The 113053-nt window shown below is 63.9% G+C and carries 108 protein-coding genes (1 of these 108 cut by a window edge); 48 read left to right on the plus strand and 60 right to left on the minus strand.

The annotated features are described in order from the left end of the window. The first annotated feature begins 187 nt into the window (after positions 1-187). The 4 genes from ACKLLE_RS18475 (at position 188) to ACKLLE_RS18490 (ending at position 3871) form a co-directional block, all read left to right on the plus strand. A complete protein-coding gene (locus ACKLLE_RS18475) occupies positions 188-1564 on the plus strand; it encodes an L-serine ammonia-lyase (RefSeq protein WP_420058711.1) in 1377 nt (458 codons plus the stop codon). Positions 1565-1591: 27 nt separating this feature from the next. Further along, positions 1592-2716: a glycine cleavage system aminomethyltransferase GcvT gene (gcvT, locus tag ACKLLE_RS18480; protein WP_420058712.1), complete on the plus strand. Its 1125-nt coding sequence runs from the start codon at positions 1592-1594 to the stop codon at positions 2714-2716. Positions 2717-3073: 357 nt separating this feature from the next. After that, complete coding sequence (locus ACKLLE_RS18485; protein ID WP_064301650.1) at positions 3074-3286, plus strand: cold-shock protein; 213 nt, start codon at positions 3074-3076, stop codon at positions 3284-3286. 96 nt (positions 3287-3382) lie between these two features. Beyond that, positions 3383-3871 carry an RDD family protein gene (locus ACKLLE_RS18490; RefSeq protein ID WP_064301649.1) on the plus strand — a complete coding sequence of 163 codons (489 nt, stop codon included), beginning with the start codon at positions 3383-3385 and terminating at the stop codon, positions 3869-3871. A 55-nt stretch (positions 3872-3926) separates the two neighbouring features. Here ACKLLE_RS18490 and lptG read toward each other — a convergent pair whose 3' ends face one another. Both lptG and lptF read right to left on the minus strand, forming a co-directional pair. Next, the gene (lptG, locus tag ACKLLE_RS18495; protein ID WP_064301648.1) at positions 3927-4988 is read right to left on the minus strand and encodes an LPS export ABC transporter permease LptG; all 1062 of its coding nucleotides are present in this window, start codon (positions 4986-4988) and stop codon (positions 3927-3929) included. Further along, positions 4975-6096, minus strand: a complete 1122-nt coding sequence (gene lptF, locus ACKLLE_RS18500; protein ID WP_064301647.1) for an LPS export ABC transporter permease LptF — start codon at positions 6094-6096, stop codon at positions 4975-4977. Before lptF ends, lptG begins: the two co-directional genes overlap by 14 nt. Positions 6097-6394: 298 nt before the next feature. Between lptF and ACKLLE_RS18505 the strand changes: the two genes are divergently transcribed. The 5 genes from ACKLLE_RS18505 to rlmF all read left to right on the plus strand — a co-directional run bounded on the left by ACKLLE_RS18505 (position 6395) and on the right by rlmF (position 12870). After that, positions 6395-7888, plus strand: coding sequence for a leucyl aminopeptidase (locus ACKLLE_RS18505; RefSeq protein ID WP_064301646.1), 1494 nt, complete (start codon positions 6395-6397; stop codon positions 7886-7888). 42 nt (positions 7889-7930) lie between these two features. Next, entirely contained in the window at positions 7931-8359 is a 429-nt protein-coding gene (locus ACKLLE_RS18510; RefSeq protein ID WP_064301645.1) for a DNA polymerase III subunit chi, read from the plus strand. Positions 8360-8364: 5 nt separating this feature from the next. Further along, a complete protein-coding gene (locus ACKLLE_RS18515) occupies positions 8365-8730 on the plus strand; it encodes a DNA polymerase III subunit chi (protein WP_420058713.1) in 366 nt (121 codons plus the stop codon). Positions 8731-8922: 192 nt separating this feature from the next. After that, positions 8923-11769, plus strand: coding sequence for a valine--tRNA ligase (locus ACKLLE_RS18520; protein WP_064301643.1), 2847 nt, complete (start codon positions 8923-8925; stop codon positions 11767-11769). A 153-nt stretch (positions 11770-11922) separates the two neighbouring features. Then, positions 11923-12870: a 23S rRNA (adenine(1618)-N(6))-methyltransferase RlmF gene (gene rlmF, locus ACKLLE_RS18525; protein ID WP_420058714.1), complete on the plus strand. Its 948-nt coding sequence runs from the start codon at positions 11923-11925 to the stop codon at positions 12868-12870. 71 nt (positions 12871-12941) lie between these two features. Here rlmF and ACKLLE_RS18530 read toward each other — a convergent pair whose 3' ends face one another. After that, on the minus strand, positions 12942-13223 hold the full coding sequence (locus ACKLLE_RS18530; protein WP_009398256.1) for an HU family DNA-binding protein: 282 nt from the start codon (positions 13221-13223) through the stop codon (positions 12942-12944). 408 nt (positions 13224-13631) lie between these two features. Here ACKLLE_RS18530 and yejK point away from each other — a divergent pair, with 408 nt between their 5' ends. After that, positions 13632-14639, plus strand: coding sequence for a nucleoid-associated protein YejK (yejK, locus tag ACKLLE_RS18535; protein WP_420058715.1), 1008 nt, complete (start codon positions 13632-13634; stop codon positions 14637-14639). Between the two features lie 145 nt (positions 14640-14784). Then, positions 14785-16056: a hypothetical protein gene (locus tag ACKLLE_RS18540; RefSeq protein ID WP_420058716.1), complete on the plus strand. Its 1272-nt coding sequence runs from the start codon at positions 14785-14787 to the stop codon at positions 16054-16056. On the opposite strand, the gene ACKLLE_RS18545 is transcribed toward ACKLLE_RS18540, so the two are convergent. The 14 genes from ACKLLE_RS18545 to ACKLLE_RS18610 all read right to left on the minus strand — a co-directional run bounded on the left by ACKLLE_RS18545 (position 16053) and on the right by ACKLLE_RS18610 (position 26987). After that, positions 16053-16346: a GIY-YIG nuclease family protein gene (locus ACKLLE_RS18545; protein WP_420058717.1), complete on the minus strand. Its 294-nt coding sequence runs from the start codon at positions 16344-16346 to the stop codon at positions 16053-16055. The two genes, ACKLLE_RS18540 and ACKLLE_RS18545, sit on opposite strands and share 4 nt — an antisense overlap. A 44-nt stretch (positions 16347-16390) precedes the next feature. After that, positions 16391-16861 carry a nuclear transport factor 2 family protein gene (locus ACKLLE_RS18550; RefSeq protein WP_064301638.1) on the minus strand — a complete coding sequence of 157 codons (471 nt, stop codon included), beginning with the start codon at positions 16859-16861 and terminating at the stop codon, positions 16391-16393. Positions 16862-16953: 92 nt separating this feature from the next. Further along, positions 16954-18231 carry a CynX/NimT family MFS transporter gene (locus ACKLLE_RS18555; RefSeq protein WP_420058718.1) on the minus strand — a complete coding sequence of 426 codons (1278 nt, stop codon included), beginning with the start codon at positions 18229-18231 and terminating at the stop codon, positions 16954-16956. Between the two features lie 15 nt (positions 18232-18246). Beyond that, positions 18247-18891, minus strand: a complete 645-nt coding sequence (locus ACKLLE_RS18560; protein WP_420058719.1) for a FadR/GntR family transcriptional regulator — start codon at positions 18889-18891, stop codon at positions 18247-18249. A gap of 168 nt (positions 18892-19059) precedes the next feature. After that, the gene (gene hisC, locus ACKLLE_RS18565; RefSeq protein WP_420058720.1) at positions 19060-20106 is read right to left on the minus strand and encodes a histidinol-phosphate transaminase; all 1047 of its coding nucleotides are present in this window, start codon (positions 20104-20106) and stop codon (positions 19060-19062) included. A gap of 2 nt (positions 20107-20108) precedes the next feature. Then, positions 20109-21434 carry a histidinol dehydrogenase gene (hisD, locus tag ACKLLE_RS18570; protein ID WP_420058721.1) on the minus strand — a complete coding sequence of 442 codons (1326 nt, stop codon included), beginning with the start codon at positions 21432-21434 and terminating at the stop codon, positions 20109-20111. Positions 21435-21559: 125 nt separating this feature from the next. Beyond that, the gene (hisG, locus tag ACKLLE_RS18575) at positions 21560-22195 is read right to left on the minus strand and encodes an ATP phosphoribosyltransferase (protein ID WP_009398242.1); all 636 of its coding nucleotides are present in this window, start codon (positions 22193-22195) and stop codon (positions 21560-21562) included. A 105-nt stretch (positions 22196-22300) separates the two neighbouring features. Then, complete coding sequence (gene murA, locus ACKLLE_RS18580; RefSeq protein WP_064301634.1) at positions 22301-23566, minus strand: UDP-N-acetylglucosamine 1-carboxyvinyltransferase; 1266 nt, start codon at positions 23564-23566, stop codon at positions 22301-22303. A gap of 25 nt (positions 23567-23591) precedes the next feature. Continuing rightward, a complete protein-coding gene (locus tag ACKLLE_RS18585; protein WP_009398240.1) occupies positions 23592-23831 on the minus strand; it encodes a BolA family protein in 240 nt (79 codons plus the stop codon). Positions 23832-23947: 116 nt separating this feature from the next. Next, positions 23948-24253 (minus strand): STAS domain-containing protein, encoded by a 306-nt coding sequence (locus tag ACKLLE_RS18590; RefSeq protein WP_420058722.1) that lies wholly within the window; start codon positions 24251-24253, stop codon positions 23948-23950. Next, on the minus strand, positions 24250-24903 hold the full coding sequence (locus ACKLLE_RS18595; protein ID WP_009398237.1) for an MlaC/ttg2D family ABC transporter substrate-binding protein: 654 nt from the start codon (positions 24901-24903) through the stop codon (positions 24250-24252). The genes ACKLLE_RS18590 and ACKLLE_RS18595 overlap by 4 nt, the downstream gene beginning before the upstream one ends. Before the next feature lie 9 nt (positions 24904-24912). Continuing rightward, a complete protein-coding gene (gene mlaD / locus ACKLLE_RS18600) occupies positions 24913-25380 on the minus strand; it encodes an outer membrane lipid asymmetry maintenance protein MlaD (protein ID WP_009398235.1) in 468 nt (155 codons plus the stop codon). Beyond that, a complete protein-coding gene (mlaE, locus tag ACKLLE_RS18605) occupies positions 25380-26177 on the minus strand; it encodes a lipid asymmetry maintenance ABC transporter permease subunit MlaE (RefSeq protein WP_009398233.1) in 798 nt (265 codons plus the stop codon). Before mlaE ends, mlaD begins: the two co-directional genes overlap by 1 nt. Beyond that, positions 26178-26987, minus strand: a complete 810-nt coding sequence (locus ACKLLE_RS18610) for an ATP-binding cassette domain-containing protein (protein WP_009398231.1) — start codon at positions 26985-26987, stop codon at positions 26178-26180. It lies immediately after the preceding gene. A 290-nt stretch (positions 26988-27277) separates the two neighbouring features. Between ACKLLE_RS18610 and ACKLLE_RS18615 the strand changes: the two genes are divergently transcribed. From ACKLLE_RS18615 to ACKLLE_RS18660, 10 genes are all read left to right on the plus strand, one after another. Further along, positions 27278-28252: a KpsF/GutQ family sugar-phosphate isomerase gene (locus ACKLLE_RS18615; protein ID WP_064301632.1), complete on the plus strand. Its 975-nt coding sequence runs from the start codon at positions 27278-27280 to the stop codon at positions 28250-28252. Then, the gene (locus ACKLLE_RS18620) at positions 28252-28773 is read left to right on the plus strand and encodes a KdsC family phosphatase (RefSeq protein WP_009398228.1); all 522 of its coding nucleotides are present in this window, start codon (positions 28252-28254) and stop codon (positions 28771-28773) included. The genes ACKLLE_RS18615 and ACKLLE_RS18620 overlap by 1 nt, the downstream gene beginning before the upstream one ends. A gap of 8 nt (positions 28774-28781) precedes the next feature. Then, complete coding sequence (gene lptC, locus ACKLLE_RS18625) at positions 28782-29354, plus strand: LPS export ABC transporter periplasmic protein LptC (protein ID WP_009398226.1); 573 nt, start codon at positions 28782-28784, stop codon at positions 29352-29354. Continuing rightward, positions 29341-29868, plus strand: coding sequence for a lipopolysaccharide transport periplasmic protein LptA (lptA, locus tag ACKLLE_RS18630; protein WP_064301631.1), 528 nt, complete (start codon positions 29341-29343; stop codon positions 29866-29868). The genes lptC and lptA overlap by 14 nt, the downstream gene beginning before the upstream one ends. Next, positions 29868-30593, plus strand: a complete 726-nt coding sequence (gene lptB, locus ACKLLE_RS18635) for an LPS export ABC transporter ATP-binding protein (protein ID WP_009398222.1) — start codon at positions 29868-29870, stop codon at positions 30591-30593. The genes lptA and lptB overlap by 1 nt, the downstream gene beginning before the upstream one ends. A 177-nt stretch (positions 30594-30770) precedes the next feature. Further along, complete coding sequence (locus tag ACKLLE_RS18640; RefSeq protein ID WP_064301630.1) at positions 30771-32264, plus strand: RNA polymerase factor sigma-54; 1494 nt, start codon at positions 30771-30773, stop codon at positions 32262-32264. Positions 32265-32345: 81 nt separating this feature from the next. After that, positions 32346-32654, plus strand: a complete 309-nt coding sequence (hpf, locus tag ACKLLE_RS18645; protein ID WP_009398218.1) for a ribosome hibernation-promoting factor, HPF/YfiA family — start codon at positions 32346-32348, stop codon at positions 32652-32654. 12 nt (positions 32655-32666) lie between these two features. After that, the gene (gene ptsN / locus ACKLLE_RS18650) at positions 32667-33131 is read left to right on the plus strand and encodes a PTS IIA-like nitrogen regulatory protein PtsN (protein WP_009398216.1); all 465 of its coding nucleotides are present in this window, start codon (positions 32667-32669) and stop codon (positions 33129-33131) included. A gap of 2 nt (positions 33132-33133) precedes the next feature. Continuing rightward, complete coding sequence (gene rapZ / locus ACKLLE_RS18655) at positions 33134-33988, plus strand: RNase adapter RapZ (RefSeq protein ID WP_064301629.1); 855 nt, start codon at positions 33134-33136, stop codon at positions 33986-33988. Between the two features lie 20 nt (positions 33989-34008). Further along, a complete protein-coding gene (locus tag ACKLLE_RS18660) occupies positions 34009-34281 on the plus strand; it encodes an HPr family phosphocarrier protein (protein WP_009398212.1) in 273 nt (90 codons plus the stop codon). A 209-nt stretch (positions 34282-34490) separates the two neighbouring features. On the opposite strand, the gene ACKLLE_RS18665 is transcribed toward ACKLLE_RS18660, so the two are convergent. The 6 genes from ACKLLE_RS18665 to pmbA form a co-directional block, all read right to left on the minus strand. Further along, positions 34491-35384, minus strand: coding sequence for a ZIP family metal transporter (locus ACKLLE_RS18665; protein ID WP_279897201.1), 894 nt, complete (start codon positions 35382-35384; stop codon positions 34491-34493). Positions 35385-35395: 11 nt separating this feature from the next. After that, complete coding sequence (locus ACKLLE_RS18670) at positions 35396-36007, minus strand: superoxide dismutase (protein WP_009398207.1); 612 nt, start codon at positions 36005-36007, stop codon at positions 35396-35398. Further along, entirely contained in the window at positions 36007-36468 is a 462-nt protein-coding gene (locus ACKLLE_RS18675; RefSeq protein WP_420058723.1) for a hypothetical protein, read from the minus strand. The genes ACKLLE_RS18670 and ACKLLE_RS18675 overlap by 1 nt, the downstream gene beginning before the upstream one ends. 30 nt (positions 36469-36498) lie before the next feature. Continuing rightward, positions 36499-37875 carry a class II fumarate hydratase gene (locus ACKLLE_RS18680; protein WP_420058724.1) on the minus strand — a complete coding sequence of 459 codons (1377 nt, stop codon included), beginning with the start codon at positions 37873-37875 and terminating at the stop codon, positions 36499-36501. Continuing rightward, on the minus strand, positions 37868-38260 hold the full coding sequence (locus tag ACKLLE_RS18685; protein WP_064301624.1) for a hypothetical protein: 393 nt from the start codon (positions 38258-38260) through the stop codon (positions 37868-37870). The genes ACKLLE_RS18680 and ACKLLE_RS18685 overlap by 8 nt, the downstream gene beginning before the upstream one ends. Positions 38261-38394: 134 nt before the next feature. Next, positions 38395-39741: a metalloprotease PmbA gene (gene pmbA, locus ACKLLE_RS18690; protein ID WP_420058725.1), complete on the minus strand. Its 1347-nt coding sequence runs from the start codon at positions 39739-39741 to the stop codon at positions 38395-38397. Positions 39742-39849: 108 nt separating this feature from the next. Here pmbA and yjgA point away from each other — a divergent pair, with 108 nt between their 5' ends. Further along, positions 39850-40371: a ribosome biogenesis factor YjgA gene (gene yjgA, locus ACKLLE_RS18695; protein WP_009398198.1), complete on the plus strand. Its 522-nt coding sequence runs from the start codon at positions 39850-39852 to the stop codon at positions 40369-40371. Between the two features lie 42 nt (positions 40372-40413). Here the strand turns inward: yjgA and tldD are convergent, their stop codons facing one another. The 8 genes from tldD to mreB all read right to left on the minus strand — a co-directional run bounded on the left by tldD (position 40414) and on the right by mreB (position 51511). Then, complete coding sequence (tldD, locus tag ACKLLE_RS18700) at positions 40414-41853, minus strand: metalloprotease TldD (RefSeq protein WP_420058726.1); 1440 nt, start codon at positions 41851-41853, stop codon at positions 40414-40416. 2 nt (positions 41854-41855) lie between these two features. Next, positions 41856-42707, minus strand: coding sequence for a carbon-nitrogen hydrolase family protein (locus tag ACKLLE_RS18705; RefSeq protein WP_009398194.1), 852 nt, complete (start codon positions 42705-42707; stop codon positions 41856-41858). A 9-nt stretch (positions 42708-42716) separates the two neighbouring features. Then, complete coding sequence (locus ACKLLE_RS18710; RefSeq protein ID WP_420058727.1) at positions 42717-46529, minus strand: YhdP family protein; 3813 nt, start codon at positions 46527-46529, stop codon at positions 42717-42719. Positions 46530-46608: 79 nt separating this feature from the next. Further along, the gene (gene rng / locus ACKLLE_RS18715) at positions 46609-48066 is read right to left on the minus strand and encodes a ribonuclease G (RefSeq protein ID WP_064301620.1); all 1458 of its coding nucleotides are present in this window, start codon (positions 48064-48066) and stop codon (positions 46609-46611) included. A gap of 83 nt (positions 48067-48149) precedes the next feature. Continuing rightward, positions 48150-48758 carry a Maf family protein gene (locus tag ACKLLE_RS18720; protein WP_420058728.1) on the minus strand — a complete coding sequence of 203 codons (609 nt, stop codon included), beginning with the start codon at positions 48756-48758 and terminating at the stop codon, positions 48150-48152. 37 nt (positions 48759-48795) lie between these two features. Beyond that, positions 48796-49284 (minus strand): rod shape-determining protein MreD, encoded by a 489-nt coding sequence (gene mreD / locus ACKLLE_RS18725; RefSeq protein ID WP_009398188.1) that lies wholly within the window; start codon positions 49282-49284, stop codon positions 48796-48798. Beyond that, positions 49284-50309 carry a rod shape-determining protein MreC gene (gene mreC, locus ACKLLE_RS18730; protein ID WP_080604745.1) on the minus strand — a complete coding sequence of 342 codons (1026 nt, stop codon included), beginning with the start codon at positions 50307-50309 and terminating at the stop codon, positions 49284-49286. Before mreC ends, mreD begins: the two co-directional genes overlap by 1 nt. A gap of 164 nt (positions 50310-50473) precedes the next feature. Beyond that, entirely contained in the window at positions 50474-51511 is a 1038-nt protein-coding gene (gene mreB, locus ACKLLE_RS18735; protein ID WP_008371426.1) for a rod shape-determining protein MreB, read from the minus strand. A gap of 195 nt (positions 51512-51706) precedes the next feature. On the opposite strand from mreB, the gene gatC reads away from it, so the two are divergent. From gatC to ACKLLE_RS18765, 6 genes are all read left to right on the plus strand, one after another. Continuing rightward, positions 51707-51994 carry an Asp-tRNA(Asn)/Glu-tRNA(Gln) amidotransferase subunit GatC gene (gene gatC / locus ACKLLE_RS18740; protein WP_009398181.1) on the plus strand — a complete coding sequence of 96 codons (288 nt, stop codon included), beginning with the start codon at positions 51707-51709 and terminating at the stop codon, positions 51992-51994. Positions 51995-52009: 15 nt separating this feature from the next. Beyond that, complete coding sequence (gatA, locus tag ACKLLE_RS18745) at positions 52010-53461, plus strand: Asp-tRNA(Asn)/Glu-tRNA(Gln) amidotransferase subunit GatA (RefSeq protein WP_420058729.1); 1452 nt, start codon at positions 52010-52012, stop codon at positions 53459-53461. An 11-nt stretch (positions 53462-53472) separates the two neighbouring features. Next, complete coding sequence (gene gatB / locus ACKLLE_RS18750; RefSeq protein ID WP_009398177.1) at positions 53473-54918, plus strand: Asp-tRNA(Asn)/Glu-tRNA(Gln) amidotransferase subunit GatB; 1446 nt, start codon at positions 53473-53475, stop codon at positions 54916-54918. Between the two features lie 110 nt (positions 54919-55028). Beyond that, the gene (locus tag ACKLLE_RS18755) at positions 55029-55400 is read left to right on the plus strand and encodes a septal ring lytic transglycosylase RlpA family protein (protein ID WP_009398175.1); all 372 of its coding nucleotides are present in this window, start codon (positions 55029-55031) and stop codon (positions 55398-55400) included. Between the two features lie 63 nt (positions 55401-55463). Beyond that, the gene (locus tag ACKLLE_RS18760) at positions 55464-56507 is read left to right on the plus strand and encodes a calcium/sodium antiporter (RefSeq protein WP_420058730.1); all 1044 of its coding nucleotides are present in this window, start codon (positions 55464-55466) and stop codon (positions 56505-56507) included. 10 nt (positions 56508-56517) lie between these two features. Further along, positions 56518-56895: a carboxymuconolactone decarboxylase family protein gene (locus tag ACKLLE_RS18765; protein ID WP_064301615.1), complete on the plus strand. Its 378-nt coding sequence runs from the start codon at positions 56518-56520 to the stop codon at positions 56893-56895. A gap of 25 nt (positions 56896-56920) precedes the next feature. Here the strand turns inward: ACKLLE_RS18765 and ACKLLE_RS18770 are convergent, their stop codons facing one another. The 4 genes from ACKLLE_RS18770 to ACKLLE_RS18785 form a co-directional block, all read right to left on the minus strand. Beyond that, on the minus strand, positions 56921-58282 hold the full coding sequence (locus ACKLLE_RS18770; protein WP_009398170.1) for an amino acid permease: 1362 nt from the start codon (positions 58280-58282) through the stop codon (positions 56921-56923). Between the two features lie 54 nt (positions 58283-58336). Then, a complete protein-coding gene (locus tag ACKLLE_RS18775) occupies positions 58337-59278 on the minus strand; it encodes an AEC family transporter (RefSeq protein WP_009398169.1) in 942 nt (313 codons plus the stop codon). A 193-nt stretch (positions 59279-59471) separates the two neighbouring features. After that, a complete protein-coding gene (locus ACKLLE_RS18780; protein WP_009398167.1) occupies positions 59472-60032 on the minus strand; it encodes a response regulator transcription factor in 561 nt (186 codons plus the stop codon). Continuing rightward, positions 60032-61294 (minus strand): ATP-binding protein, encoded by a 1263-nt coding sequence (locus tag ACKLLE_RS18785; RefSeq protein WP_009398165.1) that lies wholly within the window; start codon positions 61292-61294, stop codon positions 60032-60034. The genes ACKLLE_RS18780 and ACKLLE_RS18785 overlap by 1 nt, the downstream gene beginning before the upstream one ends. A gap of 204 nt (positions 61295-61498) precedes the next feature. Here ACKLLE_RS18785 and ACKLLE_RS18790 point away from each other — a divergent pair, with 204 nt between their 5' ends. The 9 genes from ACKLLE_RS18790 (at position 61499) to ACKLLE_RS18830 (ending at position 73070) form a co-directional block, all read left to right on the plus strand. Further along, positions 61499-62206 carry an SIMPL domain-containing protein gene (locus ACKLLE_RS18790; RefSeq protein ID WP_420058731.1) on the plus strand — a complete coding sequence of 236 codons (708 nt, stop codon included), beginning with the start codon at positions 61499-61501 and terminating at the stop codon, positions 62204-62206. 329 nt (positions 62207-62535) lie between these two features. After that, positions 62536-64161 (plus strand): ABC transporter substrate-binding protein, encoded by a 1626-nt coding sequence (locus ACKLLE_RS18795; RefSeq protein ID WP_420058732.1) that lies wholly within the window; start codon positions 62536-62538, stop codon positions 64159-64161. Between the two features lie 208 nt (positions 64162-64369). Next, positions 64370-65965: an ABC transporter substrate-binding protein gene (locus ACKLLE_RS18800; protein ID WP_420058733.1), complete on the plus strand. Its 1596-nt coding sequence runs from the start codon at positions 64370-64372 to the stop codon at positions 65963-65965. Between the two features lie 106 nt (positions 65966-66071). Then, positions 66072-67448, plus strand: a complete 1377-nt coding sequence (locus tag ACKLLE_RS18805; protein WP_420058734.1) for an OprD family outer membrane porin — start codon at positions 66072-66074, stop codon at positions 67446-67448. A 66-nt stretch (positions 67449-67514) separates the two neighbouring features. Beyond that, a complete protein-coding gene (locus ACKLLE_RS18810; protein ID WP_420058735.1) occupies positions 67515-69110 on the plus strand; it encodes an ABC transporter substrate-binding protein in 1596 nt (531 codons plus the stop codon). A gap of 74 nt (positions 69111-69184) precedes the next feature. Further along, a complete protein-coding gene (locus tag ACKLLE_RS18815) occupies positions 69185-70195 on the plus strand; it encodes an ABC transporter permease subunit (RefSeq protein WP_064302776.1) in 1011 nt (336 codons plus the stop codon). 10 nt (positions 70196-70205) lie between these two features. Next, a complete protein-coding gene (locus ACKLLE_RS18820; protein WP_420058736.1) occupies positions 70206-71123 on the plus strand; it encodes an ABC transporter permease subunit in 918 nt (305 codons plus the stop codon). 10 nt (positions 71124-71133) lie between these two features. Continuing rightward, positions 71134-72102: an ABC transporter ATP-binding protein gene (locus ACKLLE_RS18825; RefSeq protein ID WP_064302774.1), complete on the plus strand. Its 969-nt coding sequence runs from the start codon at positions 71134-71136 to the stop codon at positions 72100-72102. Further along, on the plus strand, positions 72102-73070 hold the full coding sequence (locus ACKLLE_RS18830) for a peptide ABC transporter ATP-binding protein (RefSeq protein ID WP_064302773.1): 969 nt from the start codon (positions 72102-72104) through the stop codon (positions 73068-73070). Before ACKLLE_RS18825 ends, ACKLLE_RS18830 begins: the two co-directional genes overlap by 1 nt. A gap of 180 nt (positions 73071-73250) precedes the next feature. Here the strand turns inward: ACKLLE_RS18830 and ACKLLE_RS18835 are convergent, their stop codons facing one another. Then, positions 73251-74150 carry a hypothetical protein gene (locus ACKLLE_RS18835; RefSeq protein WP_420058737.1) on the minus strand — a complete coding sequence of 300 codons (900 nt, stop codon included), beginning with the start codon at positions 74148-74150 and terminating at the stop codon, positions 73251-73253. A gap of 294 nt (positions 74151-74444) precedes the next feature. Here ACKLLE_RS18835 and ACKLLE_RS18840 point away from each other — a divergent pair, with 294 nt between their 5' ends. From ACKLLE_RS18840 to ACKLLE_RS18855, 4 genes are all read left to right on the plus strand, one after another. Continuing rightward, positions 74445-75248: a helix-turn-helix domain-containing protein gene (locus ACKLLE_RS18840; RefSeq protein ID WP_064302771.1), complete on the plus strand. Its 804-nt coding sequence runs from the start codon at positions 74445-74447 to the stop codon at positions 75246-75248. Between the two features lie 62 nt (positions 75249-75310). Then, positions 75311-76717 (plus strand): NAD(P)/FAD-dependent oxidoreductase, encoded by a 1407-nt coding sequence (locus tag ACKLLE_RS18845; protein ID WP_420058738.1) that lies wholly within the window; start codon positions 75311-75313, stop codon positions 76715-76717. Between the two features lie 40 nt (positions 76718-76757). Continuing rightward, positions 76758-77099: a cupin domain-containing protein gene (locus ACKLLE_RS18850; RefSeq protein WP_064302769.1), complete on the plus strand. Its 342-nt coding sequence runs from the start codon at positions 76758-76760 to the stop codon at positions 77097-77099. Positions 77100-77155: 56 nt separating this feature from the next. Beyond that, positions 77156-78235, plus strand: a complete 1080-nt coding sequence (locus ACKLLE_RS18855; RefSeq protein WP_420058739.1) for a polyamine ABC transporter substrate-binding protein — start codon at positions 77156-77158, stop codon at positions 78233-78235. 112 nt (positions 78236-78347) lie between these two features. Here the strand turns inward: ACKLLE_RS18855 and ACKLLE_RS18860 are convergent, their stop codons facing one another. After that, positions 78348-79931 carry a peptide chain release factor 3 gene (locus ACKLLE_RS18860; protein ID WP_009398140.1) on the minus strand — a complete coding sequence of 528 codons (1584 nt, stop codon included), beginning with the start codon at positions 79929-79931 and terminating at the stop codon, positions 78348-78350. A 433-nt stretch (positions 79932-80364) separates the two neighbouring features. Here ACKLLE_RS18860 and ACKLLE_RS18865 point away from each other — a divergent pair, with 433 nt between their 5' ends. Genes ACKLLE_RS18865 through ACKLLE_RS18880 form a run of 4 tightly spaced genes read left to right on the plus strand, consistent with a single transcriptional unit; the run spans position 80365 to position 83801 of the window. Beyond that, positions 80365-81078 (plus strand): ABC transporter permease, encoded by a 714-nt coding sequence (locus ACKLLE_RS18865; protein WP_009398138.1) that lies wholly within the window; start codon positions 80365-80367, stop codon positions 81076-81078. Between the two features lie 13 nt (positions 81079-81091). Beyond that, positions 81092-82000 carry a glycine betaine ABC transporter substrate-binding protein gene (locus ACKLLE_RS18870; RefSeq protein ID WP_420058740.1) on the plus strand — a complete coding sequence of 303 codons (909 nt, stop codon included), beginning with the start codon at positions 81092-81094 and terminating at the stop codon, positions 81998-82000. After that, complete coding sequence (locus ACKLLE_RS18875) at positions 81997-82650, plus strand: ABC transporter permease (protein ID WP_009398134.1); 654 nt, start codon at positions 81997-81999, stop codon at positions 82648-82650. The genes ACKLLE_RS18870 and ACKLLE_RS18875 overlap by 4 nt, the downstream gene beginning before the upstream one ends. Continuing rightward, positions 82647-83801 (plus strand): osmoprotectant ABC transporter ATP-binding protein OsmV, encoded by a 1155-nt coding sequence (locus ACKLLE_RS18880; protein ID WP_420058741.1) that lies wholly within the window; start codon positions 82647-82649, stop codon positions 83799-83801. The genes ACKLLE_RS18875 and ACKLLE_RS18880 overlap by 4 nt, the downstream gene beginning before the upstream one ends. Before the next feature lie 100 nt (positions 83802-83901). Here the strand turns inward: ACKLLE_RS18880 and ACKLLE_RS18885 are convergent, their stop codons facing one another. From ACKLLE_RS18885 to ACKLLE_RS18895, 3 genes are all read right to left on the minus strand, one after another. After that, entirely contained in the window at positions 83902-86337 is a 2436-nt protein-coding gene (locus tag ACKLLE_RS18885) for a TonB-dependent siderophore receptor (protein ID WP_064302766.1), read from the minus strand. Positions 86338-86419: 82 nt separating this feature from the next. Further along, complete coding sequence (locus ACKLLE_RS18890) at positions 86420-87391, minus strand: FecR family protein (RefSeq protein ID WP_420058742.1); 972 nt, start codon at positions 87389-87391, stop codon at positions 86420-86422. Between the two features lie 17 nt (positions 87392-87408). Beyond that, positions 87409-87897, minus strand: a complete 489-nt coding sequence (locus ACKLLE_RS18895; RefSeq protein ID WP_064302785.1) for an RNA polymerase sigma factor — start codon at positions 87895-87897, stop codon at positions 87409-87411. Between the two features lie 654 nt (positions 87898-88551). Between ACKLLE_RS18895 and ACKLLE_RS18900 the strand changes: the two genes are divergently transcribed. Beyond that, positions 88552-89715: a type III PLP-dependent enzyme gene (locus ACKLLE_RS18900; RefSeq protein ID WP_009398126.1), complete on the plus strand. Its 1164-nt coding sequence runs from the start codon at positions 88552-88554 to the stop codon at positions 89713-89715. A 135-nt stretch (positions 89716-89850) separates the two neighbouring features. Here the strand turns inward: ACKLLE_RS18900 and ACKLLE_RS18905 are convergent, their stop codons facing one another. Together ACKLLE_RS18905 and ACKLLE_RS18910 are read right to left on the minus strand one after the other, a co-directional pair. Then, positions 89851-90600, minus strand: coding sequence for a tetratricopeptide repeat protein (locus ACKLLE_RS18905; protein ID WP_420058743.1), 750 nt, complete (start codon positions 90598-90600; stop codon positions 89851-89853). 3 nt (positions 90601-90603) lie between these two features. Then, positions 90604-91284 (minus strand): Fe2+-dependent dioxygenase, encoded by a 681-nt coding sequence (locus ACKLLE_RS18910; RefSeq protein ID WP_420058744.1) that lies wholly within the window; start codon positions 91282-91284, stop codon positions 90604-90606. Between the two features lie 209 nt (positions 91285-91493). On the opposite strand from ACKLLE_RS18910, the gene ACKLLE_RS18915 reads away from it, so the two are divergent. Together ACKLLE_RS18915 and ACKLLE_RS18920 are read left to right on the plus strand one after the other, a co-directional pair. After that, the gene (locus tag ACKLLE_RS18915) at positions 91494-93833 is read left to right on the plus strand and encodes a TonB-dependent receptor (protein WP_420058745.1); all 2340 of its coding nucleotides are present in this window, start codon (positions 91494-91496) and stop codon (positions 93831-93833) included. A 127-nt stretch (positions 93834-93960) separates the two neighbouring features. After that, on the plus strand, positions 93961-96519 hold the full coding sequence (locus tag ACKLLE_RS18920; protein ID WP_420058746.1) for a PepSY domain-containing protein: 2559 nt from the start codon (positions 93961-93963) through the stop codon (positions 96517-96519). Between the two features lie 261 nt (positions 96520-96780). Here the strand turns inward: ACKLLE_RS18920 and ACKLLE_RS18925 are convergent, their stop codons facing one another. From ACKLLE_RS18925 to ACKLLE_RS19010, 18 genes are all read right to left on the minus strand, one after another. After that, positions 96781-97572, minus strand: a complete 792-nt coding sequence (locus ACKLLE_RS18925) for an amidohydrolase (RefSeq protein WP_420058747.1) — start codon at positions 97570-97572, stop codon at positions 96781-96783. Continuing rightward, the gene (locus ACKLLE_RS18930; RefSeq protein ID WP_420058748.1) at positions 97560-98708 is read right to left on the minus strand and encodes a pyridoxal phosphate-dependent aminotransferase; all 1149 of its coding nucleotides are present in this window, start codon (positions 98706-98708) and stop codon (positions 97560-97562) included. The genes ACKLLE_RS18925 and ACKLLE_RS18930 overlap by 13 nt, the downstream gene beginning before the upstream one ends. 126 nt (positions 98709-98834) lie before the next feature. Continuing rightward, on the minus strand, positions 98835-100301 hold the full coding sequence (der, locus tag ACKLLE_RS18935) for a ribosome biogenesis GTPase Der (RefSeq protein ID WP_009398529.1): 1467 nt from the start codon (positions 100299-100301) through the stop codon (positions 98835-98837). Positions 100302-100418: 117 nt separating this feature from the next. Continuing rightward, on the minus strand, positions 100419-101570 hold the full coding sequence (gene bamB / locus ACKLLE_RS18940) for an outer membrane protein assembly factor BamB (RefSeq protein WP_051032693.1): 1152 nt from the start codon (positions 101568-101570) through the stop codon (positions 100419-100421). Continuing rightward, positions 101563-102204 (minus strand): YfgM family protein, encoded by a 642-nt coding sequence (locus ACKLLE_RS18945; protein ID WP_009398526.1) that lies wholly within the window; start codon positions 102202-102204, stop codon positions 101563-101565. Before ACKLLE_RS18945 ends, bamB begins: the two co-directional genes overlap by 8 nt. A 36-nt stretch (positions 102205-102240) precedes the next feature. Then, positions 102241-103530 carry a histidine--tRNA ligase gene (hisS, locus tag ACKLLE_RS18950; protein ID WP_420058749.1) on the minus strand — a complete coding sequence of 430 codons (1290 nt, stop codon included), beginning with the start codon at positions 103528-103530 and terminating at the stop codon, positions 102241-102243. 28 nt (positions 103531-103558) lie between these two features. Beyond that, positions 103559-104668, minus strand: coding sequence for a flavodoxin-dependent (E)-4-hydroxy-3-methylbut-2-enyl-diphosphate synthase (ispG, locus tag ACKLLE_RS18955; protein WP_420058750.1), 1110 nt, complete (start codon positions 104666-104668; stop codon positions 103559-103561). A gap of 3 nt (positions 104669-104671) precedes the next feature. Next, complete coding sequence (locus tag ACKLLE_RS18960) at positions 104672-105715, minus strand: RodZ domain-containing protein (RefSeq protein WP_420058751.1); 1044 nt, start codon at positions 105713-105715, stop codon at positions 104672-104674. After that, the gene (gene pilW / locus ACKLLE_RS18965; protein WP_420058752.1) at positions 105715-106467 is read right to left on the minus strand and encodes a type IV pilus biogenesis/stability protein PilW; all 753 of its coding nucleotides are present in this window, start codon (positions 106465-106467) and stop codon (positions 105715-105717) included. The genes ACKLLE_RS18960 and pilW overlap by 1 nt, the downstream gene beginning before the upstream one ends. 13 nt (positions 106468-106480) lie before the next feature. Next, a complete protein-coding gene (gene rlmN / locus ACKLLE_RS18970; protein WP_009398518.1) occupies positions 106481-107623 on the minus strand; it encodes a dual-specificity RNA methyltransferase RlmN in 1143 nt (380 codons plus the stop codon). A 28-nt stretch (positions 107624-107651) separates the two neighbouring features. Then, positions 107652-108077, minus strand: a complete 426-nt coding sequence (ndk, locus tag ACKLLE_RS18975; RefSeq protein WP_009398515.1) for a nucleoside-diphosphate kinase — start codon at positions 108075-108077, stop codon at positions 107652-107654. 91 nt (positions 108078-108168) lie between these two features. Next, on the minus strand, positions 108169-108369 hold the full coding sequence (iscX, locus tag ACKLLE_RS18980; protein ID WP_009398514.1) for a Fe-S cluster assembly protein IscX: 201 nt from the start codon (positions 108367-108369) through the stop codon (positions 108169-108171). Positions 108370-108383: 14 nt separating this feature from the next. Next, the gene (gene fdx / locus ACKLLE_RS18985) at positions 108384-108725 is read right to left on the minus strand and encodes an ISC system 2Fe-2S type ferredoxin (protein WP_009398512.1); all 342 of its coding nucleotides are present in this window, start codon (positions 108723-108725) and stop codon (positions 108384-108386) included. After that, complete coding sequence (gene hscA, locus ACKLLE_RS18990; RefSeq protein WP_420058753.1) at positions 108725-110590, minus strand: Fe-S protein assembly chaperone HscA; 1866 nt, start codon at positions 110588-110590, stop codon at positions 108725-108727. Before hscA ends, fdx begins: the two co-directional genes overlap by 1 nt. 42 nt (positions 110591-110632) lie before the next feature. Next, complete coding sequence (hscB, locus tag ACKLLE_RS18995) at positions 110633-111154, minus strand: co-chaperone HscB (RefSeq protein ID WP_009398509.1); 522 nt, start codon at positions 111152-111154, stop codon at positions 110633-110635. Between the two features lie 8 nt (positions 111155-111162). After that, the gene (iscA, locus tag ACKLLE_RS19000; RefSeq protein WP_009398508.1) at positions 111163-111486 is read right to left on the minus strand and encodes an iron-sulfur cluster assembly protein IscA; all 324 of its coding nucleotides are present in this window, start codon (positions 111484-111486) and stop codon (positions 111163-111165) included. A gap of 28 nt (positions 111487-111514) precedes the next feature. After that, positions 111515-111901, minus strand: coding sequence for a Fe-S cluster assembly scaffold IscU (gene iscU, locus ACKLLE_RS19005; protein ID WP_003248539.1), 387 nt, complete (start codon positions 111899-111901; stop codon positions 111515-111517). A 46-nt stretch (positions 111902-111947) separates the two neighbouring features. Next, a protein-coding gene (locus tag ACKLLE_RS19010; protein ID WP_009398505.1) for an IscS subfamily cysteine desulfurase crosses the window boundary here: on the minus strand, positions 111948-113053 show its 3' portion. Its footprint extends 109 nt past the window's final position; only the last 1106 of its 1215 coding nucleotides appear in the window; its start codon lies off the right edge, out of view — the gene reads right to left on this strand; it ends in the stop codon at positions 111948-111950.

Consider the following 113053-nt stretch of genomic DNA (forward strand, 5'->3'; position numbering starts at 1 on the left):
CCCCCCCCCCCCCCCCCCCCCCCCCCCCCCCCCCCCCCCCCCCCCCCCCCCCCCCCCCCCCCCCCCCCCCCCCCCCCCCCCCCCCCCCCCCCCCCCCCCCCCCCCCCCCCCCCCCCCCCCCCCCCCCCCCCCCCCCCCCCCCCCTGGGCCGCAACGCGGCCCCGAATTTCACGCGGAGGAACCTGCCATGTCACTTAGCGTCTTCGACCTGTTCAAGATCGGCATCGGCCCCTCCAGTTCCCATACCGTCGGCCCGATGCGCGCTGCCGCACGCTTCGCCGAAGGGCTGCGGCGTGATGGCCTGGTGGCCGCCACCCACAGCGTCAAGGTCGAGCTGTATGGTTCGCTCGGCGCCACCGGCAAGGGCCACGGCAGCGACAAGGCCGTGCTCCTCGGACTGGAAGGCGAGCACCCCGACAGCGTCGATACCGACAGCATTCCCGCCCGCCTGCAGGCGATCCGCGACAGCGGCCGTCTCGACCTGCTCGGCGAGCACAGCATCGATTTCCAGGAAAAACAGCACCTGGCGATGATCCGCAAGCCGCTGGACTACCATCCCAACGGTATGATCTTCCGCGCCTTCGACAGCGCCGGCCTGCAGATCCGCAGCCGCGAGTATTACTCGGTGGGCGGTGGTTTCGTGGTCGACGAGGACGCCGCCGGGGCCAACCGCATCGTCGAGGACAAGACCCCGCTGGCCTACCCGTTCAAGACCGCCAAGGAACTGTTGGCTCATTGCACCGCGCAGCACCTGTCGATCAGCCAGGTGATGCTTGCCAACGAAGCCGCCTGGCGCCCGGAAAGCGAAACCCGCGCCGGCCTGCTGAAGATCTGGCAGGTGATGCAGGACTGCGTCAGTGCCGGCTGCCGCAACGAAGGCATCCTGCCCGGCGGCCTGAAAGTCCGCCGCCGTGCCGCAGCGTTGTACCGCCAGCTCTGCGCCAGCCCGGAAGCCAGCCTGCGCGATGCCCTGTCGGTGCTCGACTGGGTCAACCTGTACGCCCTGGCGGTGAACGAAGAAAACGCCTTCGGCGGACGGGTGGTCACCGCCCCGACCAATGGCGCCGCCGGCATCGTTCCGGCGGTCCTGCATTACTACATGCGCTTTATCCCCGGCGCCAATGAAGACGGCGTTGTGCGCTTCCTGCTCACCGCCGCCGCCATCGGCATCCTCTATAAGGAGAACGCCTCGATCTCCGGTGCCGAAGTCGGCTGCCAGGGCGAAGTCGGCGTGGCCTGTTCGATGGTCGCAGGTGCCCTGTGCGAGGTCATGGGCGGCAGCGTGCAGCAGGTGGAGAACGCCGCGGAAATCGGCATGGAACACAACCTGGGCCTGACCTGCGACCCCATCGGCGGCCTGGTCCAGGTGCCCTGCATCGAGCGCAATGCCATGGGCTCGGTGAAGGCCATCAATGCGGTGCGCATGGCCTTGCGCGGCGACGGGCAGCATTTCGTCTCCCTCGACAAGGTCATCCGCACCATGCGCCAGACCGGCGCGGATATGAAAAGCAAATACAAGGAGACCGCCCGCGGCGGTCTGGCCGTCAACATCATCGAATGCTGACATCCCTTTGCAACCCAGGAGTTCCAAATGTCCACCGAAACACTGCTGAAAACCCCGCTGCATGCCCTGCACCTGGAACTGGGCGCGCGCATGGTGCCGTTCGCCGGCTACGACATGCCGGTGCAGTACCCGCTGGGGGTGATGAAGGAACACCTGCATACCCGTGAGCAGGCCGGCCTGTTCGATGTTTCGCACATGGGCCAGATCCGCCTGCGCGGCGCCAATGCGGCCAAGGCCCTGGAAAGCCTGGTGCCGGTGGACATCATCGACCTACCCCTAGGCATGCAGCGCTACGCCATGTTCACCAACGAGCAGGGTGGCATCCTCGACGACCTGATGGTCGCCAACCTCGGTGATGGCGAACTGTTCCTGGTGGTCAACGCCGCCTGCAAGGACCAGGACCTGGCCCATCTGCGCCAGCACATCGGCGACCAGTGCGAGATCGAGCCGCTGTTCGAGGAGCGCGCCCTGCTCGCCCTGCAAGGCCCGGCGGCGGTCAAGGTGCTGGAGCGCCTGGCGCCGCAGGTGGCGAAGATGACCTTCATGCAGTTCGCACCGGTGCAACTGCTGGGCGAGGACTGCTATGTCAGTCGCTCGGGCTACACCGGTGAGGATGGTTACGAGATCTCCGTCCCGGCAGGGCAGGCCGAGACGCTGGCCCGCCGCCTGCTGGACGAACCGGAAGTCGCCGCCATCGGCCTCGGTGCCCGCGACTCCCTGCGCCTGGAGGCCGGCCTGTGCCTGTATGGCCATGACATGAACAGCACGACCACCCCGGTCGAGGCCAGCCTGCTCTGGGCCGTTTCCAAGGCCCGTCGCGCTGACGGTACAAGGGCCGGCGGCTTCCCGGGAGCGGCGCGGGTCTTCGCCCAGCAGCAGGAAGGCGTGGCACGCAAGCGTGTCGGCCTGCTGCCGCAGGAGCGCACGCCGGTGCGCGAAGGCGCCGAGATCGTCGACGAAGCGGGCGAAGTGATCGGCCAGGTGTGCAGCGGCGGCTTCGGCCCGACCCTGGGCGCACCGGTCGCGATGGGCTATCTGGACAGCGCCCGCTCGGCCCTGGACAACCAGGTCTGGGCCATCGTGCGTGGCAAGCGGGTGCCGATGAAAGTGAGCAGGATGCCGTTCGTGGCACAGCGTTATTACCGAGGCTGAGCCCAGGACAAAAAGTGTCATGGTGCGTTCGTATTATTCGATTTCGAACGCACCGGCAAACTTTCGAACATGAGCCTCGGCAAGGCCCTGAAAGGGTGCAAAAAAAGCCGCCGATAACGGCTTAAAAAAGCCTGGAACCGCGACTCTCCAGGGCTTGTTTTTCCCGGGGAAGTTAGCGTAGAGTCGATGCACTGTGTTTGCGTGGGTCGCTCGGTTAGTGACCTGGAACAGTAGGCTGAGATTCGCTACAAACCGTTCGACGTCTCTTACTTTCCTGCAACCCAGCCCAGTGTTCTTTCATTACAAACCGATGAAAGAAACTGTAATCACAATTCAAAGTTTCAAAGGGAATAAGACATGTCTACACGTCAGAGCGGTACCGTCAAGTGGTTTAACGACGAGAAGGGTTTCGGTTTCATCACTCCTGAAAGCGGTCCGGATCTGTTCGTACACTTCCGCGCCATTCAGGGCAGCGGCTTCAAGAGCCTGAAAGAAGGCCAGAAAGTGACCTTCGTCGCTGTGCAAGGCCAGAAAGGCATGCAGGCTGATGAAGTGATCGCTGAAAACTGAGTTTTCGCACGCCCCGAAAGCCCCTGTCTTCGACAGGGGCTTTTTTTTGCGCGCAATTCCGTAGAATGCAGGCTTTTGCGCCAGGAGCCTCATTGCATGTCCAAACCCTTGCTCCAGCCGCAGGGCGACTTTCCGGCTGCCGGACTTGGCCGTCGTTTCGCGGCGATGTTCTACGACTTCCTGCTCTGCACCGCCCTGCTGATGGTGACCACGCTGGTCTACAAGATGATCCAGATGTCGATCATCGGCGAAACCCGCATGCGCGCCATGACCGAAGCCGGCGCCCTGGATGGTGATCCGCTGCTGTCCACGGTGTTGCTGTTCGTCCTGTTCGGCTTCTTCGCCAAGTTCTGGACCCATGGCGGCCAGACCCTCGGCATGCAGGTATGGGGTGTGCGCGTACAGAACGCCGACGGCAGCGCCATCAGCCTGTGGCAGGCACTGCTGCGCTTCATCGTGTCGATCGCTTCCTGGCTATGCGTTGGCCTGGGTTTCTTCTGGGCGCTGTTCGACAAGCAGAAACGCAGCTGGCATGACATCTACTCGGAAACGCAGTTGGTGCGGATTCCCAAGCGCAAGAAGTGACAGACAGCAAAAAGCCGACCCAAGGGTCGGCTTTTTCATGCCTGCAAGAAGCGGATCAACCCGCCCTACGCAACAACCACACCCCCGCCAGCGCGCAGATCACCGCCGGCAGCAGCACCGCCAGCAACGGCGGGAAACCGAACACCTGGCTGGACGGCCCGAGCAGGTCCTGGGCGATGCGGAACACGAAGCCCACCAGCACACCGGTGAACACGCGCTGGCCAAGGGTCACCGAACGCAACGGGCCGAAGATGAAGGAGATCGCCATCAGCACCAGCGCGGCGGTCACCAGCGGCTGCAGGACCTTGGTCCAGAAGGCCAGCCAGTAGCGGTCGTTGTTCAGGCCCTGGTCGGACAGGTAGTGGATGTAATCCCACAAGCCGGTGATCGACAGCGACTCCGGGGCCATCACCACGGTATTCAGCAGTTGCGGGGTCAGGGCCACGTCCCAGCGCTCTTCCGGAGCTTTCACGATCTCGGTGTGATCACCGCGGAACAGCGTGGTGGTGACATCGGTGAGCAGCCAGTGATCCTGCTGGTACTGGGCACGCCGGGCAAAGCTCGACGACTGCATGTGCCGCTCGGCATCGAAGCGGTAGCGAGTCACACCAAGCATCAGGCCGTTGGGCTGCACCGTGTTGATATGCACGAACTCCTCGCCCTGGCGGTGCCACAGGCCACGCTTGGAGGTTTGCGCCTCGCCGCCACCCTGGGCCAGGGAACGGTCGGCCTGGGCCTTGTTCTCGGTGACCGGAGCGACATACTCGCCGATCAGGACACCGGCCAGCATCAAGACCAGCATCGGCTTCATTACCGCCCAGACGATGCGACCGACGGACACACCGGCAGCACGCATGACAGTCAGCTCGCTGTTGCTGGCCAGGCTGCCGAGGCCGATCAGGCACCCGATCAGGCCGGCCATCGGCAGCATGTCGTAGAGACGCCGCGGCGCGGTCAGCAGGACGAACTGGCCCGCGTTCCAGAGGGTATAGGTGTCGCTGATATCGCCCATCTCGTCGATGAAGGCGAACAGCGAGGCGAGGGCCAGGATGATCCCGAGCACGGCGAGAATCGCCAGGAACACGCTGCTGCCGATGTAGCCGTCAAGCTTGCGCATGAGGCACCTCCGCAGCACGGGCACGCATCTTCAGGCGCAGCGGCTCCCAGTACATCAGGCCGAGACCGATCAGCAGGAACAGCAGGTGGACCGGCCACAGGCCCACGGAAAGCGGGATCTTGCCCTTCTCCAGGGCGCCGCGGGCGGCAATCAGGACGGTCAGGTAGGCCATATACAGGAGAATCGCCGGCAGCAGCTTGAGGAAACGGCCCTGACGCGGATTGACCCGCGACAGCGGCACCGCCATAAGGGTCACGATGAACACCAGCAGGGGCAGCGACAGGCGCCACTCCAGCTCTGCGCGCTCGCGCGGGGCATCGCTCTTGAACAGCTCGGAGGTGGGGATCGCCTCGCGTTCGGTGATGTCCTGGCTGACTTCCGGCTTGGGCAGCAGTACGCCATAGGTGTCGTACTTGATCGCCCGGTAGTCGGCCTGGCCCGGATTGCCGTCGTAGCGATAGCCGTTTTCCAGGATCAGGTAGCGATTGCCGTCGGCCTGGACTTCCTGGCGCCCTTTTTCGGCGACCAGCACGCTGATGCCGCGGTCCTTGCTCTTGTCGCTGGAGAAACGCTTCTCGGAAATGAACACGCCGGCCAGGTTGGCGCGGTCATCCGACAGCTGCTCGGTGTAGGTCACCCGGGTGCCATCACGCAGGGTCTGGAAACGGCCCGGCACCAGGGTGTCGAACTCGGTCAGGGCATCCTGCTGGTTGATGATCTGCGCAACGCGCGCGACGCCCTGCGGCGCCAGGCTCAGGCTCAGCCAGGCGACGATCAGCGCTACCAGCGCGGCCGGTGCCAGGGTCATGCACAGCAGGCGTTGCTGGCTCATGCCGGTGGCGGAAAGCACGGTCATTTCGCTTTCCAGGTACAGGCGCCCATAGGCCAGCAGGATGCCAAGGAACAGGCCCAGCGGCAGGATCAACTGCAGGAAGCCCGGCAGGCGATAGCCCATGATGAGGAACAGCACGCCCGGATCGAGCATGCCCTGTGCGGCCTGGGCCAGGTACTTGATGAAGCGCCCGCTCATGATGATGACCAGCAGCACGGCGCTGACGGCACTCAAGGTCACCAGGACCTCGCGGGACAGATAACGGAAGACGATCAAACCAGCCACTCCTGGGTTGTCAGGCTCGGACAGCCAAACAAGGAAAACGTTGCAACCAACAAGATAGTTGCCGGTGCGTCAATGCACCCGGACTTCGAAGTGGGCGCATTATCCTGTGATTGCCCCTGCCTGTCACTTCGCTCCGTGCAATGCTTGAAAACGGGGTTGTCATGGGCGCTGCACCGGGCTCAAACTGGCGGCTTTGCGTCTGGCCCCTCACGCCGGCCAGGTCACTTCGAGCGCTCGCTGTGGTTTATACGACAGGCAGCGCGCTGACAGTTCATTCGGGGACCCTGACATGGAATTGGTTGTAAAAAGTGTAGCCGCAGCATCCTTGAAAACCGCCACCCTGGTCCTGCCCGTCGGCGAAGGCCGCAAACTGGGCGCCAGCGCCAAGGCCGTCGATGATGCCGCCAAGGGCGCCCTGAGCGCCGTGCTCAAGCGTGGCGATATCGCCGGCAAGGTCGGCCAGACCCTGCTGCTGCAAGGCATCGCCGGGCTGAAGGCCGAACGCGTGCTGCTGGTCGGCACCGGCAAGGACGAAAGCCTGGGCGACCGCAGCTGGCGCAAGATCGCCAACGCCATCCTCGGTGCCCTCAAGGGCCTGAACGGCGCCGACGCGGTACTGGCCCTGGACGACGTCGCCGTGGCCGGCCGCGATGCTCACTACGGCAAGATCCGCCTGCTGGCCGAAACCCTGCTCGACGGCGAATACGTCTTCGACCGTTTCAAAAGCCAGAAAGCCGAACCCCGCGCCCTGAAGAAAGTCACCCTGCTGGCCGACAAGGCCGGGCTTGCCGACACCGAGCGCGCAGTCAAGCACGCCGTGGCCATCACCAGCGGCATGCGCTTTACCCGCGACCTCGGCAACCTGCCGCCGAACCTGTGCCATCCAACCTTCCTCGCCGAAGAAGCGAAGAACCTCGGCAAGGCGTTCAAGGGCCTCAAGGTCGAAGTCCTCGACGAGAAGAAGATCAAGGACCTCGGCATGGGCGCCTTCTACGCCGTCGGCCAGGGCAGCGACCAGCCGCCCCGCCTGATCGTGATGAACTACCAGGGCGCGAAGAAGAGCGACAAGCCGTTCGTGCTGGTGGGCAAGGGCATCACCTTCGACACCGGCGGCATCAGCCTGAAGCCGGGCGCCGGGATGGACGAGATGAAATTCGACATGTGCGGTGCTGCCAGTGTCTTCGGCACCCTGCGCGCCGTGCTCGAACTGCAGTTGCCGATCAACCTGGTATGCCTGCTGGCGTGCGCGGAAAACATGCCGAGTGGCGGCGCGACCCGTCCGGGCGACATCGTCACCACCATGAGCGGGCAGACCGTGGAGATCCTCAACACCGACGCCGAAGGCCGCCTGGTGCTGTGCGACACCCTGACCTACGCCGAGCGCTTCAAGCCGCAGGCGGTGATCGACATCGCCACCCTGACCGGCGCCTGCATCGTCGCCCTCGGCAGCCATACTTCGGGCCTGATGGGCAACAGCGAAGCGCTGGTCGAACAATTGCTCGACGCCGGCAAGCGCGCCGACGACCGCGCCTGGCAATTGCCGCTGTTCGATGAATACCAGGAACAACTGGACAGCCCGTTCGCCGACATCGCCAACATCGGCGGGCCGAAGGCCGGCACCATCACCGCCGGCTGCTTCCTTTCGCGCTTCGCCAAGGCTTACGACTGGGCGCACCTGGACATCGCCGGCACCGCCTGGATCAGCGGCGGCAAGGACAAGGGCGCCACTGGCCGCCCGGTCCCGCTGCTGACCCAGTACCTGCTCGACCGCGCCAATGCCTGATCCGGAGGCCGGCCGGTCCCGCGACAGGCCGGCGACTGCCCGATGAGCAAAGTCGACTTCTACATCCTGCCCAGCCCCTCCGCCGCCGTGCGCCTGGACTTCGCCTGCAAGCTGTGCGAAAAGGCCTGGCGCCTCGGCCATCGGGTCTATCTGCACTGCGCCGATGCGGCACAGCGCGATGAGCTGGATGCCCGCCTCTGGGCCTTCAAGGGCGAGGCGTTCGTGCCCCACAGCCACGCCGAGGAAGATGCCGCGGCAGCGGTGGCACTGGGTATTGGCGAGAATGCCGGCGAACACCAGGACCTGCTGGTCAATCTCGACCTGAAGGTGCCACCGTTCGCCGGCCGCTTCGCCCGTATCGCCGAGATCGTGGTGGAGGACCCGGCGATCCGCCAGGCCACCCGAGAGAGTTTCCGCTTCTACCGTGAACAGGGCTATGCTCTGCAAGATCACCGCTTACAGCGATTCTGACGACGATGGACAAACGCCCGCCCCTGCCTCAATCCGCACACTTGCTCGACGACCTGGAATCGATCCGCCAGCTGCTGGGCGATGAAACCCTGCAGCCGCCGCTGCTGACCGAGACCGTGGAAGAACAGATCCCTTTGCTGCTGGAACCTGCCGACGAACCGGCCAGACCGGCACCCGCCGCGTCCCCGGCGGAAGCAGTCGATCCGCAGACCCGCCGCCAGGACACCCTGCTGCACCTGGACGCCGAACTTCGCGCCGCCGCGCAGTTGATCATGCAGGACGTGATCGACGATTTCGCCCCGCACATCGAGACCGAGATCAAGCGCCGCCTGGATGCACGCCTGGAACGCCTGCTCAACCAGTCTTCCTAAACTGCACAAAACCCTGTGGGAGCGGGTTCACCCGCGATTGCGATGGTGGGGCCACTACCGTAATCGCGGGTAAACCCGCTCCCACAGGGTCCGCGTCGCGCTTTTGCCCTTGCCCTGCTTATCGCCTCAACCCCCCGCCTCCGTTATACTTCCCGGCTTTCCCGAATAAATGCCATAGGGTCCCCCCGCGCAATGGATAAGACCTACCAGCCGCACGCCATCGAAACCTCCTGGTACAACACCTGGGAGTCCGAGAACTACTTCGCCCCGCAAGGCGCAGGCGAGTCGTACACCATCATGATCCCGCCGCCGAACGTCACCGGCAGCCTGCATATGGGCCACGGCTTCAACAATGCGATCATGGACGCCCTGATCCGCTTCCGCCGCATGCAAGGCCGCAACACCCTGTGGCAGCCAGGCACCGACCACGCCGGCATCGCCACGCAGATGCTGGTGGAGCGTCAACTGGAAGCCAAGGGCCAGAACCGCCACGACCTGGGCCGCGAGAAGTTCCTGGAAAAGGTCTGGGAATGGAAGGATCAGTCCGGTGGCAACATCAGCCGCCAGATCCGCCGCCTGGGCTCCTCGGTGGACTGGAGCCGCGAGCGCTTCACCATGGATGACGGCCTGTCCGAAGCGGTCAAGGAAGCCTTCGTGCGCCTGCATGAGGACGGCCTGATCTACCGCGGCAAGCGCCTGGTCAACTGGGACACCAAGCTGCACACGGCGATCTCCGACCTCGAAGTGGAAAACCACGACGAGAAAGGCCACCTGTGGAACCTGCGCTACCCGCTGGCCGACGGCGCGAAAACCGCCGAGGGCCAGGACTACCTGGTGGTTGCCACCACCCGTCCGGAAACCATGCTCGGCGACGCGGCCGTGGCCGTGAACCCGAACGACGAGCGCTACCAGGCACTGATCGGCAAGTTCGTCGAGCTGCCGCTGGTCGGCCGACGCATCCCGATCATCGCCGACGATTACTGCGACCCCGAGTTCGGCACCGGCTGCGTGAAGATCACCCCGGCCCACGATTTCAACGACTACGAAGTCGGCAAGCGCCACAACCTGCCGCTACTGAACATCTTCGACAAGAACGCGGCGGTCCTGGCCAACGCCCAGGTGTTCAACCTCGACGGCAGCCTCAACGAGTCCATCGACGCGCGCCTGCCAGCCAAGTACGCCGGCCTCGACCGCTTCGCCGCGCGCAAGCAGATCGTTGCCGACTTCGAAGCGCTGGGCCTGCTGGTCAGCGTCGACGACCACGCCCTGAAAGTGCCGAAGGGCGACCGCTCGGGCACCGTCATCGAGCCGTGGCTGACCGACCAGTGGTACGTCTCCACCAAGCCGCTGGCAGAGCCTGCCATCGCCGCCGTGGAAGACGGCCGTATCCAGTTCGTGCCCAAGCAGTACGAGAACATGTACTTCTCCTGGATGCGCGATATCCAGGACTGGTGCATCAGCCGCCAGCTGTGGTGGGGCCATCGCATCCCGGCCTGGTACGACGCGTCCGGCAAGGTCTACGTCGGTCGCAGCGAGGAAGAAGTCCGCGCGAAGAACAACCTCGGTGCCGACGTGGTCCTGAACCAGGACAACGACGTCCTCGACACCTGGTTCAGCTCCGGCCTGTGGACCTTCTCCACCCTCGGCTGGCCGCAGCAGACCGAATTCCTCAAGACTTTCCACTCCACCGACGTGCTGGTCACCGGCTTCGACATCATCTTCTTCTGGGTCGCCCGGATGATCATGCTGACCATGCACCTGGTGAAGAACGAGGACGGTACCCCGCAGGTACCGTTCAAGACCGTCTACGTCCACGGCCTGGTCCGCGACGGCCAGGGCCAGAAGATGTCCAAGTCCAAGGGCAACGTCCTTGACCCGCTGGATATCGTCGATGGCATCACCCTCGATGCACTGCTGGAAAAACGCACCAGCGGCCTGATGCAGCCGAAGCTGGCAGAGAAAATCGCCAAGCAGACCAAGGCCGAGTTCCCTGAAGGCATCGCCAGCTACGGTACCGATGCCCTGCGCTTTACCTTCTGCTCGCTGGCGTCCACCGGCCGTGACATCAAGTTCGACATGGGCCGCGTCGAGGGCTACCGCAACTTCTGCAACAAGATCTGGAACGCCGCTCGCTACGTGCTGGACAAGGGCGAAGACTGCGGTCAGAACGGCGAGGCCTACGAGCTGTCCCTGGCCGATCGCTGGATCATCTCGCAGTTGCAGCGCACCGAAGCCGAAGTGACCCGCCAACTGGAACAGTTCCGCTTCGACCTGGCCGCCCAGGCCCTCTACGAGTTCATCTGGAACCAGTACTGCGACTGGTACCTGGAGCTGTCCAAGCCGGTGCTGTGGGACGAGAACGCCCCGGTCGAGCGCGCCCGCGGCACCCGTCGCACGCTGGTGCGCGTGCTGGAAGTAGCGCTGCGCCTGGCCCATCCGTTCATGCCGTTCATCACCGAGGAAATCTGGCAGCGCCTGGCGCCGCTGGCCGGCATCGACGGCAAGACCATCATGCTGCAGCCATGGCCCGTTGCGAACGAAAGCCGCATCGACGCAGCCGCCGAAGCCGATATCGAGTGGGTCAAGGAACTGATGCTCGGCGTCCGCAATATCCGCGGCGAAATGAACATCGGCCCGGGCAAGCCGCTGCAACTGTTCCTGAAAAACGCCAGTGCCGATGACCAGCGCCGCCTGGTCGAGAACGAAGCCCTGCTGAAGAAACTGGCGAAGATCGAGTCGTTCACCGTGCTCGGCGAACAGGACGAAGCGCCGCTGAGCGCCACTGCGCTGGTGGGTGACCTGCAAGTGCTGGTGCCGATGGCCGGCCTGATCGACAAGGACGCCGAGCTGGCGCGCCTGAACAAGGAAATCCAGCGTCTGCAAGGCGAGGTCCAGCGAGTCGGCGGCAAGTTGTCCAACGCCGCCTTCGTCGACAAGGCCCCGCCTGCGGTGATCGACAAGGAGCGCGCCAAGCTGGCCGAAGCCGAACAGGCCCTGGCCAACTTCACCGAGCAGCACGCGCGGATCGCAGCCCTGTAAAGCGACGCGGACAGTGTGGGAGCGGGTTCACCCGCGATTGCGTCATTGAATTCACCACCGCAATCGCGGGTGAACCCGCTCCCACATTGTCCGCGGCCGATCAACACATCACGCGGTAATCCTTGAGAGCGGGCCTGGCCCGCTCTTGTATTAATGACCATGAACAAACCCAGCCTGCACCCACGCAATCGCCACCAAGGCCGCTACGACTTCCCCCAGTTGATCAAGAGCAGCCCGGAACTGGCGCGCTTCACCATCACCAACCCCCATGGCAAGCCGAGCATCGACTTCGCCGATCCGGAAGCGGTGCGGGTGTTCAACCGGGCGCTGCTCAAGGCCCAGTACGGCATCCAGTTCTGGGATATTCCCGCCGACTACCTGTGTCCGCCGATTCCCGGGCGTGCCGATTACCTGCACGCGCTGGCCGATCTGCTGGCCGGGGAAAATGCCGGGGAGATCCCTCGGGGAGCACAGGTCCAGGTGCTGGACGTCGGCGTCGGCGCCAACTGCATCTACCCGCTGCTGGGCAATGCCGATTACCGCTGGCGCTTCGCCGGCTCGGATATCGACCCGGTCGCCCTGGCCTCGGCCAAGGCCATCGTCCAGGCCAATGGCCTGGGCAAGTTCATCAGCCTGCGCCAACAGGGCAACCGCAAGCACATCCTCAGCGGCCTGCTGGCTGCCGAGGAGCGCTTCGACCTGACCCTGTGCAATCCGCCCTTCCACGCCTCCCGCGAGGAAGCTACTCGGGGCAGCCAGCGCAAATGGCGCGCCCTGGGCAAGGCCGATCCGAAGCGCAAGCTGCCGGTGCTGAACTTCGGCGGGCAGAACAACGAGCTGTGGTGCGAGGGCGGCGAGATTCGTTTCGTCACCCAATTGGTGCAGGAGAGCAAGGCCTTGGGCCAGCAGGTGCTGTGGTTCAGCAGCCTGGTGTCGAAGGCATCCAACCTGCCGGGCATCGAAGCCGCGCTGAAGAAGGCTGGCGCCGTGGAGCAGCGGGTGATGGAGATGGGCCAGGGGCAGAAACAGAGCCGCCTGGTGGCCTGGACTTTCCAGGATGCGGACACTCGCCAGCTTTGGCGCGAGCAACGCTGGAAATAACCAACTTTCGGCAGGTATAAAAAAACCGCATCAGGCTCGCGCCGGATGCGGTTTTTTCGTGCTGCTTACAATTACTTGTTAACAGCGTCGGTCAGCACTTTGGCTGGCACGAACTTGACGACTTTCTTGGCGGCGATTTCGATGGCAGCGCCAGTCGAAGGGTTGCGACCGGTACGGGCAGGACGCTCGGTGATTTTCAGCTTGCCAATGCCTGGCAGGGTGATTTCGCTGCCGTTTTCCAGTTGATCAGCAACGATCTGGCCCAGTTGCTCCAGAGCGTTACGCGCGGTGGTTTTCGGCGCGTCGATAGCTTCAGCGATATCGGCGATCAGTTGGTCTTTGGTCAATGCCATGGTGGTGTTCCTTCCCTAATCAAATTCAGTGAGTTTGCAGAGTGCCGTGTCAGCCGTCGATTCCGGCTCCGTAGTGCGGAAAGCCGGGGTACTTCCATTTTGCCAATCGCGTATGTAGATACATAAAAATGCGATTGGTTCGACGTGACGCCAGCGGTCTGCCAGCAATGCGCCTTAAGGGGGGCGCAAGACCGGGCAAAACTACCACAGGAATGGATAAATATCCGCTTCGCCCAGGGCAAAAGTGCAGGTTTTTCGGGGGTTTACACAAAATATCGCAAAAAAGGGAAGGAAAAACGAACCTTGGTCCCTCTCAGCAACTACAGAACAGCGTCGCAAGCCCCAGCTAGGTTACACTTGGCCACTTTGCCCGGCCCCGCGCCATACCTTCACCGAGCCGAGAATTCCATGCCGATCCGCCACTGCATCGTCCACCTGATCGACAAGAAACCCGATGGCAGCCCTGCAGTCCTGCACGCGCGCGATTCCGAACTGGCAGAATCGACCGCCATCGAAAACCTCCTGGCCGACCTGAACGACAGCTACAACGCCAAGCAAGGCAAGGCATGGGGCTTCTTCCATGCCGAGTCAGGCGCCCACCCCTTCAGCGGCTGGCTGAAGGAATACCTCGATAGCGAGAAGACCTTCACCGAATTCAGCCGCATCGCGGTGGAACACCTGCAGAAGCTGATGGAAGAGTCGAACCTGTCGGTCGGCGGGCATGTGCTGTTCGCCCATTACCAGCAAGGCATGACCGACTACCTGGCCATCGCCCTGCTGCACCACAGCGAAGGCGTGGCGGTGAACGCCGAGCTGGATGTCACTCCGTCCCGCCACCTGGACCTCAGCCAGTTGCACCTGGCGGCACGGATCAATATCTCCGAGTGGCGCAACAACCAGAATTCGAAGCAGTACATTTCCTTTATCAAGGGCAAGAACGGCAAGAAGGTCTCGGACTACTTCCGCGACTTCATCGGCTGCCAGGAAGGGGTCGATGGCCCGGGCGAAACACGCACCCTGCTCAAGGCCTTCAGCGATTTCGTCGAGAGCGAGGACCTGCCCGAGGAAGCCGCCCGCGAGAAGACCCAGACCCTGGTCGACTACGCCACCAGCCAGACCCGCGCCGGCGAGCCAGTGACCCTCGAAGAACTGTCCGGCCTGATCGACGAAGACCGGCCGAAAGCCTTCTACGACCATATCCGCAACAAGGACTACGGCCTGTCACCGGAGATTCCGGCGGACAAGCGCACCCTGAATCAATTCCGCCGCTTCACCGGCCGCGCCGAAGGCCTGTCGATCAGCTTCGAGGCTCATCTGCTGGGTTCGAAGATCGAGTACGACGAGGAGGCCGGAACCCTGATCATCAAGGGCCTGCCGACCCAATTGACCGACCAGTTGAAACGCCGCAGGGACTGAACCGCCGGTCCGAACTGGCATTTTTGTCAGTAGCTGCGCCTACGTCCGCCTCCTTAGCCTGAGATTGTCACCACCGGCAATCTCGGACTTCTGCCCCGCTCGTGGTGACTGCCTGCCAGTCAACCTTCGCTTGCCGGGGTGAACGATGAAGATACTCGCGACATTTCTTGCACTGACGACCGTACTCGCCTCGGGTACCACCCTCGCCGGCCCCGGCGAGGATACGGTCAACGCCATGAACGCTCGCCTCGCTGACCAGAGAGTGAATTGCGGCGCGCTGTCGATGCCCGCCGTTCTCTGCACCGGAGTCATAGCCAGGGCCACCGACGACCCCAGGTTCTGGGTACCCCAGGAAAAGAACATCACGTCCGGCGCGATCTCCGCCTCGTACCTGCGCAACGATGCCAAGTTCAAGACACTGGTCTTTGGCCGCAACAGAGGCTTCACCCTGTTACCGGTCTTGCTCAACCGGCCAAACAACCAAACTTACGAAGTGCTCTGCGCCTTCCCCAACGATGGCGGCACGGATAACCGCAACGATCGCGGCTGCGGGGATCATGTGCTGAACCCCGAGGTGCAGGACTACTGCGACGTGCTGGGCATCATGACCGGGGATGACTGGAACAAGAGATTCCGTTCCGACAAGGTGCTGTACAGCGAGATCTGTGCCTTCGACATTCGCGACCGTCGCGACGCCCATGCCGGCCCGGCCTTCATGGCCAGTATCGACGCCCGCAACCTGGGCGGCGAGACCCTGTTCGCCGTGCAGAACGAACTGCGCATCGCCACCTGGGGCAACCACCCGCCCTTCCACCCTCCGGTGGAAAGTGTCTTCTACACCACGCCTCCGGTGTCCGACACCTCGGGCCTGGAGGGTGCCCGGGCCGAGCAGATCGAATGGTGGCTGGCAGCCAGGCAGTACCTGCCGTTGGTCAAACTGAACCTGCCGCAGACCATGGCGGCCAATCCGAGCTTTGGCTTCGACACCGCGGATCAAGTGATCCAGCCTGTCAGCGAACCCGACCAGTGCCCGGGCTTCATCAAAAGCTCTGCCTGGAAAACCGAACGCAAAGGCGCCTACTTTGCCACTCAATTGGACAGCCTGCAGGTCGAGCTCAACGATTGCGCGAAAACTATCCCGCCCAGCCAATTGAACAACCTGTTCAATGAGATCGCTGCCCGCCATTACCGGGACGAGAAATGGGGAGACCACCCGGTGCTTACCACCGACGCTACGCAGAACGCGGCGCTGGTGCAGGCAAAGAGCTATCCACGCCCCACCCATATCGTCAGCGGCATGCGCGCTCAATTGGCCTGCCAACTGGCACTGCCGGCAAGACCGGCGATCATCACCCTGGAGCCCAAGCGGCCCGAGGGTACGACCGAAACGTTGAAGAACATGAACTGCAACCTTTAAAAGGAAGCTCCGGCGAAGGAGGCCACCAGGGCCTCCTTCGCGCTTTTGCGCAGGCGCTTGATCAGGCGTTCATGACGCAGGGCCTGGGACTTGTCCGGCCACTGCTCGACGTAGACCAGCGCCACCGCCGGGCTGGTGCTGAAATAGCGGGCACCCTGGCCTTTCTGGTGGGCGGCGAAACGCTTTTCCGGGTTATCGCTGATGCCGCAGTACAGCGAACCATTGGCCGCGCGCACCAGATAGACATACCAGGGCTTATCGGAAATGGCAGGAGCGGCGATATCGTTCACGGTACAAGGCGGGGTCTGATGGCAGAAGCCGACAGCTTACCGCCTCAGCGCCCGCTCTGGAACGCGCGCAGGCCCTTGAGCGCCTGCTGCCCGACCTTGTTGCGCAGGAAGGGCGTCCAGCCCAGCAGCAGCCCCGGAGTGCCCAGCGCCTGGCGGGACCAGCGCCAGAAATCGAAGACATCATGGTGTTCGACGATCAGGCCGTCGCGAATGACGAAGGTGGCGCGAATATCGTTGACCACCACGCGTCCCGTCTGGCTGAACAGGTAGGTCGCTACCCAATGCGCCGAACCGCCGCGCTCGTCGGCGCAGACGTTATCGAAGGTCAGGGAGAAGTCCTTGGCGCGGCTGGTCAGCATGCGCCACATATCGCCAGCATCCTTGCCACGCAAGGTGCCGAAGGCCGGGTCGCTGAAGACAATATCGGGGCTATAGCAAGCGACCATCGCCTCGGCATCCAGGCGCTGGAAGGCCTGGTAGAAACGGTTGATCAGGGCACTGTTGGCATCGCTCATGGCGGGTTCCATCACCGGAAGGATCGAGCGATGCACGATAGTCCGGCTGGCAGCACAAGGCCAGCGCCATCAACCGGACGAATGGCGCGACTTCAGATCCGCTCGCTGCTCACCCGGACATACCGTGCGCGGCCGGCCAGCAACCCGAAGCCGATGGCACCGGTGCCGATTACCGCGAAAATCCAGCCCAGCGCATTCCAGCCACCGGACAGGTCATGCACCAGGCCCACCGCGAACGGTCCGGCCGAGGCCAGGGTGTAACCTACGCCCTGGGCCATGCTCGAAAGATGGGCAGCGACATGGGCGTCCCGGGAACGCAGGACGATCAGGGTCAGGGCCAGGGCGAAGGTGCCACCCTGGCCAATGCCGAGCACCACGGCCCAGCCCCACAACCCGCCGAGCGGCGCGTACAGGCAGCCGAACAGACCGACCAGGGTCAGCAGCATGACGATAACGATCGCCAGGCGCTGGTCCTTGCCGCGGGAGGCAAGCATCGGCGCGGTCAGTGCACTGAGCAATTGCACGATCACCGAGCCGGACAGCACCAGGCCCGCTTCGACAGGGCTCAGGCCCCGGCCGATAAGGATCGACGGCAGCCAGCCGAAGACGATATAGGCCAGCGACGATTGCAACCCCATGTACAGCGTGACCTGCCAGGCCAGGCGGTCGCGCCACAGGCCGCGTACCTGGAACGCGGCATGATGCGCGCCGTGGCCTTGACGGGCCTGTGGCAACCAGATCAAGGCTGCCAGCAGCGCTGGAACCAGCCAGACGCCAAGCCCGAGGCGCCAGTCATCGCCGAAGTGATGCCCCAGCGGCACAGTCGCCCCCGCCGCCAGCGCCGCGCCCAGGCACAGGGCCATGGTGTAGACGCCCATCAGGCTGCCGGCATGGTTCGGAAAATCGCGCTTGACGATGCCGGGCAGGAGAACGCCAATCACCCCGATGCTGGCACCCGCGACGAGGCTGCCGGCGAAGATGCCGAAGCTGCCAAGGGTGCTGCGCAAGGCAATGCCGCCAGCCAGGCACAGCAGCACGCCGAGGATCACCCGCTCGCTGCCGAAACGCCGTGCCAGCAGCGGTGCCAGGGGCGCGAACAGGCCCAGGCACAGCACCGGCAAGGTCGTCAGCAAGCCGGCCTGGGAACCGCTCAGGCCCAGGCTGCGGGACACATCACCGAGAACCGGGGCCATGCTCGACAGCGCCGGACGCAGGTTCAGCGCCACCAGCACCAGGCCGAGCAGGAGCAGCCAGGCGCTGGGTTGCCGGGCAGGCGGCTGCAATTCGGCATCGTCGACTTCGGCGTCGATCAGCAATTCGTCAAGCACCGGCCCGTGGGGCGTCGGCTTGGTGGGAAGGTCTTGGCCCATGGCAGTCTCGAAAGTTCAAGGTTCATTGATCAACGTCCGGCTGAGGGTCTTGGCCCGTTCCGGATCTTGTCGCTCGACGGCGTCGAGGATTTCTACGTGCAGGTCGAATACCGCCTGCTTGCGCGGGGTGTGGCTCATGCTGTGTTCCAGCTTCATCGCCACCACACTGGAGAAATAGCGGTACAGCTCGCTGAGCGCCGGGTTGTGCGCGGCGTCCACCAGGCGCTGGTGGAAGACCAAGTCGCAGCGGATGTAGTCGTCGAGCTCGCCATGGAAATGGTTGCCGCTGTGCTTGAGCGCCTCGTGCAATCCGGCCAGGTCCGCCTCGGTACGACGCAGCGCGGCCAGGCCGATGGCTTCGGCTTCCAGCAGGTGCCGCGCCTCCCTGGCATGTTCCAGGCTGCAGGCCGACAGCGCCTGCACCGCCGACAACGGATCGGAGGCGGTGCGCAGGTAGCTGCCATCGCCCTGGCGGATCTCCACCTGGCCGCTGAAGGCCAGTACGCGCATGGCTTCACGCACGGTGTTGCGGCTGATGCCGAGTTCGGCAGCCAGTTCGGGCTCGGTGGGCAGGCGCTGGCCAACGGCCCAGAAGCCCTGGGTGATGCGCTGGCGCAGTTGTTCGACGGCTTGTTCGACCAGGGAGCGTTTGATAAGCATTGGGCTATTACATCCAATCATCGGATGAATTCAGGGAGGGCAAGGGTAACGGGTTGTTTCAGGTAAATGCAAACATCCGGGGGATTTGTGGTGAACTTCAGGGCCTCATCGCCGGCAACGCCGGCTCCCACAGGTGGGAGCCGGCGTTGCCGGCGATGGGATTTCAGGTCATTCCAGGGCGTCGAGCAACGCCTGGTTCTGCTCTTCGGTACCGATGCTGATACGCAGGAACTGGTCGATCCGCGGCAGCTTGAAGTGCCGCACGATCACGCCCTGCTCACGCAGCGCCGCAGCGATACCGGCAGCATCTTTCTGCGGGTGACGGGCGAAGATGAAGTTGGCCGCCGACGGCAGCACCTCAAAGCCACGCGCGGTCAACTCGGCCACCAGCTTCTCGCGACTGGCGATGACCTTGTTGCATGTCTCTTCGAAATACCCGCGGTCCTCGAACGCCGCAGTGGCGCCGACGATGGCGATACGGTCGAGCGGATAGGAGTTGAAGCTGTTCTTGATCCGCTCCAGCGCCTCGATCAGGTCCGGGTGCCCGACTGCCAGGCCAACCCTGAGCCCTGCCAGCGAGCGCGACTTGGACAGGGTCTGGGTCACCAGCAGGTTCGGGTAGCGGTCCACCAGGCTGATCGCGGTCTGCCCGCCGAAATCGATATAGGCCTCATCCACCACCACCACCGACTCGGTGTTGAGCTTGAGCAGTTGCTCGATGGCGTCCAGGGCCAGCAGGCAACCGGTCGGCGCGTTCGGGTTGGGGAAGATGATCCCGGCGTTCGGCTGGCTGTAGTCTTCGACGCGAATCTGGAACTGCGCGTCCAGCGCCACCGGTGCCGACTTTATGCCATACAGGCCGCAGTACACCGGATAGAAGCTGTAGCTGATGTCCGGGAACAGCAACGGCGCGTCGTGCTGGAACAGGCCGTGGAAGATGTGCGCCAACACTTCGTCCGAGCCGTTGCCGAGAAACACCTGGTTGGGCTGCACGCCGTAATAGCGAGCGACGGCCTGCTTGAGCAGGTCGCTGTTCGGGTCCGGGTACAGGCGCAGGTTCTCGCCCAGTTCGCCGCGCATGGCTTCCAGCGCTTTCGGCGAAGGGCCATACGGGTTTTCGTTGGTGTTGAGCTTGACCAGCTTGGTCAACTTCGGCTGTTCGCCCGGTACGTAGGGCACCAGGTTCTTGACGAAGGGGCTCCAGAATTTGCTCATGTTCAGTTGCCCTCTTTATCGGCAAGGATGCGGTATTCGGCACTGCGCGCGTGGGCGCTGAGGGACTCGCCGCGGGCCAGGACCGATGCGGTCCTGCCCAGTTCGGAAGCCCCCTGTTCGGAGCAGAAGATGATCGACGAACGCTTCTGGAAGTCGTAGACCCCCAGCGGCGAGGAGAACCGTGCGGTACCGGAGGTCGGCAGCACGTGGTTCGGGCCGGCGCAGTAGTCGCCCAGGGCTTCGCTGGTGTGGCGGCCCATGAAGATCGCACCGGCATGACGGATCTTCGGCAGCCAGGCCTGTGGATCGGCGACCGACAGCTCCAGGTGCTCCGGCGCGATGCGGTTGGCCACTTCGATGGCCTGCTCCATGTCGCGAACCTGGATCAGTGCGCCACGCCCCTCCATGGAGGTGCGGATGATCCCGGCACGGTCCATGGTTGGCAGCAGCTTGTCGATGCTGGCGGCGACACGCTCGAGGAAATCGGCGTCGGGGCTGACCAGGATCGACTGGGCGTCCTCATCGTGTTCGGCCTGGGAGAACAGGTCCATGGCGATCCAGTCCGGGTCGGTCTGGCCATCACAGACCACGAGGATTTCCGACGGGCCGGCGATCATGTCGATACCGACCTGGCCGAACACATGGCGCTTGGCAGTGGCGACATAGATGTTGCCCGGACCGACCACCTTGTCCACCTGCGGGACGCTCTCGGTGCCATACGCCAGGGCCGCGACGGCCTGGGCACCGCCAATGGTGAAGACGCGATCGACACCGGCGATGCAGGCCGCGGCAAGGACCAGTTCATTGACCTCGCCGCGCGGGGTCGGCACCACCATCACCACCTCGCTGACCCCGGCGACCTTGGCCGGAATGGCGTTCATCAGCACGGAGGACGGATACGACGCCTTGCCGCCCGGCACGTAAAGGCCGGCACGATCCAGCGGGGTGACCTTCTGGCCGAGGACGGTGCCGTCGGCCTCGGTGTAGCTCCAGGAATCCTGCTTCTGCCGCTCGTGGTACAGGCGCACACGCTCGGCAGCCTTTTCCAGGGCCTGGCGCTGCTCCGCGGTGATGCGGGTCAGGGCCAGTTCCAGGCGTTCGCGGCCGAGGATCAGGTCATCGATGGATTTGGCGTCGACGCCATCGAAACGCTGGGTGAACTCCACCAGCGCTGCGTCGCCGCGCTCGCGCACGGCCTGGATGATGTCGAGGACCCGCTGGTTCACCGCGTCATCGGACACGCTTTCCCAGCTCAGCAGATGATCCAGATGTCGGGCGAAATCCGGGTCAGCGGCATTGAGTCGGCGAATTGCGGTGGACGTGGTCATAGCTAAGGCCTCGGTTATTTGGCGAATGCTCAGGCGCCCTGAAGCTACCAGACCATCCGCGCGGGCACCCGAGAAAATTGGCTATGACGCGGATAGACGGGCGCGGCTAAAAGCCGCGCGCATGGTCAGCCGCGGTGTCGCGACTCCACGGCCTGGCGCAGGGTGTCGATCAGGCTCTGGATACGGGCGTGCTGCATCTTCATCGATGCCTTGTTGACCACCAGGCGGGAGCTGATGGTCGCGATGAGTTCCTGGGGCTCAAGACCGTTGGCCCGCAGGGTGTTGCCGGTATCGACGACGTCGATGATCTTGTCGGCGAGGTTGACCAGCGGCGCCAGCTCCATCGAGCCGTAGAGCTTGATGATATCGACCTGGCGGCCCTGCTCGGCGTAGTAGCGCTTGGCAACATTGACGAACTTGGTGGCGACGCGCAGGCGGCCCTTGGGCTCCGGGGCGCCGATGGCACCGGCGGTCATCAGCTTGCAGCGGGCGATGTTCAGGTCCAGCGGCTCGTACATGCCCTGGCCGCCGTATTCCATCAGCACGTCCTTGCCAGCCACACCCAGATCGGCGGCACCATGCTCGACATAGGTCGGCACGTCGGTGGCCCGCACGATCAGCAGGCGCACGTCGTCCTGGGTCGTGGGGATGATCAGTTTGCGGCTCTTGTCCGGATTCTCGGTGGGCACGATGCCCGCTTCCGCCAGCAGCGGCAGGGTATCGTCGAGAATGCGGCCCTTGGACAGCGCGATGGTCAACATGAAACGTCGGTCCTTATGCGGCTTGAAGCCGCCGGCCCTGTACGAGCAACCGGCGGCGATCAGTTCGGTACGGCAGTGTCGGCGCGTCCCTGCGCCTGGTGCAGGCTAGCCCGGTACGCGACGGATCTTCGCGCCAAGCATCTGCAGTTTTTCCTCGATGCATTCGTAGCCGCGATCTATGTGGTAGATGCGGTCGATCAGGGTGTCGCCCTCGGCAACCAGTGCCGACAATACCAGGCTGGCAGAGGCCCGCAGGTCGGTGGCCATGACCGGGGCGCCTTTCAGGGCCTTGGTCCCGGTGACGATGGCAGTGTTGCCCTCGACCTGGATCTGCGCGCCCATGCGGTGCATTTCGTAGACGTGCATGAAGCGGTTTTCGAAGATCGTCTCGATCACCGCGCCAGTGCCTTCGGCAATCGCGTTGAGGGAAATGAACTGCGCCTGCATGTCGGTCGGGAACGCCGGGTACGGTGCGGTACGCAGGTTGACGGCCTTGGGCCGCTTGCCGTGCATGTCCAGTTCGATCCAGTCTTCGCCGGTGGTGATTTCCGCGCCGGCTTCCTTGAGCTTCTCGAGGACGGCTTCGAGGATGGTCGGATCGGTGTCCTTGACCTTGACGCGACCACCGGTGACGGCAGCGGCGACCAGGTAGGTGCCGGTCTCGATACGGTCGGGCATGACGCGGTAGGTCGCCGAACCCAGGCGCTCGACGCCATCGATGGTGATGGTGTCGGTACCGGCACCCTGGATCTTCGCGCCCATGGCGATCAGGAAGTTGGCCAGGTCGACCACCTCCGGCTCGCGCGCGGCGTTCTGCAGGACACTGCGGCCCCTGGCCAGGGCAGCGGCCATCATGATGTTCTCGGTACCGGTCACGCTGACGGTATCGAAGAAGAAGTGAGCACCGCGCAGGCCGCCTTCAGGCGCCTTGGCCTTGATATAGCCACCTTCCACTTCGATCTTCGCGCCCATGGCCTCGAGGCCGCGGATGTGCAGGTCGACCGGACGCGAACCGATGGCGCAACCACCCGGCAGGGCCACTTCGGCCTCGCCGAAACGGGCGACCATCGGGCCCAGCACCAGGATCGAGGCGCGCATGGTCTTGACCAGCTCGTACGGCGCGACCAGGGTCTTGATGGTGCGTGGATCGATCTCCACCGAGAGTTTCTCGTCGATCACCGGCTCGATGCCCATGCGCCCGAACAGCTCGATCATGGTGGTGATGTCGTGCAGGTGCGGCAGGTTGCCAACGGTGACCGGGCCATCGCACAGCAAAGTGGCCGACAGAATCGGCAGGGCCGCGTTCTTCGCGCCGGAGATGCGGATCTCGCCGTCGAGACGAGCGCCGCCAGTAATAATCAGTTTGTCCATTTGAACTCTCGCCGCCACAGGTGGCTCAGGTGCGCTCAGCCCAGGCTGCGCTGCTGAAAAATTTCATGGTGACCGCGTGGATGCGGCCATCGGTGATCCACGGATTAAGGTGAGCGTAGATCTGCTGCTGACGCTTGACCGGGCTCAGGGCCGCGATTTCGTCGCTGATCACGTTCAACTGGAAGTTGCAGCCTTCGCCTTCAACTTCGACCCGGGTTCCCGGCAACTTTTCTTCAAGGAAGTTCTTAACTTCTACGGCCTGCATGCTCAACCTCAATCGGCGCCCTGTGCGCGCGGGTCGGCCATCATACAAAAAAGCCCCTCGCCTGCGAACCCCGTTGACGAGGACTCTGACAGAGGGGCTTCGTTTCGCTTACTCGATCACTGCAATGCCAGGATGTCGTCCAGGCCATAGACCTCGGCGATTTCCCGCATGCCGTGGGGCATGCCACGGACTGCGCAGTGTTTTCCGGCGGCCTGGGCGTCACGGATAAAGCCCAGCAGCAAGGACAGGCCGACGCTGCTGGACTGCTGCACCGCAGTGCAATCGAGCACCAGCGCCTCGGCCTTGCTCGACGCAATCAGCGCGGCGCCCTGCTTGCGCAGATCCGGACCGGAGCGATAGTCGAGAATGCCGGCCAGGCTCAACACATCCGGCTCGGCCAACTGCACGCTGCCAAGGCTCATTGCGCCTGCTTCTCCGCCGCATCCTCGGTGACCGCCTTGGCCTTGGCGACTTCGCCGGCCCAGTTGTCGATGGTCTTGTCGAGGTCGTTGCCGTTGCGCTGCATGGCGTCGGCGAACTGGTCACGGAACAGCTTGCCGATGTTGATGCCGTTGACGATCACGTTGCGCACCTTCCACTCGCCGTTGAGCTTCTGCAAGGTGTACTGCACCGGATAGACAGCACCATTGGTGCCGGTGACCTTCATGCCGACGCTGGCGCGATCGCCGTCCTCGGCCTTGGCCGGATCCACCACGATACCCTGGTTGTTGTACTCCAGCAGGGCGTTGCCATAGAACTGCATCAGGCTGCGCTTGAAGTTTTCCTGGAAGCGCTGCATCTGCGCCGGGCTGGCCTGGCGCGAGTACTTCACGGTCATGATGCTCTTCGAGATGCCGTCGGCATCCACGACCGGGCCGAGGATGTTGTTCAGCGCATCGTAGAACTGGCCAGGATTGGCCTTGTACTGCTCCTTGTTGGCCTTGAGGTCGTTGAGCAGCTGGGTGGTGGTGCCCTGAATCACGTCATGGGCCGATTGACCCGGTGCCGCCAGTGCCAGCATGGGCAGGGCCGCCAGCAACACCAGCAGGCCGCGTCGCAGGATGGAAATCATGGAAACTCCTTATTTAGCTTCTTTGCCTACGGTATTGAGCAGGAACTTGCCAATCAGATCTTCCAGGACCAGCGCCGACTGCGTGTCATGGATCACGCCGCCATCCTTGAGCACGGAATCTTCCCCGCCGACGCTGATGCCGATGTACTTCTCGCCGAGCAACCCGGCGGTCAGGATCGATGCAGTGGAGTCGACCGGGAGGTTGTCCACGCTCTTGTCCAGTTGCAGGGTCACCCGACCGGTATAGGTATCGCGGTCCAGATCGATGGCCGTGACCTTGCCGATGGTCACACCGGCCATGGTCACTTTTGCTCTGACCGTCAAACCGGCGATATTGTCGAAATTCGCATAAAGTTTATAGGTATCGCTGCCAGGGCTGGCGGACAGGCCACTGACACGCAGGGCCAGCAGGATCAGCGCCAGGATCCCGGCCAGAAGGAACAGGCCGACACCGATTTCCAGGGTGCGGTTTTGCATCAGAAATCTCCAAACATCAGGGCGGTCAGAATAAAGTCCAGGCCAAGGACTGCCAGCGAGGCATAGACCACGGTTCTGGTGGTGGCCCGACTGATCCCCTCTGAGGTGGGCTCGCAGTCATAGCCTTGAAAAACGGCAATCCAGGTGACGACGAAGGCAAACACAACGCTCTTGATCACGCCGTTGAGCACGTCATCGGTAAACGACACGCTGTTCTGCATGTTCGCCCAGAATGAGCCTTCATAGACCCCCAGCCAGTCCACCGCGACCCACGAGCCGCCCCAGATGCCCACCACGCTGAAGATCATCGCCAGCAGCGGCAGGGAAATGAAGCCAGCCCACAGGCGCGGGGCGACGATGTACTTGAGCGGGTCGACACCGATCATTTCCAGGCTGGAAAGCTGCTCGGTGGACTTCATGTTGCCGATCTCGGCGGTCAGCGCGGAACCGGCACGCCCCGCGAACAGCAGCGCGGTGACTACCGGCCCCAGTTCGCGCAGCAGGGTCAGGGCGACCATCTGCCCCACCGCCTGCTCCGAACCGTACTTGGTCAGGATGCTGAACCCCTGCAGGGCCAGGACCATGCCGATGAACATGCCGGATACGACGATGATCGCCAGCGACAGCACGCCTACCGAATAGAGCTGGCGCACCAGCAGCTGGAAGCCGCCACCGATACCGCCGCGCCCGACCAGCGCGTGCAACAGGAACAGGCAGGAGCGCCCCATGACCGCGACCACGTCGATGGCCGAACGGCCGAAACGGCGGATACGTTCAAGCAAGGATTTTCTGCGCATCTAACGCTTCCCCAACAGATCGGCGCGGTAGTCTGGCGCAGGAAAATGGAAAGGCACCGGTCCGTCCGGGTCGCCCTTCATGAATTGTCGGATGCGCGGGTTGTCCGAGTCCATCAGCTCTGCCGGGGTACCCTGGCCAAGCACCTGGCCGTCGCCCACCACATAAATGTAGTCGGCGATGCTGGCGGTTTCCGCCAGGTCATGGGAAACCACGATGCTGGTGATGCCAAGCGCATCGTTGAGCAGGCGGATCAGGCGTACCAGGACGCCCATGGCGATCGGGTCCTGACCGACGAAAGGCTCGTCGTACATGAGGATCTGCGGATCCAGGGCGATCGCCCGGGCCAGCGCCACGCGGCGCTTCATGCCACCGGAGAGCTCGTCGGGCATCAGTTCGATGGCGCCGCGCAGGCCGACGGCCTGCAGCTTCATCAGAACGATGTCGCGAATCATCTCTTCGGAAAGGCGGGTGTGGACGCGCAACGGAAACGCGACGTTCTCGAACACGTCGAGGTCGGTGAACAGCGCGCCGCTCTGGAAGAGCACGCCCATCTGCTTGCGCGCGTCGAACAGATCGCTGCGCGACAGGGTCGGCAGGTTCTGCCCGGCCACCCACACTTCACCGCTGGCCGGTCGCAGCTGGGCGCCCATCAGGCGCAGCAGCGTGGTCTTGCCACAGCCGGAAGGCCCCATGATGCCGGTGACCTTGCCCTTGGGAATGCGTATGTCGACATTATTGAAGATGCTGCGCGAGCCGCGCTTGAAGGTCACGCCCTTCAACTCGACCGCGTAGGCGTTATCAACGCTCATCTAGACTCCTTGCGATGCAGCCTTGAGCTCAGACGCACGGCCCCTTCGTGGAGACACGCAATAATCGAGCAGGCCGAACTGGTGGCGAACTATAGCACCGCTGGCAAGGCCTTCCCAAGGCCATCGCGCTGCCTGTTCAGGCCCGGTACAGGCATTTTCGTGCCATCGCCAAAGGGAACCGCGATGGCACAAATCGCTCCAACGGACAGCCTGCGACCAATCCGCAGGTGAGGCTTTCGCGCATTACCGCTATAATCGCGCCCCTTTCATCAGGCAACCCGATTTCCGACATGAGCCAATCCACCGACCTGATCCAATCCGCGCAGCGCACCATCCGCCTCGAGATCGAGGCGGTGCAGGGTTTGCTCGCCCATATCGACGCCGATTTCGTCAAGGCGTGCGAACTGATCCTGGGCAGCAAGGGCCGCGTTGTCGTGGTGGGCATGGGCAAATCCGGGCATATCGGCAACAAGATTGCCGCAACGCTCGCCAGCACCGGGACCCCGGCGTTCTTCGTCCATCCTGCCGAGGCCAGCCACGGTGACATGGGCATGATCACCCGGGACGACATCATCCTGGCACTGTCCAACTCCGGCTCCACCGCCGAAATCGTCACCCTGCTGCCGTTGATCAAGCGCCTCGGCATCAAGCTCGTCAGCCTGACCGGCAACCCCGACTCGCCTCTGGCCAAGGCCGCCGAGGTCAACCTCGATGCCAGGGTCGCCCAGGAAGCCTGCCCGCTGAACCTGGCACCGACCTCCTCGACCACCGCTGCCCTGGTGCTGGGCGACGCCCTGGCCATCGCCCTGCTCGAGGCACGCGGCTTCACCGCCGAAGACTTCGCCTTCTCCCACCCCGGTGGCGCTTTGGGTCGCCGATTGCTGCTCAAGGTCGAGAACGTGATGCATGCTGGCGACGAGCTGCCACAGGTCAACCGCGGTACCCTGCTCAAGGACGCCCTGCTGGAAATGTCGCGCAAGGGCCTGGGCATGACCGTGGTGGTCGAGGCCGACGGCAGCCTGGCCGGGATCTTCACCGACGGCGACCTGCGCCGCAGCCTTGACCGCAACATCGATGTGCACAAGACCCTGATCGAAGAGGTCATGACCGTCCACGGCAAGACCGCCCGCGCCGAAATGCTCGCCGCCGAGGCCCTGAAGATCATGGAAGACCACAAGATCAGCGCGCTGGTCGTCGTCGACAAGACCGACCGTCCGGTCGGGGCATTGAACATGCACGACCTGCTGCGCGCCGGAGTGATGTGATGAATACCCTGTTGCAACGCGGCAAAGCCATCAAGCTGGCGGTTTTCGATGTGGATGGCGTGCTCACCGACGGCCGCCTGTACTTCCTCGAGGACGGCAGCGAGTTCAAGACTTTCAACACCCTCGACGGGCAAGGCATCAAGATGCTGATGAACTCGGGCGTGACCACCGCGATCATCAGCGGTCGCAAGACGCCCGTGGTCGAGCGCCGGGCGAAGAACCTCGGCATCCCGCACCTGTACCAGGGCCGCGAGGACAAGCTGGTGGTGCTGGACGAGCTTCTCGCCCAGCTCGGCCTAAGCTATGAAGAGGTCGCCTACCTGGGCGACGACCTGCCAGACCTGCCGGTGATTCGCCGGGTCGGCCTCGGCATGGCGGTGGCCAACGCGGCAGCGTTCGTCCGCCAGCACGCCCACGGCGTGACCCAGGCCCGCGGCGGTGAAGGTGCAGCCCGCGAATTCTGCGAGCTGATCCTGCAAGCCCAGGGCAACCTTGAAGCGGCAAACGCCCACTACCTGTAGAGCACGCCATGTTCAGCAAGAAGATTCGCAACATCGCGCTGTTCGGCGTGATTGCCCTGGTGTTCGGGGCGATCGGCTACTGGAACATCGTGCCCGAGCGCTTCCTTGACCAGCCAGCGGCCCAGGTCGACGAAAGCGCCATCGACTACTATGCGATCAATGCCCACAGTGTGCAGTTCCTGCCTGATGGCAAGCTGCAATACGAAATGACCGCGGACAAGGTCGAGCACCTCAAGGCCAGCGAAGTCACCCTGCTGACCAAGCCCGATCTGCAGATGTACCGCGGAACCACCTTCCCCTGGCACGTGCAGAGCGAGCGCGGCGAGGTCAACCCCGACGGAACCGAGGTGGAACTGATCGATTCGGTACGGGTAGCCCGCACCGACGAGAAGGATCGCACCACCATCATCACTTCCAGCCGCATGACGGTATTCCCGCAGAAGCAATATGCGCAAACCGAGCAAGACGTTAGAATCGACGGCGCCGGTGGCGTGACTACGGGCAAGGGAATGAAAGCGTATTTGAAAGACGGCAGGATGGACCTGCTGTCCAACGTAAGAGGACAGTATGAGGCTCGTTAAAACCCTCCCCTATTTGCTCAGCCTGAGCGCGGCACTGGGAAGCGCGAGCGCCTGGGCCCTGCCGAATGATCGCGAACAGCCCGTCCGCATCCAGGCCGACAGCGCCCAGATGGATGACAAGAACAAGGTCGCGACCTACACCGGCGACGTCATCATCACCCAGGGCTCGATGATGATCAAAGGCCATACGGTCACCGTCACCCTGAACCAGGCCGGCGATATCGACACCGCGACCTCGGTGGGCAACCTGGCCTACTTCGAGCAGCAGCAGGACGCCTCCAAGCCGGACAAGATGCAGGGTTACGCCAAGCAGATCCAGTACCAGGCGGGCAAGGACCTGATCGTCCTTACCGACCAGGCCAAGGTGATCAACGCCGGCAACACCACCGAGGGCGAGAAGATCGTCTACAACTCCAAGACCCAGGTCGCCACGGCCGGTCGCGGCGGCAAGGACATCAAGACCCCGCGCAATCGCATCGACATGGTGATCCAGCCGAAGAAGAAGGGCGAGTAATGGCGACCCTCAAAGCCCAGCACCTGGCCAAGAGCTACAAGAGCCGGCAAGTCGTGCGCGATGTCAGCCTGTCGATCGACAGCGGGCAGATCGTCGGCCTGCTCGGCCCGAACGGCGCCGGCAAGACCACCTGCTTCTACATGATCGTCGGCCTGGTCCAGGCCGACCAGGGCCGCGTGCTGATCGACGACCTGGACGTCAGCCACCAGCCCATGCACGGTCGCGCCCGCGCCGGCATCGGCTACCTGCCCCAGGAAGCCTCGATCTTCCGCAAGCTGTCGGTGGCCAACAACATCATGGCGATCCTGGAAACCCGCAAGGACCTCGATAGCGACGGCCGGCGCAAGGAGCTGGAAAGCCTGCTGCAGGAATTCCACATCAGCCATATTCGCGACAACCTCGGCATGAGCCTGTCCGGCGGTGAACGCCGCCGGGTGGAAATCGCCCGCGCCCTGGCCACCGCACCGAAGTTCATCCTGCTCGACGAACCCTTCGCCGGGGTGGACCCGATTTCGGTCGGCGACATCAAGCAGATCATCCATCACCTCAAGGCCAAGGGTATCGGTGTACTGATCACCGACCACAACGTCCGCGAGACCCTGGACATCTGCGAAACCGCGTACATCGTCAACGACGGCCAGCTGATCGCCGAGGGCGACGCGCAGACCATCCTCGCCAACCAGTTGGTGAAAGAGGTGTACCTCGGCCACGAGTTCCGGCTGTAGGTCGACATATCGGAGTGACCCGAGCGCTGGCATTGAGCCATTATTCCAGGCTTAATTGTTACAGCGCTCTAGGCAAACGCTACAATTTCAGGCATATAACTTGCTTAAAATTGGCGCCCAGCGCCCGTGTCGTAGATGGCGCATGCGCGCCGGCGAATAAGGTGTAAAGCCCCAGCCATGAAACCATCGCTCGTCCTAAGAATGGGCCAGCAACTGACGATGACCCCGCAGTTGCAACAGGCCATCCGTCTGCTCCAGCTCTCAACGCTGGACCTGCAGCAGGAAATCCAGGAAGCCCTGGAGTCCAATCCGATGCTCGAACGCCAGGAAGACGGCGACGACTTCGACAACAGCGACCCCATGGCCGACAACGCCGAGAGCAAGCCCGTCGCGGAGTCTCAGGAGAGCAGCTTCGAACAGTCCGCATCCACTGCGGAGAACCTCGAAGAAGGCGAATGGAACGAGCGCATCCCCAACGAACTGCCTGTCGATACCGCCTGGGAAGACATCTACCAGACCAGTGCCAGCAGCCTGCCCAGCAACGATGACGACGAGTGGGACTTCACTACCCGCACCTCGGCCGGCGAAAGCCTGCAAAGCCACCTGCTCTGGCAGCTCAACCTGGCACCGATGTCGGACACCGACCGCCTGATCGCCGTCACCCTGATCGACTGCATCAACAACCAGGGCTACCTCGACGAGACCCTGGAGGAAATCTGCGACTCCTTCGACCCTGAGCTGGATATCGAGCTGGACGAAGTCGAAGCCGTCCTGCACCGCATCCAGCAGTTCGAGCCTGCGGGCATCGGTGCGCGCAACCTGGGCGAGTGCCTGTTGCTGCAACTGCGCCAGCTGCCCGCCAGCACGCCGTGGATGAACGAAGCCCAGCGCCTGGTCAGCGACTACATTGACCTGCTCGGCAGCCGCGACTACAGCCAGCTCATGCGCCGCATGAAGCTCAAGGAAGACGAGCTGCGCCAGGTCATCGAGCTGGTGCAGAGCCTGAATCCGCGCCCCGGCTCGCAGATCGAGTCCAGCGAGCCGGAATACGTGGTGCCCGATGTCATCGTGCGCAAGGACAACGAACGCTGGCTGGTCGAACTGAACCAGGAAGCGGTGCCGCGCCTGCGGGTCAACCCGCAATATGCCGGCTTCGTCCGCCGCGCAGACACCAGCGCCGACAACACCTTCATGCGCAACCAGTTGCAGGAGGCGCGCTGGTTCATCAAGAGCCTGCAGAGCCGCAACGAGACCCTGATGAAGGTAGCGACCCAGATCGTCGAGCATCAGCGCGGCTTCCTCGACCATGGCGACGAGGCCATGAAGCCGCTGGTGCTGCATGACATCGCCGAGGCGGTGGGCATGCACGAGTCGACCATTTCCCGCGTCACCACGCAGAAATACATGCACACCCCTCGCGGCATCTACGAGCTGAAGTACTTCTTCTCCAGCCACGTCAGTACCTCCGAAGGGGGTGAATGCTCCTCCACCGCCATCCGCGCGATCATCAAGAAACTGGTTGCTGCGGAAAATCAGAAAAAGCCATTGAGTGACAGCAAGATCGCTGGTTTACTGGAGGCACAAGGCATCCAGGTAGCCCGTCGCACCGTCGCCAAGTACCGCGAATCCCTTGGCATTGCGCCATCGAGCGAACGCAAGCGATTGATGTGACATTTCCTGAGATGTGCCATCGCAATTCAGTGGCAGGCGCAACACCTGCCTCTTTATGCACGGCAATAAAGGAGAAGCAGTATGCAAGTCAACATCAGTGGACAACATGTAGAAGTTACTCCACCGCTTCGTGACTATGTCGAGCAGAAGCTCAAGCGCCTGGAGGGTCATTACGACCGCATCACCAACGTTCAGGTCATCATGAAGGTCGAGAAAATCCAGCAGAAAGTGGAAGCGACCTTGCAGATCCCTGGTGGCGAGGTGGTAGCGAACGCAGAGCACGAAGACATGTATGCCGCAATCGACCTCCTGACCGACAAGCTCGACCGCCAACTGAAAAAACACAAGGAAAAACAGCAAAGCCTGCTGCAAGGCGCAGCGGCCCGCTGATCCCACTCATCCATGATCCGACTTGAATCCATCCTGACCCCCGGCCGTTCCCTGGTGAACGTGCCGGGAGGCAGTAAAAAGCGCGTACTTGAACAGATCGCCAACCTGATCGGGACGGACGTTCCCGGACTGGACCGACAGGAAGTGTTCGAAAGCCTGATTGCCCGCGAGAAACTGGGCTCCACGGGCTTCGGCAACGGGATCGCGATTCCTCACTGCCGGCTCAAGGGCTGCGCCAGTCCGGTCAGTGCCTTGCTGCACCTGGATGCCCCCATCGATTTCGACGCCATCGACGGCGCCCCGGTAGACCTGCTGTTCGTCCTGCTGGTCCCGGAAGCCGCCACCGATGCGCACCTGGAGCTGCTGCGCCAGATTGCCAGCATGCTTGATCGCAAGGAAATTCGTGACAGGCTGCGCGCCGCCGACAGCAGCACCGCCCTGTACCAGGTTGTCCTGGACGGGCAGAACGAGTCCTGAGCATGCGCCTGGTCATCGTCAGCGGCCGTTCCGGATCGGGCAAGAGCACCGCCCTCGATGTCCTGGAAGACAACGGCTTCTACTGCATCGACAACCTCCCCGCCGGCCTGCTGCCGCAGTTGGCGGAAAGCGCGCTGATCAACACCGAATTGCTGCAGCCGCGGGTTGCGGTATCGATCGATGCTCGCAACCTGCCCAGCCACCTTACACGCTTCCCCGAATTGCTGGAGGAAGCGAGATCCAGGCATATCCAATGCGATGTGCTTTACTTGGACGCCGATGAAGACACCCTGCTCAAGCGCTTCTCCGAAACCCGGCGGCGTCATCCGCTGACCAACCAGGACCGTTCGCTCGCCGAAGCGATACGGGTCGAAAGCGAACTGCTGGGCCCCATCGCCGACCTGGCGGACCTGAAGATCGATACCACCAACCTGAACCTCTATCAGTTGCGTGACTCGATCAAATTGCGCCTGTTGAACCAGCCCGAGCCCGGTACCGCCTTCCTGATCGAGTCCTTCGGATTCAAACGCGGCATGCCGGTGGATGCCGATGTGGTGTTCGACGTGCGCTGCCTGCCGAACCCGTACTGGAAACCGGAACTGCGCGAGCACTCCGGCCAGGACCAGCCCGTCATCGATTACCTCGCGGCACAACCGGATGTGGAAGAGATGTTCCAGGACATATCGTCCTACCTGCTGAAATGGTTGCCACGCTTCGCCGCCAGCAACCGCGCCTACGTCACCGTTGCCATCGGCTGCACCGGCGGTCACCATCGCTCGGTCTACCTGACCGAACGCCTGGGCCAGTTGCTGCAACCCATATTGAAGAACGTCCAGGTCCGCCACCGCGACCTCTAGTCCACAGGATCCCACCCGCGATGCCCGCCATTGAAATCGAGATCATCAACAAGCTGGGGCTGCATGCCCGTGCTGCCGCCAAATTCGTCGGCGTGGCCGGCAAGTTTCCCTGCACGGTCAAGGTTGGGCGCGCGCCGGACAAGCTGGTGGACGGCAAGAGCATCATGGCGGTGATGATGCTGGCGGCGGGCAAGGGCACCACGGTGCACCTGTCTGCGGAAGGGGAACAGGACAATGAAGCGATCCAGGCGCTGGTGGAATTGATCAACAATCGTTTTGATGAGGGTGAGTGAAGTCGCCACCCAGCCACGAAAAGCCCGCCATTTGGCGGGCTTTTTCATTCGGGGCTGATGGTTTCGGGACTGCTCGCAGTCCATCGCAGGCAAGCCAGCTCCTGCAGGGCATTCAAAAGCACGACGCGGACACCTGTGGGAGCTGGCTTGCCAGCGATTGGCCAGATCTGACAACAGTGCTGTAATTGCCGGCCTTATCGCAGCCTTTATCAAGACAGCGCGGTATCCATCACCATCATCAGGCAGAACCCGACGCACAGCCCCAGGCTGGCCAACCGATGGTGCCCGTTGGCCCGCGATTCGGGAATGATTTCCTGGGTGACCACCAGCAACATCGCCCCGGCCGCAAAGGCCAGCCCCAGCGGCAACAGCAGCTCGGCCACATTGACCAACCAGGCACACACCAATGCCGCCGCAGGCTCCACCAATCCGGACGCCGCGCCGATCAGGAACGCCTTGAAGCGCGCCATCCCGGCGCCGGCCAGCACCAGCGCGATCACCAACCCTTCCGGTACGTCCTGCAAGGCGATGCCCATCGCCAGGCTGTCCGCGTCCGGCATGCCACCGCCGGCAGACACACCGATGGCCATGCCTTCCGGAATGTTGTGGGCAATGATGGCGATGACGAAGATCCAGATCCGCGCCGGTATCACCGGCTGGGTTCCGCAAGCCACCAGCGCCTCGGGCGAAGCGCTGGAGACCTGGCGATCCACCAGGTACAGGCACAACGCGCCGGACAACAGGCCGAAGCTGACCAGACCACCCGCGCCCCACTTGCCGAAGCCCACCGCCTGGGCGGCATCCAGCCCCGGGATGATCAGCGAGAACGCCGTCGCCGCCAGCATGACGCCAGCACCAAAGCCCAACAGGGTGTCCGCCAGCGCCACCGGCATGCTGCGGATCACCAGCACCGGTACCGCACCGAGCGCGGTACCAAGCGCACAAAGCGCCCCGCCCTCCAGTGCCCGCATCATCCGTGGCTCCAGGTCGAGCCAGGCGATCCCCTGGGCCACCAGCAAGGCCGTGCCCACCAGCAGCAACAGGGTGCCCAGCGCCAGGCGGAACAAACGCACGCTGCTTACGGACAAGACATCCGAGCGCATTCGCTTGTCACTCACGCCACGGCGGCAAGGTAGCGCCGCTCGACTTCGGCCCAGTCGACCACGTTGTAGAACGCGTTGATATATTCCGGGCGGCGGTTCTGGTACAGCAGGTAGTAGGCGTGCTCCCAGACGTCCAGGCCAAGGATCGGCGTGTTGCCGTGCATCAGCGGGCTGTCCTGGTTGCCGCTGCTTTCCACCACTACGCGCTTCTCCGGAGTAACGCTCAGCCAGGCCCAGCCGCTGCCGAAGCGGGTCAGGGCGGCCTTGGTGAAGGCGTCCTTGAAGGCTTCGAAACCGCCCAGTTGCTCGTCGATGGCCTTGGCTACCGCGCCGTGAGGCACGCCACCGCCGTTCGGCGACATGACGGTCCAGAACAGGGTGTGGTTGGCGTGGCCGCCGCCCTGGTTGATGACCGCGGCCTGGAGGCCCTGCGGCAGCTGCTTGACCGCCGCCACCAGCTTCTCCACCGGCCATTCGGCCCATTCGGTGCCATCGAGGGCGGCATTGAGGTTGTTGATGTAGGTCTGGTGATGCTTGGTGTGGTGGATCTGCATGGTCTGGGTATCGATATGCGGCTCCAGCGCGTCGTAGGCGTAGGGCAATGCAGGCAAGGCGTGTGGCATCAGTGGATTCCTTGTCGGATGGCTTGGGAAATCACGCGGTCGCGACCGGCCAGCACACCGGGCTGTGGCTCCTGCCGGTACAGCAGGCGCTCGGTACGCGGGTATTGGCCGTACTCGCTGATGAAGCTCAGCAGTTCGGTGTAGGTCTTGCCGCTGTGGCGCAAGGCCGCCTGGCGCAATGGCTCGGGCAAGCGCGGATCCTGGCTGGCCGCGAGCAGGCGTTGATGAATCGCGCAGAGATACTCGGCGCTTTCCTGGGGCTGCTTCAGGCGCAGATGAAGGTCCGCCAGGTTGTGATGGGATATCACGCAGGCGGCGACCGCTTCGTCGGCGTCCTGCCAGCGCTCGAACAGCACCTGGGCCAAGGCCAGGGCCTGCAGGTACAGCTCACGGGCATCGACCAGATCCCCTTGGTTGAACAGGCGGTTGGCAATCTCGGTGGTACGTTTCCAGTGCTGCATGGCGAACCTCCAAAGCGGTTGTCGGCGGCTTCAGATTCCGCCGGCGGTGAGCTTTTCCGGATCCAGCAGGACTTCCAGCCGGGTACGCGACAGCTCGGTATGTTCCAGCGCCACATCGATGATCGGGCGGCCCTGCTTGTAAGCAGTCTTGGCGATCTCGGCAGCCTTCTGGTAACCGATGATCGGGTTCAACGCTGTCACCAGGATCGGGTTGCGCGCCAGCGCTTCCTTGAGCTTCGGCTCGTTGACCTTGAAGCTGGCGATGGCCTTGTCGGCCAGCAGGCGGCTGGCATTGGCCATCAGCTCGATGCTTTCCAGCAGGTTGCGGGCAATGACCGGCAGCATCACGTTCAGCTCGAAGTTGCCCGACTGGCCGGCGACGGTAATGGTCGCGTCGTTGCCGATGACCTGGGCAGCGACCATCGCCGTGGCTTCCGGAATCACCGGATTGACCTTGCCCGGCATGATCGAGGAGCCCGGCTGCAGCCCTTCCAGCTCGATTTCCCCAAGGCCGGCCAGCGGCCCGGAGTTCATCCAGCGCAGGTCGTTGGCAATTTTTATCAACGCCACGGCGGTGGCCTTGAGCTGGCCGGAGACGGCAACCGCAGTGTCCTGGGAGCCGATCAGGGCAAACAGGTTCTCGCCCGGCACAAAGTCGACGCGGGTCAGTTCACTCAACTGCCTGGAGAACAGCACGGAAAACTGTGGATGGGCGTTGATCCCCGTGCCCACCGCCGTGCCACCCTGGGCCAGGGCCTGGAGGGCCGGCAGGGTGTTCTGCAGGTGGCCGATACAGGCCTTGATCTGCTGCGCCCAGCCACCCAGCACCTGGCTCATGCGCACGGGCATGGCATCCATCAGATGGGTACGGCCGGTCTTGACGAACGCGTGGACCTGCACCGCCTTGGTCTCGATGACCCCGACCAGATGCTGCAGCGCCGGCAACAGTTGCTCATGCAGGGCCAGCGCGGCACTGACGTGAATGGTGGTGGGGATGATGTCGTTGCTGCTCTGCCCGCAATTGACGTGGTCGTTCGGGTTGACCTGGTCGCCGGCGATGCGGCTGGCGAGGGTGGCGATCACCTCGTTGGCGTTCATGTTGGAGCTGGTGCCGGAGCCGGTCTGGAACACGTCCACCGGGAAGTGCTGCATGAAGTCGCCAGCCAGCAGTTGCTCCACGGCAGCGACTATGGCCTCACCCTGGGCCTGGGTGATCTGTTCCAGCTGGACGTTGGCCCGGGCTGCCGCGGCCTTGGCCAGCAACAGTGCACGGATGAACTGGGCCGGCATGCGTTGCCGGCTGATCGGGAAGTTGTCGACCGCACGCTGGGTCTGGGCGCCATACAGGGCCTCGGCCGGCACCTGCAACTCGCCCATGCTGTCACGCTCGATACGGGTATTACTCATCATCAAGTCCTTGCATCAGTTCAAAGGATGAAATCGAAGGCAACAGCGCGCAGTTCGCCAGTTGCAAGGCCAGCGGCTGCCAGCGCTGGCCGTGCTCGCCGCCGTCGAGCTTGCGCAGTTGCAGCAGCGGTCGCCAGGCCTGGTCCAGGCACAGGCAGCGCCAGTGCCACGGCAACATGCGATCGCAGGCGGTATCGAGCAGAACACGGAACGAAGTCAGGGCAACGGCCCACGCCGAGGTGTCCGTACAGCAGACCAGGTAGCGCCCTTCGGCCAGGTAATGCTCGATCAGGCGCGGCTCGTCGGGCTCCAGCGCGCAGCGGATGCGCAGGCTCAGCCAGCGCCAGTTATCGAGGTAGGGCAGTTCGCGAAGGACGGATTTCATGGCAGGAATATCATCGCCGAGATAATGATATTCATTATTAATTGATAAATAGAATCAGTACAACCCCGTTGTGACACCAACGAAAAAGCCCGGCGCAAGGGCCGGGCTTTCAGGTGAAACAGACGAAGCGCCGTTTAGCTACCGGCTACGGTCATCCGCTCGATCAGGATCGAGCCGGTGTGGATGTTGCTGCGGGTTTCAAGATCACTGCCGATGGCCACGATCTGCTGGAACATGTCTTTCATATTCCCGGCGATCGTGACTTCCTGGACAGCGAACTGGATCTCGCCGTTTTCCACCCAGTAGCCTGCCGCACCGCGGGAATAATCACCGGTCACCATGTTCAGGCCGTGCCCCATCAGTTCGGTGACCAGCAAGCCACGCCCCATCCGGCGGATCAGTGCAGCCTGGTCCTCGACACCGTGGGACACGAACAGGTTGTGCACGCCACCCGCATTCGCCGTGCTTGGCAGGCCGAGCTTGCGACCCGAGTAGGTGCCCAGGACATAGGAAACCAACTGGCCGTTCTCGACGAACGGCTTGGCATAGGTCGCCAGGCCATCGCCATCGAATGCAGCACTGCCCAGTGCCCGTGGCAGATGAGGACGCTCATCGAGGGTCAGCCAACTCGGGAACAGGCGCTGGCCGATGGTGCCTTCGAGGAACGACGATTTGCGGTACAGGTTGCCGCCGGAAATCGCCGACAGGAAGCTGCCGAACAATCCGCCGGCCAGCTCCGCCGAGAACAGCACGGGCACCTCGCAGGTCGGCACCGGCCTTGCGCCGAGGCGACTGGCGGCACGCTGCGCGGCGCGAATGCCAATGGCCTTGGGATCGGCCAGCAACTCGCCCTGGCGATTCACGTCGTACCAGTAATCACGCTGCATCTGTCCGTCGCCTTCGGCGATCATCACGCAGCTCAGGCTGTGCCGGGTCGACGCGTAGCCACCGATGAAACCGTTGCTGTTGCCGTAGACCCGGCAACCTTGGTGGGTGTTCAAGGTAGTACCGTCGGCATTCTTGATCCGCGGATCGGCATCGAAAGCCGCCGCTTCGCAGACCAGCGCTTTCTCGATGGCCTGTTCCGGGGTGATATCCCAGGCGTGGTACAGGTCGAAATCCGGCAGGTCGCGGGCCATCAGCGCAGGGTCGGCCAGCCCGGCGCAATCATCCTCGGACGTATGCCGGGCAATCGCCAGTGCCGCCGCGACGGTTTCGCGGATCGCCTCGCTGCCGCTGGCCGAGGTGCTGGCCGAGCCCTTGCGCTGGCCAACGTAGAGGGTGATGCCAAAGCCCTGGTCACGGTTGAATTCCACCGTTTCCACTTCGCGCTGGCGCACCGAGGTCGACAAGCCCTGCTCCAGCGACACCGCTACCTCGCAGGCGCTGGCGCCCTGGCGTTTCGCCTCGGCGATGATCTGCTCGACCTGCTCCTGCAAGGCCGGCAGGGCTTGCGGACCTACGCTCTGGACTGCACTCATGGTTTTCTCCACTCAAATACGGCGTTCGGCGAGGGTCATCGAGCGACCGGGCCGGACAAGCGGCCCCCGACTGGTTATCATGGCGGCGTTTCTCAGCGGACTGCCCCCATGGTTGATTCTTACGATGCCTTCGACGAAGGCGAAAAAAGCAAATCCCAGATCAAGCGCGAACTCCAGGCGCTGGTCGATATGGGCGAGCGCCTTACCACGCTCAAGCCCGATACCCTGGCCAAACTGCCTCTGACCGACGAGCTGCGCAAAGCACTCGAAGAACACAAGAAGCACACGGCCAACGAGGCCAAGCGCCGTCACCGTTCGTTCATCGGCAAGCTGATGCGCGACCAGGACCTCGACGCCATCAACGCCCTGCTCGACCAGCTGGACGCGTCTTCGCGCCAGTACAACGAGCGCTTCCACAACCTCGAACGCTGGCGTGACCGGCTGATCGGCGGCACCGACGACGTCCTGGAAAAATTCGTCCAGGAGTACCCGGAAGCCGATCGCCAGCAACTGCGCTCGTTGATCCGCCAGGCCCAGCACGAGGCCAAGACCAACAAGCCGCCAACCGCCGCGCGCAAGATCTTCAAGTACATCCGCGACCTCGACGAGAGCCAGCGCGGCCTGCGCTGATTCACGCTACCGGGCAGGCACCCTGCCCGCCCGGTGTCCCGCTCATGCGCCCGTGCCACCCACGGTGATCGCATCGATCTTCAGGGTCGGCTGGCCCACGCCAACCGGCACCGACTGCCCATCCTTGCCACAGGTCCCCACGCCGCTGTCCAGGCTCAGGTCGTTGCCGACCATGGAAACCCGGCTCATGGCTTCCGGACCATTGCCGATCAGGGTGGCGCCCTTGACCGGGGCGGTGATCCTGCCGTCTTCGATCAGGTACGCCTCGCTGGTGGAGAAGACGAACTTGCCACTGGTGATATCCACCTGGCCGCCACCAAGGTTGGCGCAGTACAGGCCGCGCTTGACCGAAGCGATGATTTCCGCCGGATCGCTCTCGCCCGCCCGCATGTAGGTGTTGGTCATGCGCGGCATCGGCAGATGCGCGTAGGACTCGCGGCGCCCGTTGCCGGTGACGGCCATGCCCATCAGGCGCGCGTTGAGCTTGTCCTGCATGTAGCCGACCAGCTTGCCGTTCTCGATCAGGGTGGTGCATTCGGTCGGCGTACCCTCGTCATCGACGCTCAGGGAGCCGCGACGATCCTTCAGGGTACCGTCATCGACGATGGTGCACAGGCTCGACGCAACCTTCTCGCCGATGCGCCCGCTATACGCCGAACTGCCCTTGCGATTGAAGTCGCCCTCCAGGCCATGGCCGACCGCTTCGTGCAGCAGCACGCCGGACCAACCCGGCCCCAGCACCACCGGCAAGGTGCCTGCCGGAGCCGGCAGCGCTTCCAGGTTGACCAGCGCCTGGCGCAGCGCCTCGCGGGCAAAGCCCATGACCCGGTCTTCGGTGAAATAGCGATAGTCGGTGCGTCCGCCGCCGCCATGGCCGCCGCGTTCGCGGCGACCATTCTGCTCGACGATCACGCTGACGTTGAAGCGCACCAACGGTCGGATGTCGGCCGCCAGGCTGCCGTCGGCAGCGGCGATCAGGATGCGTTCCCAGACCCCGGCCATGCTCACGCTGACCTGCTGGATCCGCGGATCGAGCGCGCGGGTGGCGGCATCGACACGCTTGAGCAGGGCGACCTTTTCCGCCCGGCTGATGACTTCCAGCGGGTTGTCCGCCGCGTACAGGGGCGTGATTGCCTGGCTGCGGAAGGCCTGCACCGTGCCGTTCTGCCCAGCCCGGGAAATCGAGCGGGCCGCCTGGGCAGCGGCGCTCAGGGCTTCGAGGCTGATGGCATTGCTGTAGGCGAAGCCGGTCTTCTCGCCGGACTGGGCACGCACGCCCACGCCCTGGTCAAGGTTGAAGCTGCCTTCCTTGACGATGCCGTCTTCCAGCGCCCAGGACTCCGAGATCTGGCCCTGGAAATACAGGTCGGCCGCGTCGATGCCCGGCCCGGCCAGCTCGCCCAGCACGCTCTGCAGGCTGTCGAGGGTCAGGTCGCCGGGGGCCAGCAGTTGCTCGCTGACGCTTGTTAACAACTCGCTCATAGTCACTCCGAGGTGTGCGCAGGCCGCAAGGCGTCCTGCGAGAAAAAGCGCCGGTGCGAGACCACCGGCATCCGCGCCCGTATGGACGCCTGTTCTGCGCTGTCGCGCGTGGCCAGCAGCACCGCTTCGCCGCGGGCCTGCTGCGCGAGTATGCGCCCCCAGGGGTCGACGATCGCCGCCTGGCCGTGGGTTTCCCGCGGTCCCGGGTGCATGCCGCCCTGGGCCGCGGCCAGCACATAGCACTGGGTTTCGATGGCGCGGGCACGGATCAGCACTTCCCAATGTGCAGCCCCGGTCACTGCGGTAAAGGCCGCCGGCGCCGTGATCAGTTCCGCCCCGGCCTCGCGCAGTGCGCTGTACAGCTCGGGGAAGCGCAGGTCGTAGCAGACCGTGAGGCCCAGCTTGCCCACCGGGGTATCGGCCACCACCACATTGGCGCCATGGGCATAATCGTCCGACTCGCGATAGCGGCCGCGGTTGTCGGCCACGTCCACGTCGAACAGGTGCAATTTGTCGTAGCGGGCGACCAGCTCGCCGTGCTCATCCACCAGCAGGGAGCAGGCATGGGCTTTGGCCTCGGGCCGGTCGACGGGCGGCAGCGGCAAGGTGCCCGCTACTATCCACAATCTGAGGTCGCGGGCCGTGCGTTTCAACCAGGGCAGGATCGGCCCTTCGCCACGGGCTTCGGCCAGGCCGATGGCGGCACTGTCGCGGCGGCCCATGGCAGCGAAGTTTTCCGGAAGTACCGCAAGCCGTGCGCCTTGCCCTGCTGCCTGTTCGAGCAGTGCCCGGGCGCGGGCCAGGTTGGCGGCAATATCGTCCTGGCTGATCATCTGGATGACGGCAAAGGTCATGGCCACGCTCTACCTTGATTTATCAAAGGGTTTCACGAAGGTAATCTTAGGCTCTTTCACCGGGCCTTCGACCCGATAGTTGACACTGGCATAGCGAGCCACCCGGTCGCCCAGCAGCTTGTCCACCAGGAACAGGGCGCCGCCGACGGCTGGCGCACCAACGATCAGCGCCGCCAGTGGCAGGTTGTTGGTCACCGGCAGGGTCACCATCAGGTTGGCGGCGATCCGGTCGCGAACCATGTCCAGCGTGCCTTCCAGTTCGAAGTTGCTCGACGGGCCGGTGAGCGTGATCGGCTCGCGGGTTACATAGACCCCTTCGCTGGCCACCAGCAGGCCCTTGACCCGATCGTAGCTCAGCCCCTTGCCCAGCAGGTCGGAGAAGTCCAGGCGCAGGCGGCGACCGATCGAGTTGAAATTGAGCAGCCCGAACACCCTCAGCGCCTGGGCACTGCCGTCCACTTCGACGATCTGCCCGTCGCGCAGCGAAGCGTCCATGCTTCCGGAGAAGCGCTTGAGGCTGATCCAGGCCGGCGAACCTTGCCAGCGGCCATCGACGTCCATATGGAAATCGCGGCTGGTCACGGTCGGCGCAAAGTTCCAGGCCTTGAGCACATCGGCGAGGTTACCGCCCTCGACGCGCCCCTTGTACCAACTGCTGCTGGCGCCGGGGGTACCTTCCCAGGCGGCGGAACCGTTGATCGCCAGGCCCTTGAGATTCAGGTCCAGGTCATTGAATGCCACACCCTGCGCCGTGGGTCGCGATTTGAGGGACACACTGCCCATCAGGTCGTCGCCACGGAACAGTTTGTCGATGCTCAGGTTCACCGCAGGAACCTTGCGAGGATCGCTCGACGCCAGTGGATCCGGGGCATCCGGCTCGGCTTCGACCGCAGGGTCGGCGGCAGGCAGGCGCAAGGTCGGCAGTTGGACCACGATGGGCGCCGCCTTGGCGTCGGGAATCCGCGCATTGCCGATCACTTCCCGGCTATCCAGGCGCAATCCCCAGCTGTCGCTGCTGCGATCAAGGCGTACCACCGCCTGGTTCAGTTCGAAGTCGTAGGCCTTGATCTTGCCCACGCTCAATTCAACGCTCCGCAGGATCTGCCGGGCACTGCCCCCCGGATCGTCGCCGGTGTAGCTACCGGCCTTGCTCTGCCAATCGTCGAGGTTCACCTCGGCAACCCGGCCACGCACGCGCAAGCCCGGGCTGGTCGGCAACTGCGCGGCCCCTGCGCCGAGCAGCAATTCGCCGCGCACCTGTTCGGCCTTGCCTGCCGGAGCGGCCATGGCCAGGCTGGCCAGATCGACATAGCTCGCGTCGATACGCCGCTCGGTGCCTCCCAGGTTCATGCGGAACTGGCTGCTGCGGGTCTCGCTGGCTACCTTGCCGAAGGGCGCGGGCAGGTCGATGGCCAGGCCCTTGAGGCTGGAATCGACCACCAGCTGGTTATCCCGCCCCAGAGACACCTGCAATTGGTACGGCAACTCCCCGGAAACCGGCAACGGCTGGGTGAACTGCAGCCAGTCGGTCAAGGACTTCAGGGCAATCTGGCCCTTGGCAACGATCCGGGTCTGCAACTGCCCGGGCTTGCCTTCGGCGAAAATCTCGGCGGTCACCGGCTTGCCGAACGCCACGGTACTGATGTTCTTGCCACTCAGGCCCTGGCCCAGGTCAAAACGGAAGTCCCCATTCAGTTGACTCAGCTCCAGGACCGGCTCACTGATTTTCAGGCGCGACTGTTCGGCATGGAAGTCCACCACGACCTTGGGCTCGATACCGTGGGCCAGCGGGATATCCAGCTTCAGCGAGCCGGTCAGGTCGCCCTCGCCTTCCCAGCCGGCGAAGGTGGGGCCGGTGCCGATCGGCGCTTGCTGAAGGATCTTCACGCCGTCGGCCAGGGTGCCGTCGAAGTTGCCATCGACCAGCAGATGACTGTGCTCGCCGGCAGGAACATGGGGGATGTCCACCAGCACGTCGCTCACCCGGGTATCGAGCATCTGTCCGGTACTGGCCTTGATCCGCACGCCGTGGTCGTCGATGAACACATCGCCGTCCACCTTGCTCAGTTGCGGCCAGCCCGGCTGGAAGTCCAGGGCCGCATCGCGCACCTTGAAGAACAGGCTGATGCTGCGGGCATGATCCGGCGCACCATGGTTCAGCGACCCTTGGTACTGGAAATACCCCTCGTCCACCGTTCCCTTGAGAATCGCCGTGCGCAACCAGTGATCGACCTCGGGGCTGAGCACCTCGGGCAGGTACTTGCCGGTGTAGCGGCCGTCCCCCTCGACCAGGCCGACCCGCAGGTCCATGTAGTCTTCGTGCCCCGGTTGCAGATGCAGGCGGATCAGGAAGTCGCCGGCGATCTTGCCTTCCTCCCCCAGCACCTTGAGATAGGGCGCGACCAGGGTGAAGGTTTCCTTGTCCAGCTTCCAGGTCAGCAAGGCGTTGGCCTTCAGGTAATGCCAGGGATCGGCGAAGATCGGCGCCAGGTGCAACATGAACCTGTCGGTATCCAGGCGCAGCTCGCCATGCCCCAGGTCACCGCTGATGCTGCCGCTGACGTTGCCCGCCGCCGGTGCGCCGTGATAGGCATCGAAGCCGACACGGTCGAGGTTGGCGGCGAAGCTGAATCTGCGGTCGCCCTCCACCTGCGGCCGCACTTCGAGCTGGACGTTGCGCAGCCCTCCGGTGACCTTGAGGCCATCGACCACCGCCATGGCCTGTTTCGGCAGCGGACCGAGGGCCTGGATCACCGGTGTCAAAGGCGTCAGGTCGACACGGTCAGCCTGGATCTTCCACAACTCGCCCTCGTCACCGGCCATCGACTGACTGATGCCGACGCGGGATTCCCAGCGTGTCTCACCCAGATTCATGGCCAACGAGTCGATGCTCAGTTGAATGCCGTCGTCATCCCGCCGCAGCCATGCATTGAGCGCCAGGTTGTCGAGCTTCACCGGCTCGCGTTCGGCATAGGCGGCCTGTACTTGCGGGGCATTCAGGCGCACCGTGGCGCTTTGCACCGTGCCCTTGCCCCAGTCGAGCCAGACTTCGCCGCCTGCACGCAGCTGTGGCAGTTGCCATTGGCCCAGCAGGCGGGCCGGCAGCCATTTGGCCCAGTCGCTCTGCGGCAGGCTGGCGTAGGCCTCGACCTCGGCCTCGCGCCACTGCGCCGGGCGAATCCGGCTTTTCAGACTCAGCGCCACGGGCTGGCCGTCGGGCAGGGTCAGCCGCGCGTCCAGGCGCTGGCGCACGCTGCCGGTCTGCAAGCTGAGGCCGACATAGGTCAGGGTCATGGGATCGTGATCGAAGGGTTCCAGGGTGATCTGGCTGTCCAGCAGCGAAACCCGGGAGACCATCTGCATGCGCCGCAGCGCCTGCTCGACGTCCAGTGGCTGGTCGTCGTCCTGCACCGGCAGGCCCTTGAGGGTCCACTTGCCGCTTTCGTCTTCGTGCAGGTTCAGTTGTAGCCCACCCAGCTCCACCCGGGCCAGGCGCACATCCCGCGCCATCAGGCTGGCCCACAGGTCGGGGACGACCTTGACTGCGTCCAGGCGCAAGGCCGAAGCGCCCTCGCCGACCTGCACATCGCGAACCACCAGGATCGGCGCCAGCCCGCTCCAACGCCCTTCCAGCTCACCGACATGCACGGGCAGGCCGAGGCTTGCCGCGGCCTTGTCCTCGACGTCGGTACGGTACTCGGCGACCAGTGGAACCAGCTCGCGCCCGAGGCTGACATACAGGGCCACCAGCACCGCGACCAATGCGCAGGCGCCCAGCCCCCAGCGAACCAGGGCAGCCAGAACGCGGATCAGACGCTCCATAGCTGTGGCCCCCGACTCGTGCAAGCCCTAACTATGGCCTGACATGCAGGGTTTGCCACCATCCGGGATTCAGGGCCAGTCAGAGCAGCACCACATCGTATTGTTCCTGGGAATACATGGACTCCACCTGGAAGCGAATGGTTCGCCCGATAAAGGCTTCGAGTTCGGCGACATTCCCCGATTCTTCGTCCAGCAGGCGGTCCACCACCTTCTGGTTGGCGAGCACCCTGTACCCTTCGGCCTGGTAGGCCCGCGCTTCGCGAAGGATTTCCCTGAAGATTTCGTAGCAGACGGTTTCCGGGGTTTTCAGCTTGCCGCGGCCCTGGCAGCAGATGCACGGCTCGCAGAGCACCTGCTCCAGGCTTTCGCGGGTGCGCTTGCGGGTCATCTGTACCAGGCCCAGTTCGGTCAGGCCGATGATGTTGGTCTTGGCATGGTCGCGTTCGAGCTGCTTTTCCAGCGTGCGCAGGACCTGGCGCTGGTGCTCTTCGTCTTCCATGTCGATGAAGTCGATGATGATGATCCCGCCGATGTTGCGCAGGCGCAGTTGCCGGGCAATGGCGGTGGCCGCTTCGAGGTTGGTTTTGAAGATGGTTTCTTCAAGATTGCGATGGCCGACGAAGGCACCGGTGTTCACATCGATGGTGGTCATGGCCTCGGCCGGATCGACCACCAGGTAGCCGCCGGACTTGAGCGGCACCTTGCGCTCCAGGGCACGCTGGATCTCGTCCTCGACGCCGTAGAGATCGAAGATCGGCCGCTCGCCGGGATAGTGCTCCAGCCGATCGGCGATTTCCGGCATCAGTTCGGCGACGAACTGCGTGGTTTTCTGGAACGTTTCCCGGGAATCGATACGGATCTTCTCGATCTTCGGGTTGACCAGGTCGCGCAGGGTGCGCAGGGCCAGGCCGAGGTCCTCGTAGATTTCCGTGGGAGCGCCCACGGTCTTGATCTGGGCACCGATCTGGTCCCAGAGCCGGCGCAGGTAGCGAATGTCCATCAGGATCTCGTCGGCACCCGCCCCTTCGGCGGCGGTGCGCAGGATGAAACCACCGGAATCCTGGATGTTCTCCTGGGCCACGCAGTCGCTGACCACCTTCTTCAGGCGCTCGCGCTCGGCTTCGTCTTCGATCTTCAGGGAAATGCCGACATGCTTGGTGCGTGGCATGTACACCAGGTAGCGCGAGGGGATCGACAACTGGGTGGTGAGGCGTGCGCCCTTGGAGCCGATCGGATCCTTGGTCACCTGGACCACCAGGCTCTGCCCTTCGTGGACCAGGGCGCTGATGCTTTCCACCGTGGTGCCTTCGCGCAGGGAGATTTCCGACGCATGGATGAAAGCGGCGCGGTCCAGGCCGATATCGACGAAGGCCGCCTGCATGCCCGGCAGGACCCGCACCACCTTGCCCTTGTAGATGTTGCCGACGATGCCGCGACGCTGGGTGCGCTCGACATGGACTTCCTGAAGGACACCGTTTTCCACCACCGCCACGCGGGATTCCATCGGGGTGATGTTGATCAGGATCTCTTCACTCATGGCAATCTCTCGTCAAAGGGGCTTCGGGTAATCATGGATCGCCCGACACCGACTGGCGAGCGATAAACGGCGTCGGTGCATCCTCACTCGGTACCTGGTACGCCCTGCCAGCATGGAATGCCGAAGCGGGCCAGCAATTCGGCGGTTTCCGCCACAGGCAAGCCCACCACCGCAGAGTAGCTGCCCTGCAGGCCCTGCACGAATACCGCGCCAAGCCCCTGGATGGCATAGGCGCCGGCCTTGTCCCCGGGCTCGCCGCTGGCCCAGTAGGTACGGGCACGCTCCTCGCTGATGGTGTTGAACGCAACACGGCTGCTGATGCACAGGCTTTCCGTGCGCTGTCCATCGGTGACGGCGACGGCGGTCAACACTTCGTGCTCGCGCCCGGACAGCGCCGCCAGCATGGCCAGGGCATCCTCGCGATCGACCGGCTTGCCGAGGATCCGTCCATCGAGCACGACGGCGGTATCGGCGCCCAGCACCGCGAGCGGCGCGCTGGCGCCGCTGGCGGTGAGCAGGGCCAGGCCGGCCGCAGCCTTGCCACGGGCCAGGCGCTCGACATAGGCACCGGGCTGTTCGCCGTGAAGCGGGGTTTCGTCGATGGAGGCACTGACGACGGTAAAGGGAATGCCGATCTGGGTCAGCAGTTCACGGCGACGCGGCGAACCGGAGGCCAGGTACAGCGGGGTCATCTTGACTACTCCCTGTCAGCGTCGAAAAGCGAATGGTTCAGTAGATGCTCAAACGGCTGCGCAGGCCGCGCAGGCCAAAGCTGATCCACGGCCAGAGCAAGGCACTGGTGACCGCGGGCCAGACCAGCGCCAGGGTCGGCTGGCGGTTACCGGTGAGGGCACTGAGCCACAATTGCACCAGTTGCGCCACACCGAACACCACGAGGATGGTCAGGCTCTGCTGCCACATCGGGAACATCCGCAGGCGTTGCTGCAGGCTCAGCACAAGGAAGGTGATGAGGGTCAGCACCAGCGCATTCTGCCCAAGCAACGTGCCGTAGAGCACATCCTCGCACAGGCCGAGGACGAAGGCGGTGGTCATGCCGATCCGGTGCGGCAGGTTCAGGGTCCAGAAGGCCAGCAGCAAGGCCAGCCACAAGGGGCGGAAGATATCCATGAACGGCGGCATCGGCCAGACGCTCAGGAGCAGGCCGATGAGGAAGGTCAACCAGACCACCCAGCCATTCTTGCCGTGGGTACTGACCATCAGTGTGTCTCCCGCGAAGGTGAGGTTGGCGCGGCGGGCGTCGCGGACGGTGCGGGTGCGGGTGCGGGTGCGGCGGCTGGCGCATGCGGCGCGGCGACGGGGGCCACGGTAGCAGGGTGCGCAGGATCGGTACCCGGCGCCGGCGGCCCCATCTGCTCCGCTTCCTGGGCCTTGACCGCATCGCTGGCACGCTCTTCAGGGCTGCGGCTGTCGGAGAACACCAGCAGCAGGTAGCGGCTGCGATTGAGCGCTGCAGTCGGTACCGCACGGACAATGGCGAACGGCTGCCCGGAGTCGTGGATCACTTCCTTCACCGTCGCCACGGGGTAGCCGGCCGGGAAACGCTGGCCCAGGCCGGAACTGACCAGCAGGTCGCCTTCCTTGATGTCGGCAGTATCGGCGACATGGCGCAGCTCCAGGCGTTCCGGATTGCCGGTACCGCTGGCAATGGCGCGCAGGCCATTGCGGTTGACCTGCACCGGAATGCTGTGGGTGGTATCGGTGAGCAGCAGCACCCGCGAGGTATAGGGCATCAGCTCGACCACCTGGCCCATCAGGCCACGAGCGTCGAGCACCGGCTGGCCGAGGACAACCCCGTCGCGCTCGCCCTTGTTGATGAGGATGCGATGGGTGAAGGGATTCGGGTCCATGCCGATCAGTTCGGCCACCTCGACCTTCTCGTTGACCAGCGCCGAGGAGTTGAGCAACTCGCGCAGGCGCACGTTCTGCTCGGTCAATGCCGCCAGCTTCTGCAGGCGGCCTTGCAGGAGCAGGGCTTCGGTCTTGAGTTTCTCGTTCTCGGCGATGAGTTCGGTACGGCTGCCGAACTGGCTGGCCACCCCCTGCCACAGGCGCACGGGCAGGTCGGTGATGGCATAGGACTGCATCAGCACCAGCGACATCTGGCTGCGCACGGGCTTGAGTACGGTGAAACGGGCATCGACCACCATCAGGGCGATCGACAGCACCACCAGCACGAGCAGGCGCACGCCCAGCGACGGGCCTTTGGCAAAAAGCGGTTTAATGGGCCGCTCCTCGTGGACGACGGTTCAGGAGGTCATTCATACGGCAACGCACCGGCCTGGCTTCGGATGGGTGGAATCGGCGCCGCTGACGGACGCCGACCCGGTTTCGGGCAGCACTGCGCAGGCTAGCCGAAATCCGGGCGACAGGAAGGCAATCCGGCGAATCACTCGCTGGAAAGCAGGTCCATGGTGTGCTTGTCCATCATTTCCAGGGCGCGACCGCCGCCACGGGCGACACAGGTCAGCGGGTCCTCGGCGACGATCACCGGCAGGCCGGTTTCCTGGGCCAGCAGTTTGTCCAGGTCGCGCAGCAGGGCGCCACCGCCGGTCAGCACCAGGCCACGCTCGGCGATGTCCGAGGCCAGTTCCGGAGGCGACTGCTCCAGCGCGCTCTTGACCGCCTGGACGATGGTCGCCAGGGACTCCTGCAGGGCCTCCAGCACTTCGTTGGAGTTCAGGGTGAAGGCACGTGGCACGCCTTCGGCCAGGTTGCGACCGCGAACATCGACTTCGCGCACTTCGCCGCCCGGGTAGGCGGTGCCGATTTCCTGCTTGATGCGCTCGGCGGTGGATTCGCCGATCAGGCTGCCGTAGTTGCGGCGCACATAGGTAACGATGGCTTCGTCGAAGCGGTCGCCGCCAACGCGCACGGACTCGGCGTAGACCACGCCGTTCAGGGAAATCAGCGCGATCTCGGTGGTACCACCACCGATATCGACGACCATCGAACCGCGGGCTTCCTCGACCGGCAGGCCGGCACCGATCGCGGCGGCCATCGGCTCCTCGATCAGGAACACTTCGCGGGCACCGGCGCCCAGGGCCGATTCACGGATGGCACGGCGCTCGACCTGGGTCGACTTGCACGGCACGCAGATCAGCACGCGCGGGCTCGGCTGCAGGAAGCTGTTCTCGTGCACCTTGTTGATGAAGTACTGCAGCATCTTCTCGCAGACGCTGAAGTCGGCGATCACGCCGTCCTTCATCGGACGAATGGCAGCGATGTTGCCCGGGGTACGGCCGAGCATGCGCTTGGCTTCGGTACCGACCGCGACGACACTTTTCTGGTTGCCGTGGGTACGAATGGCCACGACGGAGGGCTCATTCAGGACGATACCGCGCTCACGCACGTAAATAAGGGTGTTGGCAGTGCCCAGGTCGATGGAGAGATCGCTGGAAAACATGCCACGCAGTTTCTTGAACATGGGAAAGGGACCCTGGCAACGCGTGGGTAAAAAAGTGCGGCAAACTCTAACAATGGCAGGGATTTTGGGCAAGGCGCCAATATGGTAAATTGGCGGTTTTTCCGAGCAGGCCAGCACACGATCGGGCCTTATGACCACGTGTCCCCCGGCATGTTCCTCATCCGGACAATTCCGTTTCTTACCCAGGAGATCCCCATGGCGCTTGAACGCAGCGATGTGGAAAAGATCGCCCATCTGGCCCGGCTGGGCCTGAACGAGGCCGATCTGCCACGTACTACCGATGCCCTGAACAGCATTCTGGGACTGGTCGACCAGATGCAGGCAGTCGACACCGACGGCATCGAGCCACTGGCCCACCCGCTGGAAGCCCGTCAGCGCTTGCGCGCCGACGTTGTAACAGAAAGCAACCAACGCGACCGCTACCAGGCCATCGCCCCGGCGACGGACAGCGGCCTGTACCTGGTTCCGAAAGTCATCGAGTAAGGGAATAGCGCCAGCATGCATCAACTCACCCTGGCCGGGATCGCCCGTGGCCTCGCCGACAAATCGTTTTCCTCCGAAGAGCTGACCCGCGCGCTGCTGCAGCGCATCCACCAGCTCGACCCGCAACTCAACAGCTTCATCAGCATCACCGATGACCTGGCCATTGCCCAGGCCAAGGCTGCCGATGCCCGCCGCGCCGCCGGCGAGAGCGGTGCCCTGCTCGGCGCGCCGATCGCCCACAAGGACCTGTTCTGCACCCAGGGCGTACGCACCAGCTGCGGCTCGAAGATGCTCGACTCGTTCACCTCGCCCTACGACGCCACCGTGGTCGCCAGGCTGGCCGAAGCCGGCACCGTGACCCTGGGCAAGACCAACATGGACGAATTCGCCATGGGGTCGGCCAACGAATCCAGCCACTACGGTGCCGTGAAGAACCCGTGGAACCTGGAGCACGTTCCGGGCGGTTCGTCCGGCGGTTCCGCTGCCGCCGTGGCTGCGCGCCTGCTGCCGGCAGCCACCGGCACCGATACCGGCGGCTCGATCCGCCAGCCCGCTGCCCTGACCAGCCTGACCGGCCTCAAGCCGACCTACGGCCGCGTTTCGCGCTGGGGCATGATCGCCTACGCCTCCAGCCTCGACCAGGGCGGCCCGATGGCCCGCACCGCCGAAGACTGCGCCCTGCTCCTGCAAGGCATGGCCGGCTTCGATCCGAAGGACTCCACCAGCATCGACGAACCGGTCCCGGACTACAGCGCCAGCCTCAACGGCTCGCTGCAGGGCCTGCGCATCGGCCTGCCGAAAGAATACTTCGGCGCCGGCCTCGACCCGCGCATCGCCGACCTGGTCCAGGCCAGCGTCAAGGAGCTGGAAAAGCTCGGCGCGGTGATCAAGGAAATCAGCCTGCCGAACATGCAGCACGCGATTCCGGCGTACTACGTGATCGCCCCGGCCGAGGCATCCTCCAACCTGTCGCGCTTCGACGGCGTGCGCTTCGGCTATCGCTGCGAGAACCCCAGGGACCTTACCGACCTGTACAAGCGCTCCCGTGGCGAAGGCTTCGGCAGTGAAGTGCAGCGGCGCATCATGGTCGGTACCTACGCGCTGTCGGCCGGCTACTACGATGCCTACTACCTGAAGGCGCAGAAGATCCGCCGCCTGATCAAGAGCGACTTCATGGCCGCCTTCGAAGGCGTAGACGTGATCCTCGGCCCGACCACGCCGAACCTGGCCTGGAAGATCGGCGCCAAGAACGCCGACCCGGTCGCCGAGTACCTGGAAGACGTCTACACCATCACCGCCAACCTCGCCGGCCTGCCGGGCCTGTCGATGCCGGCCGGTTTCGTCGATGGCCTGCCGGTGGGCGTGCAGCTCCTGGCCCCGTACTTCCAGGAAGGCCGCCTGCTCAACGTCGCGCACCAGTACCAGCAAGTGACTGACTGGCATACCCGCGTACCCAACGGCTTCTGAGGAACAGACACATGCAATGGGAAGTTGTGATCGGGCTGGAGATTCATACCCAGCTCGCCACCCAGTCGAAGATTTTCTCCGGCAGCGCCACCACCTTCGGTTCCGAGCCGAACACCCAGGCCAGCCTGATCGACCTGGGCATGCCCGGGGTACTGCCGGTGCTCAACCAGGAAGCGGTGCGCATGGCCTGCATGTTCGGCCTGGCCATCGACGCCGAGATCGGCCAGCACAACGTGTTCGCGCGCAAGAACTACTTCTACCCGGACCTGCCCAAGGGCTACCAGATCAGCCAGATGGAGCTGCCGATCGTCGGCAAGGGCCACCTGGACATCGCCCTTGAGGACGGCACCGTCAAGCGCATCGGCATCACCCGCGCGCACCTGGAAGAAGATGCCGGCAAGAGCCTGCACGAAGACTTCAGCGGCTCCACCGGCATCGACCTGAACCGCGCCGGCACGCCACTGCTGGAAATCGTTTCCGAGCCGGAAATGCGCAGCGCCAAGGAAGCCGTGGCCTACGTCAAGGCGATCCACGCCCTGGTCCGCTACCTGGGCATCTGCGACGGCAACATGGCCGAAGGCTCGCTGCGTTGCGACTGCAACGTGTCGATCCGGCCGAAGGGCCAGGCCGAGTTCGGCACTCGCTGCGAGATCAAGAACGTCAACTCGTTCCGCTTCATCGAGCGTGCGATCAACAGCGAAGTGCAGCGCCAGATCGACCTGATCGAGGACGGTGGCAAGGTCATCCAGGAAACCCGCCTGTACGATCCGAACAAGGACGAGACCCGCTCCATGCGCAGCAAGGAGGAAGCCAACGACTACCGTTACTTCCCCGATCCGGACCTGCTGCCAGTGGTGATCGAGTCGGCGTACCTCGACGACCTGCGTGCCACCCTGCCGGAATTGCCGCCACAGAAAGTGGAGCGTTTCCAGAGCCAGTACGGCCTGTCGGCCTACGATGCCAACGTGCTGGCTTCCAGCCGCGAGCAGGCGGAGTACTTCGAGAAGGTCGCGGCCATCGGCGGCGACGCCAAGCTGGCGGCCAACTGGGTGATGGTGGAACTGGGCAGCCTGCTGAACAAGCTGGGTGTCGAGATCGACCAGGCACCGGTCAGCGCCGAGCAACTGGGTGGCATGCTGCTGCGCATTCGCGACAATACCATCAGCGGCAAGATCGCCAAGACCGTGTTCGAAGCGATGGCGGCAGGTGAAGGTGATGCCGACCAGATCATCGAGGCCCGCGGCCTGAAGCAGGTTACCGATAGCGGCGCGATCGAGAAGGTGCTGGACGAGGTTCTTGCGGCCAACGCCGAGCAGGTCGAGCAATACCGTGCGGCGGACGAAGCCAAGCGCGGCAAGATGTTCGGCTTCTTCGTCGGCCAGGCGATGAAGGCCTCGAAGGGCAAGGCCAACCCGCAACAGGTGAACCAGTTGCTCAAGAGCAAGCTCGAAGGGTAATTCGTGCCCCCCAATCGCTGGCAAGCCAGCTCCCACAAGGTCCGCGTGCACCGCCGACCCTGTGGGAGCTGGCTTGCCAGCGATCAGCCCCCACGGAGCATCAGACATACATGTGGCGTCCCCTAAGCGCCCTGGCGCTGTTCACTCTCCTCGCCGGCTGTGCCAGCCACGATATCGACCCTCGCGGCTACGATGAAACCGGCACCGCCTCCTTCTATGGTTCCCGCCATCACGGCAAGCGCACCGCCAGCGGCGAGCCGTTCAACCAGCATGGCCTGACCGCCGCCCACCGCACCCTGCCCTTCGGCACCCGGGTCCTGGTGACCAACCTGAAAAACGAGCGCAGTGTCGTGGTCCGCATCAATGATCGAGGCCCCCATACCCGCGGCCGTCTGATCGATCTTTCCAAGGCTGCGGCCCAGCAACTGGACATGATCCGTAGCGGAACGGCGCGAGTCCGGGTACAAAGCCTGAGCGACTGACCGGTTTTCTGGAGCACGACCATTTTCGACCTGGCCGCTTTACCCACCTTCAGCCTGCTGCAATTGGCCAGCGGCCTGATCCTTCTGATTCTCGGCGCCGAACTGCTGGTGCGTGCAGCCCTGCGTATCGCTGCCAGCCTGCACGTGCGCCCGCTGATCATCGGCCTCAGCCTGGTGGCCTTCGGCAGCAGCGCGCCGCAACTCACCGTCAGCCTGCAGGCGGCCTACACCGGCGCGCCCGATGTGGCGGTGGGCAGCGTGATCGGCAGCAATATCTTCAATGTCCTGGTGATACTTGGCCTCGCGGCGCTGATCATTCCGCTGCGGGTGTCACGGCAACTGGTACGCCTGGACATCCCGCTGATGATCGCTGCCAGCGTGGTGGTCTACCTGCTGGCCCTGAACGAGGTGCTCGGGCGCTGGGAAGGCGCGCTGCTGCTGGCCGGACTGGCGGCTTACCTCGCCATCCTCTGGCATCAATCGCGGCATTACGCGCGGACTTACCCGGCACCCAACCCGCGAGTCGACCGGGGCATCGGCTTCTGGTTCGGCAGCCTGCTGCTGATGCTGCTCGGGCTCGGCCTGCTCAGCCTGGCCGGGCACCTGTTGCTGGAAGCTGCGGTCGAGGTGGCGACCGACCTGGGCCTGTCGGAACGGGTGATAGGCCTGACCGTGGTCGCGGTCTGCACGTCGCTTCCAGAACTGGCCACCTCGCTGATCGCGGCGATCCGTGGCGAACGGGAAATCGCCGTGGGCAACGTGATCGGCAGCAACCTCTTCAATCTGCTGGCGGTGCTTGGCCTGACTGCGGTGCTGGCCCCGGAACCGCTATCGATCTCGCCCAACGCGCTGGACTTCGACCTCCCGGTGATGCTCGGCGTCGCCCTGCTGACCCTGCCGGTGTTCTATTCCGGCTACCGGGTCACCCGCGTCGAGGGCCTGGTGTTCCTCTGCCTGTATCTGGCCTACGGCCTGCACGTGGTGGCCTTTACCACCGGCATGCCGCTGGCCAATCGCCTGGAGCAGTTGATGCTGTTCTATGTCCTGCCAGCGCTCGCCGTATTGCTGAGCTATACGACCTTGCGCGCCTGGCGCCGCCAACACTAAGGAAAACAACATGGGTGAGACGAAGAAAACCGGCGAACAGGTTCGCCGCCAGGTCATGGGCGACGTGTTCGTCGATCGCGCGCTGGGCAATGCCACCGAGTTCAGCGCGCCGCTGCAGGAATTCGTCAACGAACACGCCTGGGGCAGTGTCTGGAGCCGCGAAGGCCTGCCACTGAAGACCCGCAGCCTGATCACCCTGGCCGCCCTGACCGCGCTGAAATGCCCGCAGGAACTGAAAGGCCACGTGCGTGGCGCGCTGAACAATGGCTGTACGGTAGAAGAGATTCGCGAAGCCCTGCTGCATTGCGCAGTCTATGCGGGCGTGCCGGCGGCGATCGATGCGTTCCGCGCGGCCCAGGAAGTGATCGACGCCTGGCAACAGGGCTGATCGATCACTTGCGCAACAAGGTGCGTCAGGCCTGGGCCTTGCGCCCCTTGGTCAGCTTGTAGACCACCCACAGCACGAGCAGCCAGACCGGGATCAGCTCCACGGAAATGCGGATGCCCTCGGTCTGCCACATCACCACCAGGATGAAGGCCAGGAAGGCCAGGCACAGGTAGTTGGTCAGCGGATGGCCCAGGCTCTTGTAGAAGGTGTCCTGGCCAGCCGCAGCCTTGGCCTTGCGGAATTTCAGGTGGGTGATGCTGATGATCCCCCAGTTGATCACCAGCGACGACACCACCAGCGCCATCAGCAGGCCGAAGGCTTCGCGGGGCATGAAGTAGTTGATGAGCACGCACAGGCCGGTGGCCAGCGCGGAAATGCCCAGGGCCGCCAGCGGCACACCCTTGGCGTTGACCTTGAGCAGCGACTTCGGCGCATCGCCCTGGGTCGCCAGGCCGAACAGCATGCGGCTGTTGCAATACACGCAGCTGTTGTACACCGACAGTGCCGCAGTCAGGACCACCAGGTTGAGCACCGTGGCCACGACGTTGGCGTCCAGGTCATGGAAGATCATCACGAACGGACTGCCGCCATCGACCACTTTCTGCCACGGGTACAACGCCAGCAGCACCGCCAGCGCACCCACATAGAACAGCAGGATGCGGTAGATCACCTGGTTGGTCGCCCGCGGAATGCTGTGGCGCGGGTTATCGGCCTCGGCGGCGGTGATGCCCACCAGTTCCAGGCCGCCAAAGGAGAACATGATCACGGCCATGGCCATCATCAGCCCGGTAACACCATTGGGGAAGAAGCCGCCATGCTGCCACAGGTTGGCAACGCTGGCGTCCGGACCGCCATTGCCGCTGAGCAGCAGGTAGCCACCGAAGCCGATCATGCCGAGGATGGCCGCCACCTTGATCAGGGCGAACCAGAACTCCATCTCGCCATAGACCTTTACCTGGCTGACGTTCATCAGGTTGATGATGACGAAGAATACCGCCGCCGTGGCCCAGGTCGGGAAATCCGGCCACCAGTACTGCACGTAGATACCCACGGCGGTCAGTTCGGCCATGCCCACCAGGACGTAGAGCACCCAGTAGTTCCAGCCGGACATGAAGCCGGCGAACGGCCCCCAGTAGCTGTGGGCGAAGTGACTGAAGGTGCCGGAAACCGGCTCCTCGACCACCATCTCGCCGAGCTGGCGCATGATGAAGAAGGCGATCAGGCCGGCAATGGCATAACCCAGCAGCACCGAGGGGCCGGCCATCTGGATGGTCTGGGCGATCCCCAGGAACAGGCCGGTACCGATCGCCCCGCCCAGGGCGATCAGCTGGATATGGCGATTCTTCAGGCCGCGATGCAAACGCTCGGGCGTGATCTGGTCTTGCATGAAGTGTCCTCGGACGTGAGAGGCAGTGTTGGCGTTGTTTTGCGAGCGAAGGATCTAGATCCATCCGCCCCACTGCAATAGGAATATTCCGATGTTCGTTGTCACAGCAGCGGCAAGGGTGGTGATCACGATGATCGATGCCGCCAGTTCATGGTTGCCATTGGACGAGCGGGCCATCACATAGCTGGCCGCTGCCGTCGGGCTGCCAATATAAAGGAACAGGATGCCCAGTTCCGCCCCGCGAAAGCCGCATAGCCATCCGCCGAAGGTAAATATCACGGGTAGCCAGACCATCTTCACCAGGCTTGCGCTCACGGCCATCCGACCGCTGGCGCGCAATGACGCCAGGGACAGGGTGCCGCCGATGCAGATCAGCGCCAGTGGCAGGGTCATCTGCGCGATGTAGTCGGCGGAAGTCAGCAGCCAGTTGGGCAGCGCCACCTTGGCATAGGCCATTGGCGTCGCCAGCAGCACGCTGATGATCAGCGGGTTGCGCAGGATGCTCTTGAAGATGCTCCACGGGTCCGACTTGACCGTCGGGCTGTAGACCGCCAGCACCACCACCGACAGCGAGTTGTAGAGCAGGATCACCAGGCCGGCGAGGATCGCGCCGAGGGAAATGCCGTAGTCGCCGTACATGCTGGCCGCCAGGGCCAAGCCGATCACACCGTTGTTGCCCCGAAACGAGCCCTGGGTGTAGATGCCGCGATCTTCCTTGGGGCAACGCCAGATGGCAATCAGCCAGGCCAAGGCAAAACTGCCGAAGGTGGCGGCGATGAAGTAAAGCAGCAGGCCGGGATTGACCGCCGCGTCGAGGTCGGCGTGGTAGATGCCGAGGAACAGCAGCGACGGCATGCAGACGTTGAAGACGAGGGACGAGGCAACCTGGATGAAGTTGTCGTTGATCGCATCGATGCGGCGCAGCAGCACACCCATGAACAGCATCGCGAACACCGGGGCGGTGATGTTCAGGGTCTGGATGAAGAGGGCGAGCATGCGGGGGAATTTCCGTGGGCCTGGCGTCAGGCGACCAATGATACGCCAGTGCAGGGCTCAGGGATGGGAGTTTGTGGATGAAATGCCGGAATTTCGACGATTTTGAGCGCCTCATCGCTTGCAAGCCACAGCCAACCCCCACCCTGTGGGAGCTGGCTTGCCAGCGATGAGGCCCTCAAGGGCAATGAACGACTCAGCGACGAACCGGCCGCTTCTGCAACTTGCGCTGCAAGGTCCGACGGTGCATGCCCAGGGCGCGGGCCGTGGCGGAAATGTTGCCTTCGTGCTCGGTCAGCACGCGCTGGATGTGCTCCCATTGCAAGCGGTCCACCGACATCGGGTTTTCCGGCACCAGGGTGTCCAGGTCCGCGTGCTGGGACAACAGCGCCGCCACCACGTCATCGGCATCCGCCGGCTTGCACAGGTAGTTGCAGGCGCCGCGCTTGATGGCTTCGACGGCAGTGGCGATGCTGGAGTAACCGGTAAGGATCACCACCTTCATTTCCGGGTCCAGTTCCAGCAGCTTGGGCAACAGGACCAGGCCCGAGTCGCCGTCCATCTTGAGGTCCAGCGCAGCGTAGTCGGGAACGTCCTGCTGGGCGATCAACAACCCGGCATCCGCGGAACTGGCAGTGCTGACGCGAAAACCGCGGCGAGCCATGGCCCGGGCCATCACCCGGGTAAAGGTCGCATCGTCGTCGACCAGCAGCAGGTGCGGCAGGTCTTCACCTTCAACCTGGATTTCATCACTCATCACACGTCTCCTCGCGCGTCACGGGGCAGGCGCAGCTCGGTCAGCGTACCGCCCTCTTCGTGACTATAGAGTTTTACCGAGCCGCCAGCACGGGTCACGCTGGCCTTGCTCAGGAACAGGCCAAGACCGAAGCCTTTGCCCTTGGTGGTAAAGAAGGGTTTGCCGATCTGCTCGGCAATGGCCACCGGTACGCCGGGGCCGTGATCGCGGATGCTGATGACGATATCCGTGGCATCCCAGTCGAGCTGCACCTCAAGCCCGTCGGGGCAGGCATCGGCGGCGTTGTTCAGCAGGTTCAGCAAGGCCTGGGTCAGGTCGGGTGGCGGCGCCAGGTGTGGCACCAGCCCCTGTCCGAGGCGCTGGAAGCGATAGCTGGCTTCCGGACGCATCAGGTGCCAGCGGTTCAGCGCCTCGTCCATCCAGAAGGTCACCGGCTGCTCTTCCACCGCCATGCGCCGGTTGGCCTCGGCAGCGCGGACCAGTTGCTGCAGGGTGTGCTTGCACTGCTTGACCTGCTCCTGCAACACCGCCAGGTCCTCCTGCAGCAGGGGGTCGGTGTGATCCTGGCGCATCTCGTTGAGCAACACGCTCATGGTCGCCAGCGGTGTGCCCAGTTCGTGGGCGGCGCCGGCCGCCTGGGTGGCCACGGCCAGCAGTTGCTGGTCGCGCAGGCCTTCTTCGCGACGCTGGGCCTGGAAGGCTTCCTGGCGGCGCAACTCCTCGGCCATCTTCGCGGCAAAGAAGGTGATGACCGCTGCCGCCAGGGCGAAGCTCAGCCACATGCCGTAGATCTGCATCTTTTCCCTGGCCATGGGGAAGGTATCCAGCGGATAGAACTGCACCAGCAACAAGGTGTAGGCAACCAGGGCGATACCGGAGAGGATCAGCGAATAGACCCACGGCAGGGTAACCGCGGCGATCGCCAGCGGTACCAGGTAATAGGAAACGAAGGGGTTGGTCGAGCCGCCGGAAAAGTACAGCAGGGCACTGTGGATCAGCAGGTCGCAGGCCAGCTGCACGGCGTATTCCAGCTCGGTGACCGGCAGCGAGGCACGCAGGCGCAGGGCGGTCACCAGGCAGAGCACCATGGAAAAGCCGAGGGTGACGCTCAGCGCCAGCCAGGGCAGCGGCAGCAGTTCGGTCCAATAGGCGACCGCCACCGAGCCGGCCTGGGCCGCCAGTACCAGGGTACGGATGAACGTAAGGCGCCAGAGGTTCTGGCGGGTGGCAGACAACATTTGCATTTTGACCGGGGCGAGCATGAGCTCTCCTGATGAGTGCTCCAGGTAAACCGTGGCGAAGTATACCGAAGGGACGTCCTGCACTGCAGCGATGCGGCAACTCGCCACACCGCAGGCCGGTTAAATGATAGTCATTTGGAACCTTGGTGCTACTTTCAAGGTCTGATCGAGTCTGCGTGGTGCACAGGATGGTACCGGCCACGCCCATTTTTCAAGGAGCCGCACATGAATACCCCAAGCCGTAGCGCCAAGGCCCTGCTGGTCGCCAGCCTGCTGACCAGCCTTCCCGTTCTGGCGGACGAGCCGCGTTACAACCAGATTTCCCTGCGCGCCGAAGCGAGCAAGGAAGTCGCCCGCGACCTGATGGTCGTGACCCTCTACAGCGAAGCGCAGAACACCGACCCGGCCAAGCTCGCCGCCGAGATCACCACCACCCTCAACAAGGCGCTGGAACAGGCGCGCCAGGTCAAGGATGTGAAGATCAGCCAGGGCAGCCGCAACGCTTACCCGATCTATGACGACAAGGGTCAGAAGATCACCGGCTGGCGCGAGCGCGCCGAACTGCGCCTGGAAAGCGGCGACTTCCCTGCCCTGTCCAAACTGACCGGCGAACTGCTGCAACAACTGAAGATGGGCGGCATGGACTTCGCCATCGCCCCGGCCACGCGCAAGACCAGCGAGGACGCACTGATCAAGGACGCGGTCGATGCCTTCAAGGCACGGGCGCAGATCGCCACCGAAGCGCTGGGCGGCAAGGGCTACAAGGTGGTCAGCCTGAACCTCAACAGCAGTGGTTATCCACAGCCGTACCTGCGTGCACCGATGATGATGAAAGCCAGCATGGATGCCGAGGCGGCACCTTCGCCGCAGGTCGAGGCGGGGACGACGCAGGTCAGCGTCAATGCCGATGGCACCATTGAAGTGCAGATGTAAGCCACCTCTCTAAAGAGCGACACGGGCTCCTGTGGGAGCGGGTTTACCCGCGATTGCAACGGTGAATCCACCGACGTAATCGCGGCGGTTCGGCGCCCCGATGAACCCGCTCCCACAGGGGCCCGTGTCGCATTCAAGTTCTGCAATTTCTCCCACGCAAACGTTCAACTCGCACAAAGTTACACAATCGCGACATTCCTGTACGAACGTTCCGAAATTGCTGTCAGAAGCTATCCTCAAGCGTTGCACCAGGTCCAGTACCTGCATAAGTATCCGCGGGTCGGCTCACAAGGCCGCCCTCAGATCACAATGACAACAATGAGGCCACCATGCTGAAAACCGCAGTCATTCCGTTCCTTGTCGGCGCAGGTCTGCTCGCCGCCACACCGGTCGCCCAGGCCGCTTCCAACCTGGTCTACTGCTCCGAAGGCAGCCCCGCCGGCTTCGACCCGAGCCAGTACACCACCGGTACCGACTTCGACGCGTCCTCGGAAACCGTGTTCAACCGCCTCGCCCAGTTCGAGCGCGGCGGCACCCAGGTCATCCCGGGGCTGGCCACCAGCTGGGACGTTTCCGATGACGGCCTGACCTACACCTTCCACCTGCGCGAAGGGGTCAAGTTCCATACCACCGATTACTTCAAGCCCACCCGCGACTTCAACGCCGACGACGTGCTGTTCACCTTCAACCGCATGCTCGACAAGGACATGCCGTTCCGCAAGGCCTACCCCACCGAGTTCCCATACTTCACCGACATGGGCATGGATGCCAACATCAAGCAGGTGCAGAAGGTCGACGCGCACACCGTCAAATTCCTCCTCAACGAAGTCGACGCCGCGTTCATCCAGAACATTGCCATGAGCTTCGCCTCGATCCAGTCCGCCGAATACGCCGAGCAGTTGCTCAAGCAGGGCAAAGCCGCGGACATCAACCAGAAGCCGATCGGCACCGGTCCTTTCGTGTTCAGCAAATACCAGAAGGACGCGCAGATCCGCTTCAAGGGCAACAAGGACTACTGGTCGCCCGACGAGGTGAAGATCGACAACCTGATCTTCGCCATCACCACCGACGCCTCGGTGCGCATGCAGAAACTGAAGAAGAACGAGTGCCAGATCACCCTCTTCCCCCGTCCTGCCGACCTCGACGCGCTCAAGGCCGACCCGAACCTGCAGATGCCGCACCAGGCCGGTTTCAACCTCGGCTACATCGCCTATAACGTGATGGACAAGATCAAGGGCAGCAACGAGCCCAACCCCATGGCCCAGCTCAAGGTGCGCCAGGCCCTGGACATGGCGGTGAACAAGCAGCAGATCATCGATTCGGTGTACCAGGGTGCGGGCGAACTGGCAGTCAATGCCATGCCGCCGACCCAGTGGTCGTACGACGACACCATCAAGGGCACCGAATACAACGTCGAGAAGGCCAAGGCGTTGCTCAAGGAGGCCGGCATCAAGGAGGGTACCGAGATCACCCTGTGGGCCATGCCGGTACAGCGGCCGTACAACCCCAACGCCAAGCTGATGGCCGAGATGATCCAGTCCGACTGGGCGAAGATCGGCATCAAGGCGCGCATCGTCAGTTACGAATGGGGCGAGTACATCAAGCGCGCCAAGGACGGCGAGAACGGCGCCATGCTGATCGGCTGGAGCGGCGACAACGGTGACCCGGACAACTGGCTCGGCACCCTCTACGGCTGCGATGCGGTCAACGGCAACAACTTCTCCCACTGGTGCAACGCCGACTACGACAAACTGGTGAAGGCGGCCAAGCGCACCCCCGACCAGGCCAAGCGCACCGAGCTGTACAAGCAGGCCCAGCACATCCTCAAGGACCAGGTGCCGATCACGCCGATCGCCCACTCCACGGTCTACCAGCCGATGCGCAAGAGCGTCGAGGGCTTCAAGATCAGCCCCTTCGCCCTTAATGACTTCTACGGCGTCAGCGTGAAGCCATAAACCCAAGGCAGGAGCTGGCGAGCCAGCTCCTACACCTGTCTGAAATTTCCTCAACTCAGCCGGAAAGCTCCCACCCCAATTTGCTCCCTGTGTACCTCGTCGTCTCCTCCGTACCCACTTACCTTGGGAACGGTGCCGTGATGCGTGAGCGAGGATTCGCTGCGTGCTGCGGAAACTTCCAATAATGACGACAAGACAGGGAATTCCCATGCGTAAGACGTCTCTCTTCGCCGCCTTGCTCGGAGCCGGTCTGCTGGCCCATTCGCCCTTCGGCCTGGCCAAGGGCAACCTGGTGTTCTGCTCGGAAGGCAGCCCCTCGGGCTTCGACACCGCGCAATACCAGAGCGGTACCGACAACGACGTGTCCGAACCGCTGTACAACCGCCTGGTGGAGTTCGAACGGGGGGCCACGGGCATTCAACCGTCCCTGGCCACCGACTGGACCATCTCCGACGACGGCCTGGTGTACACCTTCAACCTGCGCCCCGGGGTGAAGTTCCACAGCAATGCCGGTTTCACCCCGAGCCGCGAGTTCGACGCCGACGACGTGGTGTTCACCTTCAACCGCATGCTCGACCCGACCCACCCCTTCCGCATGGCCTACGGCACCGTGTTCCCCTACTTCAGCGCCATGGGCATGGACAAGACCATCGCCAAGGTGGAAAAGACCGGCCCGATGAGCGTGACCTTCACCCTCAACCACCCCGACGCGACGCTGCTGCAGAACCTCGCCATGAGCTTCGCCTCGGTTCTCTCGGCCGAATACGCCGAACACCTGCTGGCCCGCGGCACCCCCTCGGACATCACCCACAAGCCCATCGGCACCGGCCCCTTCGTGTTCACCCGCTACCAGAAGGACACCCAGATCCGCTACCGCGGCAACCCCGACTACTGGGCCCCCGAGCAGGTCAGGCTGGACAACCTGATCTACTCGATCAACGTCGATCCGTCGGTCCGGGTGCAAAAGCTGCGCAAGGGCGAATGCCATGTGAGCATCCATCCACGTCCCGCCGACCTCGAGGCCCTGCGCAGCGACGAGAACATCAACCTGATCGAGAAGCCCGCCTACAACCTCGGCTATATCGCCTACAACACCCGGCACAAGCCGTTCGACCAACTGGAAGTCCGCCAGGCGCTGGACATGGCGGTAAACAAGGAAGCGATCATCAAGACCGTGTTCCAGGGCGCCGGCCAGGTGGCGGTCAACACCATGCCTCCGACCCAGTGGTCGTATGACGAGAGCATCGTCGATACACCCCGCGATCTGGAAAAGGCCCGGCAGATGCTGCGCGACGCCGGGGTCAAGGAAGGTACCGAAATCACCCTCTGGGCCATGCCCGTGCAGCGCCCGTACAACCCCGACGCGCGGCTGATGGCGCAGATCCTCCAGGACGACTGGGGCAAGCTCGGGCTGAAGGTGAACATCGTCAGCTACGAATGGGGCGAATACCTCAAGCGGGCCAAGAACGGTGAACACGACACCCTGCTGATCGGCTGGACCGGCGACAACGGTGACCCGGACAACTGGCTGGGCACCCTGTACAGCTGCGACGCCATCGGCAGCCACAACCATTCCATGTGGTGCGACCCGGAATACGACGCGCTGATGAAGAAAGCCAAGGGCACCAACGACCGCGAGCAGCGCAGCGAGCTGTATCGCCAGGCCCAGCAGTACATCAAGCAGAACGTACCGATCACCCCGATCGCCCACTCCACCGTCAGCCAGCCGGTAAGCACGCGGGTGAAGGACTACCTGGTGAGCCCGTTCGGCAAGACCACGTTCCGCGACGTCGGCATCGACTGACCACTGCCAGCCGGATCGACGCCCACCGGCCACGATCCACCGCATTGGCCGCCGGGTCCGCGAGGCCCGCCGGCACACCAAGAAGAACAAGAAAGGAAGCATCGCCTTGAAACGAATCACCACCGTAATCGCCCTTTCCCTTGGCGGCCTGTCCGGCCTTGTCCAGGCCGACGCCACCAGCCAGGACTACCTGCCGCTGACGCTCAAGGAAAACAGTGCCCAGGCCGAATCCAACGGTTTCATCGAAGACCAGAGCCTGTCCGGCTGGACGCGCAACTGGTATGCCCGCGAGCGAGCGACCAAGGGCCCGCTGTTCCGCTACTACAAGAGCGACGGCAGCCGCCGCGACACCCACAGCCGCGACAACTGGGTGCAAGGTACCGTTCTCGACTACAGCTCGGGCTTCACCCAGGGCACCGTCGGTTTCGCCACCCAGGTCGCCGGCTACCACGCGCTGGCCCTGGAGCGCGGCCGCGCCCGGGTCGCCGGGCCGAACAACCGCACCCTGACCCACGGCGATGGCGATGTCATCGGCCAGTGGAGCAAACTCGGCCTGGCCAACCTGCAGGCACGCATCTCCAACACCACCCTGGTCGCCGGTCGGCAGTCGATCAACACGCCGGTGTTCGCCTACATCGGAAACCGCGCTTTGCCGTCGAGCTTCGATGGCGTCGCCCTGCACAGCGCCGAATTCGACAACCTGTCCTTCGACCTCGGCACCTTCGAACGGGTCTCGACCCGCACCGAACAGGGCAAGAGCAGGTTCACCACCGAGTATTCGGCACTGGGCGCCGAAGCCGACCGGGTCAGCCTGGCCGGCCTCAACTACCAGCCGTTGCGCAGCCTGACCACCAGCCTGTACTTCGGCCATGTCGAGGACATCTGGAACCAGTACTACTTCGGCGCGTCCCACGACCTGGGAGACAAGGGCACCCTGGCCCTGACCACCGGGTTCAACTGGTACGGCACCCGCGACACCGGCTCGGCAAAACTGGGGACGATCGACAACGACACCTTCAGCCTATCCTTCACCCTGGCGCACCAGGCCCACAGCCTGACCCTGGCCTACCAGCAGGTGAACGGCGACGAGTACTTCGATTACGTGCACGACACCAATGCGATCTTCCTCGCCAACTCGCTGTTCTCCGATTACAACGGGCCCAACGAGAAGTCGTTCCAGGTCGGCTACGCCCTGGACATGGCCGGCTTCGGCGTGCCGGGCCTGCGCCTGAACGCCTACACCGCCCGCGGCTGGGGCATCGACGGCACCCACTACAAGGGCAACGGCTACGATGTACGCAACCTCGATGGCGAACATCACCGGGAATGGTCCCTCGGGGCCAGCTACGTGGTGCAGAGCGGGCCGCTGCAGGCGACCAATATCCGCGCCTATTACACTGCGCACCGCGCCAGTCGAGAACAGATCGATGGCAATCTCGATGAATTCCGCATCGTGACCACCATTCCGTTCAACATTCTTTAAGCAGGTCCCGGGGGGCGATCGCCCAGGCGCCCGCTCCCCGGGCAGGAGACGACAAAGGATATGCCGATGAAAAACCTGACCCTGCACGCCGCGCTCGCGGCCCTGCTGCTGGGCGCCTCGACGGGGCTTCTGGCGCGCCCGCTGGTGGTCTGCACCGAAGCCAGCCCGGAAGGCTTCGATATGGTCCAGTACACCACCGCCGTCACCGCCGATGCCGCGGCCGAGACCCTGTTCAACCGCCTGGTGGACTTCAAGCCCGGCACCACCGAGATCCAGCCATCCCTGGCCGAACGCTGGGACATCAGCGAAGACGGCCTCACCTACACCTTCCACCTGCGCAGGGGCGTCAAGTTCCACACCACGCCCTGGTTCACCCCGACCCGGGACATGAACGCCGACGATGTGCTCTGGAGCTTCCACCGCCAGCTCGACCCCGGGCATCCCTGGCATGACAAGACCAGCATCGGCTTTCCCTATTTCGAAGGCATGAGCTTCGGCAAATTGCTCAAGAGCGTGGAAAAGACCGACGACCACACCGTGGTCTTCACCCTGACCCAGCCCCAGGCCCCGTTCCTGCGCGACCTGGCCATGGCCTTCACCTCGATCTACTCGGCCGAGTACGGTGACCAGTTGCTCAAGGCGGGCAAAACCGGCGACCTCAACAGCAAACCGGTCGGCACCGGCCCGTTCGTCTTCCAGCGCTATATCAAGGACGCCCAGGTCCGCTACAAGGCCAACCCGGACTACTTCCGCGGTGCGCCGCCCAGCGAAACCCTGGTCTTCGCCATCACCCCCGACAACAACGTGCGCCTGCAGAAACTGCGCGCCAACGAATGCCAGGTTGCCGTCTATCCCAAGCCCGACGACGTCCCCTCGATCAAGCAGGACCCGATGCTCAAGGTGGCCGAACTGGAGGCGCTGATCATCGGCTACGTGGCGATGAACACCGAGCATCCCCTGCTCAAGGACGTGCGGGTGCGCAAGGCCATCGATATCGCCTTCGATCGCCAGAGCCATATCGACCAGTTGTTCGGCCAGGGCAACGCGGTGCTGGCGGTCAACCCGTACCCGCCGACCCTGCCCGGCTACAACCACGACAACCGGAACCCGCCCCGCGACCTCGACAAAGCCCGTGCCCTGCTCAAGGAAGCCGGCGTGCCGGAAGGCGCCAGGCTGACCCTGTTCACCCGCAATGGCGGCGGCATGACCAACCCCAATCCGCGCCTGAGCGCCGAAATGCTCCAGGCCGACCTCAAGCAGATCGGCCTGAAACTGGATATCCGCGTTATGGAATGGGCAGAAATGCTGCGCCGCGCGAAGAACGGCGAGCACGACCTGGTGTCCACCGGATGGGCCGGCGACAACGGCGACCCGGATAACTTCCTGACCCCGCTGCTCAGTTGCGAGGCGGTGAAGAACGGCGAGAACTATGCTCGTTGGTGCAATGAACGGTTCGACGCGCTGATCGACCGGGCTCGCCAGGTGATCGACCCGCAACAGCGAGAAGCACTCTATAAGGAGGCCCTGGCCGTGTACGATGCGGACCGGCCGTGGATAACCATGGCCCATCCGAAGATGTTCACGGCCATGCGCCGGAACGTCGAGGGCTACATCATCAGCCCCCTGACCAATAACAACTTCGCTACTACCCAGGTGAAGTAGAACAAGAACGCCCGCCCAACCCCACCCGGGAAAAGCGGGCACGCGCCTTACCGGCTGACGAGGAACACCACACGATGTTGAGTTTCATTGCCCGGCGTCTGGGATTGCTGATCCCGACCTTTTTCGGCATTACCTTGCTGACCTTCGCCCTCATACGGCTCATACCGGGGGACCCGGTGGAAGTGATGATGGGCGAGCGCAGGGTCGACCCTGAAATGCACGCACAGGCCATGGAACGGCTGGGCCTGAACAAGCCCTTGCCCGAGCAGTACCTGGACTACATCGGCAAGCTGTCCCAGGGCGACCTGGGCGAATCGCTGCGCACCCGCGAAAGCGTGTGGAACGAGTTCCTCGCGCTGTTTCCCGCCACCCTCGAACTGGCCCTGGCGGCGCTGCTGTTCGCCGGGGTCATCGGCGTACTCGCCGGGGTCATCGCCGCGCTCAAGCGCGGTTCGCTGTTCGACCACGGGGTGATGGGCCTGTCCCTCACCGGCTATTCGATGCCGATCTTCTGGTGGGGCCTGATCCTGATCATGTTCTTCTCCGTGAGCCTGGGCTGGACCCCGGTTTCCGGGCGCATCGACCTGCTCTACGACATCGAGCCGAAGACCGGCTTCATGCTCATCGACACCCTGCTCGCCGATGAACCCGGCGCGTTCAAGGATGCGCTGATGCACCTGATCCTGCCGGCCATCGTCCTGGGCACCATTCCCCTGGCGGTGATCGCGCGGATGACCCGTTCGTCGATGCTCGAAGTCCTGCGCGAGGACTACATCCGCACCGCCAGGGCCAAGGGCCTGTCGCCGGCCCGGGTGGTCTTCGTCCACGGCCTGCGCAACGCGCTGATTCCGGTGCTGACGGTGTTCGGCCTGCAGGTCGGCACCCTGCTCGCCGGTGCAGTGCTCACCGAAACCATCTTTTCCTGGCCGGGCATCGGCAAGTGGCTGATCGAAGCCATCGGTGCCCGTGACTACCCCGTGGTCCAGAACGGCATCCTGCTGATCGCCTGCCTGGTCATCCTGGTCAACTTCGTCGTGGACATCCTCTACGGCCTGGCCAACCCACGCATCCGTCACCAGCGCTGAGGCCGCCGTCATGAATACTCCAGCTCCAAACCCGGCTCCAGCCATCGACCAGAGCCTGCTCTATCCGTCGCCGTACAAGGAATTCTGGCAATCCTTTTCGCGCAACAAGGGCGCGGTGGCCGGCCTGCTGTTCATGTGCGTGATCGTTTTCTGCGCGCTGTTCGCCCCCTGGGTCGCGCCACACAGCCCCAGCGAGCAATACCGCGACTTCCTGCTGACCCCGCCGGTGTGGCTCGAAGGCGGCAACTGGCAGTTCATCCTCGGCACCGACGAACTGGGCCGCGACCTGCTCTCGCGGCTGATCCAGGGCTCGCGCCTGTCGCTGCTGATCGGCCTGTCGTCGGTGGTCATCTCGCTGATCCCGGGGATCATCCTCGGCCTGCTGGCGGGCTTCTTCCCCAATGCCCTCGGTGCAGCGATCATGCGCCTGATGGACGTGATGCTGGCCCTGCCCTCGCTGCTGCTGGCCGTGGCCATCGTTGCCATCCTCGGCCCTGGCCTGGTCAATACCGTGATCGCCATCGCCATCGTCTCGCTGCCGTCGTACGTGCGCCTGACCCGCGCCGCGGTGATGGGCGAACTGAACCGCGACTACGTCACCGCCGCCCGCCTGGCCGGCGCCAGCCTGCCGCGGCTGATGTTCGTCACCGTGCTGCCCAACTGCATGGCGCCGCTGATCGTGCAGGCCACCCTGAGCTTCTCCTCGGCGATCCTCGATGCCGCCGCGCTGGGCTTCCTCGGCCTCGGCGTGCAGCCGCCGACCCCGGAATGGGGAACCATGCTGGCCTCGGCCCGCGACTACATCGAACGTGCCTGGTGGGTCGTGAGCCTGCCGGGCCTGACCATTTTGCTCAGCGTGCTGGCAATCAACCTGATGGGCGACGGGCTGCGCGATGCGCTGGACCCGAAACTCAAGAATGCCGCCTGAGGAGAAGCCCATGTCACTTCTGCAAATCCGCAATCTCAACGTGCGCTTCGGCGACGCCGATGCCGTGCCGGTGGTGGACGGCCTCGACCTCGACGTGGACAAGGGCGAGGTGCTGGCCATCGTCGGCGAGTCCGGCTCCGGCAAATCGGTGACCATGATGGCCCTGATGGGCCTGATCGACCCGCCCGGGCGCATCAGCGCCGACCAGCTCGGCTTCGACGGCAACGACATGCTCAGGATCAGCGGTCGCCAGCGGCGCAAGGTGGTCGGCAAGGACATTGCGATGGTCTTCCAGGACCCGATGACCGCCCTCAACCCCAGCTACACCGTGGGCTTCCAGATCGAGGAAGTGCTGCGCCAGCACCTCGGCCTGCGCGGCAAGGCCGCCCGCCAGCGTGCCCTGGAACTGCTGAGAAAGGTGGAGATCCCGGCTCCGGAAAGCCGCCTCGATGCCTATCCGCACCAGCTCTCCGGCGGCATGAGCCAGCGCGTGGCAATCGCCATGGCGATCGCCGGCGAGCCGAAGCTGCTGATCGCCGACGAACCCACCACCGCCTTGGACGTGACCATCCAGGCGCAGATCATGGAGTTGCTGCTGAACCTGCAAAAAGAGCGGGACATGGCCCTGATCCTGATTACCCACGACCTCGCCGTCGTCGCCGAAACCGCCCGGCGGGTCTGCGTGATGTACGCCGGCCAGGCCGTGGAGGTGGGCCAGGTACCGGAGCTGTTCGACGTGCCGGCCCACCCCTACAGCGAAGCGCTGCTCAAGGCCATTCCCGAGCACAGCCTGGGCGCCGAGCGCCTGGCCACCCTGCCCGGCATCGTCCCCGGACGCTATGACCGGCCCACCGGCTGCCTGCTCTCGCCGCGCTGCCCTTACGTGCGCGACAACTGCCGCCAGCAACGTCCCGGTCTCGATCCCCAGGCCCACAGCCTGGCCCGCTGCTTCTACCCGCTGAACCAGGAGGTGGCGTGATGAGCGTTGTCCTGACCGCACGTGAGCTGACCCGTCACTACGAAGTCTCCCGGGGCCTGTTCAAGGGCCACGCCACGGTCCGCGCGCTGAACGGCGTGTCGTTCGAGCTGGAAGCCGGCAGGACCCTGGCCGTGGTCGGCGAGTCCGGCTGCGGCAAGTCCACCCTGGCCCGGGCCCTGACCCTGATCGAGGAGCCGTCGTCCGGCTCGCTGCAGATCGCCGGGCAGGAGGTCAACGGCGCCAGCAAGCGCGAGCGCAAGCAGTTGCGCCGCGATGTGCAGATGGTCTTCCAGAGCCCGTATGCCTCGCTCAACCCACGGCAGAAAATCGGTGACCAACTGGCCGAGCCGCTGCTGATCAACACCTCGTTGTCCAAGGAACAGCGGCGGGAAAAGGTCCAGGCCATGATGCAGCAGGTCGGCCTGCGCCCCGAGCACTACCAGCGCTACCCGCACATGTTCTCCGGGGGCCAGCGCCAGCGTATTGCCCTGGCCCGGGCGATGATGCTGCAGCCGAAGGTGCTGGTGGCGGACGAGCCCACCTCGGCCCTGGACGTGTCGATCCAGGCCCAGGTACTCAACCTGTTCATGGACCTGCAAAAGGAGTTCAACACCGCCTACGTGTTCATCTCGCACAACCTGGCGGTAGTGCGGCATGTCGCGGACGAGGTGCTGGTGATGTATCTCGGCCGGCCGGCGGAGATGGGGCCGAAGGAGGCGATCTACGAGAAGCCGCTGCACCCCTATACCCAGGCGCTACTGTCGGCGACACCGACGATTCATCCGGATCCGCACAAGCCGAAGATCAGGATTGCCGGGGAACTGCCCAACCCGCTGAATCCGCCTGATGGCTGCGCGTTCCACAAGCGCTGTCCGTATGCGACGGAACGCTGTGCGAAGGAAGTGCCGGCGTTTCGGCGGGTAGAGACACGGCAGGTGGCCTGCCATTACGCGGAGCAGTTCCTCTAAAAGCATCGCTGGCAAGCCAGCTCCCACAGGGTTCCGAGTCGCTGCGGCCCCTGTGGGCGCTGGCTTGCCAGCGATGAGGCCTTCAGATCAATGCATGAAGATCGCGATCAGGATGATCACAGGAATCGGTACACCCAGGAACCACAGCAGTAATGAACGCATGATGTCTCTCCTCTTATCTCAACGAATCGGCGCAGTCCGGGCCACATAACCCGCACCGTCTACTTCAACCCATTGCACCTGGTCGCGACGACGACCGCCATACAGCGCCGCCAGGCTGGCGAAGAACGCCCCGCACAGCAGACCGACAAAGGTCCACAGCGCCGTCCAGGCCGCCGCTTTCGCTGCTGCATCCGCCGCCTGCTTGGCCTGCACCTTGGCCTGTTGAACCTGCGCGAATACCTGGTCCACACGGGCTTCGGCCTCGGCCTGGGTCAGGCGGGTCCGCTGAGCTACCAGTTGCGCCAGGTAGGCACGGTCTTCCGGCACCAGGCTGTCATCGACGATGGCCCGCCCGAGAATCCGCGCCGCCACGGCATTGGCTGCGTCATCGCTGACCGGGGCCGGGCCTTCGCTGCGGAACAAGGTGTCGACGAAGTAACCCATCGGATCGGCATCGTTGTTATTGCTGGCTGCGGCACTGACCGCAGTGGCCCCGGCCGTAGCAGCGGTGTGCGCACCGGCACTGGCCAGGCTGCCCGCCGTGCCCAGCACCATCGCCGCCGTGATCAGCGTGGCCACGGCCCAGGCCAGGAAGCCATGGGCGGTGTCGCGGAAGTACACCTCGTCAGCGTGCAGGCTGGCCCATTTCACCCGCAGCCGGCCGGCGATGTAGCCACCGAAGCCGGAGGCGATGATCTGGGTCAGCAACAGCCAGACGATGGTCGAGATGCCCAGCGCCTTGGCGCTGGCGCCCTCGTCGGCCCAGGGCGAGGTGGCGGCGAAGCCGAGCCCAGCGCCGAGCACGACGAGAATCAATGACAACGCCGCAGCAGCTGCGGCCCCGGCGAAAATCGCCGCCCAGGACACGCCCGAACGATTCGGGATATCGACAGCGGGTGAATAGTCGTTGGTGATCATGTATGCCTCTCCGGTGAGCAAAGGGTCCTTTGACGGGAGGGGAGGTGCAGCGGGCGTGCCAAATGTTTCCAATGATGACAAGCAATGAAACCGGGGGTTTGGCCAGGGATGGCCGTCTGAGGACCGTGCAAAATGCGGGATGGGCGGTTCGGCAGATGGCTTTCTGCAATATTCACCGGCCTCATCGCTGCGGTGCGGCGGTCCGACAAGCCAGCTCCCACAGGTTCAGCGGTGCACATAGATCCCTGTGTGAGCTGGCTTGCCAGCGATGAGGCCCTCAAGCACTATCCAAAAATGACCTCCCTCCCCGACGGCCCCAGCCAGACCCCGATCACCGCCGACACCGTCCTGCGCTACCACCACTGCTGGATGCGCCGCGACCTCGACGGGGTGATGGCGCTGTATCATCCGGACGTCGAGTACCACGATTTTTTCCAGAACCGCGTGCTCGCCTACAACGAGCTGCGCGATTATGTGCGGGTGTGCCTGCCCCACCAGGACGGCGAGGACATCGTCCACGGCGACCGTATCCGCGTCGATGGCTGTACCGCCTTCATCCAGTACCAGGTCACGGTTCGAGGTGGCGAAGGCCTGGTGGCCTTCCACGCCAGCGAGGCGATCACGGTCAAGGATGGCCTGATCTGGCGGGTCAACGAATACGCCACGCTGGTCCAGCAGAACGTCAAGGGCACAAGGCCCTCGGGCCCGCGCCCGGCGACCAGCCGCCTTGGCCTGTCGCCTCGCCAGCTACGTACCATGGCCCAGGACCTGGAGCACTATTTCCAGCGCCAGCGGCCCTACCTCGACCCGGAACTGGACCTGCAACGGGTGGCGAAGGAAAGCGGCTACAGCCGCAACCAGATTTCCTACCTGCTCAACCAGGTCCTTGGCCAGAGCTTCTACCGCTACGTCAACCAGGCCCGCCTGCACCATCTGCTCGGTCGCCTGGACAGCACCACCGCCAGTGCCACCGTCGATGAGCTGGCCTTCAACGCTGGTTTCAACTCGCTCTCGGCCTTCTACAAGTGTTTCCGCGAGCATACCGGCCTGTCTCCCAAGGCCTACGTGAAGCAAATTTCCCTGCGTGCACGCACGTAGGACAGCCCGACCCGCCCGCCACTAGGATCGGCTCCAGACCTTTCCGATGTGGAGCAGCACCAATGCAAGCCTGGCGCACGATCAGCCTGTGGATGGACCAGCTCGACGAATCGATCGAGCTGCGCCCGGCGTTGAGCCAGGACCTGGATGTCGATGTGTGCATCATCGGTGCCGGCTACACCGGGTTGTGGACCGCGTACTACCTCAAGCAGCAGGCGCCGCACCTGAATATCGCCATCATCGAGGCGAAGTTCGCCGGCTTCGGCGCTTCGGGGCGCAATGGCGGCTGGCTGATGGGCAACCTGCTCGGCGAAGACCGCCTGCTTGCCACGTTGTCCCCGCAACAACGCCGGGACAGTATCGACCTGCTCCACGACATCCCCGACGAGGCCCGCCGCATACTCGACCGCGAAGGCATCGACTGCGACTACCGCAAGGGTGGCGTGCTGTACTGCGCAGCGCGCTACCCGGAGCAGGAGCGAAGCCTGCGCAGTTGGCTCGACGACCTCTACCGCCAAGGCATGACCGCCGACGACTACCGCTGGCTGCGCCCCGAAGAACTGGACGGCCAGTTGCGCGTCAGCAATGCCTACGGCGCGATCTACAGCCCGCACACCGCGACCATCCAGCCGGCGAAACTCGCCCGCGGCCTGGCCCGGGCGGTGGAACGGCTCGGCGTACCGATCTACGAAAGTACCCCGGCCATCGACTGGAACCCCGGCCAGGTGCGCACTCCGCAAGCCCGCATCCGCAGTCACTGGGTAGTGCCTGCCGTGGAAGGCTACGCCGTCAGCCTGCCACCGCTGGGCAAGCACCAATTGCCGGTACAGAGCCTGCTGGTGGCCACCGAGCCATTGAGCGACTCGCAATGGGACGAGATCGGCCTCAAGGAAGGCCAGGCGTTCAGCGAGAACAGCCGCCAGGTCACCTACGGCCAGCGCACCCGGGACAACCGCCTGGTATTCGGCGCCCGCGGTGGCTATCGCTTCGGCGGGCGTCTGCGCGAAGACTTCAGCCTGAGCCACGATGAAATCGAACTGCGCCGCTACCTGTTCAGCGAACTGTTCCCGCAATTGAAGAACGTGCGCATCAGCCATTCCTGGGGCGGCAACCTGGGCATGGCGCGGCGCTTCCGCCCGCACATGCTTTGCGATCGCCAGCGCGGCATCGCCCTGGCCGGTGGCTACGGCGGCGAAGGGGTCGGGGCTACCAACCTCGGCGGGCGCACCCTGGCCGCGCTGATTCTCGGCCAGCACAACGCCCTCACCGCTCAGCCCTGGGTCCACGACAACCGCGCACTGTCCAGCCTCGCAAGCTGGCCGCCGGAGCCGTGCCGCTGGCTTGGCTACAACGCCATCATCCAGAGCTTCGTCTTCGAGGACCGCACCCTCGCCAGCCCGGCCAGCCCGCCATGGCGCCGGCGCATGGCCGGAGCGCTCGCGGACTTCATGCAGGGATTCATGAACTGAACCTGATCAACTGAATCACCCGACAGAGGAACCCGCGGTCATGAGCATCACCCAGTTCAAACACACCGACAGCGTCGCCCTGGAAACCTCCAGCCCGGTCGCCGTACCCCTTGGCGAGCCCGTCGCGGTGACCTCGGTCACCTGCGTCGAACGCAGCGACGGGGTGGAAACCGGCATCTGGGAATGCACGCCGGGGCGCTGGCGGCGGCAGATCGTGCAACAGGAGTTCTGCCATTTCACCAAGGGCCGCTGCACCTTCACCCCCGACGGCGGCGAGCCCCTTGTCATAGAAGCCGGAGATGCACTGATGCTACCGGCCAACAGCACCGGAATCTGGGATATCCAGGAAACGGTGCGCAAGACCTACGTGTTGATTTTCTGATCCCGCTGATCGCCTGCTGCCTTCGATAACAACAGCTAGAGAAAGGTAACCCGGACATGCGCACTCTCCTTTTTGCACCCCTGATGCTGGCGGCCTCCATGGCCAGCGCGGCCGACTCGGTGAAGATCTACAACTGGTCCAGCTACATCGCCCCGGACACGCTGAAGAACTTCCAGCAGGCCAGCGGCATCGTGCCGACCTACGACGTTTTCGACAGCAACGAAACCCTCGATGGCAAGCTGATGACCGGCAACTCCGGTTATGACGTGGTGTTTCCCTCCAACCATTTCATGGCCCGGCAGATCCAGGGCGGCGCCCTGAAAAAGCTCGACCGTAGCCAGTTGCCGAACTGGAAGAACCTCAATCCGGTGCTGCTCAAGGCCCTGGAGGTGAACGACCCGGGCAACCAGCACGGTTTCCCTTACCTGTGGGGCAGTACCGGCATTGGCTACAACATCGACAAGGTCAAGGCGGTACTCGGCGACAATGCGCCCGTGGATTCCTGGGACCTGATCTTCAAGCCCGAATACATCGGCAAGCTGAAAAGCTGCGGTGTCGCGGTGCTCGACAACGGCCCCGAGCTGTTGCCGATCGCCCTGCACTACCTCGGCCTGCCGCACCACAGCCAGGATCCCAAGGACTACGACAAGGCCAAGGACCTGCTGATGAAGGTGCGCCCGTATATCAGCTACTTCCACTCCTCGAAGTACACCGGTGACCTGGCCAATGGCGATGTTTGCGTGGTGGTGGGCTTCTCCGGCGATGTGCTGCAGGCGAAGAACCGTGCCGAGGAAGCGAAGAATGGCGTGAAGGTGGGCTATTCGATTCCGAAGGAAGGGGCGCCGATGTGGTTCGACATGGTCGCGATGCCGGCGGACGCGCCTGACGAAAAAGCCGGGTATGCCTACATGAACTACCTGCTGCAGCCGGAGGTAATGGCCAACATCAGCAACCATGTGCAATACGCCAACGGCAATCTGAAGGCGGACGGGCTGGTGGATCCGGCACTGAAGGCCAACCCGATGATCTATCCGGGGGAAGAGGTGATGGACAAGCTGTATGCGCTGGAAGCGATGCCGGCGAAGATCGACCGGATCAGGACGCGGATCTGGACCAGCATAAAAGCCGGTAACTAAGGCTGGGCGCGGACAATGTGGGAGCGGGTTCACCCGCGATTGCGGCGGTGAATTCACCATCGTAATCGCGGGTGAACCCGCTCCCACATTATCCGCGTTCAGCCTTCGACTATCAGTGATGCTCGCGAGTAGCGCGGAATTTCACATCCGGCCAGCGCTCTTCCATCAGCGACAGGTTGACCCGGGTCGGCGCCAGGTAGGTCAGGTGACCGCCGCCGTCCACCGCGAGGTTTTCCATCGCCTTGTTCTTGAAGTCTTCCAGCTTCTTCTTGTCATCGCAGGTGATCCAGCGTGCCGACCAGACGGTGATCGGCTCGTAGGCGCATTCGACCTTGTATTCCTCCTTCAGGCGGCTGGCGACCACATCGAACTGCAGCACACCGACGGCGCCGAGGATGATGTCGTTGCTGCGCTCGGGGAAGAACACCTGGGTCGCGCCCTCTTCCGCCAGCTGTTGCAGGCCCTGGCGCAACTGCTTGGATTTCAGCGGGTCCTTCAGGCGCACGCGGCGGAACAGTTCCGGGGCGAAGTGCGGGATACCGGTGAAGCCCAGGCTTTCGCCTTCGCTGAAGGTGTCGCCGATCTGGATGGTGCCGTGGTTGTGCAAGCCGATGATGTCGCCGGCCCAGGCTTCTTCCAGTTGCTCGCGCTCGGAGGAGAAGAAGGTCAGTGCATCACCGATGCGCAGGTCCTTGCCGGTACGCACGTGGCGCATCTTCATGCCTTTCTCGTACTTGCCCGAGCAGATGCGCATGAAGGCGATGCGGTCGCGGTGTTTCGGGTCCATGTTCGCCTGGATCTTGAACACGAAGCCGCTGAACTTCTCTTCCACCGGCTCCACGGTGCGCTCGTGGGCAACCCGGGCCAGCGGGCGCGGAGCCCAGTCGACCACCGCATCGAGCACATGGTCGACGCCGAAGTTGCCCAGCGCGGTACCGAAGAACACCGGGGTCAGCTGGCCGTTGAGGAACTCGTCCTGGTCGAACTCATGGCAGGCGCCCTGGACCAGCTCCAGTTGCTCGACGAAGCCGTCGTACTGGTCGCCCAGGTGCGCGCGGGCCTCGTCGGAATCCAGCTTCTCGATGATCTTCGCTTCGGTGCGCTCATGGCCATGGCCCGGGGTGTAGACCACGATGTAGTCCTCGGCCAGGTGGTAGACACCCTTGAAGTCCTTGTAGCAGCCGATCGGCCAGGTGATGGGTGCCGCCTTGATCTTCAGGACCGCCTCGATCTCGTCGAGCAGTTCGATCGGGTCGCGGATATCGCGGTCGAGTTTGTTGATGAAGCTGACGATCGGCGTATCGCGCAGGCGGCACACGTCCATCAGGGCGATGGTCCGCGGCTCGACGCCTTTACCGCCGTCGAGCACCATCAGCGCCGAGTCCACGGCGGTCAGGGTGCGGTAGGTGTCTTCGGAGAAGTCTTCGTGGCCCGGGGTGTCGAGCAGGTTGATCATGTGCTCGCGATAGGGGAACTGCATCACCGAGGTGGTGATGGAAATACCGCGCTGCTTCTCCATTTCCATCCAGTCGGAGGTGGCATGGCGATCGGACTTGCGCGACTTCACCGTACCGGCCACGGCAATGGCCTTGCCCATCAGCAGGAGCTTCTCGGTGATGGTGGTCTTACCGGCGTCGGGGTGGGAAATGATTGCGAAAGTGCGGCGCTTCGCGACTTCGGCGGCCTGTTGGGTCATGGGAAATCGCCTGACTGGGGATTGAAAAAAGGGGCGATATCATACCTGAAGTCGGGCCAACGGCCAAAGGCTGGCCAAATGTGCTGTTGGTGCAGGAGCGCGGCATGCCGGACGCATTCATCATCGGCCCAACAGCAGTCAATTCAACGCCTCCCCGTCAGAATCACGCTCATTCCTCGTGCGAAATTTCAAACACCCGGGGGATTAGCGCTGGCCAAATGCCGCATCAGATGGGAACCTTTAAAGCGATGGAGGCGTCCATTCCCCTGCAATGACCGTTGGTCGGGGGTGGTTTCACCGGCAACACGAGCCTGACGGGGCTTCGCTCATGGCGCGCATTCTGGCCGCCGCTTTTCGCACACGGATCGCCCGTCGCCTGGAACGGCGACCCCCATGGAATCCGTGCGCCGACGATAGAAAAAGGAGTCCGCCTATGGCTGCACGCTATGGCAAGGGGCTGATGGGATGTGCCGCCGCGCTCGTCATCCTGGCCCTGCTGATCCACTGGATCGGCATCGATACGATCGCGCATTACCGCGCCGATCTGTGGTTCTACCTGCAGGCGCACCTGATGCTGGTGCTGCTGTCGATGGGGGCGGCGCTGGTCGTGGGCATCCCCGCCGGCATTGCCCTGAGTCGACCGCACCGGGTCGACCGCGCCGAACGCTTCATGCAGGTTTTCAATATTGGCAACACCGTTCCTCCTCTCGCCGTACTCGCCATCGCCCTGAGCATCCTCGGCATCGGCGCCGGCCCCGCGATCCTCGCGCTGTTCCTCGCCTCGTTGCTGCCCATCGTGCGCAACACCTACGAAGGCCTGAAAAACGTCCCCGCCTCGCTCAAGGAAGCCGCCACCGGCATCGGCATGACGCCGCGCCAGTCGCTGTTCAAGGTCGAGCTGCCGAACGCCGTGCCGATCATCGTCGGCGGGGTGCGCGTTGCCCTGGCGATCAACGTCGGCACTGCGCCGCTGTCGTTCCTGATCGGCGCCAACAGCCTGGGCAGCCTGATCTTCCCCGGCATCGCCCTGAACAACCAGCCGCAACTGCTGCTGGGCGCGGCCTGTACCGCCCTGCTGGCCTTGCTACTGGATGCGCTGGTCGCCCAGGGCAGCCGCCGCTGGCTGGAACGCGGCCTGACTCACTGACCGAGGGATCATCATGAAACGAATCGCCTTGCTCCTGGGCGCGGCCCTGCTGTTCGCAGGATTTGCCCAGGCTGCCGAAAAACCCCTGATCCGCATCGGCGCGCGGGTCTTCACCGAGCAGACCGTGCTCGCCGAAATCACCGCCCGCTACCTGCGCCAGCACGGCTTCGACGTGCGCATCACCGGCGGCCTGGGCAGCACCCTGGCGCGCAGCGCCCAGGAAAGCGGGCAGTTGGATATGGTCTGGGAATACACCGGGGTCTCGCTGGTGTCCTACAACCATGTCGACGAACGCCTGCCGGACGCCGCCGCCACCTACGCCCGGGTAAAGGAACTGGACGCGAAGAAAGGCCTGGTCTGGCTGGCGCCGTCGCGCTTCAGCAACACCTACGCCCTGGCGCTGCCCCGTGAGGTGGCCGAGGAGTACCCGCAGGTGCAGACCATCAGCCAGCTCAACCAGGTGCTGCGCGACGAGGCCGGCAAGACCCACATCCTCGCCCTCGACACCGAGTTCGCCAATCGCCCGGACGGCCTCGCCGGCCTGACCGAAACCTACGACCTGCAGTTCACCCGCAAGGACATCCGCCAGATGGACGCCGGGCTGGTCTACACCGCATTGCGCAATGGCCAGGTGTTCACCGGCCTGGTGTACACCACCGATGGCCGGCTCAGCGCCTTCGACCTGAAGCTGCTGGAAGACGACCGTCACTACTTCCCGGACTACACGGCCGCGCCGGTCGTGCGCAAAGCGGTACTCGACGCCAACCCGCAACTGGCGACCTTGCTCAAGCCACTGGCCGAGCGCCTGGACGACGAGACCATGCGCCAGCTCAACGCCAGGGTAGACGTCGAGCATGAAAGCCCGGGCAAGGTGGCCGACGACTTCCTGCGCAACCACCCACTGCAAGGAGATGCGCAATGAGCCTGCTGGATACCTTCGCCCATCTCGACTGGGGGCAAGTGCTGCAACTGACCGGCCAGCACATCACCCTGGTCGGCATCGCCGTAACCCTGGCGATCCTCGTCGGCGTGCCGCTGGGCATCCTGATGACCCGCTTCCCCGCCCTCGCCGGCCCGCTCCAGGCCAGCGCCACGGTGCTGCTGACGGTGCCGTCGATCGCCCTGTTCGGCCTGCTGCTGCCGTTCTACTCGAAGTTCGGCCAGGGCCTGGGCCCGCTGCCGGCGATCACCGCGGTGTTTCTCTATTCGCTGTTGCCGATCATGCGCAACACCTACCTGGCCCTGACCAATGTCGAGCCGGGCATCCGCGAAGCCGCCCGCGGCATCGGCATGACCTTCGGCCAGCGCCTGCGCATGGTCGAACTGCCGATCGCCGTACCGGTGATCCTCGCCGGGGTGCGCACCGCCGTGGTGATGAACATCGGCGTCATGACCATCGCCGCCACCATCGGCGCCGGCGGCCTTGGCGTACTTATCCTGACCTCCATCAGCCGCAGCGACATGTCGATGCTGCTGGTCGGCGCCGTGCTGGTGAGCCTCCTGGCCATCGCCGCCGACCTGCTCCTGCAAGCCCTGCAACGCAAGCTGACTCCAGAAGGACTGCTCAAATGATCGAACTCCAGAACCTCTCGAAAACCTTCCAAAGCAACGGCAAGGAGGTCAAGGCGGTCGACGCGGTCAGCCTGACCGTCAACGAAGGCGAGATCTGCGTCTTCCTCGGCCCGTCCGGTTGCGGCAAGAGCACCACCCTGAAAATGATCAACCGCCTGATCGAGCCCACCTCGGGCAAGGTCCTGATCAATGGCGAGGACACCACCGGCCTCGACGAAGTGACCCTGCGCCGGCGCATCGGCTATGTGATCCAGCAGATCGGCCTGTTCCCCAACATGACCATCGAGGAAAACATCACCGTGGTCCCGCGCCTGCTCGGCTGGGACAAGCAGAAATGCCACGAGCGCGCCCGCGAGCTGATGAGCATGATCCGCCTGGAGCCCAAGCAGTACCTGCAGCGTTACCCGCGGGAACTGTCCGGCGGCCAGCAGCAGCGCATCGGGGTGATCCGCGCGCTGGCCGCCGAAGCGCCGCTGCTGCTGATGGACGAGCCGTTCGGCGCGGTCGACCCGATCAACCGCGAGATGATCCAGAACGAATTCTTCGAGATGCAGCGGGCGCTGAACAAGACCGTGATCATGGTCAGCCACGACATCGACGAGGCCATCAAGCTGGGTGACAAGATCGCCATCTTCCGCGCCGGCAAGCTGGTCCAGATCGACCATCCGGACACCTTGCTGGCGCATCCGGCGGACGAGTTCGTCAGCAACTTCGTCGGCCAGGACAGCACCCTCAAGCGCCTGCTGCTGGTGCGAGCCGAAGATGCGGCGGACAACGCGCCGTCGGCCAGCCCGGACATGCCGGTGGCGGATGCACTGGAGCTGATGGACGAGCATGACCGCAAGTACGTGGTGGTGACCGATGGCGAGAATCGTGCGCTGGGCTATGTGCGGCGTCGGGACCTGCACCGCCAGCAAGGCGTGTGTGCCGACTTCCTGCGCCAGTTCAACGCCACGGCGGCGCACGACGAGCACCTGCGCATCCTGTTGTCGCGCATGTACGAATTCAACCGGGCGTGGCTGCCGGTGCTGGATGCGGAGCAGGTATTCCTGGGCGAGGTGACCCAGGAATCGATTGCGGCCTACCTGAGTTCGGGGCGCTCGCGTGGGGGCAAGACCAGCATCGTTTCCCCGGCTGAGACTGCTGTGTAAGGCTTGAGGGCCAATCGCCGGCAACGCCGGCTCCCACAGGGTATTGTGAACACCGCAGAACCTCGTGGGAGCCGGCGTTGCCGGCGATTGGCCTTAAAGGTCAGAACCCTACACTGGCCTGCACATAGAAGGTCCGCGGCTCGCCCACGTAGATTCCCGAGTTGTTGTCGCTGGAGCGGGTGTAGTACTGCTTGTCGAAGATGTTCTTCACCCCCGCCGCCAGCTTCAGGTTCGACAGCTGCTGGCCGAAGTCGTAGCCTCCACGGGCCGCCCAGGTCACGTACCCCGGGATGTCCCCGTATTGCCCGTCGGCACTCGGCTCGGTGATGTAGTTGCCGTTGAAGCTGCCGTTGGCATTCATACCGGTCCCCGGCGCGCGCTGTTTCGATTGGGCGAAGGCGTCCAGGTTCCAGGTCCAGCGGTTTACCTGGTAACGCAGCCCGGCATTGACCACCTGGCGCGAATAGAACGGCAGGTCACGGCCCTTGAAGCCCGGGATCTCGCCTTCATAGGTTGCACGGGTGTAGGTGAACCCGGCGTTCGCACTCAAGCCTTCCAGCCGTGCATCCAGCCCGGACAGGTCATAGCGCAGCGAAGCCTCGATGCCCTGGTGCTTGGTCGCACCGAGGTTGGTCCAGCCCACGTCGTTGCTGATGTACTGCAGTTCGTCGTCGAAGTCGATGTAGAACGCGGTCAGCTCACCGCCCCAATGTTCATCGTTGTAGCGCGTGCCGATCTCGTAGGTCTTGGCCTTTTCCGGTTCCAGGCCGTTGGCGGTCGAGTTGCCGACGCCGCCCTGCCCCAGCTGGAAGTACTGCAGGCTGCCGAAGGAGGTTTCGTAGTTGGCGAACAGCTTCCAGGCATCGGAAAGGTGGTACATAACGCTCAACGCCGGCAGCGGCTCGTCGCTGCTGATGCTGCGGCTCTTGGCCTGGACCCGCACCCCATTGGTGCCCAGCACCGCGCGCTCGTGCCAGTCGGTGTTGATGTGCTCGAAGCGCAGGCCTGGCGTGATGGTCCAGTTGCCGATGTCGATCTTGTCATCGATGTAGTACGCGCTGGCTTCGGTTCCACCGGTACGGTCCTGGTAGACATGGCCGTCGGAGGTCGGAGTGACGGTCGGCACGTTGTCGATCAGCGCCAGGCGGCTGGCCTGCTCGTGCATGGCTTCCTTGAGGTAGCGGTAGCCGACGCTGACTTCCTGGGTCGCCTCGCCGGTGAAGAACAGCCGCGACAACCGTGGCTCGATGGCGAAGGTGTGATAGCTGCGCGGGAAGGACGACAGGGTCTTCTGGTCGCGGGCGGCGATGGTGCTGCCGCGGAAGCTGTCGGTGTAGTAGGTCTGCACCTCGAACTGGGTGACGTCGTCGATCTGCCGCAGGTACTTGAGCGACACGTCCTTGCGCCGGCCGCTGAAGTTGTCGTGGTCACGATCGGACTGGTACGGGTCGGCATCATACTGGGCCTGGGTCAGGCCACCGGGCATGTCGGCCTTGCCGTCGTAGTAGTGGAAGTTCAGCCACAGTTCATCCTGGTCGGTCGGCGCCCAGTGGGTCTTGAACAGCACGTCGTCGATATCGTTGCCGTTATTGCTGCGGCGGTAGCCGTTGCCATTGACCCCGGAATACAGCAGCGCCGCGCCGATGCCGTTGTCGGCGGTGCCGCCGAGGAAGGCCGTATCGATATGCTTCCAGCCGCCGTAGCGGGACGTCTCCAGGGTGGTGCCGATTTCGCCGGTGGCCTTTTCCGGGATCGCCCGGGTGACGAAGTTGATGACCCCGCCGACGTTCTGCGGCCCGTAGCGCACGGAGCCGGCACCGCGCACCACGTCGATGCTGTCGAGGTTGCCGGAGGAAATCGGTGCCATCGACAGCTGTGGCTGGCCGTAGGGTGCAAAGGCCGCCGGTATGCCGTCGATCAGCACCGTGGAGCGCGGCGACAGGCGCGAGGTCAGGCCGCGTACCCCGACATTGAGCGACAGGTCGCTGCCACCGGTACCGTTGGAGTCCTGCACCTGTACCCCGGGAATGCCCTTGAGCACATCGCGCACGTTCATCGCACCCTGCTCGATCATCGCCTCGCGGCGCACCACGGTGCGCGCGCCGGGATGGTTCTGCACCACCGCCTCCTGCGCGTCGCCGAGCCAGTCGCCGACCATGCTGATATCGGTCGCCGCCAGTTCCACGACCTCGCCGGAAGCCTGCGCCGAACGCAGGACCACGCTGCCCTGGGACATCTCGTAGGTCAGCCCGCTGCCCTGCAGCAAGGCTTGCAGCGCCTGCTCCGGCGTCAGGTTGCCGGACACCGCCGGAGCCTGCTTGCCGGCCACCAGCTCGGGGGTGAAGAACAGTTGCAGTGAGGTCTGCTGACCAAGCTGGTTCAGCGCGCTGGCCAACGACTGGGCCTGGATCTGGATGGGGGTCGGCGTCGAGTCGGCGTAGCTGTTGCCGATACCGGCGCTGACCGCCAGGGCCAGCGCCAGGGGCAGCCAGCGCGAGCGGCCGGCGGAACGCGGGGCATGCTTGTTGTTGTTCACGTCTTCGGGACTTCCTGAGAATGAAAATGCTTGGCAATTACAAGTCAGGCAGGAAGACGAACAACTGAAAAAATACCTGAATCTATTTTGCAATTATTTCCTGGGAGCCGTCGGCATGGGCCACCACGGACACCGGCAGGATGCTCGGCAAGGCCCGCAGCAGAGCGTCCGTGTCGTCGACACGGAAGGTGCTGCTGAGGCGCAGCTTCGCCACTTTCGGCGCCACTTTCAGCGGCTGCTGGCGATAGCGCGAGACCTCTTCGGCCACCTGGGCCAGGGAAGCGTCGTTGAACACCAGCTTGCCCGAGCGCCAGGCGGTCAGCGCGGCGGGATCCACCTTGTAGGCGGCGGCAACGTTGCCGTCTTCATCTATATGGGAACCGAGACCGGCGCTGAGCAGCGCCCGGGACTCGCCATGGCCCTGGACCCTGACCGAGCCCTGCTCCACCACCACCCGGGTCTGCCCGGGATCGCGGCGCACATCGAAGCGGGTGCCGGTCACGGTGACCGTGCCGTTGCCCGCGTCCACCACGAAGGGCCGCCCGCTGTCATGGGCGACGCTGAACATCACCTCGCCCTGGGCAAGGCGGATATCGCGCTGTCCGGCACTGAAACGCACTTCCAGGCGGGTCCGGCCATTGATCTCCAGGCGCGAGCCGTCCGGCAACACGACCTGGCGGCGTTCACCGAGGCCGGTCTGCAGTTGCTGGTAATGGTCGAGCGTGCCGTCCTGCCAGGTGAACCAGCCGAGGCCGACCGCAGCAGCCATGATGCCGGCGGCCAGTGCCTGGCGGATGAAGCGCCGACGCGGCAGGACGGCGACCGGATCCTCGACGCACAAGGCCTCGAGGCGCGCGCGGGGCAGCAGGTCGCTGGCCCGCCACAGCTCGGCCAGCATCCGGTATTCGTCACGATGCAGCGGATCCTGCGCCAGCCAGGCCTCGAACACCGCCTGCTGGCCGGGCGGCAACGGCCCGTCCTGAACCCGGGCGAACCATTCGGCCGCCTGCGCGCGCGCGGCCTCCTGGGGGCCGGAACTAGCGTCCTGATTCATGAATACCTTCGCCTGACTCATCTGTTCGCCACATCCAGGTGCTCGCGCAGATGGCGAAGCGTGCGGATCATATACTTTTCCACCATGTTCCTGCTCAGGCCCATGCGCTCGGCGATCTCCGCCTGGGTCAGGCCTTCGAGCTTCTGCCAGACGAACACCTTGCGGCAGTTCAGCGGCAACTCGGCCAGCGCCCGCTCGACGCTGTCGGCCAGTTGCAGGGCATTCATGTAGGCCTCCGGATCGTCGTCCACCGGCGGGGTCAGGTCCAGGGCCTGCTGTTCGAGGGACTGGCGACGGTCTTCGCGGCGATAACCGTCCACGGCGATATTGCGCGCAGTCTGGTGCAGGTAGGCGCGTGGTTGCTGCACCGCGCCGGGCTCGCTTTCCAGGACGCGGACAAAGGCATCGTGCGCGAGGTCCTCGGCCTGCTGGCGACTGCGCAGCTTGCGCGTCCAGGTGCCGATCAGCTCGTGATAGTGGTCGAGGAAGCCTTTGGGTCGAGACACGGTGGGAAGGTCGTCGTCAGGCAGTGGAAAAGTGTGCGAATAGTAATGTTTCTCGTTAACGCCGGCAAATCCGACCTTCGTCCGGCCGATCGGAGGTGCACCGGGCAAAATTTTTTCGCTGCAACTACGCACGCTTCAGGTGGCCATAAATATGAACACCCAGGGCATTCAAACACCCGCTCGAACACACTCGACAAACGGTCATATTTAATAAGTGAACAGTAACTTGAAGGGAAACGCGCCAATTGAAAGGCTGAGTGTCGAAGTTCGGGAAAAGTGAGCATTTCGCCAGCTATTCCACAATTCTTTACGCATCGGCGATCTGGCGGAACATATGGCTGTCACCTGGGTCGGTTATGAAAGGAACACGCCGACAACAGGTCGCCGAGGCGTGCGAAAAGGCGACATTTTTAGTTGATCTTGAACCCCTCAGGTCCTAAAGTTCGCGCCGAACGTCCATGCTGGAAACGATCCATCCGGCTCAAGTACTGACGACGAGACAGCAAGGTCACCCGCAGCAGCAATGTATCGCGCGCGGTTGACCTTTTTGCTTTCGGCGACATGCCTTGGGAAGTAGGCGAACCAAAGTGGGGATACGGAGGGCGTTCAGTTGCAGCCACTTATTCATTCAGTTTGCCCATGGAGTTCCCAGGTATGTCGATCCAGGTCGAAGACTACTTTGCGCGCGAAACCTTCCAGAAGATGAAGGCCTTCGCCGACAAGCAAGAAACCCCGTTCGTACTCATCGACACCCAGATGATCAGCCAGGCCTACGACGACCTGCGCGCCGGCTTCGAATTCGCCAAGGTCTACTACGCGGTCAAGGCCAACCCGGCGGTCGAGATCATCGACCTGCTGAAAGACAAAGGCTCGAGCTTCGACATCGCTTCGATCTACGAGCTGGACAAGGTGCTGGGCCGCGGTGTCACCGCCGACCGCATCAGCTACGGCAACACCATCAAGAAATCCAAGGACATCCGCTACTTCTACGAGAAGGGCGTGCGCCTGTACGCGACCGATTCCGAAGCCGACCTGCGCAACATCGCCAAGGCCGCCCCGGGTTCGAAAGTCTACGTACGCATCCTCACCGAAGGCTCCACCACCGCCGACTGGCCGCTGTCGCGCAAGTTCGGCTGCCAGACCGACATGGCCATGGACCTGCTGATCCTCGCCCGCGACCTGGGCCTGGTGCCTTACGGCATCTCCTTCCACGTCGGCTCGCAGCAGCGCGACATCTCGGTATGGGACGCCGCGATCGCCAAGGTCAAGGTGATCTTCGAGCGCCTGAAGGAAGAAGACGGCATCGAGCTCAAGCTGATCAACATGGGTGGCGGCTTCCCGGCCAACTACATCACCCGTACCAACAGCCTGGAAACCTACGCTGAAGAAATCATCCGCTTCCTCAAGGAAGACTTCGGCGACGACCTGCCGGAAATCATCCTCGAACCTGGCCGTTCGCTGATCGCCAACGCCGGCATCCTGGTCAGCGAAGTGGTGCTGGTGGCGCGCAAGTCCCGCACTGCGGTCGAGCGCTGGATCTACACCGACGTGGGCAAGTTCTCCGGCCTGATCGAAACCATGGACGAGTCCATCAAGTTCCCGATCTGGACCGAGAAGAAAGGCGAGAGCGAAGAAGTGGTCATCGCCGGCCCGACCTGCGACAGCGCCGACATCATGTACGAGCACTACAAGTACGGCCTGCCGCTGAACCTGGCGATCGGTGACCGCCTGTACTGGCTGTCGACCGGTGCCTACACCACCAGCTACAGCGCTGTGGAATTCAACGGCTTCCCGCCGCTGAAGGCCTACTACCTGTAAATGAAAAAAGGGGCTGAGTGATCAGCCCCTTTTTTTTGTGTGTCCTTTCGGGCCTCATCGCGGGTGAACCCGCTCCCACAGGGCCACAGTGATCTTGTGGGAGCGGGTTCACCCGCGATGAGGCCCGAAAGGCCACTACACCAGCTCAGCCAGGCGCTCCTTGTAGGCCCCCGCCATCGCCCGGATCTCCGGCTCCGCCGCCTGCTCCAGCGCCGGCCCGGCCACTCGCAGGAAATTGGCATTGCCGCCTTCGAGCGCCAGCTGCAACCACTTCAGCGCTTCTTCCAGTTCACCCTGCGCCGCCAGCACCCCCGCATGGCTGAACTGCCCACGAAAATCCCCGGCCTCTGCCGAACGTCGATACCACTCCCGTGCCGCCGGCAGGTTCGCCTGGCAATGCAGCCCTTCCTCCAGATAGCGCCCCAGCAGGTTCATCGATTTGGCATGTCCCATCTGCGCCGCGCGCCGGTAGCAGGCCAGCGCCAGCCCGTGGTCAAGGTCCACACCGCGTCCGGTAGCCAGCAGGTTTCCCAGGTTGTAGATCCCCCAGTCCAGCCCGCCATTGGCAGCATGCCGGTAATGCCGCGCGGCCTTGGGCAAGTCCACCTCGCCACCCCAGCCATGCTCCAGGCAGCGCCCGAGCATGTTGTGGGCCATTGCGCTGCCCTGCTGCGCCGCGATACCGAACCAGGTCCGCGCCAACGCCGGATCCTTCTCGATCCCGCGCCCGTCCAGCAGCACCTGCCCAAGCAACGCCTGGGCCTCGACCACGCCCTCGCCCGCCGCCATCAACAGGGCCTGGGCCGCCTTCGCCGGGCTGTGTTCGAGCATCCGTGCCAGCTCATCCGGGCCCACCACTTCCTCACGCCGTAACTGCAAAGCCATGTGTCAGACCTCGACCCAGCGCCGCAGCAGGTTGTGATAGGTGCCGGTCAATTGCAGCAGCGAGGGATGGTCCGGCACATCGGCCGTGAGCTGCTGGATCGCGCTGTCCATTTCGAACAGCAAGGCGCGCTGGCTGTCCTCGCGCACCAGGCTCTGGGTCCAGAAGAACGCCGCGTACCGTGCGCCACGGGTCACCGGATTGACCCGATGCAGGCTGGTGCCCGGATACAGCACCATATCCCCCGCCGTCAGCTTGACCCGCTGCAGGCCATAGGTGTCCTGGATTTCCAGCTCGCCGCCGTCGTAGTCCTCCGGGTCGCTGAAGAACAGGGTCGAGGACAGGTCGGTACGCACCCGCTCCACACTGCCCTTGGGCTGGCGCACGGCATTGTCGATGTGGAAACCGAAGTTGCCGCCTTCGCGGTAGCAGTTGATCAAGGGCGGAAACACCTTGTGCGGCAGCGCCGCCGACATGAAGCGCGGGTTGCTCCATAACCGCTCGATCATTGCCGCCCCGATTTCCTTGGCCAGCGGATGGCCCTCGGGCAGTTGCAGATTGTGCTTGGCCTTGGCCGACTGGTAACCCGCAGTGATCCGGCCGTCGGCCCAGTCGGTCTGCTCCAGTGCCTCGCGGATGCGCAGCACTTCCTCGCGATTGAACAGGCCGGGAATGTGTAAAAGCATGGCGATCTGGCACCTGGGCGGAAAAGATGCCAATGGTATTGATTCTTATCCAGCCATCACAAGCCCCAGCCGAGGGACGGCCGTTGATCCTTGGCAAAATTTCGTGAAAAAGATGTAAAGAATGTAAATGCAACACTTTCTCAATTGTGACTGCCAATCACTTGCTCTTATATTCGCCCCCCTCGAAACCTTGGGAGGGGGTCCACCTGATGTCGCGTCAATTCGTTCCAGCCACTGTCAGTTCGCCGCGCTTGCTCGCATCCGCCATCGGTGTCGCCATCACCGCCACGTCCGCTGCGCACCTGGCCTATGCCGAGCCAGCACCTGCCAAGCCGGCCGGTCCGTTGACCCTCGATGCCACCAGCATCAATGCCCAGGCCGAGCAGGCCAGCACCGACTATAAGGTCGAGCGCGCCTCCTCGCAGAAATACACCGCCCCGCTGGTCGATACGCCGCGCTCGGTCACCGTGGTTCCGCAACAGGTGCTCAAGGACACCAATGCCCTGACCCTGCAGGACGCCCTGCGCACCGTGCCCGGCATTACCTTCGGCGCAGGCGAAGGCGGCAACCCGCAAGGCGACCGGCCATTCATCCGCGGTTTCGACGCGCAGAACGACACCTACATCGATGGCGTGCGCGATACCGGCGCGCAAACCCGCGAAATCTTCGCCGTGGAATCCATCGAAGTCAGCAAGGGCCCGAATTCGGCGGTTGGCGGCCGTGGCGCGGCCGGCGGCAGCATCAACCTGGTGAGCAAGAAAGCCCACCTGGGCAACTCGTTCGACGGCGGCTTCACCTGGGGCTCCGACCAGACGCAGCGCTACACCCTCGACGGCAACTATCAATTCAGCGACACCGTTGCCGGCCGCCTGAACCTGATGAGCCACGAAAGCAACGTCGCCGGCCGCGACAAGGTCAACTACGACCGCTGGGGCATCGCCCCGTCCCTGGCCTTCGGCCTGGGCACCGATACCCGGCTCAACCTCGACTGGTACCACGTCGAGAGCGACGACCTGCCGGACTCCGGCGTGCCCTACACCTACTCCGGCAGCAATCGCACCTCGGCCAACCCGGACAAGCCTTATTCCGGTGGCGACCACAGCAACTTCTACGGCCTGACCGACCGCGACTTCCGCAAGGCGCGCACCGATATCGCCACCATCGCCATCGAGCACGACCTGACCGACGCGCTGACCATCAAGAACACCCTGCGCCACGGCAATTCGATGCAGGACTACATCCTGACCCAGCCCGACGACTCCAAGGGCAACGTCAACAACGGCAGCGTCTGGCGCCGGGCTAATACCCGGGTGGGCAACACCTCCACCACCACCAACCAGACCGACCTGTTCGGCGACATCTACATCGCCGGCTTCAAGAACAGCTTCTCCACCGGTATCGAGTTGAGCCGCGAAGAGAGCGAGCGTTCGACCTATGACGTCAATACCGACACCACGCCAGCGACCCCGATCACACCGACCGTGCCATCCAGCACCAATTGCACCCCGGCGATGATCGTATCCAGCGGCTACAACTGCACCTCGCTGAGCAACCCGAACCCGGACGATCCGTGGAACGGTTCGATCGCACGCAACTACGGCGGCACCACCACCAAGGGCAAGACCCGCGCCCTCTATGTGTTCGACACCCTTGAGCTGACCCCGCAGTGGCTGGTCAACATGGGCCTGCGCTACGACCACTTCGACACCGAGTACCGCACCTACGGCGCCAACGGTGCCACCACCGTAAGCAAGACCGGCGTGCGCGCCGAGGGCAAGGACACCAGCGAATTCGTTACCGGCCAGTTGGGCCTGGTCTGGAAACCGGCCGACAACGGCAGCGTTTATGTCTCCTACGCCACCGCTGCTACCCCGCCGGGTGCAATGCTGGGTGAAGGCACGGAAGGCAACCTCCTGCCCAACAGCACCGATCGCAACGGCGTCCTGCTGGGCAGCGACATGGAGCCGGAAGAAACCACCAACTACGAAGTCGGTACCAAGTGGGACCTGCTGGACAACCGCCTGTCCCTGACCGGTGCGATCTTCCGCACCGAGAAAGACAACGCCCGCGTCCAGGTCAACACCAACACCTACGAGAACATCGGCACCACCCGCGTCGACGGTATCGAGCTGTCGGCCAGCGGCAAGCTCACCGAGAAATGGCAGGTCTTCGCCGGCTACGCCTACATGGAAGGCCGGCAGATCGACGGCGGCCCGCTGGGCAAGGCCAACGACGGCAATCAACTGCCTAACCTGCCGAACAACTCGGCCAGCCTGTGGACTACCTACCAGATCACGCCGAAGTTCACCATCGGTGGCGGCGCCTTCTACACCGATGAGGTGTTCGGCAACGTGGCCAACACCACCAAGGTCGACAGCTACGTGCGCTATGACGCCATGGCCGCCTACAAGCTGACCAAGAACGTCGACCTGCAACTGAACGTGCAGAACCTGACCAACGAGGTCTACTACGACAAGGCGTTCTCCACCCACTTCGCCAACCAGGCGGCGGGGCGTACCGCACTGCTGACCACCAGCGTTCACTTCTAAGGTTTTCGCCGGTCTGGCCCTTGCCCCGTTCATTTCGATGAGCGGGGCTTTTGTGTGTCAAGGCATGTGTAGCAAGGCATAATGCGCGACTAATTCGCATTCCCAGAAACATTCCCAGGTGGTCGATGTGCTGAAAAAGACGCTGTTCCAATTGCACTGGTTCTTCGGCATCACCGCCGGGCTGGTGCTCGCGCTGATGGGCATCACCGGCGCAGCGTACTCGTTCCAGGATGAAATCCTCCGGGCCATCAACCCGCAGGTGCTCAAGGTCCAGGTGCGCGAAGGCGGCGTGCTGGCGCCGACCGAGCTGGTGCGGCGGGTCGAGGAAAGCGAAGGCAAGAAGGTCTCGATGATCTGGGTCGAGACCAAGAGTGATGCCGCCGCGCGGATCTTCTTCACTCCGCCGCCGGGCGAGCGGCGTGGCCAGCTGCGCTATGTCGATCCTTATACCGGCGCCTTCCAGGGCGACGTAGTGGGCCAGGACTTTTTCAACCTGATGCTCAACCTGCACCGCTTCCTGACCCTCGGCGACACCGGCCGGCAGATCACCGGCGCCTGCACCCTGATCCTGGTGTTCTTCTGCCTGTCCGGGCTGTATCTACGCTGGCCGCGCCAGGCGCTGAACTGGCGCACTTGGCTGACCCTCGACTGGGCGAAAAAAGGCCGTGCCTTCAACTGGGACCTGCACGCAGTGTTCGGCACCTGGTGCCTGCTGTTCTACCTGCTGTTCGCCCTGACCGGATTGTTCTGGTCCTACGAGTGGTACCGCGAGGGGCTGAGCCGGCTGCTGGCGGACAAACCGCCGGCTGGCCAGCAGCAACAGAAACGCGAAGGCCGTGGCGGCCACGGTGGCCCGCCCAAGGCCGACCCGAACGCCCCGGCGCTGGTGGTGGACTACGACGCCATCTGGGCCAGCCTGCAAAAAGCCGCCGGCCCCGGCCTGAGCGCCTATAACCTGCGCCTGCCAGCGGCAGGCGGACAGCCGGCGACGCTCTTCTACCTGCTGTACGACGCTGCCCACGAACGCGCCCTCAACACCCTGACCATCGACCCGGCCAACGGCCAGGTGAAACGCCAGGAGGTGTACAACGACAAGTCGTTCAAGGCGCAATTGCTGACCAGCATCTATGCCCTGCACGTAGGCAGCTATTGGGGCCTGCCGGGTCGCATCATCCTGACCATCGCCAGCCTGGGCATGCCACTGTTCTTCGTCACCGGCTGGCTGCTGTACCTCGACCGTCGCCGCAAGAAGCGCCAGATCCGTGCCGCACGCAGCGGCCTGGCCCAGGGAAGCGACGAGGCCGGCGGCTGGCTGGTGGGCTTCGCCAGCCAGAGCGGTTTCGCCGAGCAGCTGGCCTGGCAAAGCGCCGGGCAATTGCAGGCGGCCGGCCTGCCGGTACGTGTGCAAGCGCTGGCGTCGCTGAGCGAGGACGATCTGCGCCAGGCCGGGCGGGCGCTGTTCGTGGTCAGCACCTTCGGCGACGGCGAAGCCCCGGACAGCGCCCGAGGATTCGAACGCAAGGTGCTGGGCCAGGCATTGTCGCTGCAAGGGCTGAACTACTCGTTGCTGGCCCTGGGCGATCGCCAGTACCCGCACTTCTGCGGCTTCGGTCGGCGCCTGCATGCCTGGCTCGGCGAGCGTGGCGCCCACGCCCGCTTCGCCCCGGTGGAAGTGGACAGCGCCGATCCGCTGGCTCTGCAACGCTGGCAGCAGCAGTTGGCAGAACTGAGCGGCAGCGTCGTGGTGCCGGTGTGGCAGGCGCCCGAATTTGCGCCATGGACATTGAAACATCGCGAACTGCTGAACCCGGGCAGCCAGGGCTCGCCGGTATTCCTTCTGGGCCTGACTGCGCCGACGCCGTCGCAATGGGAAGCGGGCGATCTGGTGGAAATCATGCCGCGTCAGGCACCGGCTACCGTCGAGCGCTTCCTCGAGGGTCTGGGGCTGGACGGTAACACTCAAGTGCAACTGGCTGGCCTGGATGAATCACTGGCTGCCGCCCTCGCCGGCCGGCAACTGCCGGTCAGCCGCGAGCATCTGGTTGGCCTGCATGCCCAGGCGCTGGTGGATGCGCTGATTCCGATCGATGCGCGGGAGTATTCCATCGCTTCGATTGCGGCTGACGGCGTACTGGAACTAATCGTGCGTCAGGAACGGCACCCGGACGGCAGCCTGGGGCTGGGGTCTGGCTGGCTGACCGAGCATATGGCGCCGGGCAGCACCGTCAGCCTGCGTCTGCGTCGCAACAGCGGTTTCCATCTGCCGGCGGATGCGGTGCCGATGATCCTGATCGGCAACGGCACCGGCCTGGCGGGGTTGCGCAGCTTGCTCAAGGCGCGAATCGCTGCCGGTGAGCAGCGTAACTGGCTGCTGTTCGGGGAACGCAATGAAGCCCATGACTTCCACTGCCGGGACGAACTGCAAGGCTGGCTGGCCACTGGCGACCTGGCGCGCCTGGACCTGGCGTTCTCGCGGGACCAGGCGGAAAAGGTGTATGTGCAGGACCTGTTGCTGCAGCGGGGCGAGGAACTGAAGCGCTGGCTGGCCGACGGTGCGGCGATCTATATCTGCGGCAGTTTGCAGGGGATGGCGGGTGGCGTGGATGCGGCGCTCAACGGGTTGCTCGGTGAGGCGGCTGTGGAAGAGTTGATCGAGCTGGGGCGCTATCGCCGGGACGTCTACTGAGTATTCGAGGGCCTCATCGCTGGCAAGCCAGCTCCCACAGGGATCTGTGGGAGTCCGCCCAGCCTTTCAGGCTGCACTGTCGCGCAGAGAACAGCTCCAAAGTACGACGCGTACCCTGTGGGAGCGGGTTTACCCGCGATTGCTATGGTGAATTCACTACTGCAATCGCGGGTGAACCCGCTCCCACAAGGTCCCTGCAAATCAAAGAGTTATGTTTTGTTCTATGGGAGCTGGCTTGCCAGCGATAGGGCCCTCAGGAACTCAGTGAAGCTCGAAGGTATCGGCATCCAGGTTCGCCGGAAAACGCGTCCGGTAGGCCGCCAGGTCCGCCGAATTCAGCACCGCGGTGAACACCCCGTCCGCTTCCCCCGCACTCAGCAGGCTTTCACCCTGGAAGTCCAGCACCTGGCTGTCGCCGCTGTAGGCGAAGCCCTTGCCGTCCGTGCCGACCCGGTTCACCGCCGCCACGTAGCACAGGTTCTCGATGCCCCGCGCCGGCAGCAATCGGTTCCAGTGCTGGCGGCGCGCCGCCGGCCAGTTGGCGGTGTACAGCAGCAGGTCGGTGTCCTGGGCGTCGCGGCTCCACACCGGGAAACGCAGGTCGTAGCAGATCAGCGGACGGATCCGCCAGCCCTTGAGCTCGAACTGCACCTGGCGCTCGCCCGGGGTGTAGTGCTTGTGTTCGCCGGCCATGCGGAACAGGTGACGTTTGTCGTAGTGCAGAATTTCGCCGTCCGGACGCGCCCAGAGCAGGCGATTGCGGTGGCTGCCATCGGCGGCCTGGATGATCACGCTGCCGGTGATCACTGCATCGAGGCGCCTGGCCTGGGCTTTGAGCCAGGCGTAGGTGGGGCCGTTTTCCGGCTCGGCGAGGCGTTCGGACTCCATGGAGAAACCGGTGGTGAACATCTCCGGCAAGATCACCAGGTCAGCGCCTTTGGCCTGGTCCAACAAGGCTTCGAAGTGCTCGTAATTGCCCTGGCGGTCCTGCCAGACCAGGCTGGTCTGGACCAGGGCGACGCTCAGGTTGGGCAGGTTGCTCAGATCGCGCATAGTTTTTCCGCTGCCTCGCGCAGCGTCTCCTCGCGTTTGGCGAAACACAGGCGCACCAGGCGCTGCTCGGGAATGGGTTGCTGGTAGAACACCGACACCGGAATGGTCGCCACGCCATGCTCACGGGTCAGCCACAGGGCCATGTCGACATCGTTGAGGTCAGGGCGGATGGTCGAATAGTCCACCAGTTGGAAATAGGTGCCCGCCGAACGCTTGAAGCTGAAACGGGACGGGCCAAGCAGATCGCAGAACAGGTCGCGCTTGGCCTGGTAGAAGGCCGGCAATTGCTCGATATGCTCGGGATGTTCGGCCATGAAGTCGGCCAGCGCCCACTGCAGCGGGGTCACGCCGCAGAAATTGACGTACTGGTGGACCTTGCGCAGTTCGCCGCTCAGTGCCGGCGGCGCAACGACGTAACCGGTTTTCCAGCCGGTGACGTGGTAGGTCTTGCCGAACGAGCTGACCACGAACGCCCGCGGGTAAAGGGCTTCATGGCTCAGCACGCTGGCATGGGCGACGCCGTCGAACACCAGGTGTTCGTAGACTTCGTCGCTGATCAGGTAGATATCGCGGTCGGCGATCAGGGCCGCCAGTTGATCGAGGTCGGCACGGGTGATCAGCGCGCCGCTGGGGTTGTGCGGCGAGTTGATGATGACCATGCGCGTGCGCGGGCCCAGGGCATCGCTGAATTTCTGCCAGTCGATGCTGAAATCCACCGGGTCCAGTTGCACATGCACGCAACGGCCACCGGCCAGTTCCACCGCGGGTTCGTAGCTGTCGTAGCTGGGATCGAAGACGATGACCTCGTCACCGCTGCGGATCACCGCCTGGATGGCGCAGAAGATGCCTTCGGTCGCCCCGGGAACGATGGTCACTTCATGGTCGGCATCGACACCGACGCCGTAATGCCGGGCGATCTTGGCCGCGACCTGCTGGCGCAACGCGGGCAGGCCGGTCATCGGCGAATACTGGTTATGCCCGGCGCTGACATGCCGTCCCACCGCATCGAGCAGGGCCTGCGGGCCATTGAAATCCGGGAAACCCTGGGACAGGTTCAACGCCCCGGTCTGCACCGCGAGCTGAGACATGGTAGTGAAGATGGTCGTGCCGACATTCGGCAGCTTGCTGCTGATCATGAAGCCCTCTTTCCTGCGGACCCGGCCCAGGCACGGTAAGCCGTCGAGCATAGCGGATCGGACAGTCAGGAAAAAGGTTGAAACACAAGGCCGGCGGCGCGGGTGCCAGCCCGCGCCGCCACGAGATTACTTGCGCTTGTCCTTGCGCTTCTTCTCGGCCTTCTTGTGGTGCGACATCAACCGGCGCTTCTTGTTGACCTGGCGGTCGGTGAGGGTGTTCTTGTTACCCTCGAACGGGTTGTCGCTGCCCTTGTACTCGATGCGGATCGGCGTACCGACCAGCTTGAGCACGCGGCGGTAGGTGTTTTCCAGGTAACGCGAGTACGAGCGCGGGACCTTCTCCACCTGGTTGCCGTGGATCACGATGATCGGCGGGTTGGCGCCACCAAGGTGGGCGTAGCGCAGCTTGATGCGACGGCCGTTGACCATCGGTGGCTGGTGCTCGCTGACCGCGTCTTCGAGGATCTGGGTCAGGCGGCTGGTCGGCCAGCGGGTGACCGCCGACTTGAACGAGTTCTGCACCGACTGGTACAGGTTGCCCACGCCGGTGCCGTGCAGCGCCGAGATGAAGTGGATATCGGCGAAGTCGACGAAGAACAGCCGGCGTTCCAGCTCGGTCTTCACGTAGTCGCGCTCGCTCGGCTGCATGCCGTCCCACTTGTTCAGGGCGATGACGATGGCGCGACCGGCTTCCAGTGCGAAGCCCAGCAGGTTGAGGTCATGATCGACCACGCCTTCGCGGGCATCCATGACGAAGATCACCACGTTGGCGTCCTTGATCGCCTGGAGCGTCTTCACCACCGAGAATTTTTCGACTTCCTCGTGGATCTTGCCGCGCTTGCGCACGCCGGCGGTGTCGATCAGGGTGTACTTCTCTTCGTTGCGCTCGAAGGGAATGTAGATACTGTCGCGGGTGGTGCCGGGCTGGTCGTAGACCACCACGCGCTCTTCACCGAGCATGCGGTTGACCAGGGTCGACTTGCCGACGTTGGGCCGACCGATGATGGCGATCTTGATGCCGTCCTTCTCGCTCGGGCCGGGGATGCGCGTGGCTTCCTCGCCTTCGGCGACGTTCTCGTCGAGGGACTCTTCTTCCTGGTCGCGCGGCACGTCACCGAGCACCGTCTCCATCAGGGCATTGATGCCGCGGCCTTGCGAACCGGCAACCGGAATGGCGTTGCCCATGCCCATGGGGGCGAATTCGGCGCGGGCGGTGTCCGGGTCGATGTTGTCGATCTTGTTCGCCACCAGGAACGACTGCTTGTTCCGCTTGCGCAGGTGCTCGGCAATCATCTGGTCGGCGGCGGTCAGGCCGGCACGGGCATCGACCAGGAACAGCACGTAGTCGGCTTCTTCGATAGCCATGAGCGACTGCTCGGCCATTTTCTCGTCCATGCCCGCCTCGTCACCGGTGATACCGCCGGTGTCGATCAGGATGTAGGAACGGCCCTGCCAGCGCGCTTCGCCGTACTGGCGGTCGCGGGTCAGGCCCGAGAGGTCGCCGACGATGGCGTCGCGGGTCTTGGTCAGGCGGTTGAACATGGTGGACTTGCCGACGTTCGGGCGACCCACCAGGGCGATTACGGGAACCATGCGGCTCTCCATTGGGTAAATTCAAGAAATACAAAGGCCGCTGCGAGGCAGCGGCCGAAGTTGCGGGCAACGTCTCTCGACGTCGCGGCCCGGGGCCCGAAAGCCCCAAGCATAGACTTACTTGATGGTCAGCGCCTCGAGCGTACCGCTGTTGCCAAACACGTAGATCATGTTGCCTTCGACCAGCGGACGGGCACGCAGGCCATCGCTGTCGATGCGCTCGCGACCGACGAAACGACCGTCCACCTGGCTGAGCAGGTGCAGGTAGCCTTCGAAGTCACCGACCGCCACGTAGCTGGAGAAGACTTCCGGCGCCGACAGTTGACGGCGGGCCATCTGGTCGTTGCTCCACAGTGCCGAGGACGAACGCTCGTCGATGCCTTCGACGGTGCCCGAGGCCTCGCTCACGTAGACGTTGCCGAAGCCCTGGGCCACACCGGTGTAGCTGGAGGCATCACGCTGCCACAGCACCCGGCCGGACTCCAGGTCCAGGCCGGCGACGCGACCCTGGTAGGTGGCGACGTACAGGGTGCCGCCGGACAGCAGCAGGCCGCCGTCGATGTCGACCACGCGGTCCAGCTCCGAACGACCCTGCGGGATGGCAACGCGTTGCTCCCACACAGGTACGCCGTTGCTGGTGTCCAGGGCGATTACCTTGCCGCTGGACAGGCCGGCCACCGCCAGGCGATTGGTCACGATCGGCGCACCGGTACCACGCAGGGTCAGGACCGCAGGCGTGCTGTCGTAGATCCAACGACGGTCGCCAGTAGCGGCGTCGAGGCCGATCAGGCGGTCGTCCTGGGTCTGCACGACCACCACGTCCCCGTTGGTGGCCGGCGGGGCCAGCACTTCGCTGGTCACCCGGGCAGTCCATTTCTGCTCGCCGGTGCTGGAGTCAAGGGCGATCACCTCACCCTTGAGGGTGCCCAGCAGGACCATGCCGTAGCCCACGCCGACGGCGCCGGAGACCGGTTTTTCCAGGTCCTTCTTCCAGATCACGTCGCCGTTCATGCGATTGAGCGACATGACCACGCCGGTCACGTCGGACGCGTAGATGCGGTCGTTCTCGATGGCCGGAACCAGCATGTTGTAAGTTTCGCCCTGACCGTCACCGATCGAGCGGCTCCACTGCTTCTGCAAGACCACCTCTTCGGTGAACTTGGTCAGCTCGGCCGGAGGCAGTTCCTTCTTGCTGTTGCTGCTGCAACCCGCGGCCAGGATGGCCAGGGTCAGCACTGCTGCATGTTTCCAACCGATCACGTCACGCATCCCCTTTGGCCAGGTCGTCGAGCTTGAGTTGCAGGCCACCTACCGCGTCGTCATCCGACAGCGCAGCCTTGGCCTTTTCATATGCAGCATGCGCCTCGTCGGCACGGCCCAGTTGCACCAGCAGGTCGCCCTTGAGCTCCTCGCGGGTGGCAACGAACGCCTTGTCGGCGTCGCCGTCGAGCAGTTTCAGGGCCTCCTCGGCCTTGTTCTGCGCACCCAGCACGCGCGCCAGGCGCTGGCGGGAAATCTCGCCAAGGGTCGCGTCGGCCGGCTTGTCGTAGATGCTCTTCAGCTCGGCAGCAGCGTCGTCCAGCTTGCCGCTGTCCACCGCCACCTTGGCGACGAACAGGCTGCCGTACTGGGCGTAGGCGGTTCCACCGAACTCGCTTTTCAGCTTGCCCGACAGCTCGGCGACCTTGGCCGTGTCCGGCGTGCCGGTCGGCGTCAGGGTGGTTTCCAGCAGAGCCTGGTAAAGGTTCGAGGCGCCTTGCGACTGGTTGTTCTGGTACTTGTGCCAGGCCTGCCAGCCAAACACCGCCACCAAGGCCAGCAGACCGCCAGTTACCAGTGGCTTGCCGTTACGCTCCCACCAGTCCTTGAACGCGGCCAGTTGTTCATCATCGGTACTCGACACCCCAATACTCCTTTCGACAATTCGGTCAGTGGGCGCTTACGCCTGCGCGAGGGAAGCTTCCAGGTGCTCGGTCAGAGCATCCCAGGCAATGTTTTGTTGTTCACCCTGACCACGCAGGGGTTTAAAACCTACCACTTGTTGCGCCAGTTCGTCCTCTCCGAGGATCAGGGCGTACAGGGCATTGCTCTTGTCGGCCTTCTTGAACTGGCTCTTGAAACTGCCGCCACCGGCGTTGACCTGCAGGCGTAGGCCCGGCAGGCGGTCGCGCAGGCGCTCGCTCAGTTGCAGGCCGGCCAGCTCGGCGGCGTCACCGAAGGCGCAGAGATAGACGTCGATCTGGCGGGAAATCGATTCCGGCACCAGTTCGAGGGTTTCCAGCAGCAGGATCAGGCGCTCGATGCCCATGGCAAAACCAACGCCCGGGGTCGGCTTGCCGCCCATCTGCTCGACCAGGCCGTCGTAGCGGCCACCGGCGCAGACGGTGCCCTGGGCGCCGAGTTTGTCGGTGACCCACTCGAACACGGTCTTGCTGTAGTAGTCGAGGCCGCGCACCAGCTTGGTGTTGATCAAGTACGGAATGCCGGCGGCATCGAGGCGGGCCTTGAGGCCTTCGAAGTGCACGCGGGACGCTTCGTCCAGGTAGTCTTCCAGCTTCGGCGCGCCGACCAGGGCGGCCTGGGTGCCGGCGTCCTTGCTGTCGAGGATGCGCAGCGGGTTGCTCTTCAGGCGGCGCTGGCTGTCTTCGTCCAGTTGCTCAAGGCGGGCGGACAGGAACTCCACCAGGGCGTCGCGGTAGCGGGCCCGGGCCTCGCTGGTACCCAGGCTGTTCAGCTCCAGGGTGACGGCGTCGCGCAGGCCCAGCAGGCCCCAGAGGCGCCAGGTCAGGACGATCAGCTCGGCATCGATGTCCGGCCCTTCGAGGTTGAACACCTCGATGCCGATCTGGTTGAACTGGCGATAACGGCCCTTCTGTGGGCGCTCGTGGCGGAACATCTGGCCGATGTACCAGAGCTTCTGCACTTCGCCGTTGCCGCTGATGCCGTGCTCCAGCACCGCACGCACGCAGGACGCGGTGCCTTCCGGGCGCAGGGTCAGGGAATCGCCGTTGCGGTCGGTGAAGGTGTACATCTCTTTTTCGACGATGTCGGTCACTTCACCGATGGAGCGCTTGAACAGCTCGGTGAATTCGACGATCGGCATGCGGATCTGGCGGTAGCCGTAGGTGTCCAGCAGGCCCGCCACGGTGCTTTCGAAGTAGCGCCACAGGGGCGTCTGCTCGGGCAGGATGTCGTTCATGCCACGGATGGCTTGCAGCGATTTGCTCACGAAAGGTCCTTAACGAAATCTGTAGCGGTCAACCGCGGGCAATCAGTGCCGCGTCGGTCTCGGCCTTCTCGGCCGCTTTCTGGCGGATGAGCTTCTCGAGGTCGTCCACCAGGTTGTCATTGGTCAGCTTCTGCGCCGGCTTGCCGTCGATGTAGACCAGGTTCGGCGTGCCGCCGGTCAGGCCGACATGGGCTTCCTTGGCTTCGCCAGGGCCGTTGACCACGCAGCCGATCACCGCGACATCCATGGGCACCAGCAGGTCTTCCAGACGGCCTTCCAGCTCGTTCATGGTCTTGACCACATCGAAGTTCTGCCGCGAGCAGCTCGGGCAGGCGATGAAGTTGATGCCGCGGGAACGCAGGTGCAACGACTTGAGGATGTCGTAGCCGACCTTCACTTCCTCGACCGGGTCGGCCGCCAGCGAGATGCGGATAGTATCGCCAATCCCGTCGGCGAGCAGCATACCGAGGCCGACCGCCGATTTCACCGTGCCCGAACGCAGGCCACCGGCTTCGGTGATACCCAGGTGCAAGGGCTGGACAATCTGCTTGGCCAGCAGCCGGTAGGCTTCGACGGCCATGAACACGTCGGAGGCCTTCACGCTGACCTTGAAGTCCTGGAAATCAAGGCGATCGAGGTGCTCCACGTGACGCAGCGCCGACTCCACCAGCGCGGCCGGGGTCGGCTCGCCGTACTTCTTCTGCAGGTCCTTTTCCAGGGAGCCTGCGTTGACGCCGATGCGGATCGGGATGCCACGGTCGCGGGCGGCATCGACCACCGCGCGCACACGGTCTTCGCGGCCGATGTTGCCCGGATTGATGCGCAGGCAGTCGACGCCCAGTTCGGCGACGCGCAGGGCGATGCGGTAGTCGAAGTGGATGTCGGCGACCAGCGGCACGCTGACCTGCTGCTTGATGCGACCGAAGGCCTCGGCGGCGTCCATGTCCGGGACCGAGACGCGGACAATGTCCACGCCGGCATCGATCAACCGGTTGATCTGCGCCACGGTGGCGGCGACATCGTTGGTGTCGGTGTTGGTCATGCTCTGGACGGCGATGGGAGCATCGCCGCCGACAGGTACGTTACCCACCCAGATTTTCCGGGATTCGCGACGCTTGATCGGAGATTCGCCGTGCATGAGTTACTGCCCCAACTTCAGGCGAGCGGTCTCGCCACTGGTGAACGGTGCGATATCGACGGCCTGGCCGTTGTAGCTGACCTGAGCACCGCGGGCCACGCCCAGGCGCACGGCGAACGGCGGCTTGCCAGCGAGCTCGAGGTTTTCGCCCTTGCGCTTGATACCGCTGTAGAGGAGCTTGCCGTTGCCGTCGGTGACCGAGGTCCAGCAATCGGCGGTGAACTGGATGCTGACCTGGCCGCTGCCTGCAACAGGGGCTGCCGGTACGGAAGGTGCGGGAATGGCAGGTGCTGGAGTGGCCGGCACGGTTGGCGCGGGTGCGGTGGCCGCCGGAGCGACCGGCGTGACCGGTGCCGGCGTGGCCGCAGCATGGGCAACCGGCGCAGTGGCGGCTGCCGGAGCGGCCGGCGCGGCGGTTGCGGCTGGAGCGCTGGCAACCGGCGCCGCCGGGGCTTGCGATGCGGTTTCGCCTGCCGACGCTGGCTCGGTGACCGGAGCAACGGCTTCAGGCTGCTGCGCCTCGGTCACGGCCTGGTCTTCGGGCTCGTCCAGCGGATGAATCTGGGTAGTGCCGTCGGCGCTTTCCACTTCGATGTGTTCCGGCGCGGCGCTGAACAGGTCCCTGGTGGCGTTCGCGCTCTGGTCTTTCCACCAGACGAAACCACCGCCAATGACCACCACCAGCAACAGCAGGCTGACGATGCGCAGGATGTTGTGGGACAGGCGCACCGGCTCTTCGATACGCCCGAGGGCGTGCACGTCGCTGCCCTGGGCATGGGTGCCGGTGCACAGGTCGAAGGCCTGGACCAGGGCGGCCTGATCCATGTCGAGCAGTTTGGCGTAGGCGCGGATATAGCCGCGGGCGAAGGTATGCCCCGGCAGCTTGTCGAAGGCGCCGGCCTCGAGATTGTTCAGGGAACTCACGGTCAGGTTGAGCTTGCGGGCCACTTCGGCCTGCGACCAGCCCCGGCTTTCACGGGCCTGGCGCAGGGTCTCACCGGGATTTTCGCGAGTCGCTGCTGCTGCTTCGGGATGCGCCGCTTTCATCATTGCTCCGACAGGTATTGCTGATATTCCGGCGTACCGGGATAAAGTCGTTGTAATTGCAGGCCCAGTTCGGCGGCCTTGTTTCGTTCATCGAAGACGGTCGCCAGGCGATTGCCGAGCAACAGGCTGCGGGCGCTCGGTTCACTCAGCCGGCTGTGCCGGTCGTAGAACTCGCGAGCTGGCACATAATGCCTGTCTTCGTAAGACATCTCAGCCATTTCCAGCAATGCACGCGGCTGCTGGCGGTTGAGACGCAAAGCCTTTTCCAGGTATTCCCGCGCCTGGTCGCGCTGGCCCATGCGCAGGGCCGTCAGCCCGAGGTTCTCGAACACCCGGGACCGCTCAGGATACAGGGTATCGGCCGAAGCCTGGCGAAACATCTGCTGCGCCTTGGCATATTGCCCCTGGGCGTAGAGAAAACTGCCGTAGTTGTTACGGATTCGCGCATCGTGGGGGCTGGCCGACAGGGCCTGGCGGAAATGCCGGTCGGCCAGCCCGGTTTCGCCTTCACGCTGAAACACCAGGGCCAGGGCCGCATTGACCTCGGCATCGTTGCCACCCAGGTCGAGGGCCTGTTTCAAGGGAACCTTGGCGCGCTCGGTATAGCCTTGCTGCAGATAACCCAACCCCAACTGCACGTAGGCCTGGCGGGCCTCGTCGCGCCTTGCCTGCGGGCCGGGACCGCCGGAGCTGACGCAGCCGCTCAGCAGCGTCGTCAGCAGAACAAGCGGCAGCGCGGCGCGCAGGGTCATGGCCGCCCTCGTCTCAGTTGCCCGCCACGCCGCTGGAATCGGCGTCGGCGTTCAGTTGCCGCACGGCGATGTAGCGCTCACTGCGACGGGTACGGTCCATCACCTGGCCGACCAGCTGGCCGCACGCGGCGTCGATGTCCTCGCCGCGGGTGGTGCGCACGGTCACGTTGTAGCCGGCGTTGTGCATGTAGTCCTGGAAACGGCGGATGGCATTGTTGCTCGGCCGCTCGTAACCGGAATGCGGGAACGGGTTGAACGGGATCAGGTTGATCTTGCACGGAACGTCCTTCAACAGCTCGGCCATTTCCTTCGCATGTTCGAGCTGGTCGTTGACGTCCTTGAGCAGGGTGTACTCGATGGTCAGCACGCGCTTCTCGCCGAGTTCCGACATGTAGCGCATGCAGGAGTCGAGGACGACCTTGAGCGGGTACTTCTTGTTGATCGGCACCAGTTCGTTGCGCAGCGCGTCGTTCGGCGCGTGCAGCGAGAGGGCCAGGGAGACGTCGATGTGCTTGGCCAGCTCATCGATCATCGGCACCACGCCGGAGGTGGACAGGGTCACCCGGCGCTTGGAGATGCCATAGCCGAGGTCGTCCATCATCAGGTGCATGGCGGCGACCACGTTGTCGAAGTTCAGCAGCGGCTCGCCCATGCCCATCATCACCACGTTGGTGATGGCGCGGTCGATGGTGGCCGGTACGGAGCCGAACGACTTGTTGGCAATCCACACCTGGCCGATGACTTCGGCGGCGGTGAGGTTGCTGTTGAATCCTTGCTTGCCGGTGGAGCAGAAACTGCAGTCCAGGGCGCAACCGGCCTGGGACGATACGCACAACGTACCGCGCTTGCCCTGGGGGATGTAGACGGTTTCGACGCAACTGCCGGAGGCCACGCGCACGACCCATTTGCGGGTACCGTCCGCGGAGATGTCCTCGCTGACCACTTCGGGCCCGCGGATCTCGGCGCAGTTCTTGAGCTTTTCGCGCAACGCCTTGCCGACGTTGGTCATGGCGTCGAAATCATCGACGCCAAAGTGGTGAATCCACTTCATTACCTGACCGGCACGGAAGCGCTTCTCCCCTATCGAGTCGAAGAACTTTTCCATTTCCGGCTGGGTCAGCCCCAACAGGTTAGTCTTGCCAGTAGATGTCGTCATGGATTCACCCTCACCCGAAAGCCTTGGCTTAGCGAGTGGTTACCTCGGTAGCTGCGAAGAAGTAGGCGATTTCGCGAGCGGCAGCGGCTTCGGAGTCCGAACCGTGGACGGCGTTGGCGTCGATGGACTCGGCGAAGTCGGCGCGGATGGTGCCTGGAGCAGCTTCTTTAGGGTTGGTAGCGCCCATCAGCTCACGGTTGCGAGCGATGGCGTTCTCGCCTTCCAGAACCTGGACAACGACCGGACCGGAAGTCATGAAGGCAACCAGGTCACCGAAGAAACCGCGCTCTTTGTGCTCGGCGTAGAAGCCTTCGGCCTCGGCCTTGGACAGTTGCTTGATTTTCGAGGCGACGATTTTCAGGCCGGCGTCTTCGAAGCGGGTGGTGATCTTGCCGATCACGTTCTTGGCAACGGCGTCAGGCTTGATGATCGAGAAAGTACGTTGAACAGCCATGGTGTAACTCCAGAAACAGTAAGTGATGCGAAAAATTAAACCCGCGAATTATACGCGGGTTCAGGGGGATTGCCTAACCTGCCGAGTGCGCTCAGTCGGCTTCTTCGATCCAGGCGGCCTGGATGGCTTCCAGGACCTTCTCGCCACCGCGTGCCGGATCGTCGTTGAAGTCTGGCAATGCCAGCACCCAGCGGTGCAGATCGACGAAATTCACGTAACGAGGATCGACTTCCGGCTTGCTTTCGGCAAGCTGGATAGCGATTTCAAGTACATCAATCCATTTCAGGCTCATGTCGGGCTCCAGGATCAATGCGGCGCTTCGGCGGCGTGGTTGAGCGAATACTTGGGAATCTCGATGGTCAGGTCCTGGTCACCGACCTTGACCTGGCAGGCCAGGCGCGACTGCGCTTCCAGGCCCCAGGCCTTGTCCAGCATGTCTTCTTCCAGCTCATCGGCTTCCTCGACCGAGTCGAAGCCCTTGCGCACGATGCAGTGGCAGGTGGTGCAGGCGCACACGCCGCCGCAGGCGCTTTCGATCTCGATGTGATGGTCATGGGCCAGTTCGAGAATGGACGTCCCCGGCGCCGCCTCGACGGTCAGGCCATCCGGGCAGAACTTCTCGTGGGGCAGAAATGTAACCTGCGGCATCAGTTATCCTCGATCTCATTCAGGTTGCGCCCGGCCAGCGCGGCTTTGACCGTCGAATCAAGACGCCGGGCGGCAAAGGCATCGGTCACCTGCGACAGACGCTTGGTCTGCTGCTCGATGGCCGCGCCATCGGTGCCGTTCATCAAATCACGCAAGTCTTGCATCTGTTGTTCGATCGCAGCGCGCTCTTCGGCGTCCAGCAGGCGCTCGCCGTCGGCGTCGAGGGCGCCCTGCACCGCTTCGAGCAGGCGCTCGGCATCCACCTGGTGCTCGCGCAACTGCCGTGCGGCCTTGTCGTTGCCGGCGTGCTCGAAAGAGTCCTTGAGCATGCGGGCGATCTCGCCATCGGTCAGGCCATACGACGGCTTGACCTGGATGCTCGATTCCACGCCCGAACCCAGCTCCCGCGCCGAAACACTGAGCAGGCCGTCGGCATCGACCTGGAAGGTCACGCGGATCTTCGCCGCACCGGCGACCATGGCCGGGATGCCGCGCAATTCGAAGCGCGCCAGGGAACGGCAGTCGCTGATCAGCTCGCGCTCACCCTGGAGCACGTGGATCATCATTGCCGACTGGCCGTCCTTGTAGGTGGTGAACTCCTGGGCACGGGCAACCGGGATGGTGGTGTTGCGCGGAATCACCTTCTCCATCAGCCCGCCCATGGTCTCCAGCCCCAGGGACAGCGGAATCACGTCCAGCAACAGCAGTTCGCCGCCATCACGCTGGTTGCCGGCCAGGGTATCGGCCTGGATCGCGGCGCCGATGGCAACCACCTGGTCCGGGTCGATATCGGTCAGCGGCTGGCGGCCGAACAGCTCGCCAACGGCGCTGCGCACGCGCGGGACACGGGTAGAACCGCCGACCATGACCACGGCACTGACTTCTTCCAGCTCGACACCGCTGTCGCGCACGGCACGGCGGCAGGCCTTGAGGCTGCGGGCGATCATCGGCTCGATCAGCGCATCGAAGGCGGCGCGGGTGAGCTCGGCCTGCCAGTCGCCGTAGCTGACGGTGACGGCTTCGGCGTCGGTCAGCGCTTCCTTGGCCGCGCAGGCGGTCTCCAGGAGGCGGCGCTGGGCGCTCGGGTCGAGATCGGAGGACAGGCCAGCGGATTCCATGATCCAGGTGGCGATGGCGTAGTCGAAGTCATCGCCGCCCAGGGCAGTATCACCACCGGTGGCCAGCACTTCGAAGACCCCGCCAGTCAGGCGCAGGATGGAAATATCGAAGGTGCCGCCGCCCAGGTCGTAGATGGCCACCACGCCTTCGGCGTTCTGGTCCAGGCCATAGGCCACGGCCGCAGCGGTGGGCTCGTTGAGCAGGCGCAGCACGTTCAGCCCGGCCAGCCGCGCGGCGTCCTTGGTGGCCTGGCGCTGGGCGTCGTCGAAATAGGCCGGAACGGTGATCACTGCACCGACCAGCTCGCCGCCGAGGGTCGCTTCGGCACGCTGGCGCAACACCTTGAGGATGTCGGCCGAGACTTCCACCGGGCTCTTCGGCCCCTGGACAGTCTCGATGAACGGCATGTGCGACTCGCCGCCAACGAAGCGGTACGGCAGTTGCTCGCCCAGTTGCTTGACGTCCGCCAGGCCACGCCCCATCAGGCGCTTGACCGAGAGGATGGTGTTCAGCGGATCGGCCGACGCCGCGTCGCGGGCGCTGTGGCCGACATCGATGCGATCGGCGTGGTAGCGCACCGCGGACGGCAGGATCACCCGGCCTTCGGCGTCGGGCAACGGAGCGGAAAGACCACTGCGCAGGGCAGCGACCAGCGAGTTGGTGGTGCCAAGGTCGATACCCACGGCCAGGCGACGCTGGTGGGGTTGAGGGCTCTGACCGGGTTCGGCGATCTGCAGTAGGGCCATGCTTATCTGAATACCAAAGGTGCCGCCAGCGGCGACACCGGGTTAATCGTCGAGGCGCTCTTCCAGCTGGCGCACTTCATAGGCGAGCTTGTCGAGGAACTGCATGCGGCGCATCAGGCGCTCGGCCTGGTCACGCTGCGCGGCGTCGTTCCAGCACGCGGCGAACTCCTCGTTGAGGGCTTCCTGGGCGACCTTCAAGCGACGCTTGAAAGCGGCGACACCGTCGAGGTCGGCACTGTCCTGGAGATCCTCGAGCTCTTCGCGCCATTGCATCTGCTGGAAGAGAAACTCGGGGTCGTGGACCGTGACTTCCTGCGGCACTTCGTGACCGCTGATCGCCAACAGGTAACGCGCCCGACGGGGCGCGCTCTTGAGGGTCTGGTAGGCCTCGTTGAGGCCGGCGGAACGCTCCAGCGCCAGGCGCTGTTCGCGCTCGCTGGCGTCGGCGAAGCGGTCCGGATGCACCGCGCGGGCCAGCTCGCGGTAGCGAGTGGCCAGCTGGTCCAGGTCCAGACGGAAGTCCGGTTGCAGGTCAAACAGGGCGAAATGACAAGGAGTACCCACGCGCAGCCTCAAACGTTGAAGCTTTCGCCGCAGCCACACTCACCGCGCACGTTGGGGTTGTTGAACTTGAAGCCTTCGTTCAACCCTTCCTTGACGAAGTCCAGCTCGGTGCCGTCGAGGTAGACCAGGCTTTTCGGGTCGATGATGACCTTCATGCCGTGGCTTTCGAAGACCTGGTCTTCGGCATTCGGCTCGTCGACGAATTCCAGCACGTAGGCCAGACCGGAGCAGCCGGTAGTACGGACGCCCAGGCGAATGCCGTCACCTTTGCCGCGTCCTTCGAGGGAGCGCCGCACATGGTTGGCGGCGGCTTCTGTCATGCTGATAGCCATCGAGACTCCTTGACCTGCAACAGGCGGGTTAGATCAAACCTTTCTTCTGCTTGTAATCGCGAACGGCCGCCTTGATGGCGTCCTCGGCGAGCACCGAGCAGTGGATCTTCACCGGCGGCAGGGCCAGTTCTTCGGCCAGCTGGGTGTTCTTGATGGTTTCGGCTTCGTCCAGGGTCTTGCCCTTCATCCACTCGGTGGCGAGGGAGCTGGAAGCGATGGCCGAACCGCAGCCGTAGGTCTTGAACTTGGCGTCTTCGATGACGCCCTGCTCGTTGACCTTGATCTGCAGGCGCATCACGTCGCCGCACGCCGGAGCGCCGACCATGCCGGTGCCGACATCCGGATCCTCGGCGTTCATCTTGCCGACGTTACGCGGGTTTTCGTAGTGGTCGATGACCTTTTCACTGTATGCCATGGTGCAATTCCTTCCTCATCAGGGAGCCGCTCTTGCTGGCGACTACTTAGTGCGCAGCCCACTCGATCTTGGAGATGTCGACGCCGTCTTTGTACATGTCCCACAGCGGCGACAATTCGCGCAGCTTGGTAACGGCCTCGCAGACTTTCTGCGCGGCGTAGTCGATTTCTTCTTCGGTGGTGAAGCGGCCGAAGGTGAAACGGATCGAGCTGTGCGCCAGCTCGTCGTTGCGGCCCAGGGCGCGCAGGACGTAGGACGGCTCGAGGGATGCCGAAGTACAGGCGGAACCGGACGACACGGCCAGGTCCTTGAGCGCCATGATCAGCGACTCGCCTTCGACATAGTTGAAGCTCAGGTTCAGGTTGTGCGGGATACGCGAAGTCAGGCTGCCGTTGACGTACAGCTCTTCCAGGCCTTGTACCTGCTTGAAGAAGCGATCGCTCAGGGCCTTGATGCGCACGTTCTCGCTGGCCATCAGCTCCTTCGCCACGGCGAAGGCCTCGCCCATGCCGACGATCTGGTGGGTAGCCAGGGTGCCGGAGCGCATGCCGCGCTCGTGACCGCCACCGTGCATCGCCGCTTCCAGGCGTACGCGAGGCTTGCGGCTGACGTACAGCGCGCCGATGCCTTTGGGGCCGTAGGTCTTGTGGGCGGAGAACGACATCAGGTCGACTTTCAGCTTCTGCAGGTCGATCTCGACCTTGCCGGTGGACTGGGCTGCATCGACATGGAACAGCACGCCGCGGGAGCGGGTCAGCTCGCCGATGGCCGCGATGTCGTTGATGGTGCCGATCTCGTTGTTCACGTGCATGACCGAAACCAGGATGGTGTCTTCACGCAGCGCGGCTTCGACCAGCGCCGGAGTGATCAGGCCGTCTTCGCCCGGTTCCAGGTAGGTGACTTCGAAGCCTTCGCGCTCGAGCTGGCGAGTGCTGTCCAGGACCGCCTTGTGCTCGATCTTGGAGGTGATGATGTGCTTGCCCTTGGAGCCGTAGAAGTGCGCAACGCCCTTCAGCGCCAGGTTGTCGGATTCGGTGGCACCGCTGGTCCAGACGATTTCGCGTGGATCGGCGTTGACCAGGTCGGCCACCTGGCGGCGCGCGTTCTCGACCGCTTCTTCAGCCTTCCAGCCGAAGACGTGGGAGCGCGAGG

The organism is Pseudomonas bharatica (assembly GCF_048586865.1).
GTDB classification, from domain to species: domain Bacteria; phylum Pseudomonadota; class Gammaproteobacteria; order Pseudomonadales; family Pseudomonadaceae; genus Aquipseudomonas; species Aquipseudomonas bharatica.

Excerpts from the sequence above, each read along its gene's own strand:
- ACKLLE_RS18550 (WP_064301638.1), bottom strand. The coding sequence starts at position 16,861 with ATGAGCGATGCCAACAGTGCCCTGATCAACCGTTTCTACCAGGCCTTC.
- ACKLLE_RS18790 (WP_420058731.1), top strand. The coding sequence starts at position 61,499 with ATGAATACCCCAAGCCGTAGCGCCAAGGCCCTGCTGGTCGCCAGCCTG.
- ACKLLE_RS18835 (WP_420058737.1), bottom strand. The coding sequence starts at position 74,150 with ATGATCACCAACGACTATTCACCCGCTGTCGATATCCCGAATCGTTCG.
- ispG (WP_420058750.1), bottom strand. The coding sequence starts at position 104,668 with ATGCACGGCGAATCTCCGATCAAGCGTCGCGAATCCCGGAAAATCTGG.
- gatB (WP_009398177.1), top strand. The coding sequence starts at position 53,473 with ATGCAATGGGAAGTTGTGATCGGGCTGGAGATTCATACCCAGCTCGCC.
- ACKLLE_RS18710 (WP_420058727.1), bottom strand. The coding sequence starts at position 46,529 with ATGGAGCGTCTGATCCGCGTTCTGGCTGCCCTGGTTCGCTGGGGGCTG.
- gatA (WP_420058729.1), top strand. The coding sequence starts at position 52,010 with ATGCATCAACTCACCCTGGCCGGGATCGCCCGTGGCCTCGCCGACAAA.
- rlmF (WP_420058714.1), top strand. The coding sequence starts at position 11,923 with ATGACCATGAACAAACCCAGCCTGCACCCACGCAATCGCCACCAAGGC.
- ACKLLE_RS18520 (WP_064301643.1), top strand. The coding sequence starts at position 8,923 with ATGGATAAGACCTACCAGCCGCACGCCATCGAAACCTCCTGGTACAAC.
- ACKLLE_RS18915 (WP_420058745.1), top strand. The coding sequence starts at position 91,494 with ATGTCGCGTCAATTCGTTCCAGCCACTGTCAGTTCGCCGCGCTTGCTC.
- ACKLLE_RS18870 (WP_420058740.1), top strand. The coding sequence starts at position 81,092 with ATGAAACGAATCGCCTTGCTCCTGGGCGCGGCCCTGCTGTTCGCAGGA.
- ACKLLE_RS18620 (WP_009398228.1), top strand. The coding sequence starts at position 28,252 with ATGAATACCCTGTTGCAACGCGGCAAAGCCATCAAGCTGGCGGTTTTC.
- ACKLLE_RS18660 (WP_009398212.1), top strand. The coding sequence starts at position 34,009 with ATGCCCGCCATTGAAATCGAGATCATCAACAAGCTGGGGCTGCATGCC.
- ACKLLE_RS18755 (WP_009398175.1), top strand. The coding sequence starts at position 55,029 with ATGTGGCGTCCCCTAAGCGCCCTGGCGCTGTTCACTCTCCTCGCCGGC.
- lptB (WP_009398222.1), top strand. The coding sequence starts at position 29,868 with ATGGCGACCCTCAAAGCCCAGCACCTGGCCAAGAGCTACAAGAGCCGG.
- gcvT (WP_420058712.1), top strand. The coding sequence starts at position 1,592 with ATGTCCACCGAAACACTGCTGAAAACCCCGCTGCATGCCCTGCACCTG.
- ACKLLE_RS18865 (WP_009398138.1), top strand. The coding sequence starts at position 80,365 with ATGGCTGCACGCTATGGCAAGGGGCTGATGGGATGTGCCGCCGCGCTC.
- rapZ (WP_064301629.1), top strand. The coding sequence starts at position 33,134 with ATGCGCCTGGTCATCGTCAGCGGCCGTTCCGGATCGGGCAAGAGCACC.
- mlaE (WP_009398233.1), bottom strand. The coding sequence starts at position 26,177 with ATGCGCAGAAAATCCTTGCTTGAACGTATCCGCCGTTTCGGCCGTTCG.
- ACKLLE_RS18900 (WP_009398126.1), top strand. The coding sequence starts at position 88,552 with ATGTCGATCCAGGTCGAAGACTACTTTGCGCGCGAAACCTTCCAGAAG.
- ACKLLE_RS18825 (WP_064302774.1), top strand. The coding sequence starts at position 71,134 with ATGTCACTTCTGCAAATCCGCAATCTCAACGTGCGCTTCGGCGACGCC.
- ACKLLE_RS18910 (WP_420058744.1), bottom strand. The coding sequence starts at position 91,284 with ATGCTTTTACACATTCCCGGCCTGTTCAATCGCGAGGAAGTGCTGCGC.
- ACKLLE_RS18685 (WP_064301624.1), bottom strand. The coding sequence starts at position 38,260 with ATGAAATCCGTCCTTCGCGAACTGCCCTACCTCGATAACTGGCGCTGG.
- ACKLLE_RS18780 (WP_009398167.1), bottom strand. The coding sequence starts at position 60,032 with ATGAGTGATGAAATCCAGGTTGAAGGTGAAGACCTGCCGCACCTGCTG.
- lptC (WP_009398226.1), top strand. The coding sequence starts at position 28,782 with ATGTTCAGCAAGAAGATTCGCAACATCGCGCTGTTCGGCGTGATTGCC.
- iscX (WP_009398514.1), bottom strand. The coding sequence starts at position 108,369 with ATGAGCCTGAAATGGATTGATGTACTTGAAATCGCTATCCAGCTTGCC.
- ACKLLE_RS18590 (WP_420058722.1), bottom strand. The coding sequence starts at position 24,253 with ATGAGCCTTGGCAGCGTGCAGTTGGCCGAGCCGGATGTGTTGAGCCTG.
- rng (WP_064301620.1), bottom strand. The coding sequence starts at position 48,066 with ATGAGTGAAGAGATCCTGATCAACATCACCCCGATGGAATCCCGCGTG.
- ACKLLE_RS18785 (WP_009398165.1), bottom strand. The coding sequence starts at position 61,294 with ATGCTCGCCCCGGTCAAAATGCAAATGTTGTCTGCCACCCGCCAGAAC.
- ACKLLE_RS18615 (WP_064301632.1), top strand. The coding sequence starts at position 27,278 with ATGAGCCAATCCACCGACCTGATCCAATCCGCGCAGCGCACCATCCGC.
- ACKLLE_RS18775 (WP_009398169.1), bottom strand. The coding sequence starts at position 59,278 with ATGCTCGCCCTCTTCATCCAGACCCTGAACATCACCGCCCCGGTGTTC.
- ACKLLE_RS18860 (WP_009398140.1), bottom strand. The coding sequence starts at position 79,931 with ATGACCCAACAGGCCGCCGAAGTCGCGAAGCGCCGCACTTTCGCAATC.
- ACKLLE_RS18795 (WP_420058732.1), top strand. The coding sequence starts at position 62,536 with ATGCTGAAAACCGCAGTCATTCCGTTCCTTGTCGGCGCAGGTCTGCTC.
- ACKLLE_RS18515 (WP_420058713.1), top strand. The coding sequence starts at position 8,365 with ATGGACAAACGCCCGCCCCTGCCTCAATCCGCACACTTGCTCGACGAC.
- ACKLLE_RS18560 (WP_420058719.1), bottom strand. The coding sequence starts at position 18,891 with ATGCTTATCAAACGCTCCCTGGTCGAACAAGCCGTCGAACAACTGCGC.
- ACKLLE_RS18880 (WP_420058741.1), top strand. The coding sequence starts at position 82,647 with ATGATCGAACTCCAGAACCTCTCGAAAACCTTCCAAAGCAACGGCAAG.
- ACKLLE_RS18680 (WP_420058724.1), bottom strand. The coding sequence starts at position 37,875 with ATGAGTAATACCCGTATCGAGCGTGACAGCATGGGCGAGTTGCAGGTG.
- fdx (WP_009398512.1), bottom strand. The coding sequence starts at position 108,725 with ATGCCGCAGGTTACATTTCTGCCCCACGAGAAGTTCTGCCCGGATGGC.
- ptsN (WP_009398216.1), top strand. The coding sequence starts at position 32,667 with ATGATCCGACTTGAATCCATCCTGACCCCCGGCCGTTCCCTGGTGAAC.
- ACKLLE_RS18815 (WP_064302776.1), top strand. The coding sequence starts at position 69,185 with ATGTTGAGTTTCATTGCCCGGCGTCTGGGATTGCTGATCCCGACCTTT.
- ACKLLE_RS18890 (WP_420058742.1), bottom strand. The coding sequence starts at position 87,391 with ATGAATCAGGACGCTAGTTCCGGCCCCCAGGAGGCCGCGCGCGCGCAG.
- ACKLLE_RS18595 (WP_009398237.1), bottom strand. The coding sequence starts at position 24,903 with ATGATTTCCATCCTGCGACGCGGCCTGCTGGTGTTGCTGGCGGCCCTG.
- iscU (WP_003248539.1), bottom strand. The coding sequence starts at position 111,901 with ATGGCATACAGTGAAAAGGTCATCGACCACTACGAAAACCCGCGTAAC.
- yjgA (WP_009398198.1), top strand. The coding sequence starts at position 39,850 with ATGGTTGATTCTTACGATGCCTTCGACGAAGGCGAAAAAAGCAAATCC.
- ACKLLE_RS18540 (WP_420058716.1), top strand. The coding sequence starts at position 14,785 with ATGAAGATACTCGCGACATTTCTTGCACTGACGACCGTACTCGCCTCG.
- ACKLLE_RS18770 (WP_009398170.1), bottom strand. The coding sequence starts at position 58,282 with ATGCAAGACCAGATCACGCCCGAGCGTTTGCATCGCGGCCTGAAGAAT.
- pmbA (WP_420058725.1), bottom strand. The coding sequence starts at position 39,741 with ATGAGTGCAGTCCAGAGCGTAGGTCCGCAAGCCCTGCCGGCCTTGCAG.
- ACKLLE_RS18510 (WP_064301645.1), top strand. The coding sequence starts at position 7,931 with ATGAGCAAAGTCGACTTCTACATCCTGCCCAGCCCCTCCGCCGCCGTG.
- ACKLLE_RS18530 (WP_009398256.1), bottom strand. The coding sequence starts at position 13,223 with ATGGCATTGACCAAAGACCAACTGATCGCCGATATCGCTGAAGCTATC.
- ACKLLE_RS18930 (WP_420058748.1), bottom strand. The coding sequence starts at position 98,708 with ATGATCAGCAGCAAGCTGCCGAATGTCGGCACGACCATCTTCACTACC.
- ACKLLE_RS18665 (WP_279897201.1), bottom strand. The coding sequence starts at position 35,384 with ATGCGCTCGGATGTCTTGTCCGTAAGCAGCGTGCGTTTGTTCCGCCTG.
- ACKLLE_RS18855 (WP_420058739.1), top strand. The coding sequence starts at position 77,156 with ATGCGCACTCTCCTTTTTGCACCCCTGATGCTGGCGGCCTCCATGGCC.
- gatC (WP_009398181.1), top strand. The coding sequence starts at position 51,707 with ATGGCGCTTGAACGCAGCGATGTGGAAAAGATCGCCCATCTGGCCCGG.
- hisD (WP_420058721.1), bottom strand. The coding sequence starts at position 21,434 with ATGACCACGTCCACCGCAATTCGCCGACTCAATGCCGCTGACCCGGAT.
- ACKLLE_RS18845 (WP_420058738.1), top strand. The coding sequence starts at position 75,311 with ATGCAAGCCTGGCGCACGATCAGCCTGTGGATGGACCAGCTCGACGAA.
- ACKLLE_RS18705 (WP_009398194.1), bottom strand. The coding sequence starts at position 42,707 with ATGACCTTTGCCGTCATCCAGATGATCAGCCAGGACGATATTGCCGCC.
- ACKLLE_RS18905 (WP_420058743.1), bottom strand. The coding sequence starts at position 90,600 with ATGGCTTTGCAGTTACGGCGTGAGGAAGTGGTGGGCCCGGATGAGCTG.
- mreB (WP_008371426.1), bottom strand. The coding sequence starts at position 51,511 with ATGTTCAAGAAACTGCGTGGCATGTTTTCCAGCGATCTCTCCATCGAC.
- ndk (WP_009398515.1), bottom strand. The coding sequence starts at position 108,077 with ATGGCTGTTCAACGTACTTTCTCGATCATCAAGCCTGACGCCGTTGCC.
- lptA (WP_064301631.1), top strand. The coding sequence starts at position 29,341 with ATGAGGCTCGTTAAAACCCTCCCCTATTTGCTCAGCCTGAGCGCGGCA.
- ACKLLE_RS18810 (WP_420058735.1), top strand. The coding sequence starts at position 67,515 with ATGAAAAACCTGACCCTGCACGCCGCGCTCGCGGCCCTGCTGCTGGGC.
- ACKLLE_RS18505 (WP_064301646.1), top strand. The coding sequence starts at position 6,395 with ATGGAATTGGTTGTAAAAAGTGTAGCCGCAGCATCCTTGAAAACCGCC.
- ACKLLE_RS18675 (WP_420058723.1), bottom strand. The coding sequence starts at position 36,468 with ATGCAGCACTGGAAACGTACCACCGAGATTGCCAACCGCCTGTTCAAC.
- lptG (WP_064301648.1), bottom strand. The coding sequence starts at position 4,988 with ATGCGCAAGCTTGACGGCTACATCGGCAGCAGCGTGTTCCTGGCGATT.
- ACKLLE_RS18875 (WP_009398134.1), top strand. The coding sequence starts at position 81,997 with ATGAGCCTGCTGGATACCTTCGCCCATCTCGACTGGGGGCAAGTGCTG.
- ACKLLE_RS18610 (WP_009398231.1), bottom strand. The coding sequence starts at position 26,987 with ATGAGCGTTGATAACGCCTACGCGGTCGAGTTGAAGGGCGTGACCTTC.
- ACKLLE_RS18960 (WP_420058751.1), bottom strand. The coding sequence starts at position 105,715 with ATGAAAGCGGCGCATCCCGAAGCAGCAGCAGCGACTCGCGAAAATCCC.
- ACKLLE_RS18640 (WP_064301630.1), top strand. The coding sequence starts at position 30,771 with ATGAAACCATCGCTCGTCCTAAGAATGGGCCAGCAACTGACGATGACC.
- ACKLLE_RS18820 (WP_420058736.1), top strand. The coding sequence starts at position 70,206 with ATGAATACTCCAGCTCCAAACCCGGCTCCAGCCATCGACCAGAGCCTG.
- hisC (WP_420058720.1), bottom strand. The coding sequence starts at position 20,106 with ATGAGCAAATTCTGGAGCCCCTTCGTCAAGAACCTGGTGCCCTACGTA.
- ACKLLE_RS18840 (WP_064302771.1), top strand. The coding sequence starts at position 74,445 with ATGACCTCCCTCCCCGACGGCCCCAGCCAGACCCCGATCACCGCCGAC.
- ACKLLE_RS18720 (WP_420058728.1), bottom strand. The coding sequence starts at position 48,758 with ATGACCCCGCTGTACCTGGCCTCCGGTTCGCCGCGTCGCCGTGAACTG.
- hpf (WP_009398218.1), top strand. The coding sequence starts at position 32,346 with ATGCAAGTCAACATCAGTGGACAACATGTAGAAGTTACTCCACCGCTT.
- murA (WP_064301634.1), bottom strand. The coding sequence starts at position 23,566 with ATGGACAAACTGATTATTACTGGCGGCGCTCGTCTCGACGGCGAGATC.
- der (WP_009398529.1), bottom strand. The coding sequence starts at position 100,301 with ATGGTTCCCGTAATCGCCCTGGTGGGTCGCCCGAACGTCGGCAAGTCC.
- mlaD (WP_009398235.1), bottom strand. The coding sequence starts at position 25,380 with ATGCAAAACCGCACCCTGGAAATCGGTGTCGGCCTGTTCCTTCTGGCC.
- hscA (WP_420058753.1), bottom strand. The coding sequence starts at position 110,590 with ATGGCCCTACTGCAGATCGCCGAACCCGGTCAGAGCCCTCAACCCCAC.
- ACKLLE_RS18830 (WP_064302773.1), top strand. The coding sequence starts at position 72,102 with ATGAGCGTTGTCCTGACCGCACGTGAGCTGACCCGTCACTACGAAGTC.
- tldD (WP_420058726.1), bottom strand. The coding sequence starts at position 41,853 with ATGAGCGAGTTGTTAACAAGCGTCAGCGAGCAACTGCTGGCCCCCGGC.
- hisG (WP_009398242.1), bottom strand. The coding sequence starts at position 22,195 with ATGTTGACCATCGCGCTGTCCAAGGGCCGCATTCTCGACGATACCCTG.
- rlmN (WP_009398518.1), bottom strand. The coding sequence starts at position 107,623 with ATGACGACATCTACTGGCAAGACTAACCTGTTGGGGCTGACCCAGCCG.
- ACKLLE_RS18800 (WP_420058733.1), top strand. The coding sequence starts at position 64,370 with ATGCGTAAGACGTCTCTCTTCGCCGCCTTGCTCGGAGCCGGTCTGCTG.
- ACKLLE_RS18475 (WP_420058711.1), top strand. The coding sequence starts at position 188 with ATGTCACTTAGCGTCTTCGACCTGTTCAAGATCGGCATCGGCCCCTCC.
- ACKLLE_RS18670 (WP_009398207.1), bottom strand. The coding sequence starts at position 36,007 with ATGCCACACGCCTTGCCTGCATTGCCCTACGCCTACGACGCGCTGGAG.
- ACKLLE_RS18490 (WP_064301649.1), top strand. The coding sequence starts at position 3,383 with ATGTCCAAACCCTTGCTCCAGCCGCAGGGCGACTTTCCGGCTGCCGGA.
- ACKLLE_RS18765 (WP_064301615.1), top strand. The coding sequence starts at position 56,518 with ATGGGTGAGACGAAGAAAACCGGCGAACAGGTTCGCCGCCAGGTCATG.
- bamB (WP_051032693.1), bottom strand. The coding sequence starts at position 101,570 with ATGCGTGACGTGATCGGTTGGAAACATGCAGCAGTGCTGACCCTGGCC.
- ACKLLE_RS18585 (WP_009398240.1), bottom strand. The coding sequence starts at position 23,831 with ATGCAGGCCGTAGAAGTTAAGAACTTCCTTGAAGAAAAGTTGCCGGGA.
- ACKLLE_RS18555 (WP_420058718.1), bottom strand. The coding sequence starts at position 18,231 with ATGGGCCAAGACCTTCCCACCAAGCCGACGCCCCACGGGCCGGTGCTT.
- mreD (WP_009398188.1), bottom strand. The coding sequence starts at position 49,284 with ATGGTCAGTACCCACGGCAAGAATGGCTGGGTGGTCTGGTTGACCTTC.
- ACKLLE_RS18850 (WP_064302769.1), top strand. The coding sequence starts at position 76,758 with ATGAGCATCACCCAGTTCAAACACACCGACAGCGTCGCCCTGGAAACC.
- ACKLLE_RS18925 (WP_420058747.1), bottom strand. The coding sequence starts at position 97,572 with ATGCGCGATCTGAGCAACCTGCCCAACCTGAGCGTCGCCCTGGTCCAG.
- iscA (WP_009398508.1), bottom strand. The coding sequence starts at position 111,486 with ATGGCTATCAGCATGACAGAAGCCGCCGCCAACCATGTGCGGCGCTCC.
- pilW (WP_420058752.1), bottom strand. The coding sequence starts at position 106,467 with ATGACCCTGCGCGCCGCGCTGCCGCTTGTTCTGCTGACGACGCTGCTG.
- yejK (WP_420058715.1), top strand. The coding sequence starts at position 13,632 with ATGCCGATCCGCCACTGCATCGTCCACCTGATCGACAAGAAACCCGAT.
- ACKLLE_RS18485 (WP_064301650.1), top strand. The coding sequence starts at position 3,074 with ATGTCTACACGTCAGAGCGGTACCGTCAAGTGGTTTAACGACGAGAAG.